The sequence below is a fragment of the Mycobacterium sp. NGS59 genome (assembly GCF_059812345.1).
Genome location: NZ_JCALCN010000002.1, coordinates 397,731 through 511,324, shown reverse-complemented (window position 1 = coordinate 511,324; position 113,594 = coordinate 397,731). Strand labels below are relative to the sequence as shown.

Here is a 113,594-nt window from a genome sequence, read left to right as displayed (position 1 = left end):
GCGGACTATTGGAATTCGTCGAGGCTCTGGGTGTGACCCAGATCGACCTGTTGGGATGGTCGCTCGGCGGAATTGTGGTGCAGGCGGTGACGCTGCAGCGCCCCGATCTAGTGCGTCGCCTGGTTGTCGCAGGCAGCTCTCCCGGTGGCGGCGTTCCCGGTATGCCGCAGGCCGATCCGAAGATCTGGCAGGTGGCGACCAAGCCCGTCAACGACGACGACGATTTCCTCTACCTGTTCTTCCCCGATACCGACCGTGCTCGCGAACTGGGCATCCAGTCGCTGCGCCGTCTGGACACCCGCACGCTATCCGAGGACCACGTGGCGGTTTCGCTGGAAACGATGCAGGCTCAGTTGGCCGTCATCGGATCTACCGGATCAAGCGTGTGGGATCGCCTGGGCGAGTTGACGATTCCGGCATTGGTTGCCAACGGCGCACACGACCACATGATTGATGCCTACGCCACGTACGCGATGGCGGGCCGCCTGCCCAACGCCAAGGTGATCCTCTACAGCGATGCCGGCCACGGCTTCCTCTTTCAGCACATCGATGACTTCACGATGGAGGTGCTCACTTTCCTGGCTTCGTGATTAGGTCATCCGACGGATACCGGCCACCGCCGCGGCCCGGCAATGTCGCCGCCATGGAACCGAGTTCAGCTCAGGATCACCTGGCCGCGGACCTGCTGGTCATCGCCTTCGGCAAGGGTGGCAAGACCCTGGCCGCCGATATGGGCCGGCGCGGTCACCGCGTGGTCTTGGTCGAAGAGTCAGCCGCGATGTACGGCGGGACGTGCATCAACACCGGGTGCGTCCCCACGAAGTCGATGGTGCACCGAGGCGAGCATCAGATAGCGGCGGTCTCCGGCGCGTCGGCCTACGCAGACGCGATGGCCTCCACCGAGCGACTGACAGCCGGTCTGCGCGCAGCCAACCGCGCATCGATGGCACCCCTCCCGTCGGTGACGGTCCTGACCGGCAAGGCGCGTTTTCTCGATCCCGAGAACGTGGAGGTTTCCACGGCTTCGGGGCCCGTGGTGATCACCGCCGGTCACATCGTCATCGGTACCGGGTCGACACCGAACATCCCAGATCTGCCGGGGCTCAGGGAGAACCCGGTAGTGGTGACCAGCGCGGAGCTCCTCCGGAAGACGTCGCGACCTGACCAACTCGTCATCCTGGGCGGAGGTTACATCGGTCTGGAGTTCGCGTCGATGTACGCCGGGTTCGGAAGCGCCGTCACCATCCTGGAGCATCGTCCCACCGTGCTGGCGAACGAGGATACCGACGTGGCCGACGCTGCGCGGGCGCTGCTGCGGCAGCGGGGCGCCACCATTATCACCAGCGCGAACATCGTTGGGTTGCAGACGATCATGCGTCAAGGCGGTCCACCGGCAGCGCGCGTGGAGTATCTGGTTGACGGTCGTTCGGCCACCGTCGACGCCGACGCCGTACTCGTCGCGCTCGGGCGCACGCCCAACACCGCCGATCTGGGTCTCGATCGTGCCGGCGTGGAGACCACCGATATCGGTGCCGTCGTCGTGGACGATTACCGGCGCACGAGCCAGTCGCACATCTTCGCCGTCGGTGATGTGAACGGCGGACCACAGTTCACCTACATCTCGCTCGACGACTATCGCATCGTTCTCGATCAACTCACGGACGCACCGGTGCCCCGCCGGGCCTCGCAGCGCGATGTGGTGCCCAACTGCCTGTTCCTCACACCGCCGCTGGCACGCGTCGGCTTGACCGAATCCCAAGCGCGCACAGCGGGTTACGAGGTCCGTGTAGCCGCAAGTCCCGTGGTCAATCTCGCGACAGTCGCACGCGCGCGGATTGTCGGTCAAACCGCCGGGATGATGAAGGTGGTCGTCGACGCCACCACCGACAGGATCCTCGGTGCGACGCTGCTGTGCCACGACGCCCACGAAGTCATCAACCTGGTCGCATTGGCGATGCGGCACGGGATCACTGCCAGCACGCTACGCGATGGGATCTACACCCATCCGTCGATGTCGGAGTGTTTCAACCAGTTGCTGGGAATGCTCACGTGAAGTCGAGGACGACGCGGAAGCGCGCACGCCCCGACATCATGCGTTCGTAGGCCCGTGGTGCCTCGCCGAACGGGAGCGGCTCGATCATCGGGGCAATCTGATGAGTGAGCGCGAACCCGAGATTGTCTTCGTTCTCGATCGCAGACCCGGTCAGGCTGCCGATGATGCTGCGTCCGCCGAAGATGAGGTCTGGTGTCTGCACGGGTATCGGCTCGGGTGAGGCACCCACGACCACCAGACGGCCGCGCGGCCGCAACCCGGGGATCAGACCCGCCATCGACGCGCCACTGGCCGCCGTGGCGACGATGGCGGTCGCGCCGCCCAGTGCGGTGAGCGCCCCGGCGGTGTCTTCGGCCGCACTGTCGATGTAGTGGTCGGCACCCAGATCCCTTGCCAGCGAAGCTTTCTGCGTACCTCGGGCCACCGCGGCGACGCGGTACCCCATCCGCTTTGCGTATTGGATCCCGAGGTGGCCCAGACCACCGATGCCCTGGACGGCGACCAGGGTGTTCAGCGGAGCCTGGCCGGCGCGCAACGCGTTGAAGACGGTCACTCCCGCGCACAGCAGCGGCGCAGCGGTCAGCACGTCGAATCCCTCGGGGATGCGCACCAACCCGCTGGGGCGGGCGTACACGATCTCGGCGTAACCGCCATCGACGGTCGTGCCCGGCTGCGGTTGATCGGTGCAGTTCACGAAATCGCCGTAGCGGCAGTATTCACATCGTCCACAATGTCCGCCCAGGAAGCCCAGCCCGACGCGATCGCCAACGCGCCAGCGATCGTCCACTGCCTGTCCAACCGCGTCGATCGTGCCGATCACCTCGTGTCCCGGCACGATCGGCTGCGTCGGATCCGCCCGCTGCCCCTCGACGCCGAGCATGTCGCTGTGGCACACGCCGCACGCCGCTGTCCGGATGCGCACCTCCCCTTCGAGTGGCTCGCGCAATTCGCGCTCCACCATCGCGAAGTTGCGTTGGCCGGTCACCTGATACGCCCGATACGAATTCATGCCGTAACGACACCAGATCGGTGGACACTTCGGTATCAGCACACCGACCGTCGTTCGGCGCAGTGGCGTGCCGCCGGCGCCGCCACTGATTTCCGCAGTCTGGAGCCCAGACGAGTTCGCTGTCTCAGTCACCTCACCTATGCCGGAGGCTCAGATGTCACCCTGGGACGGGATCCCATCGCCGAGCGCATCCCGAAGCTGGTTGCGACTGGTGATGCCGAATTTGGGAAAGATCTTGTACAGGTGCGCCGCGACAGTCCGGTGGGATAGGTAGATCCGGTCGGCGATCTGCCGGTTGCTGAGACCGGCTGCGGCCAGTTGAGCGATCTGCAGTTCCTGTGCAGTCAACTCCGCGACCTGATCCTCCGCAGTCACGTGCCCCGGCAGTTGCACTCCGGCAGCGCGTAACTCCCCGCGGGCACGCTGCGCGAACGGATGCGCTCCACGCGCTTCGAACACGCGCAGCGCAGTCGACAACTGTGCGCGGGCGTCGACGATACGGCGTTGACGTCGCAGCCACTCGCCGTAGCAGAGCTGCGTGCGGGCGTACTCCAACGGACTCCGTTCAGTCGCATCCGCGCACTGGAGTGCGGCGTTGAAGTGATGCTCGGCATCGGGGTCACTGCCCGCGAGCAGGGCGCGGCTGCGGTGCACCAGCATCGCAATGTGCTCGGATCCCAGAGTGGTTGCCTCCGAGGCAATCTCGTCGATGAGATCGCCGACCATGCTCGGATGTCGGCTACCGACCGCCGCCTCGGTCAGATCGCCGATCGCCCAGCGGCGGGCACTGCGGTCACGGGTCATCTGCGAGAGGTCGACGAATGCCTGCTGGTAATCGTGCACCGTGAGTGCCAGCAATCCGCTGGCCCAAGAGAGGTCGTCCAACCAGAGCAGCGGCGTGTCGGTCGGCAGATGCTGTCGGGCGGTTGCGAGCGCTTGCTCTGCTGCCCGGATCTCTCCGCGCCAGGCATGCGATCTCGCCAGGAGCGCTGCCGCGGCACCGGTACTGATAGATAGGTTGGCATCGGTCGCTATGCGGAAAGCGCCTTGAGCGCTGACCGTCGCCTCCTGTAGGTGTCCGGCGATGATCTGCGCACGCGCGGAACCGCGGAGCGCTTCGCACTCGATGGTGGGTGCCCCGGTGGCGTGGGCGACTGCGGCCGCCTCGGTCCAACAGCCTTGCGCGATGTTCAAGTCCGACACCGATTCCGCGGCAAGGCCCATCGACATCAACGCGGTGACGTCGCCGGCCACCTGAGTGCGCAGCCGCTCTGCCTCAGAACGGAAGTGACGGGCGTACTTGGTGTCCTCGGCGATGGCGAGGGCGATCTCGATGGAGGGGTCTCCGCGGTACTCGATCGAATGCAGCGCTTCGGCCGCCATATGCCTGTCACGCTCGTCCATGCCGTGCATGCGACACTGAGCGGCCGCGGCTGCCAGTAGACGCGTCTGATACTTATGTTCGCCGTTGTCGCCGAGTCGGTCTGCCAATGAAACGAGATCCGACACCTTCGGGGCCGCAACGCCTGTGGTGATACCCATCGTGAAGCGCGCGAAGGCGAGCTCGAACAAGTCGAGGGAGTCGGTGGCGAGCGGTTCTGCCTCGCCCAGGATGTCGATCGCTTCCACCGTCAGCCCTGCGCGGTAGGCCGGCATGATCGCGCTCACCAGGCGACGAACGCGTCTGTCCGGCGATGGTGACAACGCCGCAGCGCGCCGCAATGCCGCGGCCGCTTCGTCGTTCGCGCCGCGGTGTAATGCACTGTCGGCCAGTCTTTCCAGCTCGGCGGAAATGGTCTCATCGGGCCCGTAGGCCGCTGCGGAACGCTGCCATACTGCACGCATCGGATCGGTCGCTGCCTCGGCGAGAGCGCGATGGAAGGTCGAGCGTTGCGAGAGCCCTGCCGCGTTATAGGCGACCGACCGAATCAACGGATGGCGAACGCGAAGCGCACCGGCGCCGACGGTGATCAATCCATTGCGCTCCAACGGGTCCAAGTCGCTTTCGGACAGCCCCACCCGTCGGGCAGCATCGACCAGCTCGGCCAGCGGTGCATCATCTCCGGCTGATATCAAGGCCAATAGCTGACGACTTGGCTCGGGAAGCGAATCGAGCTGCTCGAGCAGGACACGCTCGATACGCCGAGTGGTCGGCAGCGGTGTCGTCGCCGTCAGCACCGTGTGCTCGTCGCTCGCCAACACGGCTTTGGCCAACTCGGCGATGGCCAAGGGATTGCCTCCGGCCTCGGCCAGGATCCGGCGTTGAGCCACATCACTGAGAGTGCCTGCGCCCGTGTCGGTTACCGCCTCGGCCAACAGTGCCCGCGACGTGTCGTCATCGATGGGCCCGAGCGGGAATCGCGACAGCGAGACGAGCCGCTCCGGCTCACCGTCCAGGTTCGGTCTCGCGGCGCACAGCAGCAGGACAGGCGAATTCGCCAGCCGGCGTCCGACGAAGGTCAACACATGCAACGAGGAGCCGTCGAGCCACTGAGCGTCGTCCACGATGAGGATGAGCGGTTGGTGAGCCGCCGCTTCCTCGAGCAAGCCGAGCATCGCCACCCCGATCAACAGAGGGTTGGGGAGTTCGTGCTCCTCCATCCCGAATGCCGCCAGCAGGGCTCTGCGTTGGTGGTTCGGTAAGGCTTCGGCATGACCCAGGAGGGGATGAACGAGCTCGTGAACGGCCGCGTAACCCACTTTCGCCTGAGATTGCACACCCGCGCACGAACGCACAGTGAATCCGTTGTCGCCGGCCCACCTCGCGACGGCGTTCAGCAGCGTGGTCTTCCCGATGCCGGCTTCGCCCTCGACGACGAGTGCGCGGCCCGACTGGGTGATATTCGACGCCGCCGAAGTCAGTGCAGTGAACTCGTCGGTGCGGCCGATCATCGACATCGCACCCCCGCGCCCCGGGTCATGGGTTTGACGGTAACATCGCTGAGTAGGTTATTCCAATCCAGATGATCGGGGGTGCCGCTGAGTGCCGATGAATGTGGACGATGACTGCCCGATTGCACGCGCGATGGCGGTACTAGGCGAGCGATGGTCGATGTTGATCCTGCGCGAAGCCATGTTGGGGCGCACGCGATTCTCCGAGTTCCGTACCGAACTCGGCGTCGCACCAGACATTCTGAGCAACCGCTTGTCGGCCCTGGTCGCAGCGGGCGTCTTCGAGGTCGTCGACTACCAGGAACCCGGTGACCGCAGGCGGCAGCGGTACGAGTTGACGGATGCCGGCCACGAGGTCAGCACCATCCTCGTTGCACTGGGACAGTGGGGCCGGACGCACCTGCCCTCTGCCACCGACAGCAGCAATCGGTTCGTCGAGAGCGTTACGCGCAAGCCGGTGCGAGCGGTGCTGAGACGCCGCGACGGTCAGATCGTCGAGCCGACGGACGTCATCCTCATTTCCAAACCCACCTGACGTAAACGCCGAGGCTAGTCATCCGACCTATACCGACTGTCCCCGCGGGCTGGAAACCTAACTGCCATGAGCACTCTGGCGTCGGCTCCATGTCGACTACCCGCCGGACATCGCCACCCACAGTCCGCAACAGGTGCTCTACATCGACGAGGACGGCCTGATCCGGCGACGTGACTACCAAGTTGACATTGCCGGCGGATCACCTGCGGCGCACTATGTCTCGGAGTTCGACGTCGACGGCATGATTGTTCCGGCAAGGCGCATGATTTTCGTACGCGATGACGCGGGACATCCCATGCTTGATCAGCTGGTCGTCTCCATCGAGCTGACGGACATTCGCGTTAACTGAGGGCGGGCTGCGTCCTTGGATGTCATTCCCGTACCACCTCACTCGGTTTCTTGTCGGGGCGCAGCCCTCGCCAGCTCGGTTGGCGCAGCCGGTTTTCCGGGGTCCACTCGCTGTAGCGCACCTCGCCCACCAACTTCGGCTCCAGGAACGTAACGCCCTTGGCTTCGCGAGCGGGAAGCTTGACGGCGAAAGGTGATTCGTCGGTGTGCAGAGGCGCGAAGGTTTCCTTCAGCTTGGCTTGCTCGCGGTCGGTGAAGCCGGTTCCGACTCGTCCGACGAACTGCAGTCCGTCGGGTCCCGGTATGCCCATCAACAGTGCTCCGATGCCGCTGCTGCGCCCACCTTCGCCTGCGCGCCAGCCGCCGATCACGACTTCCTGGGTGTTCCAATGCTTGTCCTTGATCCACGAGGCGGAGCGGCGGCCCGGCTGGTAACTGGAGTCACGCTTCTTGGCGACCACGCCCTCCCAACCTTGCCTGGCCGAATACTCCAGCGCCTCGGCTCCGTCGCCGCCGGAGAGCAACGGAGGAACGATGAGTTCGCTTGCGCTGGCCAGGGTTTCCAACAGCTTGCGCCGATCGGCGTATTTGGCCCGCAGCAGTGAGCGGCCGTCGAGGTAGAGCAGGTCGAACGCCCAGAACTCGATGCGGGTGGCGCGGACCCGGTTCTGCATCCGGTTGAAGCTGGGTACGCCCGCGTCATCGAGCGCGACGACCTCGCCGTCGAGCACCACATGATGTTCGGCGAGATCGGCTGCCACCGCGGCCAATTGGGGAAACTCCGCGGTGATGTCCCGGCCGCTGCGCGAACGCAGCCGCATCTGGCCGTATTCGGCGTCGACCAGTAGGCGGTAGCCGTCCCATTTCCCCTCGAACGCCCATTGACCCTTCGTCAGCCCGGCGACCGAACCGTGCGTGGCGAACATCGGTGCGAGACCGTCGAAGTCGAAAGCCTTCTGGTCCTTCATCCGGTGCGCCAGCCACTGGTTGCCGTTGGTCTGGATCAACGCGTACCGTCCGGAGATCCGGTTGCCGTGCAGGTTGACGATGACCTCGTCATCAAGGAACTTCTCGGCGTCGTAGGTTCCTGAGTCCCAGATGACGACCTTGCCGGCGCCGTATTCGCCCTTGGGGATGATGCCCTCGAACCCCCCGTATTCCAGCGGATGGTCTTCGGTGTGCACCGCCAGGTGGTTCACCGCGGTGGTCTCGGGCAGATTTTTCGGCACCGCCCACGACACCAGCACCCCGTCCCGCTCCAACCGGAAGTCGTAGTGCAGGCGACGGGCGTGGTGCTCTTGGATGACAAAGGTGTTGCCTTGCCCGGTAACGGGTTTCGAACTCGGCACCGGTTCCGGAGTCTTGGACGGATCGCGCATACTGCGGTATTTCGTCAGCCGGTCCGCCACCGGGGCGTCGGCGTCCAACGGGGCAAGTAGATCGCCGTCGCGTTGCACGCGGGCCAGCACCTCGTCGTAAAGCAGGTGGCGCAGCTCGGGGTCCTCGATCTCTTCCCACGTCCGGGGCGCCGCTACCGTCGGATGTTCTCGGCCGCGCAGCGAGTACGGCGCAATGGTGGTCTTTGCGCCGTTGTTCTGGCTCCAGTCCAAAAAGACCTTGCCGGCGCGCAAGCTCTTGGTCATCGTCGCGGTGACCAGCTTGGGCATGGACTTCTCCAGTTGCAGCGCAACACGTTTGGCCAAGATCGTGGCGCCGGCGCTACTGACCGGTTCCTCCAGCGGGGCGTAGAGGTGCAGACCCTTGCTACCGCTGGTCAACGGAAAGAGGGTCAGTCCGATATCGGTGATCAGTTCTCGGACGGCGTGGGCAACCTCGCAGAGCTGCGCCATCGTCACACCCTCGCCGGGGTCCAGGTCGAACACCAGGCGGGTGGCCGGGCCGGGCTTGAGTTCTTCGGCGCCCTTGCGGGTCCACTCGGCGACGAAGCGCCACTGCGGCACATGCACCTCGAGCGCGGCCTGCTGCGCGATCCACGCCAGCCCGTCGGCGCTGTTGATGATCGGGTAGGTCGTGGTACCCGACCGGTGCGTGACGCTGGCGCGCGGTAGCCAGGCCGGCGCCGACGACGCCAGCTGCTTTTCGAAGAACGAGGGCTCGTCGACACCGTTGGGCCAGCGTTTGCGCGTCGCGGCCCGACCCGCGATGTGCGGCACCATGACTTCGGCGATACCGGTGTAGTAGTCGAAGATGTCCCGCTTGGTGGTCCCGGTGGCGGGGTAGAGCACCTTGTCGGCATTGGTCAGGCGCACCTGTTGCTCGCGTGCCGAACCCATGATGTCAACGTAACGTGTCGGGCATGGAGCGCGGGCTCGTGATCGGCGAAGCGCTGATAGACATCGTGGCGGGACCGTCTACCACCCGGCATGTCGGCGGCAGCCCGCTGAATGTGGCCGTGGGCCTTGCCCGCCTGGGTCGCGGTATCGATTTCCTGACCCACATCGCTGACGACGCGAACGGCCGCCGCATCGCGGCCTATGTCAAAGACTCTGGCGCGCAGCTGGTTTCGGGCAGCGTTGCCGCTACCCGGACACCTACCGCCACGGCGACCATCGCCGCCGACGGCTCGGCGAGCTATTGCTTCGAGCTGGACTGGCAGCTCTCGGGGACCCCGCCCGTCCCGCCCCCACTGTTCGTGCACACCGGGTCGGTGGCCGCGGTACGCGAGCCGGGCTGCCTGGCGGTGGCCGCGCTGCTGGATGCCTACCGGGTGTCTGCCACCGTCACCTTCGACCCCAACGTCAGGCCGTCGCTGATCGTGGACCGCGAGCAGGCGCGCGACCGCGTCGACAAGCTCGTCGAGCGCAGCGACATCGTCAAGGTCAGCGAGGAGGACCTGCGCTGGCTCGCACCCGACCGCCCGCCGCGGGACACCGCGCGTGGCTGGCTGGCGTCCGGGCCGGCGATCATCGCCCTGACCATGGGTGAGCGCGGCTCGCTGGCGCTCTGCGCGGCCGGTGAGGTGACGGTGCCGGCGCGTCCGGTAGAGGTCGTCGACACCGTCGGTGCCGGTGACGCGTTCATGGTCGGTCTGCTCGACACGCTCTGGGAAGCGGGCCTGTTGGGCGGTGACCGGCGAACCCTCCTGCGCAGGATCGGGTTGGACACGCTGACGTCGGCGCTGGAGGCCGCGGCCGCGGCGGCGGCACGCGCGGTGAGCCGCCCCGGCCCCTGAGGCGAGCAGCCGCAATGGCCCTCGCACGCTCGGCGTGTCGGGTACTTTTGCGATCCCTCGGCATTAACTGGGCATACTGAGGCAATGCGCTCCATTTGGAAGGGCTCGATCGCGTTCGGGCTCGTCAACGTCCCGGTCAAGGTGTACAGCGCCACCCAGGACCACGACATCAAGTTCCACCAGGTGCACGCCAAGGACAACGGACGCATCAGGTACAAACGGGTCTGCGAGGTCTGCGGCGAAGTCGTCGAATACGGTGACATCGCCCGCGCCTTCGAATCCGACGACGGCCGGTCGGTCATCATCACCGACGACGACATCGCCACCCTGCCCGAAGAGCGCAGCCGCGAAATCGAAGTGCTGGAGTTCGTCCCGGCCAGTGAAGTGGACCCGATGCTGTTCGACCGCAGCTACTTTCTGGAGCCAGATTCGAAATCTTCCAAATCCTATGTGCTGCTGGCCCAGACGCTCGCCGAATCCGACCGGATGGCGATCGTGCACTTCTCGCTGCGCAACAAGACCCGACTGGCCGCGTTGCGCGTCAAGGACTTCGGCAAGCGCGACGTGATGGTGATTCACACGCTGCTGTGGCCTGACGAGATCCGCGACCCGGATTTCCCGGTGCTGGACAAGAAGGTCGACATCAAGCCGGCCGAACTCAAGATGGCCGGGCAAGTGGTGGAGTCGATGGCCGACGAGTTCGACCCGGACCGCTACCACGACGACTACCAGGAGCAGCTGCGGGAACTGGTCGACGCCAAACTCGAAGGCGGGGAAGCGTTTACGGTCGAGGAGAAGCCAACCGAGCTGGACGAGACCGAAGATGTCTCCGATCTGCTGGCCAAACTCGAGGCCAGCGTGAAGGCGCGCTCGGGTGACGGCAAGGCGCCGGCCAAGAAGTCCGCGGCGAAAAAGGCACCGGCCAAGAAGACGCCGGCGAAGAAGGCACCGGCGAAGAAGGCGGGTTCCAAAGCGGAGTCGAAATCTTAAGAGCCCTTGACCGGCACGGGGTCACCAGTGACATTCTGGGTTCACCCTCAACGGGTCGACTGTTCTGCAGAGGAGTTGCCGTGAAGTTCGCTCGGTCTGTCGTTGCATTCAGCCTCTTCGTCGGCATGGCGCTGGTGCTGTCCGGGTGCGGCGGCGATTCCAACAAGTCGGCCTCCTCGTCGTCGTCGACCGCCCCCGTCATCCCGGTGGACTGCGGCGGAAAGAAGAAGATCCTGGCCGCGGGATCGACCGCGCAGAAGAACGCGATGGAACAGTTCGTCTACGCCTTCATCCATGCATGTCCGGGACACACCCTGGACTACAACGCCAACGGATCCGGTGCCGGGATGGCGGCATTCATCGGGGGCCAGGTTGATCTGGCGGGCTCGGACTCACCGATGAACGCGGACAAAGGCGAACCCGACAGCGCCCGGGCGCGCTGCAATTCCCCTGCGTGGGACATTCCCGTCGTATTCGGCCCGATCGCAGTCACGTACAACATCAACGGGATCAATTCGCTCAGCCTGGACGGGCCCACCATCGCCAAGATCTTCAACGGGGCCATCACCAAGTGGGACGATCCGGCCATCAAAGCCCTCAACGCCAATACCAACCTGCCCGCGATTCCGATCCATGTCGTGTTCCGCGCCGACAAGTCCGGGACCACCGACAACTTCCAGAAGTATCTGGACGCCGCCTCCAACGGTGCGTGGGGTAAAGGCGCCGGTCAGGTGTTCAACGGGGGTGTCGGCGAAGGCGCCACCGGCAACGACGGCACCTCGCAGGCCATGAAGAAGACCGACGGGTCGATCACCTACAACGAATGGTCCTTCGCCGAGGGGCACCAGCTGAACAAGGCGCAGATCATCACCTCGGCGGGACCCGAGCCCGTGTCGATCAGCCCGGAGACGGTCGGCAGGACGATCAGCGGCGCCAAGTTCAAGCCCGGCAGCGACGAGCGCGACCTGATCGTGGACACCGCGTCGTTCTATCTCCCCACCCAGGCCGGCTCCTACCCCATCGTGTTGGTCACCTACGAAGTCGTCTGCTCCAAGTACCCCGACGAACCCACAGGCAAAGCGGTAAAGGCGTTCATGCAAGCCACAATTGGTGACGGTCAGATCGGCTTGGACGAGTACGGATACATTCCGTTGCCGAAGTCGTTGCAATCAAAGCTCACACCGATCGTCAACGCCATCGCATGACCGGTAGTCGGGGGACGGCGTTGCACGATCCCTCCGACATCAGTCAGCGAAACCCCCACGGCTCTAACAATTTTGTCCGCTGGACGACTTCGCTGGGTCATCCGGCCAGTGCCGGCCCGCTGGTCCCCGTTACTGACTCGTGATTGAAAATTCGTGCCGAGTCGCCGGATTTGGTTGTGTGCCCGCTCATCGAGCATTTACCGTGGGTTAACCATCAGGTTCGGCGTGGCTGCACGGGCGGCGTCGGAGTGCCGCTGCTGCCCGTTGCGGCCGACGGCAGTGGTGGCCGGGCGAAGGGAGCGTCGACGGTGACCAACACCGGGTCGGAATCGCGAGTGGGGTCGCAATTTGGTCCCTATAAATTGGTGCGCCTGATCGGTCGCGGCGGGATGGGTGAGGTCTACGAGGCCGAGGACACCCGCAAGCACCGGGTGGTCGCGCTGAAGCTGATCTCCTCGCAGTATTCCGACAACCCGGTGTTCCGCACGCGGATGCAACGCGAAGCCGACACCGCGGGACGGTTGACCGAGCCGCACATCGTGCCGATTCACGACTACGGCGAGATCGACGGCCAGTTCTACGTGGAGATGCGCCTGATCGACGGCGTCTCGTTGCGCTCGATGCTGACCCAGTTCGGTCCGCTGACCCCCGCGCGAACGGTGGCGATCGTGCGGCAGATCGCCGCTGCCCTGGACGCCGCCCACACCACCGGGATCACCCACCGCGACGTCAAACCGGAAAACATCCTGATCGCCAACAACGATTTCGCCTATCTGGTCGACTTCGGCATCGCCCGCGCCGCCCACGACCCGAACGTCACCCAGGCTGGGATGGCGGTCGGAACCTACAACTACATGGCGCCGGAACGGTTCACCGGTGACGAGGTCACCTACCGGGCCGACATCTACGCGCTGGCCTGCGTGCTGGGCGAGTGTCTGACCGGTGCGCCGCCCTACCGGGCGGACAGCGTCGAACGATTGATCGCCTCGCATCTGATGGAACCGGTACCCCGGCCCAGCGTGCTGCGCCCGGGACAGGTGCCAGAGGCCCTCGACCAGGTGATCGCCAAGGGCATGGCCAAGAACCCCAATGACCGCTACATGACCGCCGGCGACCTGGCCAGCGCCGCCCACGACGCCCTCACCACGCCCGAACAGCGTCAAGAGGCCACCATCCTGCGCCAAGGTGACAACGAGACGCTGATCGCACCCGTCGTCGACCCCAGCTTGAATGGCGGCTGGAACAGCTACGGCGGCTCGGGCCAGCATTCGTCTGGTGCCTACGTGCAACCCGCGGGTCCCTCATACAACAGCGGCGCCGAGACCCAGTACGCACCGGTGCCCCAGTACCAGTCCGGGGACCAGACCACGCGGACGCCCGTGCCCCCGTACCAGTCCGGGGACCAGACCATGCGCACGCCCGTGCCCCCGTACCAGTCCGGGGACCAGACCATGCGAACGCCCGTGCCCCCGCAACACTCCGGGGACCAGACCATGGCTCAGCCGCTGCCGTCGAACGCCGGCGGCTGGCGTTCCGCGCCTGCTGGGAATTCGGGTCAATGGACGCAGGCGGCCCCGGTCGCCGGCGCGGGATGGGCCAGCCAGCCCGGGGTCGCCACCGGGCCGTCGTACGACCAGCCGTCGGGACCCTATGCGACCACCACCCCGCCGTCGGAGCGCAAGTCGCGCAAGCCGCTGGTGATCGGCGCGGTCGTCGCCGCGGTCTTGTTGGCGGTGGCCGCGGTCACCGCGTTCATGGTGTTCGGCGGAAAAGACGGCGGCGAGGAGCAAGCCAACGGCCAAGCGGTGATGCCGTTCTCCGGGCTCACCTTCCGTTTCGCGCCGGGCGGGGTGGCCATGGACCCGAGCGGGACGCTCTACGTCACGAACCAAACCATGTACGGCAAGGTGGTGACGTTGCCGGACGGCTCGTCGTCACCGACGGTCAAGCCGTTCAGCGGCCTCTACGAACCGCAAGGTATCGCGGTAGACGGCTCGGGAAAGATCTACGTCAGTGACTTCAACAATCGGGTGGTGGCGTTGTCGGCCGGCTCGAACAACCAGGTCGAGGTGCCTTTCGTCGGGCTGAGCTATCCCGAAGGTGTCGCGGTGGACGCCCAGGGCAACGTGTACGTCGCCGACCGCGGCAACAGCCGGGTGTTGAAAATGCCGGCCGGTTCCAAGGAGCAGACCGAGGTGCCGTTCGAGGGCTTGAAGCATCCCGACGGGGTGGCCGTCGACGGTGACGGCAACATCTATGTCACCGACACCGACAACAGCCGGGTGCTCAAGCTCGATGCCGGCACCACCAATCAGACCGCGTTGCCGTTCACCGGCATCAGCGCGCCGTGGGGCATCACCATTGACGGTGCAGGCAACATCTACGTCACCGACCACGACAACAACACGGTTTCCAAGTTGCCCGCCGGTGCCACCACGTCAGTGATACTGCCGTTCGAGGGTCTGAACACCCCGCTATCGGTCGCGGTGGACAAGAAGGGCAACGTTTACGTGGCCGACCGCGGCAACGGCAGAGTGTTGCGGCTCGCCCCGACCAACACCTAGGTCAGCGTTTCCGGGTGGCCAGGAAACTCATACCGCCGGCCAACAGGTTGATCACGGCCACGATGATGATCAGCGTCAGCGCGGCGCCCCAGACCCGCAGGAAGCCGGCGTGCTGGGGGTTGGTGAGCTCGGTGTAGATCAGCAGCGGCAGCGAGGCCATGTTGCCGGAGAAGATGTCGGTGTTGATCGAGCGGCTGTATCCGACCAGCACCAGCACCGGCGCGGTCTCTCCGGCCACCCGCGCGACCGCCAGCAGCACACCCGAGACGATGCCCGGTGCCGCGATGGGGGCCACGATCCGCACGATCGTCTTCCATTTCGGGACGCCCAGGGCGTAGCTGGCTTCGCGTAGTTCGTCGGGCACCAGTCGCAGCATCTCCTCGGTGGAGCGCACCACGACCGGCAACATCAGCAAGACCAGGGCCAGCGACACGGCGAACGCGCTCTGCTGGAAACCCAAGGTCGCGATCCACAGGCTGAAGATGAATAGCGAAGCCACGATGGAGGGCACCCCGGCGAGCACATCCACCATGAACGTGGTCACTCGGGCCAGGCGACCGGTGCCGTACTCGACCAGATAGACCGCGGTCATCAAACCAAGCGGCACCGCAATGACGGCCGCCACACCGGCCTGCACCAAAGTCCCGAACAAAGCGTGGTACACCCCGCCGGCGGACTCCTCCGGCAGCACGCCGCGCAGCGAGTGCGTCCACCAGTCCGTGTGGATGACGGCGTGGTAGCCGCGCAGGACAACCACGCCGAGCAGCCACACCAACGGCACCAGCGCGATCACGAACGAGGTGTAGAAGAAGACGGTCGCGATGTCGTTCTTGACGCGGCGCGCGGTGCTCAACGGGCGAAAGACGACCGTCTTCACCGGCTGTTCGAGCGCGTCGACAGTGGCTCGGGTCATCCGTTGACCTTTCCACCGGCGATCGCGCGGGCAGCCGCATTGACCAGAAATGTCAGGACGAACAACGCAAAGCCCGCTGAGATGTAGGCGCCCGTCGGTAGCGGTCGGCTGAATTCGGCTGCCGCCGAAGCAATCTTGGAGGCGAACGTGTAGCCGCCGTCGAACAGCGACCAATTTCCGGGGCGGGCGGCCGAACGCAGGATGATCAGCACCGCCACGGTTTCCCCGAGCGCACGACCCAATCCCAGCATCGACGCCGCCACCACCCCGCTGCGACCGAAGGGCAGCACGGTCATCCGCACCACCTCCCACTTCGTCGCACCGAGCGCCTGCGCCGCTTCGATCTGCATCGGCGGAGTCTGCCGGAAGACCTCGCGCGACACCGACGTCACGATCGGAAGAATCATCACCGCGAGCACGATGCTGGCGGTGAAGATGGTCCCGCCGCCAGCCAGGGACACATTGCCCTGTTTGAACACGAATAGCCAGTCCATGTGACGGTTGAGGAATCTCGCGAGTGGCTCCAGCTGCGGCGCGAGCACGAAGATCCCCCACAGCCCGAAGATGATCGACGGCACCGCGGCCAGCAGGTCCACCATCGCGCTGAACGGACGGGACAACCGTTTGGGCGCGTACTGGGTGACGAATACCGCGATCCCGACGGCGATCGGCACCGCGAGCGTCAGCGCGGTGAGCGAACTCAGCACGGTGACCATGAGCAGGTCGCGGATGCCGAACGCAAGCTTGTCGTCGGAGGCGGTATCGAACTGGGCGCTGGTCAAGAAGTTGACGGTGTTGGCCCGCAACGACGGAATCGCCTTGATCAACAAGAACACTGCGATCAGCACGATCGCCACCACGATGGTGGACCCCGCGGCCGCGGCGGCCGACTTGAACAGGCGGTCGGCCCGCCGCGACGCGCGTACGTCCACCTCCGCTAGCGCTTGTCTTGCCAGCGGGGGTTTGGCCACGTCAACCTCAGATCAGGAGATCGCGTTGACCGCGGTCGACAACCTCGATTTGAACGAGTCCGGGATCGGGACATATCCGTTGTCCCCCAACCCGTTCTGGCCCCCACCGATGGTCGACTGCAGGAAAGCTTTGACCGCCGTGCCGGTTTGGGAGTCGGGATACTTCGAGCAGACGATCTCGTAGGTGGCCAGCACGATCGGGTAGGACCCGGGCTGAGTGGGCCGATAGAACGAAATCGTGTCCAGCTTCAAGTCGTTGCCCTGACCGGCGATGGTGGCTCCGGCAATCGTCTTGCCCACCGAGTCGGTGCCGATGGCGACCGGCTCCGGACCGGCCGAGGTGATGATCTTGGCGATGTTCAACTTCTGCCCCTGAGCGAACGACCACTCGTTGTAGGTGATCGAGCCTTCGGTTGTCTTGATGGCCGCGGCGGTGCCGTCGTTGCCCTTGGCGCCCTCGCCGACACCGCCCTTGAACACCTTGCCGGCGCCCTTGCCCCATGCCCCGTTGGACGCGGCGTCAAGGTAGCGCTGGAAGTTGTCGGTGGTGCCCGACTCGTCGTTTCGGAAGACGACGTGAATGTCGGTGCCGGGCAGGTTGGTGCCCGAATTGAGCGCGACGATCGCGGGGTCGTTCCAGGTCTTGATGGCCCCGCTGAAGATCTTGGCCAGGGTGGTCCCGTCGAGGTTCAGCGAACTGACCCCAGCGATGTTGTACGTGACCGCGATAGGACCGAACACCACCGGCAGGTTCCAGGCGGGCGACCCGCAGCGCTGCTGCGCAGTCGCGGCTTCCTCGCTGGTCAGCGGCGAGTCCGAACCACCGAAATCGGTTTGGTTTCCGTTGAATTCGCTGATACCGGCACCGGAGCCGTTGGGCGTGTAGTTCAAGGTCTGTCCGGGACAGGCCGATTCGAATGCCTTGATAAAGCGGGTCATCGCGTTGTTCTGCGCGCTGGAACCGCTGGCTTTTAACGTCTTTTTCCCGCCGCAGTTCACGCTGCCCGACGACGGACTTCCTGACGAACCCTGTCCCCCGCCCGCGTTGTTGTTGTCGCTACCACACGCCGACAAAACGAGCGCACCTGAAGCCAGGACGCTCAGCGCGGCACCAAATCGGTTGAGTTTCAATCCAGTTCCTAACGGTAGTGATGAAACATACTAGATGCCGCCCACCCGTCGCGGCACGTGACAACCCCTTTCATTGCAGCCTTGCAGCTACATTAACAACCTGTAACGTGGCTTTAAAGGGTCGATGATCACTCGGCGACAACGCCGCGGTTCGCACGACGCTATCTTCATCAACGCGCGCAACGGGATTGACGCGCAAGCTAATGACGATCATGCCGCCGCGTCAAGGTCTGGAACACGGCGGTACTGGACGTGTGACAAACTAGAACCTGTTACAGAAATCCCCCGGCCGCTGGCGTTCCCGTCTCGGCTCGACCCGTGAAACGAGGCCGCAGTGATCCTGGACAGGTTCCGCCTGGACGACAAGGTCGCCGTCATCACCGGAGCCGGCCGCGGTCTCGGCGCAGCCATCGCGGTGGCATTCGCCGAAGCCGGTGCCGACGTCGTGATCGCGTCGCGGACACAGTCCCAGTTGGACGAGGTTGCCGGGCAGGTCGCGGCCGTCGGTCGACGAGCCCACGTGGTGGCCGCAGATCTGGCTCGTCCGGACGACACCGCGCAACTGGCCGCGCAGGCCGTCGACACCTTCGGCAAGCTCGACATCGTCGTCAACAACGTCGGCGGCAGCATGCCCAACACGCTGCTGACGACGTCGACCAAGGACCTCAGAGACGCCTTCACGTTCAACGTCGCCACTGCGCACGCGCTGACCGTCGCCGCGGTGCCGCTGATGCTGGAGCACTCCGGCGGCGGCAGCATCATCAACATCACCTCGGCCATCGGCCGACTGGCGGGACGGGGTTTCGCCGCCTACGGCACCGCCAAGGCCGCCCTGTCGCATTACACCCGGTTGACGGCGCTGGACCTGTGCCCACGGATCCGGGTCAATGCGATAGCCCCGGGCTCGATCCTGACCTCGGCACTCGACGTGGTGGCCGACAACGACGAACTGCGCGCGCCGATGGAACAGGCCACACCGTTGCGCCGTCTCGGCGACCCGCTGGACATCGCCGCCGCCGCGGTCTACCTGTCCTCGCCGGCCGGCGGTTTCCTCACCGGCAAGACCCTGGAGGTCGACGGCGGCCTGACGTTCCCCAACCTGGAGATCCCGGTCCCGGACCTGTAAGACCCTGCGGGCCGGTGGTCGCGCCCCGCAGATTTCGGCTAACCTCACTTTTTTATTCGGCGCGCGGGATCAAAGGGTGGTGAGTTGACGCAGGAAACCACCACGTCCGGCAAAGCGAACTGGTATCTGCTGGGGCCGGCGTTCGTCGCGGCGATCGCCTACGTCGACCCCGGAAACGTCGCCGCCAACGTCAGTTCGGGCACCCAGTTCGGCTACCTGTTGCTTTGGGTGATCGTCGCGGCGAATGTCATGGCGGGACTGGTGCAGTACCTGTCGGCGAAACTCGGGCTGGTCACCGGACGTTCGCTGCCCGAGGCGATCGGCCAGCGGATGGGCCGGCCGGCCCGGCTGGCGTACTGGGCTCAAGCCGAGATCGTGGCGATGTCGACCGACGTGGCCGAAGTGATCGGTGGGGCCATCGCGTTACGCATCCTGTTCGATCTGCCGCTGCCGATCGGGGGCATTATCACCGGGGCAGTCTCCCTGCTGTTGCTGATGATCAAGGATCGTCGCGGTCAGCGCCTGTTCGAGGTGGTCATCACCGGACTGTTGCTGGTGATTGCGCTCGGTTTCACCGCCAGTTTCTTCGTCTCGACGCCGCCGGCCGCCGAGGTGTTGTCGGGTCTGGTCCCCCGTTTCCACGGCACCGAAAGCGTGTTGCTGGCAGCGGCCATATTGGGTGCCACCGTGATGCCGCACGCGGTATACCTGCACTCCGGGCTGGCCCGTGACCGGCACGGGCATCCCGAACCCGGACTGCCCCGCCGGCGCCTGCTGCGCATCACCCGCTGGGACGTGGGCGTGGCGATGGTGATCGCCGGCGGCGTCAACGCCGCGATGTTGCTGGTCGCTGCGTTCAACATGCGCGGCCACGGGGATGTCGGGTCGATCGATGCCGCCTACGTCGCGGTTCGCGACACCTTGGGACCGTTGATCGCCGTGCTGTTCGCAATCGGACTGTTGGCCTCCGGGCTGGCGTCGTCGTCGGTGGGCGCCTACGCCGGGGCGATGATCATGCAGGGCCTGCTGAACTGGTCGGTCCCGATGGTGGTGCGCCGCCTGGTCACCGTGGCTCCCGCGATCGCGCTGCTGGCCTTCAACGTCGACCCGACTCGCACCTTGGTGTTGTCCCAGGTGGTGTTGTCGTTCGGCATCCCATTCGCGGTGCTGCCGCTGGTCCGGCTCACCGGCAACCGCGAGTTGATGGGCAACGACGCCAACCACCGGGTCACCACCGTCGTGGGCTGGGTGGTCGCGGTGATGATTAGTCTGCTCAATGTGGTGCTGATCTATCTGACGGTGACCGGCTGAATGCCGGCCCGCCGGCACCCCTACTTCGCCTACGGATCCAACTTGTGCGTACGGCAGATGGCGGCACGCTGCCCCGACGCAGGCGATGCGCGGCCCGCGGTACTCAGCGACCATGAGTGGCTGATCAACGAGCGCGGAGTGGCCACGGTCGAGCCGTTGGCGGGGAACGAGGTTCACGGCGTGCTCTGGTGGCTTTCCGACTACGACCTGGCGCGCCTGGACAGCGCCGAGGGCGTGCCGGTGCGCTACCGGCGCGACCGTCTGACGGTGCAGACGGACGACGGATCGTCGGCAGCGTGGGTGTACATCGACCCGCGGGTGACGACGGGACCACCGCGGCCGGGATACCTGCCGCGCATCATCGACGGCGCGCTGCACCACGGGCTGCCGCAACGGTGGATCGATTTCCTGCACCGCTGGGACCCTTTGCATTGGCCGCAGCCCTTCATCTCGAATGGTGCGGGGCCGCAATCGCTTTCAGCGCTGCTCGATGAGCCCGGCATGGTCGAGACGAACCGGTTGCGCTCACGCTTCGGGTTTCTCGCCATCCACGGCGGCGGTCTGGAACGGACGACCGACGTGATCGCCGAGCGGGCTGCCGAAGCCGCCGGCGCGTCGGTGTATGTGCTGGCTCATCCCGACCGATATCCGCACCATCTGCCGTCGGCGCGGTTCGATCCGGCCGAGTCCGCCTGCCTGGCCGAGTTTCTCGATCACGTCGACGTGGCCGTTTCACTGCATGGTTACGGCCGGATCGGGCGCGGCACCCAGTTGCTGGCCGGAGGGCGCAACCGCGCGCTGGCCGAGCATGTGGCGCGCCACGTCCGACTACCCGGATACGAGGTGGTCACCGATCTCGACGCCATCCCGTCCGAGCTGCGCGGCCTGCATCCCGACAACCCGGTCAACCGGGTGCGTGACGGCGGAACACAATTGGAGCTCTGCGTGCGGGTACGAGGCCTGAGCCCCCGCAGTGGGTTGCCCGGGCCGGACGGGTTGTCGCCGGTTACCACCGCCCTGGTGGCAGGGCTGGCGGACGCGGCACGATCCTGGCGGTTTTCTTCGGACTAGATGGAGGTTGTTGGTGGCCAAGGATTTTCGGTTCGGACTGAGCTTGCGCTTCTTCAAGTCTCGCGACGCGCTGGTGGACACCGCGAAGCGAGCCGAAGATTCGGGATTCGACATCCTCTGCGTACCCGACCATCTCGGTGCCGCCGCACCGTTTCCGACGCTGACGGCGGTCGCCATGGTGACCACGACGTTGCGGGTGAGCATGTATGTGCTCAATGCCGCGTTCTACAAGCCCGCCCTGCTCAGCCGAGACCTCGGCGGCCTCGACCTGATCAGCGACCGCCGTGTCGAGGTGGGACTCGGAACAGGTTACGTCCGAGAGGAATTCGAGGCCGCCGAGTTGCCCTACCCCAGCGCCGGCGCGCGGGTCGACTACCTCGAGCACATGACGAAGTATCTGAGCGAGCAGCACCCGCAGATGCCGATTTTGATTGCCGGCAACGGGGACCGGGTGCTGACCCTCGCAGCCCGGCACGCCCACATCGTCGGGCTGACCGGGGCCAGGGTGCGGGAGGCCGACGATCCGCTGGCCGAACGGGTGGAGTTCGTCCGCGCCGCGGCCGGCGACCGGTTCGACGCGCTGGAACTCAACCTGGCGATTACCGCGATGCCGCACGCCGGTGAGACCCTGCCGGATTTGGCGATGACCCGCCGATACACGCCCGGCCTCTCCGACGACGAGCTGCTGGCGCTGCACTCGGTGCTCAGCGGGTCACCGCGCGAGATCGCCGACACCCTGCGGGAGTATCGCGACAAGTACGGGGTGACCTCGATTACCGTGCAGGACAACCACATCGAGAACTTCGCGAAGGTCATCGCGGAGTTGCGGTAGTCAGCGTGCCCGGGGTGCGAAGTGGCCGTGGAAGCCCTGCGGGATGTGGTGGGTGAGTTGGGCGGTGGCAACGGGTCCGCGCGCCGGGTCTTCGGCGTCGAAGACGACCAACCGGGACAGGTGTTGTCCGGCTTGGTATTCGACGCTAAGCAACCAGCCGTCGTCCTCGTCTTTCGCGTCTGGGCGCGGAACGAATACCGGTTCACAGAAGCTGTTGCCGGCCCCCGCCGCGGTGTAGGTGGTCTCGGTGTTGTCGGCAAGGTCGAGTTTGGTGACCGAGTCGTACAGCGACGAGAGCTGGCGTCGGGTGTTGAGATAGACGTAGCGGTGGTGGCGTCCCTCGCGGTCGGGGTGGTGCCGGGGAAATTCGCATGCGCTGTCGCTCAACGACTCTCGGATGACCCGACCGGCGCTGGTGAGTCGGAAACGGGTGAATTCCGACGGCGACGCGTTCAGCGGAGTGGTTTGGAATCGCGCAATGCTCTTGAGTAACTGCGAGTTCTGATAGGTGATCGCGTCGACGACGACGTCGTCACCGTCGTCGTGCGCGTTGCTGAGATGGAATTGCAGGACGGCCGGGGAGTCGACCTGACGGATCTTTCCGCCGTCACGCGGCACCAGGATGAAGACGCTGCCCTTGTCCGGGCGGTACTCCAGCGCATCACCGATTGGCTTGCGGCCCAACGCGACCTGTACCAGATCGGCGACTATCGGCGACACCAGGAACACCAGATAGCGCTGGGTAATCGAAAAGTCGTGCACCATCGCCAGGTACGGCAACCGGGCGGAGCGGATACGGCGCAGCGTGCCTCGGCGATCGGCGCGGTAGATGCGCAGGTGTGGTCGCGGAAGGAATTCGACACCGAAGTTGAACATCTCGCCGGTGCTCGGACATGTGCTGGGATGCGCGGAGAACGTGGCCCCCGGGCGCAACTCGCCGCCGAATCGGCATAACCCGAACGTGTCCAGTGTGTCCGGATCGATTGCGTAGGGGGCGCCGCCCTCCCACAGCGCATACAGGTGGCCGGCATGCTCGACGATGTTGGTGTTGGCCAAGTTCGGCGGTGTCTTGGCGATGTTTTTCCGCCAGCCGCCCGGCGCCGCCGTGCCGAGGTGTGTCGTACCGCTTTTGCCCCGGTAATGCCGGGTGCGCACATACCGGTTTCGGTAGTGGACGTTGCCGTCGCGGATAGTGAAGGCGGACAGCATGCCGTCTCCGTCGAACAGGTGGTGCAACGGACGGCCGGTGTGGTCCTCCCAACGGCCCGGACCGTTGCGGTACAGCGTCCCAGACAGCTCCGACGGAATGCTGCCGTCGATTTGTGCTACCTGGTAGTCGTATTCGCCGTACTGCGGTTCGCTGACGCCGAGGCTGAGCAGATCCGCGCCCGACAGCGCCGCGAGCCGGTCGGTGGCTCGAGCACGTTCCTCGTGCGGCAGCGACGTCAGATAGCGGCGCAGGCCCGGCAAGTTCGTCAGGTCGGGTAGGGAAGCTGACTGAGTCGAACTTGCCGCCACGTGCGCTCCTTCAGCCGTAAACAACTGAGACTAATCGTGAAGGTAGTCTCAGTCCGAAGCTCAGTCAACATGCCGCGACGCGACGCTGCGGTACAAATACCGGTGATGCCCGCGACCCGATCCACTGAAGCGCTGCTGCAGGCGACGCTGCAGTTGATCACCGAGAGCGGAGTCGATGCCTTGACCCTGAGCCAGGTAGCCAGGCGCGCCGGTGTGTCGCGGGCGACGGCCTACCGGGAGTTCGGCGACAAAGACGGCTTGATCTCGGCGGTCGCGCAGCACGAGATTCAGCAGATGGTCCTCGACGTCATGTCCCGCGTCGACGCACACGCCGATCCGATGACTACGGTCGGCTCGACCGTCCTTTCGGCATTGCAGTACCTGCGCAACCACGCCGCCTTCACCTACGTGCGCGACCACGAGCCGCACTGGCTGCTACAGGCGGTGCTGCAGATCGGCGAGACCCGGATGAACGTCGTGCAGACGGTCGCCGCCATCGTCGCACCGGTGATCGCCGCCAATGAGTATCCGCGCCCGCTGTTGCCGCCCCTTCAGGCGGCCGAAATCATTGTCCGCACAGTGCTTTCGCACACGTTGATCGAACGCAGCACTCTCACCGACGAGCAGGTCGCCGACGCCGTGACCCGGGCGATCACCGTCGACTGATCCGGTTACGGTCTCTCGCGGTAGGCTGACCCCGGTCTTACTCCGCATTTTCGGTCGCCGCCCTCGTAGCTCAGGGGATAGAGCACGGCTCTCCTAAAGCCGGTGTCGCAGGTTCGAATCCTGCCGGGGGCACTCCTGGCCTGCCTGGGGACATCGTTGACTCGAGTGGTCGCCGCTCAGACGTTGCGGTTGCGTCTGTTCTGCCGCCGTTTCCAGCGGGTCTCCCTGAGGTAGACGACGGTGGCGACGGCGGCCACCAAGTAAGCGAGCTGGGCTCGGTGTATGTCGGCGTATAGGCCGTGGTGCCGTCGTTGACCACTGCTGGAGGCACGTTGGTCTCTTACGTCATTTACGATCGCTTTTCTCGGCCGCAACGAACTAATGTTTCGAGAATGTCCGCCGGCAATTGTTTTGACCGGAAATAAGGGCGCGTCAGGGAACGGCAGCTAGTCTGCCGTCGTTTGGGCAGGCCTGTCGACCCGAGCTTGGACCTTTCTGTGTTCCGAGCACCTCCAACAGTCGTAGCTCTGATCAGTTTCGGGGATGTCGTTGTCCGCACCGCAGCGTGGACAGCTAAATCGGCGGCGCCCGTCCGCGATTTTTCGTTTAGCCGGCTGAGAGCTGCCGTGCTCCCTGCTTTCAAGCAGCAGTTCTTCGACCTCGCCGTCAGGAGCAACGAGGGCAAAACCGGGTCCCAGCGGACCGAGAAAGAAGAACGTGATGGTGGCGAACGCCCAGAAGCTGCGGGCCCGAGCCATCGCAATGAATCCGGCCACTATCGCAGAGAGCAGCCAGACGAAAATCAACGTTGTGAAGAATACGAGCGCGCTGAAACCCAAGTAGTCGTCATCCATGAGAGCGGACGCTACCAAGAATCACCGAACAATCCTCGATTGTCGGAGTGACAATCCGGCCGTTGTGAAAAGTAAATTGCAGCGTGTATACCGTCGGCCACATTGTGATGTCACTTTGTAATACAGAGCGAAGTATCAGCTGTCGCCGGTGATATAACTTCGATTGCCTTTTTGAGCTGCCAGTTCGAGTCATGGCGGAAAAGGTGCCGGTGCGGGCAATTCGGCGGGGAGGAGCGCCAGGGGTGGCGGTGCTGGGACGTTCGGTGACTTCAGTTGCATTGACGTTGGCGATCGCCGGCAATGTCGTCGGATTCGCGCCCGCTCAGGCACACGCCGAGGAGGTGGCGCCGACCGGGGCCGTGGTACTGACACTCGACCCCGCATTCTCGGCGCTGCCATCGAATTGGTTACGCGGTGAATTGTTCGCAGCCCCGAATGTCACAGTCAAAGTCCCGTATAACAACTTTCCCGCTGAGATCAACGTCCACCGAGGATCCGACGCCCTCGACCGTTTTCTGCATGCCTACCCGGGACGCAAGATCGTCCTGGGTCACAGCGAAGGCGCACAAGTGGAAGACGATTGGTTGCGACGGTACGGCCCGGGCAGCGACATCGATCCCACGACGGTGACCTTCGTGCTCACCGGCGATCTGGAAAGCAAGTACAACGGCTGTGCCAGCGTGCCCAATAGCGGTTGCCGGGCCGCCTACGGTGGCAAGGGATTTCCAGCCGACACCCGCTACACCGTCAAAGTTGTTGCCCGCCAATACGATTTCTGGTCCGATTGCCCGAACGACCTTTCGAACTTCACCGCGTTGTGGAACAGGATCGCCTCGTTCTTCGTCGCGGGCAGAGGACAGTACAAAGGACCGCACGGCGATTACAGCAGTCTGAGCCTGTCCGATCCAGGCAACAAGACGTATGTGGAGGGAAACGCCACCTACATCCTGGGTGCGCCTGCCACGTACTACCTGCCGATGATCACCCTGAAACTCCTCACGCCGGATGACCAGAAGCGGTTGCAGGACATAGCAACTCGGCCAGTGGTCGAAGCCGCCTACCATCGTCCGATGGAAGCACCGGCCCCGCCCAACTGAGCTGCGACCACACCCTGCGTAATCAGCGCACGATGCTTGCGACCGTAGCCCAGGGGGTGGCGGGGCCGCCTCCGAAAGTGCCGCTAGCGTGCGCTGCCGGCTTGTTGCGGACGAACCGCACGACGCCGTCGTGCGCTCTGCCGACCACTGGCACCTTGGACGCGGTGTCCTCGCCCAGAGTTGCGCTGCTGCGTACTACGGCTTCGGACGGGTTCATCCGGCGCCGCGGCCACGGGAGCACGCAACGGAGCGATGGCACCGACCAACGCTTGCACCGGCGCGGAGTCGACGCTGACTTGTTGGGGACGCACGTCGATGCCCGCCTTGCGCATCATCAGTTGATGGTCTCTGCGCTGTTCGGGAAGCACCACGGTCACGACGTCCCCGGCGTTACCGGCCCGCGCCGTACGACCGGAGCGGTGCAGATACGCCTTGTGGTCAGCGGGTGGGTCCACATGCACGACCAGTTCGACCCCGTCGACGTGAACGCCCCGCGCCGCAATGTCGGTGGCCACCAATACCCGTGCCTCGCCGGTGCTGAAGGCAGCCAGGTTGCGATCACGCGCCGGCTGAGAAAGGTTGCCGTGCAGGTCAACTGACGGAACACCCGCTTGCGTGAGCTGCTTGGCCAGTCTGCGCGCGTGGTGCTTGGTGCGCATGAACAGCACTCGGCGGCCGCTGCCCGAGGCCAGCCGGTGCACCAGTTCCTTCTTGGCGTCGACCCCGTCGACGTGGAACACGTGGTGGGTCATGGCCGGCACCGGCGAGTCGGCGGTATCGACGCAGTGCGTCACCGGGTTTCGCAGGAAGCGTCGCACCAGTTTGTCGACACCGTTGTCCAGGGTTGCGGAGAACAACATCCGTTGCCCATCCGTCGGGGTCGCGGCCAGGATGCGGGTCACGGACGGCAGGAATCCGAGATCGGCCATGTGGTCGGCCTCATCGAGCACCGTGATCCGGACCCCGTCGAGGCTGATCAGCCGCTGCTTCATCAGATCTTCCAGGCGGCCCGGGCACGCAACGACGATGTCGATGCCGGTCTTGAGCGCGGCGACCTGCCGGTTCTGCGGCACGCCACCGAAGATCGTGGTGACCTTCAGCCGGTGTGCAGCGGCCAAAGGTTGTAAGACAGCGGCGATCTGGGAAGCCAGTTCGCGAGTGGGGGCCAGTATCAAGCCTTTCGGACCGCCCGACGACCGTTGTCCGGCCAGCCGTTCGACGAGCGGGATGCAGAACGCCAGTGTCTTTCCGCTGCCGGTCTTTCCGCGTCCGAGTGCGTCGCGGCCGGCCAGCGTGTCAGGGAGGGTTGCGACCTGGATCGGGAACGGGGACGTGATACCGCGGGCGGCCAGCTCCCGGATCGTGGATTGACCCACGCGCAGATCGGCAAAGGATGCAGTTGTATTCATGGAGAGGAACTTTCAAAGTCGTGTGTGGCGAGATTGCCGGTGGCAAAATCGATCGCCGCATGAGAGTCGTTGCGGTGCACCGACATTACGTTCAAAGCTTCGAGGACTGGAGGATCGGAATGATCCGATCTTGCCTGCGAAAGAACGGTCAACTGCGCGTAGGCGATTGGCGCGCGTGACGCTTGTCGACAACCATAGCACGTCACGCTGGCGTGACGCTCGGCGCCCACAGCCACGCTGGCGTGACGCTCGGCGCCCGACGCCCAAAGCCACGCTGGCGTGACGCTCGACGCCCAAAACCACGCTGGCGTGACGCTCGACGCCCACAGCCACGCTGGCGTGACGCTCGACGCCCACAGCCACGCTGGCTCGGCGCTCGGCGCTCGACGCCCAAAGCCACACTGGCGTGACGCTGGGCGCCCAAAGCCACGCTGGCGTGACGCTCGACGCCCAAAGCCACGCTGGCGTGACGCTCGACGCCCAAAGCCGCACTGGCGTGACGCTCGACGTCCAAAGCCAAAAGCCACGTTGGCCTGACGCTCGGCGCCTAAAGCCACAACCACGCTGGCGTGACGCTCGACGCCCACAGCCACGCTGGCGTGACGCTCGACGCCCACAGCCACGCTGGCGTGACGCTCGACGCCCACAGCCACGCTGGCGTGACGCTCGACGCCCAAAGCCACGCTGGCGTGACGCTCGGCGCGCAAAGCCACAGCCACACTGGCCTGACGCTCGAGCGGCAGACCGGCTCAGACCCTGACAGACTCAGGCTCGCTCCGCCGCTGGTTGCGATACGACCGGCTGTACAGCAAGTTGGCGACCGCTACGGCCATGCAGGCCACCGCCGGCACAATAAGCGCGTAGCCATTGATGCTGGCACCGACCAGAAGCCCCGCGACACCGCCGCCGAGAAACAGCAACAGCGTGACCGACAGGATCGCCGCCTTGTACTTGTCGATCCCGTCCTGGCGACTCCGTCCCAGGATCAGCCCCAGGTCGGTCACGGTACCGGTGAAGTGAGTGGTGCGTACCGCCATCTCGCGAAGGCTGGAGGTCAGACCGTTCTGCAGACCCAAAGCGGCAGCCGCCAGCATCGCCTGAATCGCGGCCGGTGCGACGCCGAGTTCGGAGATGAGGTCCTTGGCGGACTGTCCTTCGACCCCGAATGCGGCAAGCAGCAGCAGCACCGCCTCGAGCGCCAAAATCAAGGCGTGTCGTCGACCGGTCATCGCGTTCGTGGGCGCAAGCAGCGCCCCGGCGACGGTCGCTCCCCCCAGGAAACCGACCAAGATCGCGATGAGCAGGTGCCCTTGGTAAAGCCACGGGTTGGCCGTGGTCATGCCCAACTGGGTGGTGACGGCTGTCAGATTGCCGACCGGAAAAGCCAGGATCAGCAACGCCACCGCGTTGACGAATCCCGCGATCAGCGCGAGAACGCCGGTGTAGCCGAGAACCAACGCACGCGGAGGCGTCCCCGGCTTGCGGGGCTGCGTGTTCTCAGGCATTACCCCTACGTACCCTCTCACGCTGTTCGGCGAAACCCTGCCACAGGGCAAAAGCACTGGTGGCGGCGCGAAATCATAGATACCTCAAATGATTTCGCCGCCCTCGGCTCGAATGAGACAGTCGTCACACGGTCACGCGGCCGCGCGGGGCGCGGCCAGAATCGCCTCTCTGATCGCCGCGGGTGCGACGGCCTGGGCGGCTTTGCGCGGGAAGTCGTTCGGTAACGACAGCCGGAACACTTTCTTCCACGCCGAGGCGACCTGACGCGGCAGGCTCCCGGTGGTGTAGGTGAGTCCGTAGCGCTCGAAGAGTTCCTGCACCTTCGGTGCGATCTCCTGGTAACGGTTGCTGGGCAGGTCCGGGTACAGGTGATGCTCGATCTGGAAAGACAGGTTGCCGGTCATGAAGTGTAAAAACGCGTTGCCGCTGATGTTCGCCGAGCCGAGCATCTGGCGCAGGTACCACTGACCGCGGGTCTCCCCCTCGATGGAGGTCTTCTCGTAGGTCTGCACACCGTCGGGGAAATGCCCACACATGATGACCGAGTGGGTCCACCAGTTGCGGACCAGGTTGGCCGTCAGGTTCGCGGTCAACGTGGTGAGGGCCGACGGTCCGGACAACAGCGGGTGCAGCACGTAGTCACGCGTCAGCTGCTTGCGCACCTTGGCGAGCACCTTCTTGCCCTGCCGGCTGAACTCGTTCTTGTCGCCGCGGCCCTGCAGACGTTTGCCGATCTCCAGATCGTAGGCAGCGATGCCGTATTGGAAGAGGCAGGCGTTGACGAAGTTCCACAACGGCTGGGCCAGGTAGAACGGCTTCCAGCGCTGGTTCTCATCGACCCGCATGATGCCGTAGCCCAGATCATGGTCCTTGCCAAGCACATTCGTGTAAGTGTGGTGCACCTCGTTATGCGAGTGCTTCCACATCGCCGCCGGTGAGGCGTTGTCCCACTCCCAGGTCGTGGAGTGAATCTTGGGGTCGCGCATCCAGTCCCACTGGCCGTGCATCACGTTGTGCCCGATCTCCATGTTCTCCACGATCTTGGAGATCGACAGGCCCGCCGTGCCGAGCAGCCACGCCGGCGGGAACAGCGAGAACAGCAGCACCGCGCGACTGGCGAGTTCGAGCTTGCGCTGACCGTCGATAACCCGGCGGATGTAGGCGGCGTCACGCTCGCCGCGGCCCGCCAGCACATGTGCGCGGATGGCGTCGAGTTCGCGCCCCAGGTTTTCGACGTCCTGGTCGGACAGGTGAGCGGTCGGGTCGGTCACGTTTGACTCCTTCTCAGACTTCGAGTTCGCAGGCGCCGGCAGCGGCCGAGACGCACGTCTGGATCTGCACGTCGTCGCCACCGTCGGTGGCCATGGTGATGTCGCCGTTGCGCAGATCGCGCACGGCACCTTGCTTGAGCGGTACGACGCAGCCGAAGCAGATGCCCATGCGGCATCCCGACGGCATCAGCACCCCGGCGCTTTCACCGGCATCCAGCAGCGTCTGGGATCCGTCGGCGTCCACGACACTGCCCGATCTGGCGAATGTCACGGTGCCGCCTTCGCCGGTCGTGATGACGGCGGGCCGGAATCGTTCGATGTGCAACCGCTCGGCGATACCGTCAGCGGCCCAACGTTGTTCGAGCGCGTCGAGTAACCCGGCCGGACCGCAGGTCCAGGTCTGGCGGTCGGCGAAGTCGGGGACCAGCTCTTCCAAGGCCGATACGTCCAGCATGCCGTCGACGTCGGTGTGCTTCTCTATCAGGCGGATTCGTCCCTGACGGGCCAGCATGCGCAGGTCCCAGCCGAAGATGGCGTCGTCGCGCGTCGGTGCGGAATGCACCACCACGATGTCCGGGGCACCGGCCAGGTTGCGCAGCATCCCCATCACCGGGGTGATGCCGCTGCCGGCGGTCAGGAACAGGATCTTGGCCGGCGGCTGCTCACCGAGGGTGAAGTCACCGGCCGCCTGGTCGAGCTGGATGACGGTGCCAACGGTGGCGCGCCGGACGAGGTGATTGCTGACCACTCCGCCCGGGATGGCTTTCACGGTGATCGAGAAGCAGCCGTCGCGCCGGTGCGTCTTGGAGGTCAGGGAGTACGCCCGCCATTGCCGGACGCCGTCGACGTCCACGCCGACCCGGACGTATTGGCCGGGAAGGTGGGGCCGCCAGCCGCGTCCGGGTTTGATCACCAGGGTGGCGGCGTCGCGGGTTTCGGGATGGATCGCGACGATGCGACCGCGCAAGGTCGCGCCGGAGCGCAGCGGGTCGATGACGTCGAGATAGTCGGCCGGTACCAGCGGCGTGGCGAGCGGTATGGCGATCCGCTCGGCAAACTCCAGCACTCGGGCGCGCAGGCCGCCGACGATTTCGGACCGAAGGGCGAACCGGGGTGCGGTTGTCGTCATGATTCCATCGTCGTTGTTCTTGAATGTAAAGTCTTGACTGAAGCGTGTGAAGAATTGCATTGTTTTTGTTCGGAAAGGATAAGTATGCCGGACTCGTCGCTTCGGCTGACGGGTTTGCGTCTCGATGAACCCGTGGTCAGGGCGCTGGAGGCGATCCTGCCCGCCATGGCCGAGCGAACCGTGACTGCGATCACTATCGAGGTACCCAGCTACGCAGATGCGTTCAGCGGGCGAATGGGCCAGAACATCGAGGATGCGGTGCAGACGTCGCTGGGTGCGTTCCTGCGACTGGTCACCCGCGCCGAGGATTCAGATCCCGGACCGCCCCTGTCGCCGGCGCTGGACGGTGCGTACGAGCTGGGCCGAGGGGAGGCGAGGCAGGGTCGCTCGATGGACGCGCTGCTGTCGGCTTTCCGGGTTGGGGCGCGAGTGGCTTGGCGCGAGCTGTCCACGACCGCGGTGGCGGCGGGGCTGCCCGCGGCGACGATCGCCAGGTTCGCCGAGTTGGTCTTCGCCTACATCGACGAACTCTCCGCATCCAGCGTGTCCGGTCACGCCGACGAACTGGCCACGTCCGGGCGCGCCCGTCAGCGCTACCTGGAACGGCTGACCCAGAATCTGCTGGCCGGCCAACCGTCGGCCACGTTGCTCGCCGACGCCGACGCCGCGGGCTGGCTGACTCCCGACACGCTGACGGCGGTGCTGCTGCCCTCGACGCAGGCCCGTGGGTTGGCGGCGCAGTTCGGCCAGTCGACGCTGCAGCTGTCGGAGGATCTGCCCGGGGTGGATCCCAGTGAGGCACTTGCGGTGCTACTGGTGCCGGACATGGCGGGAGGCTTGCGGGGTCGACTGCTGTCGGGGCTCTCCGCACGCCGGGCGATCGTGGGGCCGGCCAGACCGTGGCTCGAGGCCCGGTCGTCCTATCAGCGGGCGCTGCGTGCTCGCGAACTGGTGCGCACCGACACCGGCGCTGCCCTGGACACCGACGACCATCTGGTCGAGCTCGTGCTGGGCGCCGATCGGGAAGCCGCCGACGACCTGCGTGCCCGGGCCCTGGGTCCGCTTTCGCACCTACCAGCCAATACCGCCGACCGGCTCACCGAGACGCTGCGCTCATGGCTGCTACATCAGGGGCGGCGCGACGCGGTGGCCGCCGATCTGTTCGTCCACGCACAAACCGTGCGCTACCGGATGACTCAGCTACGCGAGTTGTACGGCGACCGGCTCAACGATCCGCGGACGGTGTTGGAACTGACGATCGCCCTCGGCCTATCTGCCGGCTCTTCGCCCGCCTGAAACACCTGCGTCGGCGTCGGTCATCCGACTGCCGCCAAGCAATCATCGGCGTATTGGATTGCTGCACAATAAGTTACAGCGGAAGGGTCGCGGCGGCGTAAGCGGCGACCGTGCCCGGACTGTGCGCAGGGCCGAAAACTGAGCTAGGCTCATGGGACAAGTTGAAGCCACAGCCTGTGGACACGCCGCACAGTGCATCCGGCTACGTTCCCTTTCCAGTAGGGATTTTGACGACCGGTTACTGCTTGCTCATCGCGGCGTCTCGAAACCTGTTACGGCAACCATCGAATCGAGATTCGCCGATGACCGCTTCACGCTACCCACAGCCCACCTCTCCCGGCTTCACCTCATACTCCCCCGGTGCCTGCACCGTCGTCTGCAACGGCACCAGAATGCGTGCCTACTGCCGCCACGGCGTGACCGTGGTGCAAGTCACAGGTGAGATCGACGCCACCAACATCGACCGCTTCTACCACTACGCCCACCGGTTCGTCTCCGTCGCTCCTGGACTGATCATCGAGCTCAGCGAAGTCGACTTCATCTGCGCCAAAGGAATTTTCGCGCTGCAGGCGCTCGTCAACGAGTGCCGGGCCGCCAAGACCAGCTGTGTCATCGTGGCAAGCCGGGCAGTCCAGAGAGTGCTGCGCGTCGGCGATCCCAACGACGGGTTGGCGACAGCGAACTCCGAGGGCGAAGCGCTCGCCGCGATAACACCCGGCATGCAGTTGACCCGAACCGCGTCCTGACTTCTCGTCCATCAAGGGCTAAACCCCTGATTCGCCGGATATCTCTCACAACATGTTTGTCAATCGCTTTGGATGGCAATGTTGAACCGGAGGTGGGCATATCGGCCGGCCTATATGCCCACCCAGGTCCCGTCGGTTCAGCCCGAGAGCCGACGGGACCGCTTTATTTTCGGGTCGGTGAATAACCCGGATGGGCGTACCGGCCTGGGAGTACCGTGCCGCGTATGGACGGTGTCTGCGGCGTGTGGATCCTGGGCGGCTACCAAAGCGACTTTGCCCGGAACCTGACCCGCGAGAACCGTGACTTTGCGGCACTGACCACCGAGGTCGTCGACGGCACGCTCGCCGCGGCCCGAATTCCCGCCGCCCAGATCGCGGTGGTGCACGTCGGAAACGCCTTCGGCGAGATGTTCGCCCAGCAGGGCCACCTCGGCGCGATGCCTGCAACCGTCTGCGGCGAGCTGTGGGATACCCCCGCCTCCCGGCACGAGGCGGCATGCGCGTCGGGCAGTATCGCCGCCCTGGCTGCGATCGCCGATCTGCGGTCCGGGGCCTACGACGCCGCGCTGGTCGTCGGTCTGGAGTTGGAAAAGACCGTGCCTGGCGACACCGCCGCCCAGTATCTCGGCGCGGCGGCTTGGACGGGACACGAGGGGGCCGACGCACGCTATCTGTGGCCGTCGATGTTCGCCCAGGTCGCCGACGAATACGACCGACGCTACGGGCTGGACGACACCCATCTGCGCGCCATCGCGGCACTCAATTTCGCCAACGCACGCCGCAATCCCAACGCCCAGACCCGTGACTGGACGGTCCCGGACCCGATCACCGACGACGAGGCAACCAATCCGGTCACCGAGGGCCGGTTGCGCAGGTTCGACTGCAGCCAGATGACCGACGGCGGCGCCGGACTGGTGCTGGTCAACGACTCCTATCTGCGGCAGCACCCGTCGGCGCGACCGATCGGGCGGATCGACGGGTGGGGACATCGAACGGTCGGGCTGGGATTGCGGCAGAAACTGGACCGCGCCGCCGACGACCCCTATGTGCTACCTCACGTGCGGTCGGCGGTGCTCGATGCGTTGCGCCGCGCGCAGCGGACGCTCGACGAGGTGGACGGCTTCGAGGTGCACGACTGCTTCACCCCCAGTGAGTACCTGGCCATCGACCACATCGGGCTGACCGGGCCGGGCGAATCGTGGAAAGCGATCGAGAACGGTGAGATCGAGATAGGCGGTCGGTTGCCGATCAACCCCAGCGGCGGGCTGATCGGCGGCGGGCACCCGGTGGGGGCGTCCGGAGTTCGGATGCTCGTGGACGCGGCCAAGCAGGTCAGCGGCACGGCCGGCGACTACCAGGTCGAGGGTGCCCGGACTTTCGGCACCCTCAACTTCGGCGGCAGTACCGCCACCACCGTGAGTTTCATTGTCGGTGAAGGCGTTTGACCATGGATGTGCAGATTGTCGGGAAGTATCTGTCGACGCTGCCCGAGGATGACGACCACCCCTACCGCACCGGTCCGTGGCGACCGCAGACCACCGAGTGGGACGCCGACGATCTGACCGTCGTGGACGGCGAGCTTCCCGGTGACCTGGACGGCATCTACCTGCGCAACACCGAGAACCCGTTGCACCCGGCGTTCAAGACGTATCACCCGTTCGACGGTGACGGGATGCTGCACATCGTCGGCTTCCGCGACGGCGAGGCATTTTACCGAAACCGGTTCATCCAGACCGATGGCTTCCTGGCGGAAAACGAAGCGGGCGAACCGCTTTGGCCCGGATTGGCCGAGCCGGTACAGATCGCCAAACGTGAACGTGGTTGGGGTGCGCGCGAACTGATGAAGGATGCGTCGAGCACCGATGTCGTCGTGCACCGCGGTGTCGCCCTGACCAGCTTCTACCAGTGCGGTGACCTGTATCGGGTGGATCCGCGGTCGGCGAACACGTTGGGCAAGGAAACCTGGAACGGAAAGTTCCCGTCCGACTGGGGAGTGTCGGCACATCCCAAGGTGGACAACAAGACCGGCGAATTATTGTTCTTCAACTACAGCAAGCAGGACCCGTACATGCGCTACGGGGTCGTCGACGCGAACAACGACCTCGTCCACTATGTCGACATCCCACTGCCCGGGCCACGCCTCCCGCACGACATGGCGTTCACCGAAAACTACGCCATACTCAACGATTTCCCGTTGTTCTGGGATCCTCGGCTGCTCGAGCACCGGGTGCACCTGCCGCGCTATCACGCGGACATACCGTCGCGGTTCGCGGTGATCCCGCGGCGGGGCGGCACGCAGGAGATCCGGTGGTTCGAAGCCGACCCGACGTACGTGCTGCACTTCACCAATGCCTACGAGGACGGCGACGAGATCGTGCTCGACGGATTCTTCGAAGGCGCACCCCAACCGCTGGAGAGCGGGGCCGGACCAACCGGCAAGTGGGAGAAACTGTTTCGCTTCCTGGCACTGGATCGAATGGACGCCCGCCTGCACCGGTGGCGGCTGAACCTGGTGACCGGGAAGGTGACGGAACGCCCGCTGTCGGACTCGGTCACCGAATTCGGGATGATCAACACCGACTACCTGACCAGCGACTACCGCTATGTGTACGCCGCAAGTGGCAAGCCGGGCTGGTTCCTGTTCGACGGCTTGGTCAAACACGATCTGCGCACCGGCAACGAGGAGCGCTTCTCATTCGGTGACGGCGTGTACGGCAGCGAGACCGCGATGGCACCCCGAGCCGGCGGCACTGCTGAGGACGACGGCTACCTGGTCACGCTGACCACGGACATGAATGCCGATGCGTCGTACTGTCTGGTGTTCGCTGCGGCCCGGGTCGGTGACGGACCGCTGTGCAAACTTGCGCTGCCCGAACGCATTTCCAGCGGTACCCATTCCACGTGGGTGCCGGGTGCCGAGTTGCGCCGTTGGGGCGAAGTGGATTCAGCGGCGACGGCGGTCGGGCTGTGAACGAGGGCCGGGACGCGCACTGGCCGGCGCAGCTGGCCTCGATCGGCGCCATCCGTTTCGCCCGTCGCTCGTCGAACTACGCCGAGACGGTACGGTTCTACCGCGAACTGGTCGGGTTGCCGCTATTCGAGACGTTCAGCGAGAGCTACGGCAGCAACGGCGCGATATTCGGGCTGCCCGGCTCACCATTGACGATGGAGATCGTGGAGTCCGTGACCGCGCCGGCAGTGGACCCGCACGACCAGCTGTGCCTGTACTTTCCGGACAGGCAAGCCCAGCAGCACGCCATCACCCGGCTGGAAGAGGCAGCCGTTCCGCGCGTCGAGCAGCATCCGTACTGGGAGGCCACCGGTGCCGTCACTTACCGCGACCCGGACGGTCGCGAAGTCGTCTTCGCCCCGTTCGTGTACGGGGTCAACGAGCCCGTCGACAGCTCAGCATCCGGCACGCATCGGTTTCCGGGCTGACCGCTAGCGCCGAGCGTCCAGCGCCGCCACCACCACCGCCCACACCGCGCAGGCCACCGCGCCGGCCGCGGCGACCGCACCGACGTAAAAGCCGTACTCGGCCGATACCTGCACGCTGATGTTGCGCCGGTAGTACAACACCACGAGTCCCACCACGAGCAGTGAAATGACCAGCGTCGCAATCGAAGCCGAGCGGGCGGACAATCCGCGCCCGACCATCGCGCCGGCCACCAGCAGTGCCGAGGACAGCAACAAGATCAGTTGGCCCGCACCGAATCCACGTGGCAGTTCCAGGCTGCCGTGGGTGCCCCCGATCGCGTTCGCCCAGCCGCCGCCGTCGACCTGCGTCGTCAGCCAGGGCAACCAGGTACTGGTGGCGAGCCCCATGGCGCACAGCGCCACCATCCAGCCGGGGCGGGGGCGGCGACTCATGTTTGCGAGGTTAACCGAAGGCCGCTGCCTCGACCGAGCGTCACGCCAGCGTTGCGTTTGGCGCCGAGCGTCACGCCAGCGTGGCAACAGGCGTCAGCTCCGCAGCGACGACAGGTTGAACGCGGCCCCGGTGTGATCGGTCGCGGCGGCCAACCGTCCGTCAACTCGGCCGGACCGCCTCGCTCAGGTGTGGACGACCCGGCCCCCGTTCATGCCCGGATCGGGACGGGTGAACACCGTGACGAAGTTCTGCAGCGACTCGCGGATGTCGCTGCGCAGCGCCGCGGCCACCACCATGCCGATCGGCCCGAACAGCGCGGGACCACCGAGATGCACGTCGAAACTGACGACGGAGGAACCCTCTCCGTTGGGGGCGACCTTGGCGATCAGCTTGACCTTGACACCGCCGACGCCGTCGCCGTTGAGTGTCATGCCTTCCGGCGGCTTGTAGCGCACGATCGTCCACCTGATCCGGTTGGTCATGCCCTTGACCTCGACATAGGACTCGAGGACGGTGCCCTTCTCGATGACTTCCGGTAGCTTGCTGCGCCACACCTTGTGGATGGTCAGCCAGTCCTTGTATCGGGTCAGGTCCGACGCATGCTTCCACGCCTCTTCCGGCGGGAGCGGAACGTCGATGGCTCCGGAGAGTTTCGCCATCCGCCGCTACCCCTGCTGGTCGCCGGGGCCGGCCACCTTCTTGGCACCCTCCTGCACCTTGTGGATGGTGTCGGTGTACTTATGCTGCGTCTTTTCGTCGACGAACTCGCCGGCCTTGTTGATCACCGTCTCGACCTTGTCGGCGTTCTGCGACAACAGGCCCTTGGCCTTGTCCAGAAATCCCATCTGATCGCCCCTTCCCTCGAAGAGCCCCTCCCCCCGGGGCCCCTGATTGCCGGTACGACCCTATCTGCCGGTGCTAACCTCGCCACACTTGCGGTTTCACTCCCAGGACCCTGGCCCGGATCCACCACAAGGCCTCGATGACGGCCGCCCCCGTCGCACCGATTGCCAGCGCCGTCGTCGTCGCCCACAGGTTCGACGGATCGAGGAAGAACTTCTGTTGCGTCCACGGCAAGCTGAAGATCAGCACGTACGCCAGCGCGGAGACGATGACCAGCGCCAACCGCCACCATTGGTAGGGCCGGGCCGCCACGGCCAGCACCCACACCGCCGTCACGAGCAAGGTGATCAGCGCTGTCGTCGACGCCTGGTCCTGCTCCACTCCCGTCGCATGCCGGCCGTGATAGGCAGTGAGATACGAGACGAACGTCGCGACTCCCACGACGAGGCCGGACGGCAACGCCGAGGTCAGCACCCGCCGCACGAAACCCGGGTAAGCACGCTCGTTGTTGGGCGCCAACGACAAGATGAAGGACGGAATGCCGATCGTGAACCAGGCCGCGATGGTGATGTGAATGGGCTGGAACGGGAACAACAGCGGATCGGCACCCAATGGCTTGGCCAGTAGGCATTCGATGCCGACCAGCAGTGCCAGCAACGCCGAATACACCGTCTTGGTCAGGAACAGGCTCGCGACGCGTTCGATGTTGCCGATCACTCGCCGCCCCTCGCCCACCACATAGGGCAGCGTCGCGAACTTGTTGTCCAGCAACACAAGTTGCGCTACCGCGCGGGCCGCCGGACTGCCCGCACCCATCGCCACGCCGATGTCGGCGTCTTTGAGGGCGAGCACGTCGTTGACACCGTCACCGGTCATTGCCACCGTGTGCCCGTGCGCCTGCAGGGCGTGCACCATGGTGCGCTTCTGATCGGGGCGCACCCGGCCGAATGTGGTGTAGGTGTCCAGGGTCTCGGCCAGTTCGGCTGGTTCGGACGGCATCCGCCGGGCGTCCATCGTCTCGCCGTGCAGTCCGAGCCTGTCGGCCACCGCGGCGACCGACACGGCGTTATCCCCGGAGATCACCTTGACGGTAACGCCTTGAGCCGCAAAGTATCCCAGTGTTTCACCGGCATCCGGGCGCACCTTCTGCTCCAGCACCACCAGGGCGACGGGAGCGACGGCACCGGGCGCTTCGGGATCGTCGACCGCGGTGGCGCTGGTGCCGAGCAGCAGCACCCGCAGGCCCTGCCCGCCGAGCGTCTCGGCTTGCGCGGCCGGCTCCGAGTCCGGGTCGAGCAGCACGTCGGGCGCCCCGATCACCCAGTCCCCGTGATCGCGGTAGGACACGCCGCTCCATTTGGTCGCGGACTTGAAAGGCGCTGTGGCGGTGACGGTCCAACCGGGAGGGTCGGGATATGCGTCGGCTATCGCCTGCATGCTGGCGTTCGGACGGGGGTCGGCCGCCGCCAGCGCGGCGAGCACGTCGGCGGGACTTTCGCCGGCCGGGCCGAGATCTTCGACCTCGGCTACCCGCATGCCACTCTCGGTCAGCGTGCCGGTCTTGTCAGCACAGACGACGTCGACCCGGGCCAGTCCCTCGATCGCGGGCAACTCCTGCACCAGGCATTGGCGCCGACCGAGTCGCACGACGCCGATCGCGAATGCGATCGAGGTCATCAGCACCAGACCTTCCGGCACCATCGGCACCAACGCACCCACGGTCGCCAACACGGACTCGCGCCAGCCCGCGTTGGTGGTGAACAACTGGGTGTAGATGGTGAGGAGTCCGGCCGGTATCAGCAAGTAGGTGATGAACTGCAGGATTCTGTTGATACCGTTGCGCAGTTCGGATTTCACCAACGTGAACTTGCTGGCCTCGGCGGCGAGTCTGGCCGCGTAGGCGTCACGGCCGACCTTGGTGGCGCGGTACGCTCCGGAGCCGGCGACGACGAAACTGCCCGACATGACTTCCTCGCCCGACTGTTTGGCGATCGGGTCGGCTTCGCCGGTGAGCAGTGACTCGTCGACCTCGAGATTGTCCACTTCGAGGATCTGCCCGTCGACCACGATCTGGTCGCCCGGACCGACCTCGATCACGTCGTCGAGCACCACCTCGTCGGGGGGGCGGGCACACGTTCCGGATTGCCTGCGCACCAATGGTTTTGCCTGTCCGACGATGGCCAGTTCGTCCAGCGTCCGCTTGGCGCGGATCTCCTGGACCATGCCGATGACGCTGTTGGCGACGATCAACAAGCCGAACAGCCCGTTGATCACCGACCCGGTCACCAGCACGATGGCGAACAGCACACCCAGGATTGCGTTGATCCGGGTGAAGACGTTGGCCCGCGCGATCTGCGCGATGCTGCGGGTGGCGCGCTCGGGAAGGTCGTTGGCTTGCCCGTCGGCGACCCGTTGCGCCACTTCGGCATCGGACAATCCGGTCACGGCAGGCGCGGCGGTCATCGGTTGAATGTTCCGAGCTTGTCGGCGTCGTAGTACTCGAGGTTCAGCGCGTTGCCGACGAAGGTCGCTTTGGAAATCGAACCGGGCAAGGCGTTTTCGTTGGTCAGCGGGAATGTGAAGGTGTCGCCGTCCCAGTGGGTCAGGTCGAAGGTCTGGTTCTTGGGCCCTAGCGCCAGCTGCAGGCGGCCGTCACGTTCGGTGACGGTGGCCGGCCCCCAATAGTCGTTCGCGTAGACACCGACGTATTCGGTCAGCGGCCGGGCCGGAGCCGGGTTGACCGGAGGTGGCCTGCCGACCAGTGAACCGTCCGGGCGGTTCATCGGACCCAGTTGTTGCCGGTACAACGTGGCCCAGTCCTCCCGCACCTGGCCGTACTGCACCAGGTCCATGAACTCGGCCGTCAGCGCTTCCGGCACACCGTAGGGAGCGGCGTTGGTCAGCGCGACGATGGCCACGTCCTCCGACGGCAACACCGCGAAAGTCGTTGCCGCGCCTAGTCCGAACGCTCCCGAGTGACTGTACTGGGTACGTCCGGATGAGGTCACCGACACATTGAAACCGTAGCCGTAGGTGCCGGCCCGCGCCTGCGGGTTTTTTGCGGCCACGGAGATCACCTGCGGGGTGAGAGCGGGCTGCAACGCTTCCGGTGAGGTGATGCGCTGACCGTTGTAGGTACCGCGGGCGAGCAGCATGGTCAGCCAGTGCGCCATGTCGTTGACCGACGAGCTCACCCCACCCGCGGGAGTCTGGGCGTCGGGGTCGCGCTGGAAACGTGCTTCCCATTTGTCGCCGATCTTGATGTGGTTGACCGCTCGGTTGGGCCTGGCCAGGAAGTCGGCGAGCCGGGAACTCGTCGAGGCCATCCCGAGCGGTCGGTAGAGCACTTCGTCGGACAGGTCCTCCCAGGACTTGCCGGCGGCGGCCGCGGCGGCGCTGGCACCGGCGGTCACCCCGAAGTTGGTGTAGGCGTAGCTGTTCCGGAAAGGGGCCAGACTCAGATACTTCAGGTGCTCCAGCACTTGCCGGCGGTCGTAGCCCAGGTCTTCCAGGGCATCGCCGGCGTGGTCGGGCAACCCGGAGCGGTGCGAATAAAGGTCGGCGACTGTCACGTGCTCGGTGACGTAAGGGTCGCTGAGCGCGAACCACGGCAGCTTCGACACCACGGGCGTGTCCCAGGTGATGGCACCGTCGGTGACTTCGTGCGCCACCACGGTCGCACCGATCGACTTCGATATCGAGGCCAGTTGAAAGACGGTGTCGGCGTTGACCTTGTTGTCCGCAGCGTCTGGCCTGCTTGCATCCCTGATGCCGAACCCCTTGGCGTACAACGTCTTCCCGCCGCGAACGATCGCCACCGCCATACCCGGGATGCCGCTGTTCTTCATCAGTTCGGCCACCAGGCCGTCGACCTTGGCGACGGCGTCGTCGATGCGGCCGGCGGGGATCTGCAAGCCGGAGAACTCGTTGGGCGGCACCTGGACCGGCGTGGACGACGGACTGGACGCCGGTCGCCCGGGACCACAGCCAACCAGCGACACCATCAGCAGCAGGACTGCGGCCGTCGCCGCACGTTTCCTCATGGCTAATCCTTTTCCCGCGAGCGCGCTCAAATGTACGACGACACGCCGTTTTGGCCGTACATTTGAGGACCCTCGCGCCCGATGAAGCGGGCCGGCATCTGGTTTCGCGGGAAGGAAACCAGGTTCGCTCAGAGCCGCCACCACGCGCTGAATCGCAGCGGCGAGGCGGTGTCGATCCGCTGCCCAGGATTGGGCACCGCCACCTGAGCCCCGTCCGCCTCGGCCGCTTCGAGCACCCGCTCGACCGGCTCGGACCAGGGGTGCGGCGCCAGCCGGAACGTCCCCCAGTGAATCGGCACCAGCAGCCCCGACCCCGAGTCGGTGACGTCCAGATGAGCCCGTACCGCTTCCTCCGGGTTCATGTGGATGTCCGGCCAGGCCGTGTTGTACGCGCCGATCGGCATCAGCGTCAGGTCGAACGGCCCGTGTTCGGAACCGATGTCGGCAAAGCTCTTGGTGTAGCCGGTGTCGCCACCGAAATAGGCCCGGTGCGACGGCCCGACAAACGCCCAGGACGCCCACAGCGTGTTGTTGCGGCTCAGAAAGCGCCCGGAGAAGTGCCGGGCCGGTACGCAGACGATGGTCAGTTCGTCGACCTTCGCGCTCTGATTCCAGTCGAGCTCGACGATCCGCTGCTCGGGTATCCCCCACGACCGTAGGTGCGCACCAACCCCGAGCGGCACGAAGAACGGTGCCCGCTGCATGCGAGCCAGCGCGAGCACGGTGTCGATGTCGAGATGGTCGTAGTGGTCGTGGCTGATCACTACGGCGTCGACGGCCGGCAAGCCTTCCAATTGCACGGGCGGGGGATGCAGTCGTTGCGGTCCGACCAGGTCCGACGGCGAGCAGCGGTCGCTCCACACCGGGTCGGTCAGCACGCGGTAACCGTCGATCTCGATCAGTGCCGTCGAGTGACCGAACCAGCTGACCGCCAATTCGGCCGGCTCACCCTGATAAATGGACGGCGATGCCAACGGGATCGGTCGCGCGGGACGGCTGTGTACGCGTGCGCCGACCAGTTCCCAGGCGACCTGGCGCAGCTGCTCGCGGTTCATCACGTAGAGCGAGCCGGGGTCGATGTTGACGAACGCGCCGTCCCGGTAGTTCGGCGAATCCGCTGTGACGGCTTCGATGGCTCCGGGGTCGGCGCCCAGCGCCGAGGGGGCGCCGTGCAGGGCGCGTAGCAACCAGCCGCCCGCTGCCAGCGAGACGGTGCCGGCGGCCAGTCGCAGCGCCCGGTTCGTCATGTCCGTCAGGCCCCCTGAAAGTTCGGTGGCCGCTTTTCGACCCGGGCCACCTGCGCCTCGATCACGTCCTGACTGCCCCAGGCCTTGTCGAACAGCTCCTTGTGCTCCGGCCAGGCTTCTTCGATGGAGCCGTCGTCGTTGAGTACCCGCTTGGCGTGCTGGATGGCCAGCGGCGCCAGCCCGGCGATCTCTGCGCCCCAGGCCTGGGCGTCGGCAAGCGTCCCGATCCGATTGGCCATGCCGGTCTGTAGCGCGACCTCGGCGGTCAGTTTCTCCGCGGTCAGCAGCATCGACCTGGCCCGGCCGTGACCGACCAGCGAGGACAACCGGCGGATGCTCCAATTGTCCAGCGCCAGACCGTATTTCGACGTCGGGAACTGGAAGAACGCGTCCGGTGCGACGACCCGGAGGTCGCACTGCATGGCCAGCTGCAGCCCGGCGCCGATGGCGGGACCGTTGATCGCACCGATCACCGGGATCAACGTGGCGTCCATGACCCGGTGTAGTTCGACGAGCCGGTCGGGGTAGTCGGCGGCGAACGCGTCGCCGGACAGGTCCGCCCCGGCGCAGAACGCCGTGCCCTGCCCGGTCAGCACGATGGCCCGCACCGAGCCGTCCCCCGCCTTCAGCAACGCCTCCCGCAGCTCCTCGACGAGCTGGGAGTTCAGCGCGTTGCGCCGCTCCGGTCGCTGCAGTTCGATGGTCAGGACGGCTTCGGTCTGGGTGATACCGATCATGGGGGCCAGGATAACTAGCCTCGTCGGTGTGAGCCGTATCACGACCGATCAACTGCGCGACACGGTACTCGACCCCGGCTCGTTCCTCAGCTGGGACACCGACCCGCTCACGGTGCCGACCTCGCCGTCCTACGCCCGTGAGCTGGCCGACGCCCGGGCCGCCACCGGACGCGACGAATCCGTCTCCACGGGCGAGGGAACGGTCTTCGGACGCCGGGTGGCGGTGGTGGTCTGCGACTTCGACTTCCTGGCCGGGTCGATCGGGGTGGCCGCCGCAGAACGGATCACTTCGGCGGTCGAGCGCGCCACCGCCGAGCGGTTGCCGTTGCTGGCGTCGCCGAGCTCGGGCGGCACCCGCATGCAGGAGGGTACGGTCGCGTTCCTGCAGATGGTCAAGATAGCCGCCGCCGTCCGGCTGCACCGCCAAGCCCACCTGCCGTACCTGGTCTATCTGCGCAACCCGACGACGGGCGGGGTGTTTGCGTCCTGGGGATCGCTGGGTCACGTGACGTTCGCCGAGCCGGGCGCGCTGATCGGGTTTCTCGGTCCCCGCGTGTACGAGTTGCTGTATGGCGAGCCGTTCCCGTCCGGCGTGCAGACGGCGGAGAACCTGCAGCGGCACGGGGTGATCGATGACGTCGTCGCGCTCGGTGAGTTACGTGACACGCTCGACCGGGCGCTGACGGTGATCGCCGACGCCCCCGGGCCGCCGCCGGCACCTCAGCCGGCCGAGCCGGTGCCCGACGTCGGTGCCTGGGATTCGGTGCTGGCTTCGCGGCGCCCGGATCGGCCCGATGTGCGGGACCTGTTGCGCCACGGCGCTACCGATTTGGTGCCGTTGTCGGGCACCGGTCGGGGTACGACGACGCTGCTGGCGTTGGCCCGGTTTTGCGGTCAGCCGGTGGTGGTGCTCGGCCAGCAGCGGACCCAACCCGGTGGCGGCAATGCCGTCGGGCCCGCTTCGCTGCGCGAGGCGCGCCGGGGTATGGCCTTGGCCGCCGAACTGCGACTCCCCCTGGTGCTGGTGATCGACACCGCAGGGCCGGCATTGTCCATCGAAGCCGAACAGGGCGGCTTGGCCGGGCAGATCGCCCAGTGCCTGGCCGAGCTGGTGACGTTGGCGACTCCCACGGTGTCGGTGCTGTTGGGTCAGGGCAGCGGCGGGCCGGCGCTGGCCATGGTGCCCGCCGACCGGGTGCTGGCCGCGCAGCACGGGTGGCTGGCCCCGCTGCCGCCCGAGGGCGCCAGCGCGATCGTCTTTCGTGACATCACACATGCACCGGAACTCGCTGCGGCACAAGGTATCCGGTCGACCGACCTGTTGGCGGCCGGCATCGTCGACGCGGTCGTGCCCGAACGTCCCGACGCCGCCGACGAGCCGGCCGAGTTCTCGGCGCGGCTGTCCCGCGCGATCGCCGCGGAGGTACACGCGCTGCGGATGTTGCCCGACGCCGGGCGCTTGGACGCGCGCTTGCGGCGCTACCGCCGTATCGGCCTGCCGGAGGCCGGGAACACGCTCAGTTAGCCGACCCTCTCATCGCTTCGCGGGTCATCGACAACAGAAAGCCCAGCCCGGTGGCTGGCCAGACCAGGGACAGCGTCATCAGCAGCGACGCCGTCAGCGTGCCCATGGTGATCAGGCCATGCCACACCGCGTACGCCCCGTGCCCCAGCACGACGACCAGAGCGAGATTGGGGATGACCTCCAGCACCGTCCAGACCTGCGCGGGCAACCTGGGCAAACTCAGTTCGCCCTGATGGTGCAGCACCGTGGCGAGCAGCGCCGCGACCATGGCCAGCGCCACCACCCCCATCGGCCAGTACAGCGCGAGCAGACACACTGTCACCACGGCGAGTTGAAGGCTGTCGAGCACCACCAGCACCGCGCCGAACGAGAGCAGACCGCGCACGGTGTCCTGATCGCTCACTGAACGCGACACCAATTTCCCGGTCTGGCAACGCAGGTGAAAGGTCAGCGGCAAGATATGCAAGCCTTGGTGCAAGTCTCGGCGAATCGCGGGTCCCAGGCCCGTCGCCGCACAGACGGTGACCCGGCGGCGTATCAACCACATCGCCGACTCGGACAACAGCAAAGCGATGGCCGCCACCCCCGGCACCCACAGCCCACGGTGATCGTAGTAGCTCAGCGGGCCATCGATCGTCGCCCTCGCCATGAGTGGGAACCCAACGGCCGCAACGCAAGTAAGGATTGCCGCCGCACCCATGACGCTCCACCGACGCGGGTCCTGGTCGGGCGCCTGGGCCACCTCATACGGGGCGGGCATGACGTCGGTCATCGAGCTCGTCTCCCGATCCCGTTGCGAGAGATGGCGTCAAAGGCGAATCGCAACAACGAATTTCGGTCGCGACGCCGAATGTCGTGACCTGCCACCCGATCTCGATGATTGCACGTCGGCAACCAGGCCCGGTCGCTGCGCAGCGTCGAAACGATAACCATTTCGACAATGCGTTGCTACGGTCCCGGCATCCCGCGGACTGCTCGTGCCTCCCACCGTCGCACCCGACAATCAGGCAAGATGAACCCATGGACACTGGTGTCAACTCACCTCGGGTCTTGGTCGTCGACGACGACTCCGACGTGCTCGCCTCGCTGGAGCGCGGCCTGCGGCTCTCCGGTTTCGAGGTGTCGACGGCGGTCGACGGCGCCGAAGCCCTGCGCAGCGCCACCGAGACCCGCCCGGACGCGATCGTGCTGGACATCAACATGCCGGTGCTGGACGGCGTCAGCGTCGTCACGGCACTGCGCGCGATGGACAACGACGTGCCGGTGTGCGTGCTCAGCGCCCGCAGCTCGGTCGACGACCGGGTGGCCGGTCTGGAGGCCGGAGCCGACGACTACCTGGTCAAGCCGTTCGTGCTGGCCGAACTGGTGGCCCGGGTGCGCGCGCTGCTGCGCCGCCGCGGAGCCACCGCGACGTCGTCGTCGGAAACCATCACGGTGGGCCCGCTGGAGGTGGACATCCCGGGCCGCCGGGCTCGGGTCAACGGCGTGGACGTGGACCTGACCAAGCGAGAGTTCGACCTGCTGGCCGTGCTGGCCGAGCACAAGACCGCAGTGCTGTCCCGCGCGCAGTTGCTGGAGCTGGTGTGGGGCTATGATTTCGCCGCCGACACCAACGTCGTCGATGTCTTCATCGGCTACCTGCGACGCAAGTTGGAGGCCAACGGCGGTCCGCGGCTCCTGCACACCGTCCGGGGAGTCGGGTTCGTCCTTCGGATGCAGTAAGGCCGCAGTATTGCCGATGAACATCCTGTCGCGGATCTTCGCCCGAACGCCCTCGCTACGGACCCGGGTGGTGGTCGCGACGGCGATCGGCGCCGCGATTCCCGTGCTGATCGTGGGCGTTGTCGTGTGGGTCGGTATCACCAAGGACCGCAAAGAGCGGCTGGACCGCCGGCTCGACGAGGCCGCTGGTTTCGCCATCCCGTTCGTGCCGCGCGGTCTCGACGAGATCCCGCGCTCCCCCAACGACCAGGACGCCCTGATCACGGTGCGCCGCGGCAACGTGGTCAAGTCGAACTCCGACATCACCTTGCCGCCACTGCAGGCCGACTACGCCGACACCTACATCAACGGGGTGCGTTACCGGGTGCGCACGGTGGAGATCTCCGGACCGGAACCGATGTCGATGGCCGTCGGCGCGACCTACGACGCGACGTACGCCGAAACCAACAACCTGCATCGGCGGGTGCTGTTGATCTGCATCTTCGCCGTGGCGGCGGCCGCCGTGTTCGCTTGGCTGCTGGCCGCTTTCGCGGTGCGGCCGTTCAAACAACTCGCCGAACAGACGAGGTCGATCGATGCCGGCGACGAAGCCCCGCGGGTCGAGGTGCACGGCGCCAGTGAAGCCGTCGAGATCGCCGAGGCCATGCGGGGCATGCTGCAACGCATCTGGAACGAGCAGAACCGGACGCAGGAGGCGCTGGCCTCGGCCCGTGACTTCGCCGCGGTCTCCTCGCACGAGTTGCGCACCCCGCTGACCGCGATGCGGACCAACCTCGAGGTGCTGGCCACCCTGGACATGCCCGACGAGCAGCGCAAGGAAGTGCTCGGCGACGTCATCCGCACCCAGTCGCGCATCGAGGCCACCCTGAGCGCGTTGGAGCGGCTCGCCCAAGGCGAGCTGTCCACCTCCGATGACCACGTACCGGTCGACATCACCGATCTGCTGGACCGGGCCGCTCACGATGCCACCCGCATCTACCCCGACGTCGACGTGTCCCTGGTGCCGTCGCCGACGTGCATCATCGTCGGGATGCCGGCCGGGCTGCGCCTGGCGGTGGACAACGCGATCGCCAACGCCGTCAAGCACGGCGGCGCCACCCATGTCCAGGTGTCGGCGGTCAGCTCGCGAGCCGGAGTGGAGATCGCCATCGACGACGACGGCAGCGGCGTGCCCGAAGAGGAACGCCGGATCGTGTTCGAACGATTCTCGCGAGGTTCGACCGCCTCACATTCCGGGTCCGGCCTGGGCCTGGCGCTGGTCGCTCAGCAGGCCCAATTACACGGTGGCACGGCGACTTTGGAGAGCAGCGCAATGGGCGGGGCGCGACTGGTGCTGCGCCTGCCCGGCCCCAGCTAGTCGGTGTCGAGTTCGGGTGAACCTGGGGCTTTCAGTGTGAAACCTGGGCTTTCAGTGTGAAACCTGGGCTTTGCGAGGGAAACCACGGCGGGATTTCGCCGATTTTCCCGCCCTGGTTTCACCCCGAAAGCCGTCCCTTCACCCCCAAGACCAAGTCTTCACAGCGAAATCACGAAACAACCCAAACGCTTACTCCGCGTGCAAAATCTGGGCGCGAAACCAGCGTCAGGATGCGCACCCCCATGCAACTCAACCCGCCTCACCAGGACCGGCGCTATTGTCAGAAACGCCCTAGTCCTCGGGGCTGGTAGGCGCGCTGTCGCGCCCCGGCATGAAAAACGCCCGCCTGGCGAAATCCTCGTCCTCGAACCAGACTTGGGCCTCGACGTCGTCGTAGCCCGGATCATCGGGAAGATAGAACAGCCGAGAATCGGTGCGGCCCTTCACCTGCCAGCCCTCCGGCCCAGTCCCGTCGGGATCGGCACGCATGGACCCAGGGCCGTACGGCGCGTACGGCACCAGAGGTATCTGCACCGTCTGCGCTTCGCTGAGCGTATCAGTCTGCGTCGCAAGGTCTTTCGTGACAGGAATCCGACCGGGTGGGCGTCTGGGTCTGGCCTTCTTCGCCGGGACCTTCTTCGCGGTCCTCTTCCTTGGGACCGCAATCGCCTCCGTCGCATCGTCTCGCGGAATCGGCCTGCGTTTTCTCGGTGGCACTTTGGCGGCGGTCTTCTTCGCCGGTCGCGGCCTGGCCACCGGGATCCGTTGGGTAGGCGCCTCGCTGGCCGGCACCTTCATCGTCGGCGGCTCGGGCTGGGCCAGCGGCCCCGGTTGACCCGACACCCAGGCCGGCATCGGGACTTTGGCCGGGCGCATCATCAGCGTCAGCGTCAGCACCATGCCGAGCCCGAACGCGACAGCGGCGGGCCACCAGTGCAGTTGACCGCTCACCCTTTGGCTCCGATCTCCGAAGACTCCTGCTCGACGGGCTGCGGTTCGGGGTCGGGGCGGGGTTCGGGTTCGGGCTCGGGGGCGGGCGCGTCTTCGGCGTCGCGTTGTTTGGGCTTGAGCAGCAACGCTATTCCGTAAGCCACGGCCGAACCGCCGACAAAAGCGACCGAGCAGATCAACCACTGGACCACGAAACCCATATCCGATCCCCTAGCCGACCACGATCTCGGCGCGGCGGTTCTTGGCCCGTCCCTCTGGGGTGTCATTGCTCGCGATCGGATTGGCCGACCCCATCCCCTTGGCGGTGACCCGGGCGCGCGGCACGCCGTTGGCAATGACGTATTCGGCGACGGCGGTGGCCCGTTGGGTGCTCAGCGGAATATTGACGGCCTCGCTGCCGGCGTTGTCGGTGTAGCCGTTGATGGTGACGCGGGCGTCCGGACATGCCTTGAGCTTGTCGGCCACCCGGATCAGGATGTCGTTGTCCTCCGGTGTCAGGCTCACGCCGTCGTTTCCGAACGCAAGCGGACCACCGGTCATGGCGTTGATGGCGGCCTGTAGATCGCCGCAATTCGCGGCCGCCGCAGGGGCAGGGGCAGGCGGGGCCGGCGTACCACCCGGGGGCATCGGCGTGATCTGGCCTTTGACCACGATCTTGTTGGTCAGGTTGACGTCCGGCCAGGCGGCGGCGGCGGCGCGGCCGATCGCCTCCTTCTGGTCCGGTGTGGTAGCGGTGCCGGTCAGCGTGACGGTGTCTTTCTCGACCTTGAAGTTGAAGTCTGGAATCGGGGCGCCGGCGGTGAAAACGGGTTCGGCGTTGGTGAAGTCGAGGGTGTGCACCAGCGGGTCGATGCGGATCTGGTCGACGACGGCGACTCCCGGCGCCAGTAATCCCTTGAGCGCCTTCATCAATGACGCTTTCGACGCCTCGTCGGGAAAGTCACCGATCAACGTGATGCCGTTGCCGTCGCGGCTGACGGACAGCAGCGACAACGACAGGCTGGGCGCCATCGAGATACTGACCGATGTCGGGGACAGCGTGGGCAGATCGCCGGTTGGGCCGTTGACGGCCATGGGACGCTCGTATGCGCCGTAGCTGATCAGGGCGAGCAGGAACGGGATCAGCGCCAGACCGATCAGCCAGAGCCGGACGAGCTGCCGTCGGGTCGGTCGGTCCTGGGCCACGGGCTCGGCGGGCGTGGGTGCTTCCGTCACACCCACCTCTGAACCGGCCATCGCTCCTCACTCGTTCGTGCACTTCCAGGCGATTAGCAGCCTACCGAGTCCCGGCCCGTTCCCGGGGGAACGTCGGGCAGACTGTAGCGATGGCCAACGGGACTGGCCCGGCGGTCAATCCCCGGTACGACGTCGTGATCGTCGGCGGTGGGCACAATGGGCTGGTCGCGGCCGCCTACCTGGCGCGCGCGGGTTTGCGAGTGCGGGTCCTGGAACGCCAAGCACACGTCGGCGGCGCCGCGATATCGGCACGGGCCTTCGACGGCGTCGACGTCCGGCTGTCACGCTATTCGTACCTGGTCAGCCTGCTGCCGTCGCGCATACTCGATGACCTGGGCGTTCGGGTACGGCTGAGCCGACGCGCGTATTCGTCCTACACCCCGGACCCCATCACCGGGGGACGCACCGGTCTGCTCGTCGGATCACCCGGCGGGTTCGACGCGCTCGGCGCCGCGGCCGACGAGCAGGGCTTCGACGCGTTCTACCGGCGCTCTCGGCTGGTGACGCGGCGCTTTTGGCCGACCCTGCTCGAGCCGCTGCGCACCCGCGAACAAGCCCGCCGGCTCGTGCTGGACGGTGGTGATCCCGACGCGGCGTCTGCGTGGCAAGCCCTGGTCGACGAACCGATCGGGCGGGCGATCGCCGGCACCGTCGGCAACGACGTGGTCCGCGGGGTGATCGCCACCGACGCACTGATCGGCACCTTCGCCCGACTGGACGACCGGTCGCTGCTGCAGAACATCTGCCTGCTGTATCACGTGCTGGGTGGCGGCACCGGCGACTGGGATGTGCCGGTCGGCGGCATGGGCGCGGTGTCGGCGGCCCTGGCCGCGGCGGCCACCGGCTACGGAGCTGAAATCAGCACTGACGCAGATGTTTTCGCGATAGACCCGGATGGCGAGGTGCGCTATCGCCGGCACGACGACGAGTGTGTGCTGCAGGCGCGGTTCGTACTGAGCGGGGTGGGGCCGGTCCTACTGGCCGACCTGTTGGGCGAGTCGGCACCCGCCCTGGCGCCGGGCGCGCAGGTCAAGGTCAACATGGTGCTGCGACGACTGCCCCGGTTACGGGACCCGCGGGTGACACCGGAGCAGGCATTCGCCGGGACGCTGCACGTCAACGAGACCTGGTCACAGCTCGACGCCGCCTACACGAGGGCGTCGGACGGAGACGTGCCGGACCCGTTGCCGTGCGAGGCCTACTGCCATTCGCTGGCCGATCCGAGCATCGTGTCGCCTGAGTTGCCCGGTGTGCAGACGATGACGGTGTTCGGTCTGCACACACCGCCGTCACTGCGCGCGGACGCCGTCGTGCTCACCGAATCCGTACTCGGATCGCTGAATTCCGTTCTGGCCGAACCGATTCAAGATCTGTTGCTCGTCGACGCGCAGGGCCGGCCGTGCCTGGAGACGACGACCACACGGGACCTGGAGCACGCGCTGGGCATGACGGCGGGCAACATCTTCCACGGCGCGCTGTCGTGGCCGTTCGTCGAGGACGACGATCCGCTGGACACTCCGGCACAGCGATGGGGGGTGGCCACCGAACACCCGCGGATCATGCGGTGCGGCGCGAGCGCTCGCCGCGGCGGCGGGGTCTCGGGCATCGGCGGGCACAACGCGGCGATGGCCGTGCTGGCGACCTTGACGGCGAGCAGACGCAAAAGCCCCTGAATTCGGCACGAATCAGGGGCTTTTGCGTCTGCTCGCGAGGGGGTGGTGCCCCCAGCTCGCAGCGAAACTAGCGGCCGTCGATGGCGACGTAGTCGCGCTCGGTGTAGCCGGTGTAGATCTGGCGCGGCCGGCCGATCTTGCTGTCGCTGTCGTCGTGCATCTCGCGCCAGTGCGCGATCCAGCCGGGCAGCCGGCCCAGCGCGAACAACACCGTGAACATCCGGACCGGGAAGCCCAGTGCCCGGTAGATCAGGCCGGTGTAGAAGTCGACGTTCGGGTAGAGCTTGCGCTCGATGAAGTAGTCGTCGGTCAGCGCGGCCTCTTCGAGCTGCTTGGCGATGTCCAGCAGCGGGTCGCCGCCCAGCTTGTCCAGGATCTTGTCGGCCTGTTCCTTGACGATGCGGGCACGCGGGTCGTAGTTCTTGTAGACGCGGTGACCGAAGCCCATCAGCTTGACGCCTTCTTCGCGGTTCTTCACCTTGCGGACGAACTCGCCGACGTCGTCGCCGCTCTCGCGGATCTCCTCGAGCATTTCCAGCACCGCCTGGTTGGCGCCACCGTGCAGGGGACCCCACAGCGCGTTGATGCCGCCGGAGATCGAGGTGAACATGTTGGCGCGCGACGAGCCGACCAACCGGACCGTCGACGTCGAACAGTTCTGTTCGTGGTCGGCGTGCAGGATGAACAGCATGTCCAGCGCGCGTACCACCTCGGGGTCGGCCTGGTAGGGCTCGGCCGGGAAGCCGAACGTCATGCGCAGGAAGTTCTCCACCAATGTCAGCGAGTTGTCCGGGTAGAGGAACGGCTGGCCGACCGACTTCTTGTAGGCGTAGGCGGCGATCGTGGGCAGCTTGGCCAGCAGCCGGATCGTGGACAGCTCGACCTGAGAGTTGTCCATCGGGTCCAGGGCGTCCTGGTAGTACGCCGAAAGGGCGTTGACCACGCTGGACAGCACCGGCATCGGATGCGCGTTGCGCGGGAATCCGTCGAAGAACCGCTTGAGGTCCTCGTGCAGCATGGTGTGGCGCTGGATCTTGCCGGTGAACTCGGCCAGTTGGTCGGTGGTGGGCAGCTCGCCGTAGATGAGCAGGTAGGAGACCTCGATGAACGTCGACTTCTCCGCGAGCTGGTCGATCGGGATGCCGCGGTAGCGCAGGATGCCCTCGTCGCCGTCGATGTAGGTGATGGCGCTCTTGCAGGCGGCGGTGTTGACGAACCCGTTGTCGAAGGTGGTGTGCCCGGTCTTGGACAGCAGCGGACCGAGCGCGATGCCGTCGGCACCTTCGGTGGCGCGGACGATTTTCAGGTCGATATCGCCCCCCGGGTACTTCAGAGATGCGGTGTCGTCGGTGTCGCCCACGAGAACCCCTTTGCGCTCAGGCTGATATGGCTGCCCGCCCTAGGTGCACTAGGAGCGTCATAGGTGAAGGTAGTCGTTATCACGATGGCGTGCCTGCCCGGGGTCAGGTCTGCAGGTCCTGCGCGGCGTGCAGCTAGGACCGCTGCTGCTTGCGACGGTCACGCCTGGGTGACATTCGGCGGCGAACGGCACACCGGTGCGGCGTTCGCGCCTCACCAAACGAGGTAATTCGACATCATGCGATTCCAAGAAGAGACGCCAAGCCGGACTCGACGATCGCCCAGAACACTGCATTCGCAAATGCAGCGAACAACAATAATCCGGCCGGCGCAGCCAAGGGAAATATCAATGCTTCCGGCAGGAACGGCACGAAGTTGTAAAGCAACCCCGCATATCCGATCGCCGCAGCAAGCAACGCCACAGTGGACCCCAGCCTGAATGCGTCCACCCCGGACAGCAAGTTGAGACTCAAGGTGTTGGCGCTTTCCGCGCCGGCATAGGACGTAGCGTTGGTCGTCAAGTTCTGGACGAACTGCTCCTGGTATGCCGAGTGCTCGGGCACAAGTACCCGCCTACTCCAATCGCGTGGACCGCCTTTACTCGACCTTGACTGCCCGTTGAATCCTCTGCCCAACGATGGCCTTCGTGACTACTCTTCAAGACGTGGAACTGGGGGTTTTGGGCCCTCTTCAAGTCCGGCAGCATGGCGCAACCATCATGATCCCGGACACAAAACCGCGCGCCCTACTCACGATGCTCGGGCTGCACGCCGGTTCGGTCGTCTCCGCTGCCACCCTCATCGAACTGCTCTGGGGCAAGGAGCCGCCGCGCACCGCCGGAAAGGCTCTGCAGACTCACATCTCGCTGCTGCGTCGCACCCTCGGCGACGGCTTCGTCTTGACCGAAGGCGCCGGATGGATCCTGGCCGGGACGGAGGTTGACACCGCGAGTTACCGGTCGTTCGCTCGGCGGGGTCGCGAGGCGGCCGCTGCCGGGGACAGCGGCCAGTCGGTGGCTCGCTTCGACGAGGCCCTGGCTTTATGGCGCGGAATCCCCGAACTGCCCGACAGTCAGCGCGGAACCGCCGAGAAGACGCGGTGGGCGGAAGAGCACGCCGCACTGGTGGAGGACCGCGCCGATGCGCTGCTGGCGACGGGCCGTGCCGCAGAGATCATCGGCGAGCTCGAGGCCGTGGTGGCTGACGCGCCGCTACGCGAGCGGCGATGGGGCCAGCTGATGCTCGCCCTGTATCGCGCCGGTAGGCAGGGCGAGGCCCTCGGCGCGTATCAACGGGCGCGGGCGCTGCTCGCCGAGGAGCTGGGTGTCGATCCCGGTCCGGAACTGCGCCGCCTGGAGGCAGCGGTCGTCGCACAGGACGCGGGACTGGAAATCCCTGTTGCGCAGAATCTTTCGACGGTAACCCGGGCGGTGACGTTCCTGTTGACCGACATCGAGGGGTCGACGGCGGCCTGGGAGGCTGACGCTGCGGCCATGGCGACCGCGCTGGCGCGCCACGACGAGCTCGTCGAACAGGTCGTGACCTCACGCGGCGGACGCCTGATCAAGACGCGCGGTGAGGGCGATGCCACGTTCTCGGTCTTCGAACGGCCCTCTGCTGCCGCTGCCGCAGCAATAGAGCTGCAGGAAGCGGTCATTCACGAGCCGTGGACACTGGCCGAGCCGATGAGCATTCGCATAGCCCTGCACACCGGTGAGGTCGAGCTTCGCGACGGCGACTACTTCGGCCGCGCGGTCAACCGGGCAGCGCGCCTGCGCTCGCTGGCCGCGGGCGGCCAGACTTTGTGCTCGCGAGCGACCGCCGAGCTTGTCATCGACTCGCTTCCGGACGATGTCGTGCTTGCCGACCTGGGGATGCGCCAGCTGCGCAACCTCGCGCGCCCAGAACATGTTTTCGAGCTGAGACTGGACACCGACCAGCGCGAGCAAGTCGTCGCCGACGCACCGATAGACCGCCCCGCCCTGCCCGCCGTGTTGACCGCTCCCGGCCCGTTCGTCGGCCGCGGCGTGGAACTGGAACGTCTTTTCACCGCGTGGCAGAGCAGCGGCGCGCACGCGGTGCTGATCGCCGGCGAACCCGGTGTCGGCAAGACGCGCCTGGCTGGCGAATGGTCCCACCGCGCGTATGCACAGGGTTCGATCGTGCTTTACGGACGTTGCGACGAGGACCTCGGCGCGCCGTATCAGCCGTTTGCCGAAGCCTTGCGCGCGCTCGTGCCGTGCGTCGGCGCGGACCGGCTGCGGGGACTGCGGGGCGTCGAAGCGCTGCTCCCCCTGGCCCCCGGGCTGCTGGACGCGGTCGCCGATCTGGCGTCCCCGGCCCGCGCGGACCCTGACACCGAGCGTTACGCACTGTTCGACGCCGTCGTCGCGCTCCTGGAGATCGCGTCGGCCGCGGCGCCGATCGTGCTGATCCTCGACGACCTGCACTGGGCGGCCAAGCCGACGCTGCTGCTCTTGCGGCATCTGCTGCGGTTCGGCGACCATGCCCGCGTGCAAATCGTGGGCACGTACCGCAGCACCGATCTGGACCGCTCCCTCCCGTTGGCGGCAATGCTGGCCGACCTGCACCGGAACGGCACCGCCAGCCGGCTGAATCTGAGCGGACTCGACGAAGACGACGTGACCACCTACGTGGCCGAAGCCGGCTATGACGACGAGGAACTCGCCCACGCCCTGGCGTCTGTCACCGGCGGAAACCCGTTCTTCCTCATTGAGGCCCTGCGTCACGTCGATGAAAGTGGCGGCGTATGGGATCAGAGCACCCTTCCCCAGGGTGTTCGAGAAGCCGTGAGCCGCAGGCTTTCTCGACTCTCGCAGGAGACGAACAAGGCGCTCTCGGCGGCTGCGGTGGTCGGTAGCCGGTTCGGCCTGGAACTGGTCGAGCAGGTGATCGGGAGTGAACTCGTCGACGCGTTCGACGAGGCGTGCGCGGCCGGTCTCGTCGTCGAAGAGCCAGGTGGCCGTTACCGTTTCAACCACGCGATCGTCCGCCAGTCGCTGCTCACCGAGCTTGCCTCGGTGCGGCGGATGCGACTGCACCAACGGATCGCCACGACGTTGGAGTCTCAACCCGGCGCCGAGGACGAGTTGCTGGCCGAATTGGCTCACCACTATTTCGAATGCGCCTGGGCCGGCAACGCGGCTAAGGCCGTTCAGTACTGCCGACGCGCCGCCGACCAGGCGATGGCACGGCTGGCTTACGAAGGTGCCGCCGACCTCTACGACCATGCCTTGCACGCGTTGGAGGAGATCGACGAGGAACTGCCCGACCGTGACGATCAGGCCGCCGCGCTGCTGGTGGCGCGCTGCGAAGCGCTCCTGGCCGCTGGTGATGTAGCTTCGGCGGGTGGCGCAGTTTCCCAATTGCATTCGGTGACAGTCGATTCGGTGCAACTGTCGGCGTGGGCCACCTGCTTCGACGGCCAGTTGTCGATGCTCATCCATCCCGAGCGATTGGACGAGGTAGAAGTCGCGTTGCAGACCGCAGCCCAAGAGTTGGCCGGTTTGGCCGATGCCGCCGGGGAGGCGAAGGCCCATACCGTGCGTGCCGGATGCCTTGCACGCCTTGGGCGTATCGGTGACTGTGAAGCCACCCTGGATGATGCCTTGACGGCGGCGCGGCGCGCGCGCGAACACCGCCGGGTGAACGCGGTGCTGGCCGGTGCGCCGCTGGCGGCCTTATGGGGACCCAACCCGGTGCCGCGGGCCGGCGGACGGTGCCTCGACGTGGTGCGGCTGCTGCGAATAACCACCGACTCGCCAGCGGTCGAGGCCACCTCGACCCGGTGTCAAGCCGTGTTGGAAGCCTTCCGCGGCCGCACGGCCGCGGCCCGGCGGATGATCGACTCCGCGCGTCGGACCGTGACCGAGCTCGGCTTGCGGCCCGCACTGCTCGAAGTCGAGCAGTTCGCCGGGATCGTGGAGCTTGTCGCCGACGACGCGGCTGCAGCCGAGCCGCATCTAATGAAGGCTTACAACGGTTTTCGTCGCATGGGTCTTGACGCCGACACCGCTGAAACCGCTGCCCTGCTGGGCCGCGCCCGCTTGGCGCTGGGCCGAGACGGCGAGGCGGACGAGTTGTGCTGCGAGAGCGAGCGTCTGGCCGGACATGCACTGAAGCCGTCAATCGCGTGGCGCACCCTTCGGGCGCATCTGTTGTCGCGCAGCGGAGCACACGACGAGGCCTGCCGCGTAGCTCAGGCCGCCGTGGGACTTGCCGAGCGTACCGACTTGCTGGTGGACCACGGCGACGCATGCCTTGCCCTGGCAACGGTTTTGGAGGCTTGCGACGACCTCGCGCAGGCCCATGCTGCTGCGGAGCGAGCCGTCGAGCTGTATGAGCTGAAAGGCGCTGCGGCGCTTACCGAGATTGCCCGCAAGATCGTGGAGCAAGATCTCTGCGTAGCCCCGCTGCCAATGCCTGAAGCGCCCAGACTCGAGCCAGAAAACGCCTGTGTGCGAGCGGTCAGACAGGTGGCGGCCGCGCTGGATGTTGAGGCCTGGGACGAATTGGAGCAGTTGTTTGCGCCTGGCGTCGTTGTCGAGAGCCGGCGAAAGATTGTCCGCTTCAATCTGGACGATCTACCTGCTGGCCCTTGGCCGCACCAGGTACGACGGCTCGCTGAAGACGGCGCGCTGCGCTTCCGAATTGTTGGCGTCGTTGCGGTGCGCGGCGAACGCATGGCGGTAACTCGGTTAGCCGTAACCACTTGTGACGACACTGCTGGCTCGCCGCACGACGAATTTCTGCAAGTCTGCGTGTTAGACGAGGATGGCCGAATCGCAACGCAGGTGTGGTTCGACTCCGAAGACCTTGTCGCGGCGATGGCCGAACTCGACGCCGCGGATGCCCGCTTCGAGCAGCAAGCACGGCCGCAGCCTCGACGACCCGAAAACGCGGCGACCCGCGTATGCCAGCGGGTCAACACATATTTCGTGGGCAACGACTGGGACGCGGTGAAAGAATCCCTGGCCGAGCATGTCGTCCAAGATGATCGCCGCAAGGTGGTGGGCTCGGGACTTCGACAGGGACGCAATGCCGTGATGGCCGAACTATCGGTAGTGGCCAAAGCTGGGATCAACAGCATGGCGACGAATACCATTGCGACACGAGGCGGATGCCTAGTACTCAATCGGGTCCAGTCCTCTTTCGGTGACCACCGTCCGGACGCATTCGGCATCGACGTGCTCGCCGTCGTCGAGATCGACGCCACAGAACGGATTGTGGCGCGCGTTGTGTTCGACCTTGACGACTTCGATGCCGCGGTCGCCGAACTCGACCGTCGCTACCTCAGCGGCGAGGCCGCGCCGCACGCTCATACGTGGTCGGTGATTGCACGTGGCCCCGCTGCGGTCAATCGAGGCGAGCGTCCCTCGTTCGCAACGGATTGCGTCAGCATCGATCATCGTCCGGTCTCTTTCGCGCCCGGTGATCTGCTCGACGACCTCAGTAACCTGGGCAATTTCCGAGGCGTCCGACTCTACGTCGAGACCGTACATCGGCTCAGTGACCGTGCCGCGGTGTGTACGCATGTGGCGCAAGGCATTTCGGCTATGGGTTTTGACGCCGAGTGGCGCGGTATCGATTTGCAGATGGTCGACGGTGACAAGGTTAAGCGTTTCGAAGTCTACGACGAGGCGGAATTGGAAACCGCAATCGCAACGTTCGACCGGCTGAGCCGACCCGCACCGCTTTTGGAGAATGCGGCAAGCCGAGTCTACGACCGCTTCAATGCGTACCTCGCGACTCGTGACTGGGACTCCATGGCGGAGATGACTACCGACGACAGCTACTACGACGATCGTCGTCGGTTGATACGCAGCGGTGTTCAACGCGGCCGGGCTGCGCAGATTGCGAATCTGCGGGCCATCGTCGACGTCGGGGTCAGGAGCTGCGAGTCGCGTGTCATCGCAACCCGTGGGGAGCGCCTGGTGCTCACTCGCAGCCGGATGTCGGGCGGCAACCAGCGGCCCGATCCGTTCAGTCTCGAGATGCTTTGCCTCGTCGAAGTCGACGCCGACAACCAAGTGACGGCGGGTATCACCTTCGATGTCGACGACATCGACGCGGCCATCGCTGAGCTCGATGCGCGTTATCTCACCGGCGAGGCGGCAGCTTACGCGGACACCTGGTCTCTCATCGCAGGTGCCTGCGCCTCGTTCAACCGGCACGAACTCCCCGCTATGACGCCCGACTGCGTCAATACGGACCATCGCCGAGGGATATCGTTCACACCCGGTGACTTGACCGCGTACATCCGATCCACGTGGGACGCCGCGCCGGGCAGCAGCATCTACATCGAGGCTGTGCATCGGTTGAGCGGCCGCGGCGCGCTCGCGACTCATGTGCTGAAGGGGAGCTCGCGCGACGGTTTCGAGGCCGAGTGGCGGGCAATCGGTCTTCTCACCTTTGATGGCGACAAAATCAATCGCCGCGAGGTCTTCGAGGAGACAGACCTCGACGCCGCGCTCGCGAAGTTCGATCAGCTCAGCGCGCCGGCACCGCGACTGCAAAACGGGGCAAGCCGGGTGTACGACCGATTACTGGCGTACTTCGCTGCCCGTGACTGGGACGCGTTAGCGAAGATCTGCGCCGACGACCTCTACGCCGAAGATCGTCGCCTTCTGGTAGGCGAGGGCATCGGAACCGGTCGGGATGCCATGGTCAGACAGTTCCGGACGGCCCTCGACCTGGGGGTGACGCAAATGGCTTCGGAGGCCCTTGCCACTCGCGGCGATCGCCTCGTCCTTACCCAGGCCCGGTTTTCGCGCACCGACGAGAAACCCGAAGCGTTTCGCGTCGATCTTCTATACGTACTTGAGATCGACGCCGCCGAGCGGATCTCGGCAATCGTCGCGTTCGATCTGACCGATTTCGAGGCTGCGCTCGAGGAACTCGACGCCCGATACCTGGCCGGCGAAGCCGGCGCTCACGCGCAGACTTGGTCTGTTGTCACACGTGAATGCGCCGCGTTCAACCGGCACGAACTTCCGACCGCGGACTGGGCGGCCATCGACCATCGACGGCTCGCGGTAATCGACGCGACCGATCCCCAAGTAGCCATGCGCGACATCTGGGACGTCACACCAGAACTCAGCATGCTGATCGAGTCGGTACATCGGCTCAGCAATGTGGGAGCGGTGGGCACCTATGCCGCGTGGGGAAGCTCGCCAGACGGGTTTGCCGTCGAGTGGCGAATGATCCTTGTTCTGACTGTCAAAACCGGTCGGATCAACCGCGTCGAGGTGTACGACGAGGCCGACCTCGAAGCCGCACTCGCAAGGTTCGACGAACTCCCACGGCCTGGACTGGAAAACGCGGCGAGCCGGGCAAATGACCGAAACTTTGCGTACTTCCGCGCCCGCAACTGGGCGGCGTTGGCCGCGATCCTGACCGACGACAGTTTGGTCGATGATCGCCGGCGCGTGACGAGTTCCGGATTCTGGGACGGTCGCGACGTCGTGGTCGCGAACCTGCAAGCCCTGGCCGATACGGCGCCGTCGACGTGGACCGTCGTCGCGACCCGCGGGGAGCACCTCGCCCTCACTCGCATCTGTTCGCCGAACCGGGATTTGCAGCAAGGCGACTTCAGCAGCGACATGCTCATCATCGTCGAGGTCGACACCGACGAGCGGATCTCGGCGCAAATCGCTTTCGATGCCGATGACTTCGATGCCGCCTTCGCGGAACTCGACACCCGCTACTTCGCCGGCGAAGCGGCGGCTCACGCACGAACGTGGTCGGTGACTATGGCCGCTTACGCCGCCCTCGACCGGCACGAGCTGCCAGCAATGACGCCGGACATGATCAGCGTCGACCAGCGGAAGGGACGATCATTCGAGTCCGGAGACCTAAGCGCATTTCTTCGTGCCACATGGGATCTCATGCCGAACTCCAGGGGATTTATCGAGGCTGTGCACCGGCTCGGCGACCACGGGGCATTGGTCACGTACGCGTGGAGTGGGACATCAGCCCAGGGCTTCGACGCGGAGTTCCGGGAACTGAGCATCACGATGCGCACCGCTGACCAGATCAGCCGCGTCGAGCTCTTTGATGAGAACGATCTCGGCGCCGCGCTTGCGCGCTTCGAGGAAATGCGGCCGCAGGCACCGCGACTGGAAAACGCGGCGAGCCAGGCGGGTGGGCGCTATCTGACGCTTCTCGCGGCAGGCAACTGGGACGGCATGGCGACGATACTGGCCGAGAACATTTTCACTGACGATCGCCGTCGGGTGGTGGGTGCGGGAGTCCGAAGCGGTAGAGATGCCCTGACTGTGGACGTGCGCGCGATCGCCAACCTGTCCACTATGAACGTGACGTCGGCCGTCGTAGCAACCCGCGGAACACGGCTCGCCCTTCTCAGTAGCCGCTTCTCGAATCGCGATCCGGCTTCCGAAGCGTTTTCTACCGAGGTACTCGTCATTGTCGAGACCAACTTCGACGACCGGATTGTCGCGGCTGTCACGTTCGACATGGACGACTTCGACGCCGCTTTTGAAGAACTCGATGCCCGATACCTCGCAGGCGAAGCGGCCACCCATGCATTCGTTTGGTCGCTAATTTCAGGCACTTACTCCGCGTTCAACCGGTACGAGTTTCCCGCAATGGATTGGGTCAACGTGGACAACCGGCGAGGAACGCCGTTCTCAGCCAGCGACCTGACCGCCGTAATTCGTACCTTCCGGGATTTCACCCCGGAGTTCAGGGTCAGAATCGAGGCAGTGCATCGGCTCAGCAACCTCGGAGCGGTCATCACCAATCATTCGTATGGCTCCTCGCGCGAGGGCTCTGACCTCGAATGGCGCATGATCCAAGTGGTGATTGTCGAACGCGACCGAATCACCCGCTGCGAGCTCTTCGCCGAGGAAGACCTTGAGGCCGCGCTCGCCAAGTTCGACGACGCTCAGTGACATGTCGTCCTTGATTGCGGTCCCGGAGATAATCAGTTCGGCGGCAACGGATTTGGCCGGCATCCAGTGGCGATCGGTGCAGCCGACGCGGCCGCGACGGTTCAAACCACGGCGGTGCTGGCAGCGCCCGCTCATCGGCAACGGCGGCAACGGTGGGCCAGGCCTCGCCTTGCCAAGCAGTGGCGGTGCCGGCGGCAACGGCCGGCTATTTCGCGGACTGGACGGGCTCGCCGGTCCGCCGTAATGGCCGGGAGGATGCGACTGAGGCATCGGGACACGGTGAGCAGAACTCAGGGCTGCAGTCGCTCGACCTGACCACCAATCACCCGAATCCTGTTGTGCACCCGGTCTTCTCGGCCCTGCCAAAACTCCACGACCTGCGGTGCGATCAGATAACCGCCCCAGTTCGGCGGCACCGGGATGTGCTCGGTGTCAGCGAACCGCTCGGTCACCTCCGCCAGCTGGTCCAGCAACGCGGCACGCGAGGCAATCGGCTGCGACTGGTGTGACGCCCAGGCGCCCAGCTGGGAACCGCGCGGCCGTTTCGACCAGTAATCCTGGGTGACCTCGGGAGCGACCTTGCTCACCGGGCCCCGGATGTGAATCTGTCGGCCCAGGAGATACCAGGGAAACGTCGCCGAGGCATAGGGCGTCACCCCGAGTTCGATCCCCTTGGCCGAGTCGTAGTTGGTGTAGAAGCTGATCCCGCTCTCGTCGGCGTTCTTGCACAACACCGTCCGGCTCACCGGCCGCCCGTCGGCAACGGTGGCCACGACCATCGCGTTGGCCTCCGCCACCCCGGCCTGCCATGCGTCGTCCATCCACTTGCGGAACAAAGCAAGCCAGCCATCGGCCAGCCAGTCGGCATCGAGGTCGGCACTGCCGTCCTTCTCCGCGGATCCGTACTCCACCCGCATCCCGGCCAAGCGCTGCCAGTCAGATCCGGTCACCCGGCCAACGCTACTCGGCGGTTGTTACTGGCCGGTAGTAACCGTGCGGGGGTCGGGTGCGAGAATCTGCCCATGACTGTGATCCCCGAGGATTTTGTCCCAGGTCTGGAAGGCGTGGTGGCCTTCACGACCAAGATCGCCGAGCCGGACAAAGACGGCGGCGCGCTGCGCTACCGCGGCGTCGACATCGAGGATCTGGTGGGCCAGGGGGTCCACTTCGGTGACGTGTGGGCGCTGCTGGTCGACGGCGACTTCGGCCGAGGGCTGCCACCGGCCGAGCCGTTCCCGCTGCCGATCCACACCGGTGACGTGCGGGTGGACGTGCAGGCGGGTCTGGCGATGCTGGCACCCATCTGGGGCTACAAGCCGTTGCTGGACACCAACGAACCCACGGCCCGCGACCAACTGGCGCGCGCGTCGGTGATGGCGCTGTCTTACGTCGCGCAGTCCGGTCGCGGTATCTATCACCCGGCCGTCCCCCAGCGGATCATCGACGAATGCCCTACCGTCACAGCGCGTTTCATGACCCGCTGGCAAGGCGAGCCGGACCCCAGGCACATCGAGGCGATCGATGCCTACTGGGTGTCGGCGGCCGAGCACGGGATGAACGCCTCGACCTTCACCGCGCGGGTGATCGCCTCGACCGGCGCTGACGTGGCCGCGTGCCTGTCCGGGGCGATCGGCGCGATGAGCGGCCCGCTGCACGGTGGGGCGCCGGCGCGGGTGCTGCCGATGATCGAAGAGGTCGAGCGCACCGACGACGCGCGTGGCCTGGTCAAAGGGATCCTGGACCGCGGCGAGAAGCTGATGGGCTTCGGCCACCGGGTGTACCGCGCCGAGGATCCACGGGCGCGGGTGCTGCGAGCGACCGCTAAGCGGCTGGGTGCGCCCCGCTACGAAGTGGCCGTCGCGCTGGAGCAGGCCGCGCTGGCCGAGTTGCGCGAACGCCGCCCGGACCGGCCGATCGAGACGAATGTCGAGTTCTGGGCCGCGGTCATCCTGGACTTCGCCAAGGTGCCGGCCAACATGATGCCGGCGATGTTCACCTGCGGACGCACCGCAGGATGGTGCGCGCACATCCTCGAACAGAAGCGACTCGGCAAGCTGGTCCGCCCGTCGGCCGTTTATGTCGGTCCGGGTCCGCGCAGCCCTGAGTCCATCGAAGGCTGGGACCGGGTCCTCACGACGGTGTGAGCGCCGGGTTGCGGTAGGTCCCACTTGTCGGTGGGCCTGGTTAGCCTCGCGGACGTCCGATGAGTTTTGTCTGCGCGCCCGGTCTGTACCTGTGCAGCCCCGCGCGGGCGATACCAACAACCCGAGGAGAGTCCATGGCCATCAACATCGAACCCGCAGTGATCCCCCACCTCGTCGTCGACGACGCCGCCGCTGCGATCGACTTCTACGTCAAGGCTTTCGGTGCCGAAGAGCTTGGTCGCGTACCCGGCCCAGACGGCAAGTTGATCCACGCCGCGGTGAAGATCAACGGCTCCACCGTCATGCTCAACGACGACTTCCCGGAGATGTGTAACGGCCAGTCGATGACGCCCAAGTCACTGGGCGGCACCCCGGTCACCATCCATCTGACGGTGACGGATGTCGACAACAAGTTCCAGAAAGCCGTCGACGCCGGCGCGACGGTGGTGATGGCGCTCGAGGACCAGTTCTGGGGAGACCGCTACGGCGTGCTGGCCGATCCGTTCGGGCACAACTGGTCGCTGGGACAGCCGGTACGCGAGGTCAGCATGGAGGAAATCCAGCAGGCGATGTCCGCGCAGGCCTAGCGGCGATCGCAAGCGCGGCGAAGCCGGGCGAAGCGGGTCGCCGCCGTCGACCCTAGCGGCGATCGCAAGCGCGGCGAAGCCGGGCGAAGCGGGTCGCCGCCGTCGACCCTAGCCGCGTAGCCGTGCCAGCAGGCGTCGGGGGAACGACGACGTCTGCGGCGCGGCGGTCGCGGCGACCGCGAGCATGTCGTCAACCGCGGTGAACTTGTTGCGCGGCCGGCCGTCTCGGCTGCCGCGCGCTACCTCCGCGTCGTCGATGGCACGCCAGCCTGCGGAGTCGACGACGTCGGGCTGACGCGCCGCCACCAGCTGGGCCAGCGTCGCGCGCCCTGCCGTCGGATCGGTCAGCTTGCCCGCGTTGAAGTCGGCGACCAGCGCCGCGACGGTCTGCATCGAGCACGACTTGTTGGTGCCGATGAACCCGGTCGGTCCGCGCTTGATCCACCCGGCGACGTAGGCGCCGGGGACGGACCGGCCAGTGCCGGGATCGACGACGCGGCCGCCGTCGTTGGGCACGACGCCGGCCCGCTCGTCGAACGGGAGATCGCGAATTGCATTGCCGCGGTAGCCTATCGACGTCAACACCAGGCCCGCGTCGAGCCGGCGCACCTCCTCGGTGCCGGTGACGGTGAACTCGATTCCGGTTGCGTGCCCCTCCCCCACAACGCGTTGCGGGGTAAGACCGTAGGCGAGCCGGATGCGCGGTCGCGACGCCGGGACAGTCCCGTCGCCCAGGGTGCTGAGGATTCGAAGTTTGTTGCGCGTCAACGGATCCGTCGCGGTCTCCAGATCGTCGAGCACCTTGCGGTGGTCACCGGGGTCGAGCACGACGTCGGCCGCACCGGTGAGACCGACCAGCTCCGGCAGCGTGAAAGCCGAGTGCGCCGGACCCCGGCGGGCTGCGATCACCACCTCCCGCACGGCCGATTTGCGCAACGCCTTGAGCGCGTGGTCGGCGATGTCGGTGCGAGCCAGATCGTCGGGGTCTGCGGTGAGCACGCGCGCAACATCCAGAGCGACGTTGCCGTTGCCGACGATCACCACCCGCTCGTGGCTCAGATCGATTGGCAGACCGGCGAATTCGGGGTGACCGTTGATCCAGGCGACCAACTCGGTGGCGGTGTCGGTGCCTGGCAGACCCATCCCGTCGATGTCCAGACGACGGTCGTTGGGCGCCCCCACCGCGTACAGTACGGCGTGGTGATGCTGCATCAGCTCGGCGTGGCTGACGTGCTTCCCGACCTCGACGTTGAGAAAGAAGCGGAACCGACGGTCGCCGGTGACCCGGTCGAACAGCGTGGTGACCCGCTTGGTGTGCTGGTGGTCGGGCGCCACCCCGACCCGCACCAAACCATAAGGCGTGGGCAGTTTCTCGAAGACGTTGACCCGCACGCCGTGCTGGACCAACAGCTCGTCGGCGGCATACATCGCCGCCGGCCCCGAGCCCACGACGGCCACCGTCAGCGGCCGGTCGTGCGCGCGCACCTCGGCCGCCGGCAGCACCGGCGCCAGCTTGGAGGTGGGCGGCAGCTTCTCACCGGCGGGCCGTTCCGGGTAGAACGACGCGTTGATCTCCACGAACGGCAGTTGCCTGAGGTCCAGCCGGCTGTCGGGCACGATCGCCCCGACCGGGCAGGCGCTCACACACGCGCCGCAGTCCACGCAGGCCACCGGGTCGATGTAGAGCATCTCCGACGTTGCGTAGCCTGGTTCGTCGGGGGACGGGTGGATGCAATTGACCGGGCACGCGAACACGCAGGACCCGTCATTGCAGCACGATTGGGTGATGACGTGCGGCATAACCTGACTCGCGAACTCCCTAGGCGGCCGGCGCGGCGGACAGGTGCTGACGCTGCGGTTCGCTGCGGTAGCGCGACGGCTTGCCGTTGATCTTGCAGATCCGCCACATCAGCCGGGCCGAGCGGTTCTCCATCAACCCGGTGTCGTAGGCCAGCATGCGCACGTCGGAGAACATGTCGCGCAACCATTTCCGCGACTCCGGGGACCGGAAGAACAGTTCCTTCTTCACCGAGCGCGGGATGTCGAACTCCTGCCAGAACGCCTTGGGCGGAATCAGAATCGCGTTGCAGAGCGTGCGCATGACCAGCGGGAAGGCCAGGGACGCCCAGAAGCGTTGCCGGCGAGTCAGATTCGGCAGTCGGCGGCGCAGGAACTCGTGCGCGAACGAGATGTGCCGCGCTTCCTCGGCCACGTGGATGGCCATGACCCGTTCCATGATCGGGTGCAGCGACTTGCCTTCGCGCAGCACCTGCTTCTGGGTGTGGTCGATCGGCTCTTCACCGGCCAGCACGCCGATGAAGAAGAGCACCGGCAACGGACCCGCGGCCAGCGGGATGATCGGCGAGATCCAGCGCAGCCGGCGCGGCATCCCAGGAACGTCGGCGCCGACGCGGTTCACCATCTCCTGGAACATCATGGTGTGGTTGCACTCTTCGACCGACTCGTGCAGGCAGTAGCGGTACTCCGGGGAGCCGTTGGGCACCCAGAAGGTGTAGTTCATCAGCCCGCGGATCAGGATGGACTCGAAGTGCAGACCCACCTTGGCCACGTTGGCCTGGCGCCACATGCCGATCTTGATCTTCACGTCGTCGGGCTGCGCCTGATACCAGGGGTGGCGACCCAGCGGGTCGGTGGCCGGGAGGATCCACCGGGGATCGTTGTCAGTGACGGCGAACTCCGGTGACTCCCAATCGATATCGGTGTACGGATTGAAGTTCCGCCGCACCGACCCCTCGGACAGTGTGGCGAGCATTTCCACGTACTCCGCGTCGTCCCGCACTTCCATGTTGCGGCGCCAACGTCGAACCATGCGCGTCCTAGCCATTCAAGCCTCCCCAACGAGGTTCAGATCGGACGGATAGGAAATACGGTACCGCCGGTACTGGGAATTTTCCAGAGCCGTCGGATCGACTGTGGCCTAGGCCGCATATCGCATCGGGTGTGGCTCAGGTCACAGCTCGGCCCGCTTGGTCGTCGCCCCGGCCCCGCTCACTACCCTGGTCACCATGGCTGACCAGCTCCCGACTTCACTCGAGATCCCCGCCGACCTCAAACCGCGCGACGGCAGGTTCGGCTGCGGACCCTCCAAGGTGCGACCCGAGCAATTGCAAGCGCTGACCACTACGGCCGCCGAGTTGTTCGGCACGTCGCACCGCCAGGCGCCGGTCAAGAACCTGGTTGGCCGAGTTCGCGAAGGTGTTGCCCAGCTGTTCTCCACCCCTGACGGCTACGAGGTGATCCTGGGCAACGGCGGGGCGACGGCCTTCTGGGACGCCGCCGCGTTCGGTCTGATCGACAAGCGCTCGCTGCACCTCACCTACGGCGAGTTCAGCGCGAAATTCGCCTCCGGCGTCGCCAAGAACCCGTTCGTGGGCGACCCGATCATCGTCAAAGCGGACCCGGGCAGCGCACCCGAGCTGCAGTCGGACCCGTCCGTCGACGTGATCGCCTGGGCGCAGAACGAGACGTCGACGGGTGTCGCTGTGCCGGTACGCCGCCCCGGCGATGCCGGTGACGCGCTGGTGGTCATCGACGCGACCTCGGCAGCGGGCGGACTGCCGGTGGACATCACCGAGGTCGACGCCTACTACTTCGCGCCGCAGAAGAACTTCGCCAGCGACGGTGGTCTGTGGCTGGCCGTGATGAGCCCGGCGGCGCTGGCCCGGGTCGAGGCGATCGCCGCGTCGGGGCGTTGGGTGCCCGACTTCCTGTCGCTGCCGATCGCGATCGAAAACAGCGTCAAGAATCAGACCTACAACACCCCGGCGGTCGCAACTCTGGCGCTCATGGCCGAACAACTCGACTGGCTGCTGGGCAACGGCGGCCTGGACTGGGCGGTCAAACGCACCGCGGACTCGTCGCAGCGGTTGTACTCGTGGGCCGAGGAACGCTCCTACACCACCCCGTTCGTCGCCGACCCGGCGTTGCGCTCACAGGTGGTCGGCACGATCGACTTCGCCGACGAGGTCGACGCTGCGGCGGTGGCCAAGACATTGCGAGCCAACGGCATCGTCGACACCGAGCCGTACCGCAAGCTCGGACGCAACCAACTGCGCATCGCGATGTTCCCGGCCGTGGATCCCGACGACATCAGCGCGTTGACCGCCTGCATCGACTGGGTGGTCGAGCGACTCTAGCCACGCCCGCGTGTCAGCGACGTTAACGACGTCTGGCGCACTAGAGTGCGCACGTAACGGGTCCGGCGCTGACCTGCGAGGAGAAGCCATGCGGGAACTCAAAGTGGTTGGGCTCGACCCCGACGGCAAATACGTCCTCTGCGAGGGGGCCAACTCGGCCGAGAAGTTCAGGCTGCCCGCCGACGACCGCCTGCGGGCTGCGATGAACGGCGAAAAACTGCCGGCCGAGCAGCCCGCACTCGACATCGACGTCACGAACATGTTGAGCCCCAAGGAGATTCAGGCCCGGATCCGGGCCGGGGCATCAGTGGAACAGGTGGCCGCCGCGTCGGGATCCGACCTCGCGCGGATCCAGCGTTTCGCCAACCCGGTGCTGCTGGAACGCTTCCGCGCGGCGGAGCTGGCAACGGCTGCGCATCCGGTCCTGGCCGATGGCCCCGCGGTGCTGACGCTGCTGGAAACCGTCACCGCCGCGCTGGTGGCGCGTGGGTTGAGCGCGGAGCGGCTCAGCTGGGACGCGTGGCGCAACGAGGACAGCCGCTGGACGGTTCAGTTGGGGTGGCAGGCCGGGCGGTCGGACAACCGCGCGCATTTCCGCTTCACGCCGGGTGCGCACGGCGGCATGGTCACCGCGATCGACGACGCGGCGACCGAACTCATCGACCCCGACTTCAAACCGCGCCAGTTGGCACCCGTGGCCCACCTGGCCTTCGAGCCCGAACCCGTACCCATACCCGAGGCGCTGGAGCCGGCGCCGGCGCCGAGCCCACCGGCAGCAACGGGACCGGGTACGCCCACCGAACAGCCAACCGGCAGCCGCCGAGGCAAGCCGGCCATCCCGGCCTGGGAGGACGTGCTGCTCGGCGTGCGGTCAAGCGGACAGCGCTAGCCGCCCCGCAACACCACCGCGATCAACGCCACCCACGCTGCTACGACGCCGACTCCGGCGCCCAGCACAAACCAACGCAGCACCAGGGTGCGCCGCCAACCCCAGAACGTCGGCGCCAGCCCGCCGACCGCCACGATGTTGAGGCCGACCGCCAGCAGCGGGTGCACTCGCATCAACCCGAGGCTGAGTACCACGATCGCGGCGCCGGTGACCGCGGCGACGAAGGCGGCGACCGCCAAACCCGTGCCCCACGGGACGGGTTCGTCGCTCACGTGCGAAGCCTATCGGGGATCGTCCGCTCGTAGAACGCCAGCGCCGCCGCGGTGGCGACGTTCAGCGAGTCGGTGCCGCGCGACATCGGAATGCGGACGCGCGCGTCGCTGATCCGCAGCGCTGCCGTCGTCAAGCCCGGTCCCTCGGCGCCGACCAACAGCGCGACCGGTTCGTCGGTGACCGCGCCCATCACCTCGAACAGGGAGCCGGCGTCACCCTGCGGTGTCAGCGCCAACAACCGGAAGCCGTGTTCCTTCAGTAGCCGCAGGTCTGCGGGCCATTCGGCGGCCCGGGCGTAAGGCACCAGCAACGCGTGACCCATGGAAACCCGCACCGCGCGGCGGTAGAGCGGGTCGGCGCAGCCGCTGCCGAAGATCACGGCGTCGACACCCAGCCCGGCCGCGTTGCGGAAGATCGAGCCCAGATTCTCGTGGTCGTTGACTCCTTCGAGCACGGCCACGGTGCGGGCGCCTTGGATCACCTCGGCGACGGTCGGCTCGGGGACACGGCGCGCCGCCGCCAATACGCCACGGTTGAGGTGGAAGCCGACGGCCTGCGCCATCACCTCGGCCGAGACGCGGTAATAAGGCGCCGGGCTGCCGACCAGATCGTGTTCGAGTTCAGCCAGCCGCCGGTCGGTGCCCAGCAGGGCACGCGGAGTGAAGCGCGACGCCAACATGCGCTGCACCACCAGCACGCCCTCGGCGATCACCAGGCCCTTGCCGGTCGGTAGGTCCGGGCGGCGGTCGACGCTGTTGAGGTCACGAAAGTCGTCGAGGCGCGGGTCGTCGGGATCGGCGATGTCCTGGACGTCGATTGTCACGGGCTTTCGTCGACCAGGACCGACATCAGATCGGCTGCGCTGCGCAGGATGTCGCGTTGGCCGTCGTCCAGCTTCGCCAGGCGCTCGGCGAGCCACTCCTGACGGGCGCGGCGGGCCACCCTGACCAGCTCGGCGCCGGACTCGGACACCGAAACCAGCACCTGTCGACCGTCGACCGGGTGCGGGGCGCGGTCCACCAGGCCTTCGTCGGCCAGCGACGCGATGACCCTGGTCATGGACGGCGGCCGGACCCGTTCGCGGATCGCCAGGGCGCCGGGTGTCATCGCACCCTCGTTGGCCAGCGTCGTCAGCGCCGACAGCTGGGACAGCGACACCGGCGAGGACGGGTTCCGGAACCGGAGCTGGCGCGACAGCCGCATGACCGCCAACGACAGATCGGCGGCCAGCCGCGCATCGCTGTCAGGCACAGCGCGAGGTTACAACGGAACCCGAGAAACGTGGATGAGAAACGGCGAACCCGGCGGCGCATCGAGTGTGGAAAGCACGACGCGACGCGCCGGGTACCTGTCGTGGGCTTCACTCTCGGCGGCCTGTGGACTTGCAATGACGGCGCGTTATGTTGAGACGCGATGAACGTCGAGTCGTACGATCCCGAACCCCCTCCGCTGCCGCGGGCTTGGTTGCAGGTATGGCCGGTCGTCATGGTCGGTGCGGCCGGCTGGGTGATCGCTACGGTTGCGGCGTTCCTGGTGCCCGGACTGCACAGTTGGCGGCCGATCGCGCTCGCCGGTCTCGGCGTCGGAGTGCTCGGCACCAGCATCTTCGTCTGGCAGCTGGCCGCCGCACGTCGCGGCGCTCGCGGCGCGCAGGCCGGGCTGGAGAACTATCTCGACCAGTAGTAGCAGTTGCGCACCCTTGGGAGGACATATGGCAACACCACTCTTACAAACACATATCGACATCGATGCCCCGCCGGCGAAGGTATGGGAGCTCATTTCCGATTTCCGCCGAATGCCGCAGTGGAGTCCACAATGTCGCTGGATGCGACCTTTCGGCCCGCTGCGCCCCGGCACCCGCACCCTGAACTTCAACCGTCGCAACCGGCTGTTCTGGCCGACCACCAGCACGGTCGTCGAAGTGGTTCCGGAGAAGAAGCTGGCGTTCCGGGTCGACGCCAACCGCACCATCTGGAGCTATGAACTCGAACCGCAAGGTGACGGCACCAGGTTGACGGAGACCCGTCACGCCGAAAACGGCGTCACCGCGTTCTCGAGCATCACCGTCAAGGCGCTACTCGGTGGGAACACCAGCTTCGAACGTGAACTGGTCGAAGGGATGAACACCTCGCTGGCCAATATCAAGGCCGCCGCCGAGAAAGGCTAGCCGGACGGTTCCGTCGAAGCGGTGGGCTCGTCCGGGGCAGGCTCGTCCGGGGCGGCAGGCTCGTCCGAGGCAGGCTCGCCCGGGGCGGCAGGCTCGTCCGAAGCTACAGGCTCGTCCGGGGCTGCCGGCTCGTCCGAAGCAGGCTCGTCCGAAGCAGACTCGTCCGAAGCGACAGGCTCGGTAGGAACCCCGGCCTCCGTTGGAACCTCAGCCACCTCCGCAAAGGCATCTGCGCCTGGGACGGCCGGTTCCTCTGCCGCGGACACCGGTTGCTCGACGATCTCCAGCACCCCGTCGTCGTACGGCTGGTACATCGGCGAGCCGGTACCGGCCGGGGCGGGCGTGTCCGAGTGCGCGCCGCACCCGTACTGCTTGTCCACCACGTGCCCGTCCGCGGACAGTTCGTTGCCGCAGACCCCGAACATCGAGCCCAGCGATCCGGCCAGGGGCAGGAAGAAACCGCAGTCGCGGCACACCCGCTTGGTCGAGCGTGACATCGCCGAGTCGGGTCCGTACTCGCCCTCGTGCCAGCGTTCGGCGGCGTCCGCGCGGCCCCACGGGCTCATCAGCCAGCGCCGGCCCAACCCGAGTTCGACGGCGACCTCGTCCAATTGCGGGTCACCGGTGGCGCTGTAGCCGGGCACCAGTCGCGGGTCGTCCTTGGCCGGCGCCAGCAGGTCACCCGGTCCCAGGTCGCCGGGCTGCACCCGTTGGTCCCACGGCACCCACTCGGGTGCCAGTAACGCGGTCGGACCGGGAATCAACACCACCTCGCTGATCGTGGCGTGGTCGCCGCCGGGGTAACTGGCGACGACGACGGCCCACTGCCACCCCCGGTAACCGGGCACGTGGGCTAGGAATTGGTGCGTAGCGGTGTTGGGATCTTCGTAGCTGACGCCGAGGTAGTCGCCGACGGAATCCGGACCACTGAATTCCACGACAGCGGCCCTGGCCTGCTCAGCGGCGCCCGTGAGTACCGCCGCGAGCTCGTCGGGCCATGCCGCCATCGTCACGGCACCGCCGCCGTCGACGGCCTCCTCCATGGGTCCGGTCACACTCTCCCCTCTCTGCGATCCGCACTCAATACTGCCGGAAGACACGTCGGCGCAGCCACACCGGTTTCCTACGCCAGCACCCGCCATAGGACAGAATTGAACCGTGTCAGGACGGCGGCGTGATCATCCGGGCCGCATGGCCCCACCTCCGGGCCGCCGGACCCCGCACGACCCAGGCAAAACCCCGGGCGGATCCTTTCACCAACATCCCGGGATGGCGAACTACCCGGCGGACGACGTCGACTACCGCCGGTCTCGCCGCCCACCACCCATGCCCAGCTCCAACCGCTATCTGCCGCCGCTGGACCACGATCCGCCTCCCGAGCGCGACACTCCGCCCGAGCCGCCGCGCGGCTTCGTCAACGGCGAACGCATCACCGTCACCCGTGCCGCGGCAATGCGCAGCCGTGAGATGGGTTCACGGATGTACTGGATGGTGCAGCGCGCCGCCACCGCCGACGGCGCCGACAAGTCCGGCCTGACGGCGCTGACCTGGCCGGTGATGGCCAACTTCGCCGTCGACTCCGCGATGGCGGTCGCCCTGGCCAACACCTTGTTCTTCGCCGCGGCGAGTGGCGAAAGCAAGTCGAAAGTTGCGCTGTACTTGCTGATTACGATCGCGCCGTTCGCGGTGATCGCGCCGCTGATCGGGCCGGCGCTGGACAAGCTGCAACACGGCCGGCGCGTCGCGCTGGCGATGTCGTTCGCGCTGCGCACCGCTCTGGCGCTGGTGCTCATCATGAACTACGACGGCAACAGCGGCAGCTTCCCGTCGTGGGTTCTGTACCCCTGCGCGCTGGCCATGATGGTGCTCTCGAAATCGTTCAGCGTGCTACGCAGTGCGGTGACTCCACGGGTGATGCCGCCGAGCATCGATCTGGTGCGGGTCAATTCCCGCCTGACGGTGTTCGGCCTGCTCGGCGGCACCATCGCCGGCGGTGCTATCGCCGCGGGTGTCGAATTCGCCTGCACCCACCTGCTGCAATTGCCCGGAGCGCTGTTCGTGGTCGTCGGGATCACCATCGCCGGCGCGCTGCTGTCAATGCGGATCCCGAGCTGGGTCGAGGTGACCGCCGGCGAAGTCCCGGCCACCCTGAGCTATCACCGCGACAGCGACACGCAGCGGCGCAGCTGGACCGAAGAGGTCAAGAAGTCCGGCGGGAAGCTTCGACAACCATTGGGCCGCAACATCATCACCTCGCTGTGGGGCAACTGCACCATCAAGGTGATGGTCGGGTTCCTGTTCCTGTATCCGGCGTTCGTCGCCAAGGCCCACGACGCCGACGGGTGGGAGCAACTGGCGATGCTGGGCATGGTCGGCGCAGCGGCGGCGATCGGCAACTTCGCCGGCAACTTCGCCAGCGCACGCCTGAAGCTGGGGCGACCCGCGGTGCTGGTGGTGCGCTGCACCGTGATCGTCACGGCGTTCGCGCTGGCTGCCGCGGTGGCCGGCGAGTGGGTCGTGGCCGCCGTCGCCACCCTGGTCACGTCGGGGGCCAGCGCCATCGCCAAAGCATCATTGGACGCGTCGTTGCAGCACGATCTGCCCGAGGAGTCGCGCGCCTCCGGTTTCGGGCGCTCGGAGTCGACGTTGCAGTTGGCCTGGGTACTGGGTGGGGCGGTCGGTGTGCTGGTCTACACCGAATTGTGGGTGGGGTTCACGGCGGTCAGCGCGCTGCTCATCCCGGGACTCGCCCAGACTTTGGTCAGCTTCCGGGGCCACTCGTTGATCCCGGGTCTGGGAGGTAACCGACCGGTGATGGTCGAGCAGGAGGGCACGCGGCGGCAGGGCACCACGGGTATGCCGCAGTGAAGCCTCGGCTGCTGGCGATGCTCGCCGCGATCCTGCTGCTAGCCGCCGGCGCGGGCATCGGCGCCTGGCTGCTGGTGCGAAGGACCGGTCCGCACCTCCCGATGATCAGCGCCTACTCGAATGGGCAACTGACCCGGGTAGGGCCGTACGTGTACTGCAACGTGCTGAATCTCGACGACTGCCAGGCACCGCAGACCCAGGGCGAGCTGAGAGTCAGCGGACGCTACCCGGTGCAACTGTCGGTGCCCGAAGCCATTTCCCGCGCGCCGTGGCGGCTGCTGCAGATCTACGAAGACCCGGCGAACACCACCTCCGCGCTGTTCCGGCCGCACACCCAGCTGGCCGTCACCATCCCCACCGTCGACCCGCAGCGCGGGAAGCTGACCGGGGTGGTCGTGCAGTTGTTGACCTTGGTGGTCGACAACGGTGAACTACGGGAGGCTCCGCATGCGGAGTGGTCGATTCGGCTGGTCTCCTGAGCGGGCATGTGAAATTGAGCGGATCCGCTGTGCGACTGTTGCATTAGCATGTCCGAGCAAACTTGCGTCGTATCGACGGTGTGGTCCACGTGAGACAGATGTTGGAGTTGCTGCTCCAGTGGTGGCGCGCGGGTGATCAATTCGAGCAGCTGAGCTCGCACCTCGAAGCACGGGGCATGACCCGCGCGATCCGCGCCCGCATCTGCTTCATCGCCGGGTCGTTGAGCCTGGTGGCGATCGGCTCGATCTGGAGCCCGGTCGGACCGCACGGGACGATTCCGGTGACGCTGGCGCTGATCGCCGGCGTCCTTGCCGCCGCCAACTCCCTGTTGTGGGCGCTGCGGTGGCCGACGCACCGTCAGGCGGTCACGTTCGCAATCGTGTCCAGCACCGGCATCGCCCTGGTGGTGCTGGCGCAGAGCAATCCCGCGGCGGCCATGTTGGGCTGCACGACGTTCGCCGGGCTGGCGATCCACCAGTCGTTGTTCCATTCCGCGCGCATCATCGCCTACAACTTCGGCTGCTCGGTGGTGGTGGCGTCGGTCAAGACCGTCGGGCTGGTCTCTCAATTCGGTTTGGCCGGTGCGCTTGTCGCGTTCTGGTTGGTGGTGCTGCTGAATCTTTCGTCGCCGCTAGCGCTGTACGTCGCCGGTCAGGTCCTGGGACCCGATGCGTACCGCGCCGACCATGATTCGCTGACCGGCCTGCTCAACCGTCGGGCGTTTTATCTGCGCGCACAGAAGACACTGCAAAGCTGCCGGGACGGCGCGGCGGATCTGGTGATCGGCGTCATCGACCTCGACCGGTTCAAACAACTCAACGACCGCTACGGTCATCCGACCGGGGATGCGGCTCTGATAGCGGTGGCCAAGACGTTGCAGGACGGGACCACCGAGAAGGCGCTCATCGGCCGGCTGGGCGGCGAAGAGTTCGCCTTCGCCGACCAGTGGCCGCCCGGCGAAACAACCTCGCGCGCAACGCAATTATGCGCCGCGATCGCCGCGTTGCCGTTCGGCATCACCGCGAGCATCGGCACCGCCATCCTGTTGTCCGGGGCCGACCTACCTGCGCCCGACACCGAAGCCGCCTTGACCGATCTGGTGTCCTCGGCCGACGCCGCGATGTACGCGGCGAAGGCCAGGGGCGGCAACCAGGCCGCACAGCACTGAAGCAGTCCGTCAGTCCGCCCCGTGGCCAGGCAGCACCCGCTCGCCGTCCGCCACCGGCCCTGGTGGTGTCCCATCGCCGAATGGCCTGCCGCCCAGAGCTTCTCGACCATGCGGCGACAGCCAGTTAGCCAGGTCCGGCCCCTTGGGCACGATGCCGGTCGGGTTGATGTCGGAATGCACGATGTAGTAATGCTGCTTGATCTGGACGAAATCGATGGTGTCGCCGAAACCCGGTGTCTGGAACAGATCTCGCGCGTAGCCCCACAACGCCGGCATTTCGGACAGCTTGGCCCGGTTGCATTTGAAGTGGCCGTGGTAGACGGGGTCGAAGCGCGCCAATGTGGTGAACAGTCGCACGTCGGCCTCGGTGATGGTGTCGCCCACCAGGTATCGCTGCCCGGCCAATCGCTCACTCACCCAGTCCAGGGCGGTGAACAACCGGTCGTAGGCCGCGTCGTAGGCGTCCTCCGACCCCGCGAAGCCGCACCGGTACACCCCGTTGTTGATTTCGGTGTAGATCCGGGTGCTGACCTCGTCGATCTCCTCGCGCAACGCTTCGGGATACAACTGCGGGGCGCCCTCGCGGTGGTGGGCGGTCCACTCGGTGGAGAAATCCAGCGTCATCTGCGCGAAGTCGTTGGTGACCACCGCACCGGACTCGGTGTCGACGACGGCGGGGACGGTGATTCCCTTGGGATAGTTCGGATCCCGCTTGAAGTAGGCGTCCTGCAGTCGCGGGATCTGCAGCACCGGGTCGACGCCACCGGGATCGAGATCGAAAGTCCAACTGCGTTCGTCGTGGGTGGGACCGCAAAAGCCAATGGAGAGAACGTCTTCCAAGCCGAGTAGCCGTCGGACGATGATGGTTCGGTTCGCCCACGGGCACGCCCGCGCCACGACGAGGCGGTACCGGCCGGGTTCCACCGGGTAGCCGTCGCGCCCGTCGGCGGTGATGCGGGTGGTGATGTAGTCGGTGTCGCGGTTGAATTCGCCGGTCCCGGCGACATAGGTAGCCATCCCGGATCCCCCTAGATCTTCGCCTCGGCCGGGTCGGACGCCGAGACGACTTTCCGGGCCAGGTTCTGTTCGGTGGACGGGCCCGGCTCCCATGCAGCGATCCATGGTCCGGTGCCCTCGGATTGGTCGATGATGCCGTCCTCCAGCCAGGTGTATCGGCCATCCAACACGTCGTCGGTCAAGCGCACGTCGCTGCTGTCGGTGTTGGTCCACAGCGCGCTGAACAACGCCTCGACACGCAAAGACGCCTGCTGACAGAACATTTCGGCGAGCTCGTAGGCCTGCGTGCCGAGTACGGGATCGGTGCTGCGCTGCGCCTCGGCCCGCACACAGGCGGCAGCCATCGCGAACAGCTCCGCGCCGATGTCGACGATGCGGCCCAGGAAGCCCTGCTTCTGCTCCAGTTTGGCCTGCCAGCGCGCCATCCCGTAGAAGGTATTGCGGGCCAGCTTGCGGCTGGAGCGTTCCACGAAGCGCAGGTGCGGGGCCAGCGCACCGAACTCGTTGTACGCCGTCGGACGCTGGCCTTCACCGAACACCAACTTGGGCAACCACTTTGCGTAGAAGCCGCTCGCCCCGACCGCGGCGGCGGCCTTCTGCCGCAAGTCGGCGTCGGCCTTGGCCAGATCCCCGGCAGCGCTCAGATGTGCGTCGACAGCTTCGCGCGCAATGAGCAGCCGCATGATCTCGCTGGATCCTTCGAAGATGCGGTTGATCCGCAGGTCGCGCAGCGACTGCTCGACCGGTGCGGCGCGCTCCCCGCGTGCAGCCAGCGACGCCGCTGTCTCATAGCCTCGCCCGCCGCGGATCTGCATCAGGTCGTCGGCGATGACACAGGCCATCTCGCTGCACCACAGTTTGGCCAACGCGGCCTCGATCCGGATGTCGTTGCGGTCTTCGTCGGCCATCTGACCCGACAACTCGACCACTGCGTCCAACGCGTAGACGGTGGCCGCCATGAAGGAGATCCGACTTGCCACCGCTTCGTGTTTTCCGATCGGCTTGCCCCACTGCACCCGCTGCGCCGACCATTCGCGGGCGATCTTCAACGACCACTTCGACGATCCGGTCACCATCGCCGGGAGCGCCAACCGTCCCACATTGAGTGTGGTCAGCGCGATCCGCAGACCGTCGCCCTCGCGACCGATCAAGTTCTCCGCGGGGACCCGCACGCGGTGCATCCTGGTCACGCCGTTCTCGATGCCGCGCAGACCCAGGAACTGATTGCGCCGCTCCACGGTGATCCCCGGTGAGTCGGCCTCGACGACGAACGCGCTGATGCCGCCTCGGTGCCCGTCGCTCTTGGGAACGCGGGCCATCACCACCAGCAGTTCGGCGATCACGCCGTTGGTGGTCCACAACTTGACGCCTTCGAGTTCGTAGGCCTGCCCGTCGCCGGTCGGGGTCGCCGTCGCACCCAACCGCGCCGGGTCGGAACCGACATCGGGTTCGGTGAGCAGGAACGCCGAGATGGCTCCAGCTGCGCAGCGCGGCAGGAACTTCCGCTTCTGCTCCTCGGTACCGGCCAGTTTGAGGGGTTCGGGCACCCCGATCGACTGATGGGCGGACAGCAACGCGCCGAGGCTGGGATGCACGCTCGACACCAGCATCAGCGCACGGTTGTAGGCCACCTGGGACATGCCCAAACCGCCGTACTCCCCCGGGATCTTCATGCCGAAGCAACCCAATTCGGCTAAACCCGTGACGTATTCGTCGGGGATCTGCGCGTCGCGCTCGATGACGCTGCCATCAACGGTGCCCAGGAACTCGCGCAGCTTGGCCAGGAAATCCGAGGTTCGCCGCTCGTCGCTCTCCGACGGGCGCGGGAAGGGGTTGATCAGCTCCAGCGGGAAGCGGCCGAGAAACAGCTCCTTGGCGAAAGACGGTTTATCCCAGTCGCTTTCGCGGGATTCTTCGGCGACTGCTCGGGCCTGCTGCTCGGTGACCTGCGCCTGCTGTGCCATCGCCGCCTCCTCGTTGACGCCGTCCCAACGAGGTCTGAGTACCCGCTAACCTGCACGGGTAACGCCGAGCCCGGGCTACGCCTCGAACTCCCGCGCGACGGCCTTGACCACCTCGGAGATCTGCCGGGCCGTCTTGCGGTCCGGGTAGCGACCTTTGCGCAACTCGGGCTGCACGGTGCTCTCCAGCAGCGTGATCATGTCCTCGACCATGCCGTGCAACTCGTCGGGGCTGTGCTTGTGCTCGGCGGGCGCCTCGCGGCGCGCGGCCTCCCGGCGGGTCCGGGACAGACTCGGCGGCGAGTCGAGCAGCTTGAGGCTCAACGCCTGTGGTCCGCGCCGTCCCGAGGCAATGCCGAACTCGACCTTCTGGCCGGCTTTGAGGCCCTCGACTCCCGCGGGCAACGCCGAGGAGCGGACGTAGACGTCCTCACCGTCCTCCTGCGACAGGAAGCCGAACCCCTTCTCGGAGTCGTACCACTTCACTTTGCCGGTCGGCACTGCTCTCACCTGCTGTCTGACGGATCTGGCGTTACAACACAAAGACGCGTCCTTTTATGTTCAGGACGCGATGACGATCACAGATCCTACTCGGCTGATTGTCCGCCCAGCATTCCGGTTTACCCGACACTCGGTAGGCTGGCGGTACCGCTGGAGGAGATATGCGCCTGGTTCTGAACGTCATCTGGCTGGTATTCGGTGGCCTCTGGCTGGCCCTCGGATACCTGTTGGCCGCGCTCGTCTGCTTTCTGCTGATCGTCACCATCCCGTTCGGCTTCGCCGCCCTACGGATCGCGTCGTATGCGTTGTGGCCGTTCGGCCGGACCATCGTGGAGAAGCCGGGTGCCGGGACGGGCGCGGTGATCGGCAACGTCATCTGGGTGCTGCTGTGCGGGCTCTGGCTGGCGATCGGGCATCTGACGAGCGCGATCGCGATGGCCGTCACCATCGTCGGGATCCCGCTGGCACTGGCAAACCTGAAGTTGATCCCGGTGTCGCTGGTTCCGCTCGGCAAGGAGATCGTCCCCGCCGACTGGCCCTCGCGAGCCTCGGCATGACGCTGACCGCGCTGGGATTGCCGGCGGTTCCCCGGCCCAGCAAACACCGGCCCACGCTGGCCGGCCCGTTGCTCGACACCTACGGACGCGTCGCCACGGATCTGCGGGTCTCACTCACCGACCGCTGCAATCTGCGCTGCACCTACTGCATGCCCGAAGACGGGCTGAACTGGCTGGCCGGAGAACAGCTGCTGCAACCCGACGAACTGGCCCGGCTGCTGCGCATCGCGGTGACCCGGCTCGGCGTCACCGCCGTGCGGTTCACCGGAGGCGAGCCGTTGCTGGCCCGCCACCTCGAGCAGGTGGTCGCCGCGGCAGCCGAACTTTCGCCGCGTCCGGAGATTTCCCTGACCACCAACGGCCTCGGCCTGGCCCGGCGGGCGGGGGCACTGGCCGCCGCGGGCCTGGATCGGGTCAACGTGTCGCTGGACAGCGTCGACCCCGCGCACTTCGCCGCCATCACCCGTCGCGATCGGCTGCACGACGTGCTCGCCGGCCTGGCCGCCGCGCAACAAGCCGGTCTGTCGCCCGTCAAGGTCAACGCCGTGCTGGACCCCGAAACCGGTCGCCGCGACGTCGTCGAGCTGTTGCGGTACTGCCTGCAGCACGGCTACCAGTTGCGCGTCATCGAACAGATGCCGCTGGACGCGGACCATCGATGGCGACGGCACGCGACGCTGCGCGCTGACGACGTGCTGGCGGCGCTGCGGCCACACTTTGGCCTGCGGCCCGATCCGGCGCCGCGCGGTTCGGCTCCGGCCGAACTCTGGTTGGTCGACGCCGGACCGGATACGCCTGCGGGGAAAGTCGGTGTGATCGCCTCGGTGTCGCACGCCTTCTGTGCGACGTGCGACCGCACCCGGCTGACCGCTGACGGCCAGGTTCGAAGCTGCCTGTTCTCGTCCCAGGAGACCGATCTGCGGCGTCTGTTGCGCGGCGGCGCCGACGACGACGCCATCGAGGCGGCGTGGCGCGCGGCGATGTGGGCCAAGCCCGCCGGCCACGGCATCAACGAGCCCGGATTTGTCCAGCCCGACCGTCCGATGAGTGCGATCGGTGGCTGAGCGGTCTCAGATCGAGGTCACCGTCCGCTACTTCGCCGCCGCGCGGGCGGCCGCGGGAACCGAGTCGGAGACGCTCACGCTGCCCTCCGATGTGACGGTCGCCCAACTGGTGGAAACCCTCGCCCGGCGGGACACGCGACTTGCGACGGTACTGAGCCGCTGCTCCTATCTGCGCGACGGAATTGCTGTCCGAGATGAGGCCACGGCGTTATCCGCCGGCGACACGGTTGATGTCCTTCCGCCGTTCGCCGGCGGTTGAAACTGTGAAATAGATCACGTAACGGATCGATAACAACCCGGCCACGCTCTGATTTCGGGTGCTATGAGCTGCGCAAACGTCGGGGCTTCCTGGTGTTTTGCGACGCCGATGTGACCAAAACGCCGACTTTCGTTGAACGTGACGAGAACGCGTTTAACCGCTACCGTCCTCGACAGGTTCGTCACCCAACCCGAGAGACGGGCCCGCCCTCGCCTAGCACGCGCCTAGCTCCATCCATTAGGCGAGGGGTTCCGACCCGCGGATGGAGGCGGGGGACCCACCAGGTCCGCCGAGCTCGGACCGGGACCGTTTACGGGCCCTTGGGGTGAAGCCGACGTCGTATCAACGTAGATCGACCGCGGCCGGGTGACCTCTCCCACCCGAACCCGACAGCTGACCTCGCAGGCGTGTACACGAGAGGAATTTCTGAGCGTATGAGTGGACGGCATCGTAAGCCCACTACTTCGAGCGTCAGCGTCGCAAAGATCGCCTTCACCGGCACGGTCCTCGGTGGCGGTGCCATCGCGATGGCCGGCCAGGCGGCTGCGGCCACCGATGCCGAATGGGATGCAGTAGCCCGCTGCGAGTCCGGCGGCAACTGGGCCATCAACACCGGCAACGGGTTCTACGGCGGCGTTCAGTTCGCCGCCGGCACCTGGTCCTCGCACGGTGGCGGCGAGTTCGCTCCGTCCGCCCAGCTGGCCAGCAAGGACCAGCAGATCGCCGTCGCCGAGCGGGTGCTGGCCACCCAAGGTCGCGGCGCCTGGCCGGTGTGCGGCACCGGTTTGTCCGGGCCGTCGCCCCGCAACGTTCTGCCCCAGCCGGCCGGCTTGCCCTCAGACCAGCCGCTGGACGCGCCCGGACTGAACGGCGAGCTGCCCCCGCCCGCGGAACTGCCGGCGCCCGTGGAGGCGCCCGAGGTGCAGCTGGTCGGCAATGACATCGCTCCCGCTCCCGTCGAGCTGCCGCCGGCCCCCGCGGACCTCGTCCCGCCCCCGGCCGACCTGCCTCCCGCACCCGCCGACCTGCCTCCCGCACCGGCCGACCTGCCGCCCGCACCGGTCGAAGAGGCTCCGGCCCCCGGCGACCTGCCGCCCGCGCCCGGCGACCTGCCGCCCGCGCCGGCTCCGGCCGTCGTGGAGACCGGTTTCCAACCCGGCGACGTGCCGCCCCCGGCCGATGCCGGCATCCCCGCCGACATCCACGAGGTGTCCACCGTCGGCTACACGCAGCAGCTGTGGCAGGCCATCGTGGACCAGGACATCGCCGGCAACGACGCGCTCGACGCCTTGGTGGCGGGTCCCGTCAGCTGACGGCCTAGGCCGAACCCACCCACTCTTCGGACCCGTCGCCGAAGAACTGGTGCTTCCACACCGGTAGCCGCTCCTTGATGGCGTCTACCAGAGCCGCGCAGGTAGCAAACGCCTGCTGTCGATGGTCGGCCGCCACGGCGGCCACCAGCGCGGCCTCCCCGATGTGCAGCACGCCCACGCGGTGGCTGGCCGCGACGGCCCGGACTCCGATGGCCCGTCCGGCCACCTCGGCCACCACGTCAGCAAACACTTCGGGTGCCGACGGGTGCGCGGAGTACTCGAGGCGGGTAACCGGTCGTCCGCCGTCGTGGTCGCGGATCGCGCCGACGAACCCGACGACGGCCCCGGCGGACTGATGGTTCACCAGCGCTTCGTGCTCGGCGAGGGAGATCGGCTGGTCGGTCACTGCGGCGCGCAGGACCAGGCTCATCGTCGGTGATCTTCGCCGGCGAGTTGCGAGAGCGCGTGGTCGAGGACTCCGGCAAGCACCCCGAGGCCGTCCCGGACGCCACCGGGCGAGCCCGGCAGATTGACGATCAACGTGCGCCCGGCCACCCCGCACACCCCGCGCGAGAGCACCGACGTCGGCACCTTGGGCAGGCCGGCCTGCCGGATCGCGTCGGCCAGTCCGGGGACGACGAAGTCCAGCACCGCCACCGTCTGCTCCGGCGTGGTGTCGGTGGGTGAGATCCCGGTGCCGCCGGACGTCAGGATCACGTCGACGTCGTCGTCGAGTGCGTCGTTCAGCGCTTCCCCGACGGGATTGCCGTCGGCGACCACGCGTGGCTCCTCCGTCGAAAAGCCTTGCTGGCCAAGCCATTCAACAATGATCGGTCCGCATTCGTCGGTGTAGGAACCGGACGCGGCCCGGGTAGAGGCTACGATGACCCGCGCCGACCGACTCATGGTCTCACCCAACTTCCGCTGCGGCCGCCTTCTTTGCTGAGTACCCGGACACCGTCGATGCGAGCCGCCGGGTCGACCGCTTTGATCATGTCGTACAAGGTCAGGGCCGCGACGCTGACCGCTGTCAAAGCCTCCATCTCCACCCCCGTTCGGTCGGTGCTGCGCACCATTGCAGTGATGTCGATCTCCTCATCGCCGACGGTGAAGTCGACGTCGACTCCGGTAAGCGCCAACTGGTGGCACAACGGGATCAGGTCACTGGTGCGCTTGGCGGCCAGGATGCCGGCCACCCGGGCCGTCGCCAGCGCATCACCTTTGGGCAGTCCGCCGCTGGAAATGAGCGCCACCACTTCAGCAGTGGTGCGCAGGGCGCCGGCGGCCACAGCGATGCGCCGGGTGGTGTGTTTGTCGGTGACGTCGACCATGTGGGCGGCGCCCCGCTCATCCAGGTGCGACAGCGTGGGTAGGTCGGAGGCGCCGTCGACGGCCTCAGCCCCGGTCATGCCGGACCTACCAGGTGGCAACCGTCACCGGATGCAGATAGGGCAACTCGTCGGCGGGCACTGGAAACACCACTTCCCCGAAGGGGGAGAGCGCGCCCGTGCGGTCGGTGACGAGTTCGCTCACCGCGTGGTCGTCCGGGTCCGTAGTGGGCCAGCCGTTGTCCACATACTTTGCCTTACGTGAGTCAGCCACGCGTCCCATTCTGACAGGTCCGACAACCGCACGCGACGGTAGGCCGCGCCTCGGGCCTAGGCTTGTTTTTCGATGACCGAACACACCCCGGATATCCCGCTGGGGTCCTGGCTGGCCGACTTGCCCGACGAGCGGCTGATCCTGCTGTTGGAGCTGCGACCGGACCTTGCCCAGCCCCCGCCGGGCAGCATTGCGGCGCTGGCCGCGCGTGCCCAGGCACGTCAGTCGGTCAAGGCTGCCACCGACGACCTGGATTTCCTGCGCCTGGCTGTCCTCGACGCGCTGCTGGTGCTGCAGGCCGACACCGAACCGGTGCCCGTCGCCAAACTCACCACGCTGCTCGGTGAGCATGCGCCGCAACCCGACGTGCTGGCGGCCCTGGACGATCTGCGGCAGCGCGCCCTGGCTTGGGGCGATACGGCGGTGCGAGTGGCTGCCGACGCCGGCGCCGCGCTGCCGTGGTATCCCGGTCAGGTCACCCTCGAGGACCGCACCCACTCCGGGGAACACATCGCCGCCCTGATCGACCGGATCGACGAGCAGCAGCGTGACGTTCTGGACAAACTGCTCGAAGGGTCCCCGATTGGCCGCACCCGCGATGCGGCGCCGGGCGCGCCGCCGGAGCGGCCGGTGCCGCAGCTGCTGGCGACCGGTCTGCTGCGCCGCCTCGACGCCGAGACGGTGATCCTGCCCCGTCATGTCGGGCAGGTGCTGCGCGGTGAAAACCCCGGCCCGATGCAACTGACCGCTCCGGACCCGGTGGTCTTGACCGCCAAACCCGCGGACGTGGACGCGGCGGCCGCCGGGGCAGTCATCGACCTGCTGCGCGAGGTCGACGTGCTGCTGGAAACCCTCAGCGCGGCACCGGTTTCCGAGCTGCGTAGCGGCGGTCTCGGCGTCCGGGAGCTCAGGAGACTGGCCAAGGCGACCGGCATCGAGGACTCACGCCTGGGCCTGATCCTCGAGCTTGCGTCAGCGGCGGGGCTGATCGGTAGCGGTGTGCCCGATCCCGAGCCCGACTATGGCGAGGGTCCCTACTGGGCGCCGACGACGGCGGTCGACCGGTACCGCACCCTGGGCACCGCCGATCGCTGGTTCCTGCTCGCCGACACCTGGCTGGACCTGCCCGGCCGGCCCGCGCTGATCGGTGGTCGCGGCCCCGACGGCAAACCGTATGGGGCGCTGTCGGATTCGCTGTTCTCCACGGCCGCGCCACTGGACCGGCGACTGCTGTTGAGCATGCTCGCCGGGTTGCCGGCGGGCGGCGGGGTGGACGCGACGTCGGCGTCGGCCGCGCTGATCTGGCACCGCCCGCGCTGGGCCCGACGGCTGCAACCGGAGCCGGTTGCCGATCTGCTGTCCGAGGGCCAGGCGCTGGGTTTGGTGGGTCGCGGCGCGATCAGCACCCCCGGGCGGACGCTGCTGGAACGGGGCGACGACGTCGGGGCTGTGCTTGATGCGATGTCCCGCGCGCTGCCCCGACCGATCGACCACTTCCTGGTGCAGGCCGACCTCACGGTGGTGGTGCCCGGCCCCCTGGAGCGTGACCTCGCCGACGAGCTGGCCACCGTCGCCACCGTCGAATCCGCCGGCGCGGCAATGGTTTACCGGGTCAGCGAGCAGTCCATCCGGCACGCACTCGACATCGGCAAGACCGCGGACTGGATGCACGCCTTCTTCGCCGGCCACTCGAAAACCGCGGTGCCGCAAGGACTCACCTACCTCATCGACGACGTCGCCCGCCGGCACGGGCAGCTGCGCATTGGCATGGCAGCGTCGTTCGTGCGCTGCGAGGACCCCGCGCTGTTGGCTCAGGCCATCGCGGTACCCGCGTTGGAGGAGCTACAGCTGCGCGCGTTGGCACCCACGGTGGCGGTGTCGCCGGCGCCGATCGCCGACGTACTCGTCGCCTTGCGCTCGGCAGGTTTTGCTCCGGCGGCCGAGGACTCCACCGGTGCGATCGTCGACGTCCGTTCCCGAGGCGCGCGGGTACCCGCATTGCAGCATCGCCGGCCCTATCGGCCACCGCCCCGACCCAGCAGCGACACGCTGCAGGCGGTGGTCGCGGTGTTGCGCACGGTGACCGCCGCACCGTTCGGCAACCTGCGCGTGGACCCCGCGGTCGCGATGTCGTTGCTGCAGCGCGCCGCGCGTGACCGGGAGACGGTGTTGATCGGTTACCTCGACGCGGCCGGGGTGGCGACGCAGCGGGTGGTGACTCCGGTCCTGATCAAGGGCGGCCAGCTGGTGGCCTTCGACGCGGCCTCGGGGCGGATGCGGGACTTCGCCATCCACCGCATCACCTCAGTGATGTCGGCCGACGAATGATAATGGTGCTATGCGTGCCGACGACGATGCAGAGCGCAGCGATGAAGAGGAGTGGCGCTGAATGTCCGACGGACCCCTGATCGTGCAGTCCGACAAGACGGTGCTGCTCGAGGTCGACCACGAGCTGGCCGGGGCGGCACGCGCCGCCATCGCACCGTTCGCCGAGCTGGAACGCGCACCCGAACACGTGCACACCTACCGGATCACGCCGCTGGCGCTGTGGAACGCGCGCGCGGCCGGCCACGACGCCGAACAGGTCGTCGACGCGCTGGTCAGCTTTTCCCGCTACGCGGTGCCGCAGCCGCTGCTGGTCGACATCGTCGACACCATGGCCCGCTACGGCCGGTTGCAGCTGGTCAAGCATCCCGCGCATGGCCTGACGCTGGTCAGCTTCGACCGCGCGGTGCTCGAGGAGGTGCTGCGCCACAAGAAGATCGCCCCGATGCTGGGCGCGCGCATCGATGACGACACCGTGGTCGTGCATCCCAGCGAGCGTGGCCGGGTCAAGCAGATGCTGCTCAAGATCGGTTGGCCCGCAGAGGATCTCGCCGGCTACGTGGACGGCGAAGCGCACCCGATCAGCCTGGAACCCGAGGGCTGGGAGTTGCGCGACTATCAGCAGCTGGCCACCGACTCGTTCTGGGCCGGCGGGTCCGGTGTGGTGGTGCTGCCGTGCGGCGCGGGCAAGACGCTGGTCGGCGCGGCCGCGATGGCCAAGGCGCAAGCGACGACGCTGATCCTGGTCACCAACATCGTCGCGGCCCGGCAGTGGAAGCGCGAGTTGGTGGCGCGTACCTCGTTGACCGAGGACGAGATCGGCGAATACTCCGGCGAGCGTAAGGAGATCAGGCCGGTCACCATCTCGACGTATCAGATGGTCACCCGTCGCACCAAGGGCGAGTACCGGCACCTCGAGCTTTTCGACAGCCGCGACTGGGGACTGATCATCTACGACGAGGTTCATCTGCTGCCGGCGCCGGTGTTCCGGATGACCGCAGACTTGCAGTCGCGGCGGCGACTCGGGTTGACCGCCACCTTGATTCGCGAGGACGGTCGCGAGGGCGACGTGTTCTCGCTGATCGGGCCGAAACGCTACGACGCGCCGTGGAAGGACATCGAGGCTCAGGGCTGGATCGCACCGGCCGAGTGTGTGGAAGTCCGGGTCACGATGACCGACAACGAGCGGATGATGTATGCCACCGCAGAGCCCGAGGAACGATACAAGCTGTGCTCGACCGTGCACACCAAAATCGCTGTGGTCAAGTCGATTCTGAAGAACCACCCCGGTGAGCAGACACTGGTGATCGGAGCCTACCTCGACCAGCTCGACGAGCTCGGCGCCGAGTTGGACGCCCCGGTGATCCAGGGCTCGACGAAGACGCGGGAGCGCGAGGAACTGTTCGACAAGTTCCGCACCGGCGAGATCTCCACACTGGTGGTGTCCAAGGTCGCGAACTTCTCCATCGACCTACCGGAAGCCTCTGTGGCGGTGCAGGTTTCGGGAACCTTCGGGTCCCGCCAGGAGGAGGCGCAGCGGTTGGGCCGGCTGCTGCGGCCCAAGTCCGACGGCGGTGGCGCCATCTTCTATTCGGTGGTGGCCCGCGACAGCCTGGACGCCGAATACGCCGCGCACCGGCAGCGCTTCCTGGCCGAGCAGGGCTACGGCTACATCATCCGCGATGCCGACGACCTGCTCGGCCCCGCCATTTAGCGCGCCTTCCCGCGCGAGCAGACGCAGAATCGCACGAAAAGCGCCGCATTACGCGATTCTGTGTCTGCTCGGCAAGCTAGAGCGACAGGATCGTCGCCGACGCGGTGCCCGGCGCGCCGTACACCTGCGCCAGGCCCACCCGCGGGTTGCCCGGCACCTGGCGCTCGCCGGCCTCGCCGCGCAACTGGCGCACCAGCTCGTGCATCTGCCGCAGGCCCGACGCGCCGATCGGCTCGCCGTTGGCGATCAGACCACCGTCGGTGTTGACCGGCATCGACCCGTGAATCTCGGTGGCGCCGTCGGCCAGCAACTTCTCCTGCTCACCGTCGGCACACAGGCCCGTCTCGGCCATGTGAATGACCTCGTTGCCGGCATCGGTGTCCTGCAACTGAGCCACGTCGACGTCCTCGGGCCCGATCCCGGCCGCCTCGTAGGCAGCCTTGGACGCGTACACCGTCGGCGAGACATCCTCGTCCAGCGGCGCGAACGTGGCGTGCACCTCGTAGGCGCCGTAGCGACGGGTCCGGATCTCACAGGCCCGCACATAGACGGGTTTGTCGGTGTACTTGTGCGCGATGTCGGCCCGGCACATGACGACCGCGGCGGCGCCTTCGTCGGGCGCACAGAACATGTACTGCGTCAGGGGGTAGTTAAGCACCGCCGAGTTGAGGATCTCCTCTTCGGAGATCGGCTTGCGCCGGAATGCGTTGGGGTTCAACGCACCGTTGCGGAAGTTCTTCGCGGCGACCTTGGCCAGCGTGGCCTGGGAGATGTTGTGGTCGTGCAGGTACTTGTTGGCCTTCATCCCGAAGAACTTGGTGGTGACGAACTGGCCGTTCTGGGCGTACCACTGCGGTAGCGCCAGCTTGGCGGGGTCGTCGGTGAACGCGCCACGCGGATGCTTGTCCAGGCCGATGGCAATGCCGATGTCGTACTTGCCCAACCGGATCGTGTCGGCCGTCTGCTGAATGGCGCTGGCGGCGGTGGCGCAGGCGTTGAACACGTTGGTGAAGGTGATGCCGGTCAACCCGACCAGCCGGGTCACCGCGTCCGGGTTGGACACCTCGTGGCTGCCGCCGAAGCCGAACTGGATGTCCTTCCACTCCAGCCCGGCGTCGGTCAACGCGGACTGGATGGCCTCGGCACCCATCTGCATCGCGGTCTTGTCGAACCTGCCGAACGGGTGCAGGCCCACTCCGATGATGGCGACGTCGTTGCTCATCTCACGCTCCCGTCGCGACCGGTTCGAACGCGAAGGTGAGGATCTCCTCGCCGTCCTCGTTGGTGGTCAGCGGGACGAAGGTCAGCTCCACCTCCTGGCCGAACTGCAGCTTGGCAGGGTCGTTCTCGGTCAGCCGGCCCTCGACGCGGATCACGTCGCCGAGCTGTACCAGGCCCACCCCGAACGGAACGAACTCCTTGCCGGTCGGCCCGGCGTACGGCGCGCCGGGCGGGAAACCCTGCGTGGTCCACGCGACCAGGCTGCCCCGCCGGGGTAGCAACACCTCACTCATGTTGCCCAAACTGCAACGCGGACAACGTTGCTGGATGGGGAATGTGGTGGCGTCGCAGTCACCGCAGCGACTGCCGATCAATTGGGGATTCTCGTCGGGCCAGGTCGAGATTTCTGGGGCCAATGCTTTCGGCATCGCAGGTCCTCCATCGGACGCGAGAATATTGACTCACCAAACGTACAACAGCGTTCCGCTTTTGTGGAAATCTGGTTCTCGTTGTTGGGCTCGGTAGCTGGCGGCCAGGATTTACGATTTGCCCATGTCCCTCGAAGTTGGCCAGGTCTTTGCCGGCTACACGGTCTTGCGGGTGCTCGGCGCCGGCGGGATGGGCAAGGTGTACCTGGTGACGCATCCGCGGCTGCCGCGCGAGGACGCGCTCAAAGTGCTGCCGGCCGAGGTCACCGACGACCCGGAATACCGGTCGCGCTTCGCCCGCGAGGCTGACTTGGCCGCGGGTCTGTCGCATCCGAACATCGTGCGCATCTACGACCGCGGCGAGAACGACGGCCGACTGTGGATCTCGATGGACTACGTGGCCGGCACCGACGTCCACCATCTGCTCGGTGAGCGTTATCAGAGCGGCATGCCCGTCGACGAAGCAGTCTCCGTGGTCAGCGCTGTCGCGTCGGCGCTGGACTATGCCCATCACCGCGGTCTGCTGCACCGGGACGTCAAGCCCGCCAACATCCTGCTCACCGAGCCCGACGACGGCCAGGCCCGCCGAATCTATTTGGCCGACTTCGGCATCGCACGCCGCATGGACGATTCCTCCGGGCTGACCGCCGCCAACTTCGCCGTAGGCACCGTCGCCTACGCGGCACCCGAACAACTCAAAGGCGAACCCGTCGACGGCCGTGCCGATCAATACGCGTTGGCGTGCAGCGCCTTTCACTTACTGACCGGCGCCCCGCCCTACACGCACAGCAATCCGACCGTGGTGATCACCCAACACGTCAGCGCCCCGCCTCCCTCGGTCGGTGCGCGCCGGCCGGAACTCAGCGCACTGGACCCGGTGTTCGCCAGGGCCATGGCGAAGAACCCCGCCGGCCGGTTCAGCAGTTGCAGCGAGTTCGCCGCGCAACTGAGCGCGCACTTGACCCCGTACCACCACGACACCCCAATTGCATTGCACGCCAGGCAGACCCAGCCTTCGATCGCTCTACCGCCATTGCCGGCCCAGCCCCGGCAACACTGGTGGCAACGCCCGGCCGTGCTGATCGCCGCCCTCACGGCGGTCGCGTTGCTGATCGTCGGCGGCGTGTTCGTCGGCGTCAAACTGAACCAGCCCCGACCGCGCTCCGCCCCGAACGCTCCAAGCGCGAGCAGTCCCGCACCGCCGGCCCCGACCACCGCGCCGGTGGGTCCGTTCACCGGTACCTACCGCGTCGATTTCGGCCCGGTCGGCGATCTGGACGGCAACCAGGTTCCCGACGAGCAACCGTCGACAGGTACCTATGGGGTGCGCTCGACGTGCGGCGGGGCCGGATGCGTGGCGACGGCGTCCCGCTTGACCGGGGAGCGCAGTTTCGCGTCGACGTTGGTCTTCGACCAAGTGCGGGGCAGCTGGGTGGCGGTGGCGCTCTCGACGACCCAATGCCGTGACAAAGCCGGAGAGATCTGGGAGGTCTTCCGGCTGCAGGCGCGTCCGGACGGCACACTGACCGGCGAGCAAACCCGGACCTCGCGTAACAACTGTCAGGAACGGCGGGCCGTCACCTTCACCCGCACGGGTGATGCCGACGCCGGACTGCCCGATCCGGCCACGCTGCCACCGCGGTCGGCGTCCGCGGCCGAGGCGTTTCACGGTCACTACCAACTCACCCGTACCTTTGCCGGCGGTAGTCCGCAACTGATGGGAAACTCCGGTATCGACACGAACTGCCTGCGAACCGGTGACCGCTGCATGAGCTATTTCCATTCCAAATCCGGTGATGTGCCATTGGTTTTCGCCGGAGGCAACTGGACCTGGGCCGACTCGAGCACCGGCAAGTGTCCCGACGGCAACCCCGCGACCTTGAACGCCAACGCGACGTTTCCGATGCCGCAACCGGTGGAGGATCCGTTGCCTTCGCTCACCGGCCACGGTCACTGGGTACAGACGCGGGCTTGTGCGGTCAGCATAGACTTCGACGAAACATTGACGCGCACAGGCGATTAGCAAAATGGTGCTGCAAGCTGGCCAGGTGTTCGCCGGATACACGATCCTGCGGGTGCTGGGTGCCGGCGGGATGGGCACGGTGTATCTGGCGACGCACCCGCGGTTGCCGCGCGAGGACGCGCTGAAGGTCCTGCCGTTGGAGCTCACCCACGACGTCGAGTACCGGGCGCGCTTCATTCGCGAGGCCGAGCTGGCGGCCGGTTTGTCCCATCCGCACATCGTCGGGATCCAGGACCGCGGCGAGCACGACGGCCAGTTCTGGATTTCGATGGATTACGTGGCGGGCACCGACCTCGCCCGGATGCTGGACGAAAGCCATTGCGGGGGTTTGGCAGTCGCCGAAGTGACGCCGATCGTCGCCGCGGTCGCTTCGGCGCTGGACTACGCCCATCACCGCGGCTTGCTGCACCGCGACGTCAAGCCGGCCAACATCCTGCTCGCCGAGCCCGGCGGCGGACAGGCCCGCCGCGTCTACCTGTCCGATTTCGGGATCGCGCGCCGCATGGACGATTCGGCCCGCCTGACCGAGACCGACATGGCCGTGGGCACAGTGAGTTACGCCGCTCCCGAGCAACTCAGGGGCGATCCGGTCGACGGGCGTGCCGACCAGTATGCGTTGGCCTGCACCGCCTTTCACGCGTTGACCGGTGAGCCGCCCTATCCGGATGTCAATCCCACTGTGGTGGTCACCCAGCATGTGTTCGCTCCGCCACCGGTGATCAGCGTGCGGCGGCCTGACTTGGCGGGGCTGGATCTGGTGTTCATGAAAGCCATGGCCAAAGAGCCGGGGAGCCGGTACGCCAGTTGCGGCGACTTCGCGGCTCAGCTGAGCCGGTATGCGCGCGGCGAGCTACCTGCCGCTGCGGTGGCCGCCTTCACCGCCACCGCGCCGGCCCTTCCCGTTGCCGCGCCAACCCTTCCTGTTGCCGCGCCGGCCCGGCGCCGCCCGCGGGTCCTGATCGGGGCGCTGACGGGCGTGGCGTTGTTGATCGCCGCCGGCGTCTTCGTCGGGGTCCGACTCTTTCGGGACAGTCCCGCACCTGCCGTCACACCCCCCGCCGTCAGCCCGATGCCGACCACGACGACCACGCTCCCGCCCACCCCCGGCCCGTTGAACGGGACCTATCGTGCCGACTTCGCCGTTGCCACCGATCTCGACGGCAACGGCAAGGGTCCGGCGCCGAGCACGGCCAGTTACGGATTGCGTTCGGTATGCCGGGGCGCGGCCTGTGTCGCGACGGCGACCAAACTCAGCGGCGACGTCGTCTTCGCGGCGAATCTGGTGTTCGACGAAGTCCAAAGCCGTTGGATCGCCGTTTCTTTCGGCTCCGAACAATGTCGTGGAACCTCATCCGAATACTGGCAGGTTCTCGTGCTGCAGTCAGGTCTCGACGGCACGCTGTCCGGCGAGTTCACTGCGACGTCGGCCAACACCTGCCGGTACAAGCGGACCGTGACCTTCACCCGCACCGGCGATGTCGACGTCGGCGCAGTGGCCGATCCCGCTACTTTGCCGCCGCGGGTGGCCTCGCCCGCCGAAGCGCTGCGGGGCCGCTACCGCGTCGAACGGAGGTACCCCGACGGGACGCCCGGCCAGGCCGAAGAGCAGACCGTCACCACCAGATGCGTGCGCACCGGCGAACGGTGCATGAGCTATTTGCACGGACCCGCGAGTGACATACCGCTGGTGTTCGTCGGCGGCAGCTGGACCCAGAGCGAAGAGGCTGACTACGTCTGTCCCGCCGGCGGCACCCTGCATTTCAGTGTGACCGCGCGGTTTCCATTGCCCGCGCCGGCGCAGGATCCCATCCCGTCGCTGAGCGGAAACGGGCACCAGGAGCAGACCGGCGCGTGCGCGGTGAACACCGACTTCACCCAGACCTTCACGCGCACCGGTGACTAACTCAGCGCTGGAATCACTTCGCGCTCGAACAACTCGATGCCGGACCGGTCGTAAGCCGCCTCGGGGAAATAGCAGATCGCGTATTCACACCCGAGGTCGCGCACCTTGGTCAACCGCTCGATGACCTGCTCGGGTGTGCCGGACGCCGAATCCGGGATGCCGCCGACCATCGAATCCGCCAGCGCCTCAGGCACATAGCCGGCCAATCGGTCCCGCACCCGTTTGGTGCGGTCGGCGACGTCGGCCTCCGAGGTCCCGACGACGGTGGTGAAGTTGGCCGACCGGACGATCGCGTCGAAGTCGGTGCCCAGGTTGCGGCAGTGCTCGGCAAGTACCTCGGACTTGTGCGCGAACGCTTCGAGTTCCGGAGTGAAGTTGGTGTATTGCGCGTACTGCGCGGCGATCCGCAGTGTCTTCTTTTCCCCGCCGCCCGCGATCCACAACGGAATACCATTGTCCTGCAGCGGCTTCGGTGCGACGATCGCGCCGTCTACCTGATAGTGCCTGCCGTCGAAACTGACCTTGCCGTCACGCCAGGCGTCGCGCATGATCTGCACGCCCTCGTCCAGCCTGGCCAGCCGCGCTCCCGCCGAGGGGAAACCGTAACCGTAAGCGCGCCATTCGTGTTCGTACCAACCCGCGCCGATGCCCATCTGGACACGCCCGCCCGAGATGACGTCGGTGGTGGCCGCCACCTTGGCCAGATAGACCGGGTTGCGGTAGCTCATCGCGGTGCACATCTGGCCGAGCTTGATTCGCGAGGTGACGGCGGCATAGGCGGCCATCAGCGTCCATGCTTCGTGGGTGGCTTCGTCCGTGGGCAGCGGCACCGTGTGGAAGTGGTCGTACACCCACAACGAATCCCAGGCCCCGCCGTCTGCATAGGTGGCCAGGTCGCGCATCACCGCCCAGTGCCGTTCGGGTTCGATGCCGACGAGATCCATCCGCCAGCCCTGCGGGATGAAAAGACCGAAGCGCATAGGACGGACTCTAGACCTGCGCGGGAGGCCCCATGCCACGAGCCGGGATTATCCGTTTGGCACCATGGAGCCAGGGTCGCGGAAGAAAGGATGAGCCGAGTGGAACTGTCCGGTGTAGGAGTGTGGAGCAGTCAACTGCGCTACGGTGATGCCGCCGAAGCTGCCGACGCTGCAGCGGAATTGGACGAACTCGGTTTCGCGGCGCTGTGGATTCCGGATGTCAGCGGATCGGTGCTCGAGGCGGTGGAACGCCTACTCGCTGCGACCGAACGCACGGTGATCGCCACTGGAATTCTCAATCTGTGGATGAACTCCCCCGACGATGTCGCCGCAGCCCATGCCCGGCTTGTCGCCGAGCACGGGGATCGTTTTCTGCTCGGCATCGGAGTCAGTCATGCCCCGTTGATCGACGCCGGCAATCCCGGCCGGTACCGCAAACCGCTCGCGGCGACGACCTCGTTCCTGGACGAATTGGACGCGGCAGCGCACCCGGTGCCCGTCGAGAGCCGGGTGCTGGCCGCGCTGGGCCCCAAGATGCTGCAGCTGTCGGCGACCCGCGCCCGCGGCGCCCACCCCTACCTCGTCACTCCCGAACACACCGCTTCTGCGCGTGCGACGCTGGGCGAGGGACCGTTGCTGTTGCCCGAGCAGACCGCGATCCTCACCGACGACGCCGACACGGCGCGCAGCATCGGAACCGATTGGCTGCGCGGCTATTTGGCGATGCCGAACTATGCCAACAACATGCGTCGCAGCGGGTTCTCCGAAGACGACCTGTCGCAGATCAGCGATCGGCTCTTCGATGCGCTCATCGTGTGGGGCGACGAGGAGGCGATCCTGCGCAGGGTCGCCGAGCACCGGTCGGCCGGCGCCGATCATGTCTGCGTCCAGGTGCTCCAAGCCGACCCCAGGTCGTTCCCGCGGGAGCAGTGGCGTCGTCTGGCCGCCGCCGCCTCGTAGCCAAAGTCATGGCGCTCAGTCACCGGCTCAAACATCTGCAATACCGGGCGTTCTACCGGCTCGGGTTCGTCCCTTGGGACGGGCACCCCATCGCAGCAAAACTCCGAGAGCTGGTCGGAGACAACGCAATTGCTCCCGGCGCCGCTCTCGACATCGGCTGCGGCACCGGCGACAACTCCATCTATCTGGCCCGGCACGGATGGCAGGCGACCGGAGTGGACTACGTGCCACAGGCTCTCGCCAAGGCCCGTGTCAAAGCCGGGGCCGCCGGTGTCGACGTGAACTTCGTCCGCGCCGACGTCACCCGGCTGAGCTCGGAGCGCGTGGGACGGAACTTCGCGTTGGTCGTCGACAACGGCTGCCTACACGGCATGAACGACGACGACCGCGACGCCTACGTGCGTGAGGTCACGGCAGTGGCGACGACGGGCTCCCGCCTACTCATCATGGCGATGATCCCCGGTCGCTCGCCGGGAGTGCGTGGGATCGACCTGCCCGAGATCCAGCGACGTTTCGCCCCCGCCTGGACGCTGGTGTCCTCCGGCGACGAACCGTCCCTGGATCACAACGGCAAGAACCCCGGCCGCCACTACCTCCTGCAACGCACCTTTTAATGGCGAGCAGACGCAAAAGCCCCCGAAATCAACAGATTTCGGGGGCTTTTGCGTCTGCTCGCGGGAGAAATCAGGTCAGCGAGTCCGGCGGCAGGAAGCGGTCGCCGTAGCGCTCCGCCAGCTCGCGGGCGCGGGCGACGAACGCTTCCTTACCCTGGCCCAACGGACCTTCGTAGCCCACGATGTACTGCGCGCTACCACCGGTCCACGGCGGGAAGCCGATGCCCATGATGGAGCCGATGTTGGCGTCGGCGGTCGACGTCAGCACGCCCTCGTCGAGGCACTTCTGGGTTTCCAGCGCCTCGGCGAACAGCATCCGGTCGATCATGTCCTGCAGCGGGGGTTCGGACGAACCCGACTTGAACGTCTCCCGCAGGCCCGGCCACAACCCGGACCGCTTGCCCTCCGGGTACTCGTAGAAGCCCGCACCCTTCAACCGGCCGGACCGCTCCAGCTCAATCATCTTCTCCACCACGGCTTCTGCCGGGTGCGGCTCGTACGTGCCGCCGGCATCCTCGACGCCCTTGCGGGTGGCGACGGCGATCTTGTGCATCAGCTCCAGGTTCAGCTCGTCCGACAGCTGCAGCGGCGGCGCCGGGTAGCCGGCCTGCGAACCCGCCTGCTCGATCGACGCCGGTTCGACGCCCTCACCGAGCATCGCCAGCGCCTCATTGACGAAGGTGCCGATCACTCGCGAGGTGAAGAAGCCGCGGCTGTCGTTGACCACGATCGGGGTCTTGCCGATGGCCAGGGTGTAGTCGAAGACCCGGGCCAGCGCCTCGTCGGATGTCTTTTCGCCCCTGATGATTTCGACCAACGGCATCTTGTCGACCGGTGAGAAGAAGTGAATCCCGACGAAGTCCTCCTGCCGCTTCACACCCGTGGCCAGGCCCGTGATCGGCAGCGTCGAGGTGTTCGACCCGAGCAACGCGTTGGGCTCGACGATGTCCTCGATCTCCTGGAACACCTTGTGCTTGAGGTCCTGGTTCTCGAAGACCGCCTCGATGACGAAGTCCACGCCCTTGAGGTCGGCTGGGTCGGCGGTCGGGGTGATGCGCGCCAGCAACGCGTCGCTCTTCTCCTGCGAAGTACGGCCCCGCTCAAGCGCTTTGGCCTCCAGCTTCTCGGAGTACCCCTTGCCCTTCTGCGCCGCCTCGATGCTGACGTCCTTGAGCACCACGTCGTAGCCGGCCTTGGCCGAGACATAGGCGATGCCGGCGCCCATCATGCCGGCGCCGAGCACACCGATCTTGTTGATCTTGACCGGCTCGATGCCGTCCGGCCGCGAGCCACCGCCGTTGATGTGCTGCAGGTCGAAGAAGAACGCCTGGATCATGTTCTTGGCGACCTGGCCGGTGACCAGCGTGGTGAAGTAACGACTTTCAATGCGGCTGGCCGTGTCGAAGTCCACCTGCGCGCCCTCCACCGCGGCGGACAGGATCGCCTTCGGTGCCGGCATCGGCGCGCCCTTGATCTGCTTGCGCAGCAGCGCCGGGAACGACGGCAGGATCGACGCCAGTGCCGGGGACGACGGGGTGCCGCCGGGCATCTTGTAGCCCTTCTTGTCCCACGGCTGCTCGTGCGAGTCGGGGTTGGCCTTGATCCAGGCCTTGGCGGCCGGGACCAGCTCCTCGACCGTCGGCAGCAGCTCGTCGATCAGACCGAGCTCCTTGGCCTTGGCCGGCTTGAACCGGGTGCCCTGCGACAGGATGTTGACGAAGGCGTTCTGGATGCCGAACATACGCACCGAGCGCGTGACGCCGCCCGCGCCGGGCAGCAGACCCAGGGTCGCCTCGGGGAAGCCGAACTGCGATCCCTTCACATCGGCCGCGATGCGGTGATGGCAGGCCAGCGCGATCTCCAGGCCGCCACCCAGCGCCGCTCCGTTGAGCGCTGCGACCACCGGCTTGCCGAGGGTCTCCAGCGTGCGCAGTTGCTTCTTGACGTTTTCGACCAGATCGAATGCCTCACCGGCGTTTTCGGGCCCGATCTGAATCATGCTCTTGACGTCGCCGCCGGCGAAGAAGGTCTTCTTCGCGCTGGTGATCACCACACCGGTAATCGAATCCTTCTCGGCGACAAGACGATCCACCGTCTTGCCCATCGACTCGATGTAGTTCTCGTTCATCACGTTGGCCGACCCCGATGGGTCGTCCAGGGTCAGCGTGACGATGCCGTCGTCATCGGTGTCCCACTGAATTGCGTTGTCGGCCATGTGCTCAAACCCTCTCGATGATCGTCGCGACACCCATGCCGCCGCCAATACACAACGTGACCAGGGCGCGCTGGGCGTTGCGGCGCTCCAACTCGTCGACCATGGTGCCCAGGATCATCGCCCCGGTGGCTCCCAACGGGTGACCCATCGCGATGGCGCCGCCGTTGACGTTGAGCTTCTCGTCGGGGATGTTCAGGTCCTTCTGGAACTTCAGCACCACCGACGCGAACGCCTCGTTGAGCTCGAACAGGTCGATGTCGTCGACGGTCAGTCCCGCCCGGTCGAGCACCTTCTTGGTGGCCGGTGTCGGGCCGGTCAGCATGATCACCGGGTCGGCGCCGCTGGTGGCGGTGGCGACGATGCGCGCCCGCGGGGTCGCGTTGATGGCTGCCCCCGCCTTCTCCGAGCCGATCATCACCAGGGCGGCGCCGTCGACGATCCCGGAGCTGTTGCCGCCGGTGTGGACGTGGTTGATCTTCTCGACGTAGTGGTACTTCTGCAGCGCCACGTCGTCGAATCCGCCCATGGCCGCCAGCGCCTCGAAGGCCGGCTTGAGCTTGCCCAGGCCTTCCTTGGTGGTGTCGGGCCGCATGTGCTCGTCGTGGTCGAGGATCAGCAGACCGTTCTGGTCGCGGACCGGCACCACCGACTTGGCGAAGTAACCGCCCGACCACGCCTCGGCCGCCTTCTCCTGGCTGCGCAGCGCGTAGTTGTCGACGTCGTCGCGGGAGAAGCCCTCGGTGGTGGCGATCAGGTCGGCGCCGATGCCCTGCGGGACGAACATCACGTCGTAGTTGGTCGCCGGGTCCAGGCCCATCGCGCCGCCGTCGGATCCCATCGGGACCCGGCTCATCGACTCCACGCCACCGGCCAGCACCAGGTCATCCCAGCCCGAGCGCACCTTCTGCGCGGCGGTGTTGACGGCCTCGAGGCCGGACGCGCAGAACCGGTTCAGTTGGACGCCGCCGGCGGTGACGGGCATGCCCGATGCCAGGACCGCGGCGCGGGCGATGTCGCCGCCCTGGTCGCCGACCGGCGAGACGCAGCCCAGGATGACGTCGCTGATCAGGTTCTCGTCCAGGTCGGGGTTGCGTTTGCGCAGCTCCTCGATCAGGCCGACGACCAGGTTCAGCGGCTTGACTTCGTTCAGCGACCCATTGCGCTGCTTGCCGCGCGGTGTGCGGATGGCCTCGTAGATGAAGGCTTCTTCGGACATATCGATTTCCTGTTCCAAAAAGGGAGGGTTCGGATCCGTCTCACAGACTAGGTCCAGTACTCGCACCCTAACAGGGCCGTCGGCCAACCTGTTGGTTGGGAGGGAGTTCGCTGGTCAACGGCATCCTCGCCCGCCCAGCGTCACGTTCGGCTCGCCCAGCGTCACGTTCGCCCGCCCGGCGTCACGCTAGCGTGACGTTCGGCGCGCGGCGCCACGCTAGCGTGACGTTCGGCGCGCGGCGCCACGCTAGCGTGACGTTCGACGCCCGGCCACCGCGCGAGTGCGCGGCGGGCCGCGCACTCGACAAGAAAACGGGCGTCCTCGCCCGCCCAGCGCCACGCTGGCGTGACGTTCGACGCCCGGCGCCACGCTAGCGTGACGTTCGGCGCCCGGCCGCGACACCCAACGTGCGCCTAGCCGCAAACTCGACGGGAAAACGAGCGCGCCTAAGCTCGACTGCCATGACCGTCCCGCGGCTGCAGCCCTACGCGACCACGGTGTTCGCCGAGATGTCGGCGCTGGCGGCGCGGATCGGGGCGGTCAACCTCGGGCAGGGCTTCCCCGACGAGGACGGCCCCCCGGAAATGCTGCGGGCGGCCCAGGATGCCATCGCGCAAGGCGTCAACCAGTACCCGCCCGGCCCGGGAATCCCGGCCCTGCGGCAGGCCATCGCCGCCCAGCGACAGCGGCACTTCGGAATCGAGTACGACCCCGACACCGAGATCCTGGTCACCGTCGGAGCCACCGAAGCCATCGCCGCGGCGGTGCTCGGACTCGTCGAGCCCGGCTCCGAGGTGCTGCTGATCGAACCGTTCTACGACTCCTACTCCCCGGTGGTCGCGATGGCGGGCGCGCACCGGGTGCCCGTCCCGTTAACCGCCGACGGCACCGGTTTCGCCCTGGACGCCGACGCTCTGCGCCGCGCCGTGACACCCCGCACCAAAGCCCTGATCGTCAACACCCCGCACAACCCGACCGGCGTCGTGCTGAGCGTCCCCGAGTTGGCGGCGATCGCCGAGATCGCGGTAGCCGCAGACCTTCTGGTGATCACCGACGAGGTCTACGAGCACCTGGTCTACGACGACCGCCGGCATCTGCCGCTGGCCGGCTTCGACGGCATGGCCGAACGCACCGTCACCATCTCGAGTGCGGCCAAGATGTTCAACTGCACCGGATGGAAGATCGGATGGGCTTGCGGCCCAGCACATCTCATCGCCGGTTTGCGTGCGGCCAAACAATATCTGAGCTACGTCGGCGGGGCGCCGTTCCAGCCCGCGGTAGCCCTGGCGCTGGACACCCAGGACGACTGGGTGGCCGCGCTGCGGGTCTCGTTGCAGGCCAAGCGCAACAGGCTGGCCACTGGGCTGGCCGACGTCGGGTTCGCGGTGCACGACAGCTACGGCACCTACTTCCTGTGCGCGGACCCGCGCCCACTCGGATACGACGACAGCACGGCGTTCTGTGCCGCGCTACCGGAAAAGGTGGGCGTCGCCGCGATCCCGATGTCGGCGTTCTGCGACCCGGCCGCCCCGCACAACGAACTGTGGAATCACCTGGTGCGCTTCGCCTTCTGCAAGCGCGACGCGACCCTGGACGAGGCCATCAAGCGGCTGGCGGCGCTGGCCGGTTAACCTTCCATCACCCGCTGACGCAGCCCCTCCAGAGCGGAATGCAGGATCTTCTTGCGGGCCCGGTTGACCAGGAACTCCGGTAGCGGCGCCGAAGGTTCGACCGTGAGAGTGAACCGCACCCGCGTCTTGTCCGGACCTTCGCGGGTGAGGTTGTATTCCCCATGCTGGGCGTGCTGCTGCAGCGTCCTGGTGGCGTCCCACACCATCCAGTCCGGTCCCCAGTGATATTCGAGCAACTCCTTGTCGACGATGCCGACCACCTTGATGGTGACCTTGACATGGCGGGGACGGCCGTCGGGCCAGGTATCGACGACTTCGGCCTTCTTGTGTACCGAAGACCAGGACGGCACTGCGTCCATGTCGGCGAGCGCGTCCATGATCACGTCCGGCGGCGCGTCGACAACCACTTCGCTCGATGCTTGTATGGCCACTGCTGCCCAAACTAGCAATCAATAGGTCGGGCAGGAGTCAACGCGCCACCCAACTACGGGTCCGGCTCGGTCGCGCCACCCATCACCTGCTCGCGCAGCGCCTTGGCCGCGGCGTCCAAGACATGCTCACTGGCCCGCCTGACGATGAATCCGGGAATCGGCCCAGCCGGCTCGACAGTGATGTCGAAGCGGACCCGGGTCTTGTCGAGACCCTCGGGGGTGAGGTTGTACTCGACGTGTTGGCCGTGCTGCTGAGCGGTTTTGCCGGCGTCCCAGACCACCCAGTCCGGGCCCCAGTGATACTCGAGGATCTCTTTGTCGACCAATCCCAGGATTTTGATCGTCGCCTTCACGTGGTGCGGCCGGCCGTCGGGGTAGTAGTCGAGGATCTCGACGTTCTTGTGCAGCGGCGACCAGGAAGTCAGCGCACCAACGTCTGCCAGCGCCTCCATGACCACTTCCTGGGGCGCATCGATGACGAATTCTCGCGATGCTTTTACGGCCACCGTCACCAAAGCTAGCAACGACGACATCACCTGGGGCGCTGTTGCAGGAAATTGTCTGTTACCAGCCGATTTCGTCGAGCGGCGTGGTGCCGGCAGACGGTGGCCCGACCAGCGTAGGGGGGGTATGCGCGAAAAGCGAAAAAGCCTGCTCGACACCGTGCGCAGGGGCCGCGGACCGTGACCGCGCTCCCAACGACGTTGTTACTAGCCTTTTTTCACCTTCAGCACTCGGTTGCGCAACTCCTTGGTCGCCGAGTCGATGGTGCCCTTGACAGCCCGCTTCAGCACGAACCCGGGCAGCGGCACATTGGGGTCGACGCTGATCTCCATCTTCACCAACGTGTCGTTCCCTTTGGGAATCAAGGTGTATTTGCCGTCCTGCGACTTCTGCTGACCGGAGCTGACCAGCGTCCAGCTCACCTCGTTGCCGCTCCAGGTGTAGGCGACCACCTGCTCGTCGGTGATGCCGGCGGTCTTCACCTTCATCTTCACCTTGCTGGGACGTCCGTCGTCACCGGTCTCCAGGATCTGTGCGCTCTGATGCGGTTCGGACCACTCGGGCATCGCTTCGAAATCGGCGATGACATCCAGGATCTCCTCCGGACTGGCTTCGATGACGACGTCGCGAGATTCTTTGATTGCCATGGCCCGCACCATATCGCGGTCGTGCCCCGGCGGGAATAGTCTCTTTCCGGCGTAACGTCGGGTGGGTGAATGATCCCGTCTACACCGTCGGGGACTACCTCCTCGACCGCCTCTCCGAACTCGGCGTCACGGAGATCTTCGGCGTACCCGGCGACTACAACCTGGCGTTCCTCGACCACATCGTGGCCCACCCCGAGCTGCGCTGGGTCGGCAACGCCAACGAGCTCAACGCCGGCTACGCCGCCGACGGGTACGGCAGGCTCCGCGGAATGTCCGCTGTGGTAACGACATTCGGCGTCGGCGAACTGTCAGCCACCAATGCGATCGCCGGCAGCTACGCCGAGCACGTGCCGGTCGTGCACATCGCGGGAGGACCGTCCAAGGATGCTCAGGCCACCCGCCGGGCGCTGCACCATTCGCTCGGCGACGGCGACTTCGAGCACTTCTTGCGTATCAGTCGTGAAATCACATGTGCGCAAGCCAATCTCATGCCCGCGACGGCCTGCCGCGAGATCGACCGGGTGCTCGAAGAAGTTCGGGAGCAAAAGCGTCCCGGATACATCCTGATGTCCACCGACGTCGCACGCTTTCCCACCGAACCGCCGACGGCTCCGTTGGCCCAATACACCGGCGGCACCAGTCCGCGGGCACTGGCCATGTTCGCCGAAGCCGCCGCCAAACTGATCGGCGACCACCAACTGACCGTGCTGGCCGATCTGCTGGTGCACCGACTGCACGCGGTCGACGAGCTCGAGGCGCTGTTGGCGGCAGATACGGTTCCGCATGCGACATTGATGTGGGGCAAGAGCCTGCTCGACGAGAGCTCCCCCAACTTCCTCGGTATCTACGCGGGTGCGGCCAGCGCGCAACGGGTTCGGACGGCCATCGAGGAGGCGCCGGTGCTGGTGACCGCCGGGGTGGTGTTCACCGACATGGTCAGCGGCTTCTTCAGCCAGCGCATCGACCCAGCCCGAACCATCGATGTCGGCCAGTATCAGAGCAGCGTGGGCGACGACGTGTTCGCCCCGCTGGAAATGGCCGCCGCCCTGCAGGCGCTGACCACGATCCTGACCGAGCGGGGCGTCAAGTCAGCGGCCGTGGTGGCGCCACCGACTCCGGCGCCGGCACCGACACCGGGACGCGACGAGCCGCTCACCCAACCGATGCTGTGGGACCGGTTGTGCTCCGCGCTCACCCCGGGCAACGTCGTGCTGGCCGATCAGGGGACGTGCTTCTACGGCATGGCCGACCACGTGCTGCCCCAGGGCGTCACCTTCATCGGTCAACCCCTGTGGGGTTCGATCGGTTACACGTTGCCCGCCGCCTTCGGGGCGGCGGTGGCGCATCCGGACCGCAGGACGGTGTTGCTGATCGGTGACGGTGCCGCGCAGTTGACCGTGCAGGAACTCGGCAGCTTCTCCCGGGAAGGCCTGTCCCCGGTGATCGTGGTGGTCAACAACGACGGGTACACCGTCGAACGCGCGATTCACGGCGAGACCGCCCCCTACAACGACATCGTGGCCTGGCGATGGACCGATGTCCCCAACACGTTGGGGGTGACCAATCATCTGACCTTCCGGGCGCACACCTACGGCGAACTCGACGACGCACTGACCGCGGCCGCCGAACACCAGGACCGCATGGTGTTCGTCGAAGTGGTGTTGCCGCGCCTGGAAATCCCGCCCCTGCTCGCCCAACTCGTCGGGCCGATGCAGCCTCAAGATCACTGAGCGAGACGATGGCGATCGCTGTTGGCCGACGCGATGATCGCGCGCACGGTGCGCCGGCAGCGTCCGCAGTCGGCGCCGGCGCCGCACGCGGCCGCGACCTCCTTGCTGGTCGATGCGCCCGACGTCACCGCTTCGGCGACCATCTGGCTGGTGATGCCGTTGCACAGGCACACATACATCGCGCCGGTCAGTCCGTCCCGATTCGCATCATGTCGAGATACCGGCCGACGAACAACGGCGGGTACGCACCGATCCCGACTCCGCTCAGCCACTGAGCCGCCGCATCCGGATGCTCGATCCATTCCCGGGCGCTGTCCTCGTCGGTGAACTCCTGCAGGATCAGCACCTCATGCGGGTCGTCGAAAGCTTGGAAGACCCAGGTCTTCCGGATCCCCGCCGCGGTGAACCGATCCATGGCGAGACCTACCTCGGTGTGCAGCGTCGTCACACTGTCCACCGACGCGAACGCGGCGACCACGACGCCCGGCGCCTTCGGGGCCACCGGCGGAGACTCCGGGACGAACCTGTCCACGATCTCGCCGGCGAAGACCGCCGGGATGTCGTCGACCCCGACGGCGTCGAACCATTCGAAAAACACCCGCGATCGCAGCAACTCTACGATCGGCTCACGGCTGTGCACGCCGATCATCACCAGCACGCGGCCGTGGTCGTGGGTTGAGGTGTACACCAGCACGTGGTGGGCACCGATGTCGGCCAGCGCCGCCTTGCGGCGCTCGAGCAACGGCCACACCTTGGCCGGGTCCGGAATCCGGTAGTCCGACGCGATCACCATCGAGTGAATGTCGCCCTCTGTCACTGACACTCCTCCTCATCGCCGCGTGCCGCGCAAGCCGGCGCGGGTATGGCCGACGTCTGCTCAGCCATCACGGCACATACTCCACGTTCGACATCTTGAGCTGCCCGCCCTCGCGGGTCATCGTCACGATCAGCCGGTCCTTTCGTGGATCCTGTTTGGCGCCAGCAACATTCGTGATTCTCGAGGTGCACGCCACCAGCACTACTGCGGAGTATTCGGTCATCGTGTCCAGTTCCACCGCGCTGGCCTGCACGGTTCCCTCCGATCTCAGCTGCGACTCTTCGAGGGTCTTGGTGAACTCGTCCGCCGTCTTCAGGAAGTCTGCCTTGAACGTACCGGTGGAGACGTCAAGGATGCGCTGCACGCCTTGCTTTGCGTGGCCGTAGTCGAGTGAGGTCAGTGTGACGACACCGTGCCGCGCGGCCGCGTCGAACTCCGCCACTTGCCGCCGCGTCCGGACCGCGTTCTGGTGTAGCACGGACATCTCGACGCTGGCCCCGATCGCGAAAAGGCTGACGAAGACGGCCGCCGCCGCGGCACCGGCCGACAGATTCGGCCGACGCAGACCGCCGGCTCGGCGCCGCGACGGTTCGCCCGTTGCTGTGGTTTCCGCCTCGGCCGCCTGGGCCGCGGAGCGCATTTTTGCCGTGGTATGCGACCTGCCGTTGTTCAGCGCAGGCAATTTCGTGCTGACGGCATCCCGGCGAATGCCGCCACCCCCCACTCGCCGGCTCGAGAACGAGATTGCTCGCTCAATCTGGCACTCCTCCACGGGTTGCCCGTCGGTGACAAGCAGGCTGTGAGCCACCGACCGTGTTGGGCAACCGCTCCAATCTGTCGCTCGACGCCGATTCCGTGCGGAATCCGCCAGGCTGGGACGGACGCCGGCTGTGGCCAAACCCTACTCGCCACGACGATCGCACGGGACCAGATGGGCAGCCGAGACCCCGACGAAGGTCAGCGGAGCAGGTCCTTGACCACCTTGCCGGTCGCGTTCATCGGCAGTGCGTCGATGAACTCCACCAAACGGGGCACCTTGAACCCCGCCATCCGGTCCCGGCACCACTCGATCAGCTCCTCGGCCTCGACGGGACCATTGCGCACCACGAACGCCTTGCCGACCTGTCCGAGCCGTTCGTCCGGGGCACCGATCACCGCAACCTGCGAAATCGCCGGGTGCTTGAGCAGGAACCCCTCGATCTCGGCCGGGTAGGCGTTGAACCCGCCCACGATGAACATGTCCTTCTTCCGGCCGACGATGCGCAGGCGGCCCGAGTCGTCGAAGTCGCCCAGATCTCCGGTGTGCAGCCACCCGTCGCCGTCGATGGCCTCTGCGGTGGCAACCGGATCGTCAAGGTAGCCCTGCATGACTCCGTACCCACGGACCAGAACCTCGCCGTCCTCGGCGATGCGCACCTCGACCCCGTCGCACGGCAGACCGGCGGTGGTGGCGACGGCCTCGAAGCAGTCGCCCGGCCGGGACAGCGTCACGTTACCGGCCTCGGTCAACCCGTAGCCGGTCATCAACGTCTCGAACGGCAGCTCGCCATGGATGCGCCGGACCAGTTCGACGGGGATGTCGGCGGCACCGGTTACACCCGCGCGCAGTGTCGACAACTTGGCTTTGTCTCCGACCGTCAAGAGCGAGTGGTACAGCGTCGGGGGTCCGGGCAGCATCGTGATCCGTTCCCGCGCAACGAGATCCACCACGGTGTCGATATTGAAAACCGGCACCGGCAGCATCGTTGCCCCGCGCAGGAAGGACGTGATGAGGCCGGCCTTCAGCCCGAACGTGTGGAAATACGGGTTGATCTGCAGGTAGCGATCGCCCTGGCGCAGGTCAGCGAGCGTCGCCCACTCCTCGTACATGCGCAGCGTCTGAGCGTGATTCATCATCGCGCCCTTCGGCCGGCCGGTTGTTCCGGAGGTGAAGATGATGTCGGAGATGTCGGTGCCGCTCACCGCTTGTTCGAACGGCGAACCGCTGGAAAGGAAATCGGAGCGCAGGTCGATGACCGGAATGCCTGCTGGCGCGGTGTAGTCCTGAGCCAGAAATCCCTTCTGCACCAGCACGGCCTTCACCCCGCTGCGAACGATGACGTCGCCGGCCTCCTCGGCTTTGAACCGCGTGTTGACCGGCACCAGCACGCCGCCGGCGGTCAGCAGTCCGAACGCCGCGATGATCCACTCGGCCGAGTTGGGCGCCCAGAGGGCGACCCGGTCGCCTTTGCCGATACCTAGATCAGCGAAAGCACCTGCAGCACAACGAATAAGCTGAACAAGTTCAGTGAAGGTGTAGCGCAGCGGACCGTCGACGACCGCTTCCGCATCGCCGAAGCGGTCCGCCGCGCTCAAGACCATCTCGGGGATGGTCTGCCAGTGTTGCGGGTCTGTCACACCGTGACGAGCCGGGCGAGGTTGCCGCCCATGATCTTCGCCTGGTCGTCTGACGACAGGTGCGACAGCGCCTCGATGTAGTAGGTCGGTTCCGCCAACCCCTCAGGATGGGGCCAGTCCGAGCCGTACAGAACCTGGTCCACACCAACAAGATTGACCAGATCGTCGATGCCGTCCTCGAAGAACGGGCTGACGTAGATCCGGTTTTTGACCATCTCCACCGGGTCGCTCGGGAAAGCCTCCGGCGCCTTTCGGAAGACCTCGGCCAGACCGTCCAACAACGGCGTCATCCACTTCGACCCTGCCTCGACGATCGCGACCTTCAGCTTCGGGTGGCGATAGAGCGCACCGTGGATCACCCACGATCCCACCGAATCCTGGATCGGCCGCCATTCGTTGAGGATGCCCATCGCGTTGGTCTGGAACGGCAGCATCTCGGCGCTGGCACCGTCCCATTCGGAGGTGTACCGGGAGTAGCCACTGTCGCTCGAGTGCATACCGACCAGCACGTCGTACTCGACGACTCGCTCCCAGAACGGGTCGAACTCGGGCAACGCGAACGACCGGGGCCCGCGGAAGCCGGGGACCGGCGCCGGGCGAACCAGGATGCAGCGGGCACCGCGCTTGACCGCCCACTCCAGCTCCTCGATCGCCTTCTCCACGATCGGCAGGGTGATCACCGGGGTGGTGAAGATGCGGTTCTGGTAGTTGAAGCCCCAGACTTCGTCGAGCCACTCATTGAGCGCATGGACCAGGACGTGGATGGCAACAGGGTCGTCCGACAGCCGCTCCTCGAGCAGGCTGGCCAGCGTCGGGAACATCAGGGTCTTGTCCAGACCCAGCTCGTTCATCACCTCCAGGCGCGGCGCCGGCTCGAAGAAGGCCGGGATGGCGCGCATCGGCTCGCCGAACAACTCGCGCTTCGTCTTGCCTTCGGGGTTGCCGTACTTGAAGTACTCCTCCCAGGCTCCTGGCTTGGCGACCACTTCGAAGGTCGGGTTGGGAATGTAGTTACTGATCTGGCCGCGGATCGCGATCTTGGTGCGCCCGTTGACCTGCACGTACTGGACGTGGTTCTTGTATTCCTTGGGCAGGAACTTGGTCAGCGCCTCCGGCGGCTCGTAGAGGTGGTTGTCCGCGTCAAAGATTGGAAACGGGACATCGACTCGATGCGACAACTGACCCATGAAATCCTCCTTCGCAATTAGTGAGAATCATATTCTCTCACCTCGTCATCCGCAACGAGCACCCGACCTCGTCAGGACGCGGTGCGGTCAGCACTTCACGTTGACCTTGAAGTCCGCAGTCGTCGGTTCGTTGGGTCGCGCGGTGGGAGCGCCAGCCGCAACGCCGGTGATCAGGTATGAACTGCCGTCGAAGCGAGTCGTTGCCGCGTCGCCGGTGCCTTGCGAATACATGCCCGTGAAGCCGCCCACGTCTTGGATGCGCACGGACTCCGCGACTGCCCGCGCCGCACGCCCATCCACGACGACGGTGGCCCCGGCGAGTTTGCCGCCGATATGTATCGTCCGGTACCACTGCACCTGAGTGCATTTGACGACGTCGAACTTCGCCTCGACCCCGTTAACCGTGACGGAGGCCTGGCCGACGAGCGGCGTTTGCGGCGACGACGAAGTGCAAGCGCTCAACGCGCCCGCGGCGAGCGCGGCAGCAGCAGCCACGACTGGGCGACGCATCCAATCACCTCCATCCTCCGCTGCGGAAAGATCTTCGGCCTGCAGCGATGATGTTATTCTCCCAAATAGAGAATGCCAATATCAGTCGTCTTGGGCCAAGGAGCTTTCGGCATGGTGGACCTGGAGGTCGACGAATCCGGCACCGGCGTTGCGGTCATCACTATCGATCGCCCGCACGCGCGCAACGCCATCGCGTTGGACACCATGCAGCAGTTGGAAACAGCGCTCGATGCGGCCGCGGGGGCTCGCGCCCTGGTCATCAAAGGCGCCGGTGACCGGGCATTCGTGTCGGGCGGCGACCTGAAGGAGCTCAGCGCGCTGCGGACCGAGGAGGACGCTTCGGCGATGGCCAAACGGATGCGGTCGATCTGCGATCAGATCGCGAGCTTCCCTGCCCCGGTCATCGCCGCGCTGAACGGCCACGCCTTCGGAGGCGGTGCCGAAGTGGCCGTCGCCGCCGACATCCGGGTGGCCGCCGACGACATCAAGATCGCCTTCAACCAGGTGGCGCTGGAAATCATGCCGGCCTGGGGCGGCGCCGAACGACTGGCCGCGCTCGTGGGAAAGGGCCGGGCGCTGCTGCTGGCGGGCGGCGGGGCTGCCCTCGACGCCGTCGAGGCCGAGCGGATCGGCCTAGTGGATCGAGTGCTGCCCCGCGCGTCGTTCGATGAGGGCTGGCGATCGATCGCGCAGTCGTTGGCCCGGCAACCGGCGACCGAAATAAAGCGCGTAATCAGCGGAGTTTCACCCGACGAGGCGATAGCATCCTTTGCGCGGCTTTGGGTTGCCGACGCACACTGGCGGGCCGCGGAGCAGGTAACGAATCGCACGGCCAGTCCGCGCCCCGAGGCTCGAGGAGCGACATGATGTACCGGTTGGTGTGCGTGGGCTCGGCGATCTTGGTCGGGATTGCGGGCTTGTCGGTGAGCACCGGACGGGCACTCGCCGACGACCCGATCATGCATCACGTCAAATACACCATCAACGCGAAGAATCCGATCTACGCCAACATCTATTACATCGACCAAGAACCGCCGACTTTCGCCGATTACAGCCACGATCCCTACCGCTTCACGCCGAATGTCCAGGTCGACATCGCTCCGGGCAAACCGTGGAGCTTCGAACTGAATCTCGCCAAGCCCGAGTACTGGGCGATGGTCGTCGTCAACACCGGCACCGAGCCCAGCACGCCGGAGTTTCACTGCGAGCTGTCGGTGGACGGGTCGGTCGTCGTGTCCAAGGACGGACCCAGAGGTGTGCTCTGCTCGATCCGGAGCTGGTGAACCACCCACGTCGGAGAAATCTCCGCAATCGGCTGAGGTTCCCCTTCCAACCGCCGTAGGTGATCCTCGACGAATTCGAGCGTCTCGAGGTGTCCGCCCGACATACCCATCGCCTGCTCGAGCACCAGGAAACGGGACAAGCTGGTCATCAGCACGGTGAACACCACCGGCGGAACGAAGTCGGTGTCCACCTCGTAACGTCGCAGGGCAGCCGCCACCACCTGACGTTGTTCCTCGCGGAAACGATCGGCGTAGTACGCGATTTCGGCTCGCATCTCCTTGCGGTGATTAGCCAGCGCCATGAACTCCATCGAGATGCGGGTGAAGGCGGGATCGGTGCCGAATCGCCACAGCGCCCACAACGGCTGCGGCAACCGCAGCAGCTGCGCCTGCGCTTGCAGCCCCTCCTCGGCGCGCCGCCGAAAGACGGCCAGGAACAGGTCGTCCATCTTGCGGAAGTAGTAGTGCACCAGTTGTGGCTTGAGTCCGGCCTTGTGAGCCAGCCGTCGCGACGTCACCGCGGCGTAGCCCTCTTCGATCATCAACTGTTCGGCCGCGTCGAGCAGCAAGCCGCGATTCTTCGCGTCCGGCGCCCCGATCCTGCGGGCCGATGTCATGCCGTTACCCCGTCTTCCGTGCGTCGAGCTGATCGTAGCGAGCGGGCCGCCCGGACCGGGCGTGTGAACCTTGACCGCGACAATACCGCCATGCTAAGCAGG

General features: G+C 66.4%; 101 protein-coding genes, 1 tRNA gene, 1 pseudogene and 1 riboswitch (1 of these 104 only partly in view). Of the genes and pseudogenes, 49 read left to right on the top strand and 54 right to left on the bottom strand.

All coding sequences use genetic code 11. The features are described from left to right. Positions 1-590: the 3' portion of an alpha/beta fold hydrolase gene (locus AC5Y46_RS04965; protein ID WP_499990240.1), read on the top strand. The gene continues 214 nt to the left of window position 1, outside the view; only the last 590 of its 804 coding nucleotides appear in the window; the start codon falls outside the window, past its left edge; its stop codon occupies positions 588-590. 53 nt (positions 591-643) lie between these two features. Continuing rightward, positions 644-2,053 (top strand): FAD-dependent oxidoreductase, encoded by a 1,410-nt coding sequence (locus AC5Y46_RS04960; RefSeq protein ID WP_499990239.1) that lies wholly within the window; start codon positions 644-646, stop codon positions 2,051-2,053. Here AC5Y46_RS04960 and AC5Y46_RS04955 read toward each other — a convergent pair. Together AC5Y46_RS04955 and AC5Y46_RS04950 are read right to left on the bottom strand one after the other, a co-directional pair. Further along, positions 2,046-3,062, bottom strand: a complete 1,017-nt coding sequence (locus AC5Y46_RS04955) for an alcohol dehydrogenase catalytic domain-containing protein (RefSeq protein ID WP_499990238.1) — start codon at positions 3,060-3,062, stop codon at positions 2,046-2,048. The genes AC5Y46_RS04960 and AC5Y46_RS04955 overlap by 8 nt on opposite strands. 150 nt (positions 3,063-3,212) lie before the next feature. Beyond that, on the bottom strand, positions 3,213-5,960 hold the full coding sequence (locus AC5Y46_RS04950) for an ATP-binding protein (protein WP_499990237.1): 2,748 nt from the start codon (positions 5,958-5,960) through the stop codon (positions 3,213-3,215). Between the two features lie 91 nt (positions 5,961-6,051). Here AC5Y46_RS04950 and AC5Y46_RS04945 point away from each other — a divergent pair, with 91 nt between their 5' ends. After that, positions 6,052-6,489: a winged helix-turn-helix transcriptional regulator gene (locus AC5Y46_RS04945; protein ID WP_499990236.1), complete on the top strand. Its 438-nt coding sequence runs from the start codon at positions 6,052-6,054 to the stop codon at positions 6,487-6,489. A 133-nt stretch (positions 6,490-6,622) separates the two neighbouring features. After that, complete coding sequence (locus tag AC5Y46_RS04940) at positions 6,623-6,838, top strand: hypothetical protein (protein ID WP_499990235.1); 216 nt, start codon at positions 6,623-6,625, stop codon at positions 6,836-6,838. 22 nt (positions 6,839-6,860) lie between these two features. On the opposite strand, the gene AC5Y46_RS04935 is transcribed toward AC5Y46_RS04940, so the two are convergent. Beyond that, positions 6,861-9,131, bottom strand: coding sequence for an ATP-dependent DNA ligase (locus AC5Y46_RS04935; protein WP_499945439.1), 2,271 nt, complete (start codon positions 9,129-9,131; stop codon positions 6,861-6,863). Between the two features lie 23 nt (positions 9,132-9,154). On the opposite strand from AC5Y46_RS04935, the gene AC5Y46_RS04930 reads away from it, so the two are divergent. The 4 genes from AC5Y46_RS04930 (at position 9,155) to AC5Y46_RS04915 (ending at position 14,789) form a co-directional block, all read left to right on the top strand. Further along, a complete protein-coding gene (locus AC5Y46_RS04930) occupies positions 9,155-10,030 on the top strand; it encodes a carbohydrate kinase family protein (protein ID WP_499945440.1) in 876 nt (291 codons plus the stop codon). Between the two features lie 84 nt (positions 10,031-10,114). Then, complete coding sequence (gene ku, locus AC5Y46_RS04925; protein ID WP_499945441.1) at positions 10,115-11,020, top strand: non-homologous end joining protein Ku; 906 nt, start codon at positions 10,115-10,117, stop codon at positions 11,018-11,020. An 80-nt stretch (positions 11,021-11,100) separates the two neighbouring features. Continuing rightward, complete coding sequence (gene pstS, locus AC5Y46_RS04920) at positions 11,101-12,225, top strand: phosphate ABC transporter substrate-binding protein PstS (RefSeq protein ID WP_499945443.1); 1,125 nt, start codon at positions 11,101-11,103, stop codon at positions 12,223-12,225. A 308-nt stretch (positions 12,226-12,533) separates the two neighbouring features. After that, positions 12,534-14,789, top strand: coding sequence for a serine/threonine-protein kinase PknD (locus tag AC5Y46_RS04915; protein WP_499945563.1), 2,256 nt, complete (start codon positions 12,534-12,536; stop codon positions 14,787-14,789). 1 nt (position 14,790) lies between these two features. On the opposite strand, the gene pstA is transcribed toward AC5Y46_RS04915, so the two are convergent. From pstA to pstS (AC5Y46_RS04900), 3 genes are read right to left on the bottom strand one after another with little or no spacing between them, the layout of a single operon-like run. Beyond that, entirely contained in the window at positions 14,791-15,702 is a 912-nt protein-coding gene (gene pstA, locus AC5Y46_RS04910; RefSeq protein ID WP_499945444.1) for a phosphate ABC transporter permease PstA, read from the bottom strand. Beyond that, positions 15,699-16,673 (bottom strand): phosphate ABC transporter permease subunit PstC, encoded by a 975-nt coding sequence (gene pstC / locus AC5Y46_RS04905; RefSeq protein WP_499945445.1) that lies wholly within the window; start codon positions 16,671-16,673, stop codon positions 15,699-15,701. Before pstC ends, pstA begins: the two co-directional genes overlap by 4 nt. Before the next feature lie 12 nt (positions 16,674-16,685). After that, positions 16,686-17,804 carry a phosphate ABC transporter substrate-binding protein PstS gene (gene pstS / locus AC5Y46_RS04900; RefSeq protein WP_499945446.1) on the bottom strand — a complete coding sequence of 373 codons (1,119 nt, stop codon included), beginning with the start codon at positions 17,802-17,804 and terminating at the stop codon, positions 16,686-16,688. A 334-nt stretch (positions 17,805-18,138) separates the two neighbouring features. Between pstS (AC5Y46_RS04900) and AC5Y46_RS04895 the strand changes: the two genes are divergently transcribed. The 4 genes from AC5Y46_RS04895 to AC5Y46_RS04880 are packed head-to-tail and all read left to right on the top strand — an operon-like array spanning position 18,139 to position 22,144. Next, on the top strand, positions 18,139-18,930 hold the full coding sequence (locus AC5Y46_RS04895) for an SDR family oxidoreductase (protein ID WP_499945447.1): 792 nt from the start codon (positions 18,139-18,141) through the stop codon (positions 18,928-18,930). 54 nt (positions 18,931-18,984) lie between these two features. Continuing rightward, positions 18,985-20,241, top strand: a complete 1,257-nt coding sequence (locus AC5Y46_RS04890; RefSeq protein ID WP_499945565.1) for an Nramp family divalent metal transporter — start codon at positions 18,985-18,987, stop codon at positions 20,239-20,241. After that, positions 20,242-21,312 (top strand): poly-gamma-glutamate hydrolase family protein, encoded by a 1,071-nt coding sequence (locus AC5Y46_RS04885; RefSeq protein WP_499945448.1) that lies wholly within the window; start codon positions 20,242-20,244, stop codon positions 21,310-21,312. It abuts the gene before it with no gap. Positions 21,313-21,319: 7 nt separating this feature from the next. Then, positions 21,320-22,144, top strand: a complete 825-nt coding sequence (locus tag AC5Y46_RS04880) for an LLM class F420-dependent oxidoreductase (RefSeq protein WP_499945449.1) — start codon at positions 21,320-21,322, stop codon at positions 22,142-22,144. Here the strand turns inward: AC5Y46_RS04880 and AC5Y46_RS04875 are convergent, their stop codons facing one another. Beyond that, on the bottom strand, positions 22,145-23,662 hold the full coding sequence (locus AC5Y46_RS04875) for a carotenoid oxygenase family protein (RefSeq protein ID WP_499945451.1): 1,518 nt from the start codon (positions 23,660-23,662) through the stop codon (positions 22,145-22,147). Positions 23,663-23,731: 69 nt separating this feature from the next. Between AC5Y46_RS04875 and AC5Y46_RS04870 the strand changes: the two genes are divergently transcribed. After that, a complete protein-coding gene (locus AC5Y46_RS04870; RefSeq protein WP_499990233.1) occupies positions 23,732-24,328 on the top strand; it encodes a TetR/AcrR family transcriptional regulator in 597 nt (198 codons plus the stop codon). 59 nt (positions 24,329-24,387) lie between these two features. Further along, positions 24,388-24,460, top strand: a tRNA-Arg gene (locus tag AC5Y46_RS04865). Between the two features lie 314 nt (positions 24,461-24,774). Here AC5Y46_RS04865 and AC5Y46_RS04860 read toward each other — a convergent pair. Beyond that, positions 24,775-25,182, bottom strand: coding sequence for a hypothetical protein (locus AC5Y46_RS04860; protein ID WP_499945455.1), 408 nt, complete (start codon positions 25,180-25,182; stop codon positions 24,775-24,777). A 263-nt stretch (positions 25,183-25,445) separates the two neighbouring features. Here AC5Y46_RS04860 and AC5Y46_RS04855 point away from each other — a divergent pair, with 263 nt between their 5' ends. After that, entirely contained in the window at positions 25,446-26,279 is an 834-nt protein-coding gene (locus AC5Y46_RS04855) for a PE-PPE domain-containing protein (RefSeq protein WP_499945457.1), read from the top strand. 83 nt (positions 26,280-26,362) lie between these two features. On the opposite strand, the gene AC5Y46_RS04850 is transcribed toward AC5Y46_RS04855, so the two are convergent. From AC5Y46_RS04850 to AC5Y46_RS04835, 4 genes are all read right to left on the bottom strand, one after another. Beyond that, entirely contained in the window at positions 26,363-27,688 is a 1,326-nt protein-coding gene (locus AC5Y46_RS04850; RefSeq protein ID WP_499945459.1) for a DEAD/DEAH box helicase, read from the bottom strand. Between the two features lie 749 nt (positions 27,689-28,437). Next, a complete protein-coding gene (locus AC5Y46_RS04845) occupies positions 28,438-29,193 on the bottom strand; it encodes a DUF1275 family protein (protein WP_499945461.1) in 756 nt (251 codons plus the stop codon). 132 nt (positions 29,194-29,325) lie between these two features. Beyond that, positions 29,326-30,465: a fatty acid desaturase family protein gene (locus tag AC5Y46_RS04840; protein WP_499945463.1), complete on the bottom strand. Its 1,140-nt coding sequence runs from the start codon at positions 30,463-30,465 to the stop codon at positions 29,326-29,328. A 13-nt stretch (positions 30,466-30,478) separates the two neighbouring features. Beyond that, complete coding sequence (locus tag AC5Y46_RS04835; protein ID WP_499945465.1) at positions 30,479-31,594, bottom strand: ferredoxin reductase; 1,116 nt, start codon at positions 31,592-31,594, stop codon at positions 30,479-30,481. Between the two features lie 84 nt (positions 31,595-31,678). On the opposite strand from AC5Y46_RS04835, the gene AC5Y46_RS04830 reads away from it, so the two are divergent. The 5 genes from AC5Y46_RS04830 to AC5Y46_RS04810 all read left to right on the top strand — a co-directional run bounded on the left by AC5Y46_RS04830 (position 31,679) and on the right by AC5Y46_RS04810 (position 37,074). Further along, positions 31,679-32,890, top strand: a complete 1,212-nt coding sequence (locus tag AC5Y46_RS04830; RefSeq protein ID WP_499945466.1) for a PucR family transcriptional regulator — start codon at positions 31,679-31,681, stop codon at positions 32,888-32,890. A 302-nt stretch (positions 32,891-33,192) separates the two neighbouring features. Next, positions 33,193-33,636: an STAS domain-containing protein gene (locus AC5Y46_RS04825; protein ID WP_499990230.1), complete on the top strand. Its 444-nt coding sequence runs from the start codon at positions 33,193-33,195 to the stop codon at positions 33,634-33,636. A gap of 224 nt (positions 33,637-33,860) precedes the next feature. Further along, a complete protein-coding gene (locus tag AC5Y46_RS04820) occupies positions 33,861-35,081 on the top strand; it encodes an acetyl-CoA acetyltransferase (protein ID WP_499990229.1) in 1,221 nt (406 codons plus the stop codon). A gap of 2 nt (positions 35,082-35,083) precedes the next feature. Then, a complete protein-coding gene (locus tag AC5Y46_RS04815; RefSeq protein ID WP_499990228.1) occupies positions 35,084-36,607 on the top strand; it encodes a carotenoid oxygenase family protein in 1,524 nt (507 codons plus the stop codon). Beyond that, positions 36,604-37,074 (top strand): VOC family protein, encoded by a 471-nt coding sequence (locus AC5Y46_RS04810; protein WP_499990226.1) that lies wholly within the window; start codon positions 36,604-36,606, stop codon positions 37,072-37,074. The genes AC5Y46_RS04815 and AC5Y46_RS04810 overlap by 4 nt, the downstream gene beginning before the upstream one ends. A 3-nt stretch (positions 37,075-37,077) precedes the next feature. Here AC5Y46_RS04810 and AC5Y46_RS04805 read toward each other — a convergent pair whose 3' ends face one another. The 7 genes from AC5Y46_RS04805 to AC5Y46_RS04775 all read right to left on the bottom strand — a co-directional run bounded on the left by AC5Y46_RS04805 (position 37,078) and on the right by AC5Y46_RS04775 (position 44,377). Further along, the gene (locus tag AC5Y46_RS04805) at positions 37,078-37,506 is read right to left on the bottom strand and encodes a hypothetical protein (protein ID WP_499990225.1); all 429 of its coding nucleotides are present in this window, start codon (positions 37,504-37,506) and stop codon (positions 37,078-37,080) included. A 183-nt stretch (positions 37,507-37,689) separates the two neighbouring features. Then, complete coding sequence (locus AC5Y46_RS04800; protein WP_499990224.1) at positions 37,690-38,166, bottom strand: type II toxin-antitoxin system Rv0910 family toxin; 477 nt, start codon at positions 38,164-38,166, stop codon at positions 37,690-37,692. Positions 38,167-38,172: 6 nt separating this feature from the next. Beyond that, entirely contained in the window at positions 38,173-38,352 is a 180-nt protein-coding gene (locus tag AC5Y46_RS04795) for an antitoxin (protein WP_499945477.1), read from the bottom strand. A 73-nt stretch (positions 38,353-38,425) separates the two neighbouring features. Continuing rightward, positions 38,426-40,813 carry a cation-translocating P-type ATPase gene (locus tag AC5Y46_RS04790; protein ID WP_499990222.1) on the bottom strand — a complete coding sequence of 796 codons (2,388 nt, stop codon included), beginning with the start codon at positions 40,811-40,813 and terminating at the stop codon, positions 38,426-38,428. Continuing rightward, the gene (locus AC5Y46_RS04785; protein WP_499945481.1) at positions 40,810-42,393 is read right to left on the bottom strand and encodes a serine hydrolase; all 1,584 of its coding nucleotides are present in this window, start codon (positions 42,391-42,393) and stop codon (positions 40,810-40,812) included. The genes AC5Y46_RS04790 and AC5Y46_RS04785 overlap by 4 nt, the downstream gene beginning before the upstream one ends. 128 nt (positions 42,394-42,521) lie before the next feature. Then, the gene (locus AC5Y46_RS04780) at positions 42,522-43,640 is read right to left on the bottom strand and encodes an MBL fold metallo-hydrolase (RefSeq protein WP_499945483.1); all 1,119 of its coding nucleotides are present in this window, start codon (positions 43,638-43,640) and stop codon (positions 42,522-42,524) included. A gap of 5 nt (positions 43,641-43,645) precedes the next feature. Continuing rightward, positions 43,646-44,377, bottom strand: a complete 732-nt coding sequence (locus AC5Y46_RS04775) for an enoyl-CoA hydratase (protein WP_499945485.1) — start codon at positions 44,375-44,377, stop codon at positions 43,646-43,648. Between the two features lie 28 nt (positions 44,378-44,405). Between AC5Y46_RS04775 and AC5Y46_RS04770 the strand changes: the two genes are divergently transcribed. Continuing rightward, complete coding sequence (locus AC5Y46_RS04770; RefSeq protein WP_499945487.1) at positions 44,406-45,902, top strand: carboxyl transferase domain-containing protein; 1,497 nt, start codon at positions 44,406-44,408, stop codon at positions 45,900-45,902. Here the strand turns inward: AC5Y46_RS04770 and AC5Y46_RS04765 are convergent. Then, the gene (locus tag AC5Y46_RS04765; protein ID WP_499945489.1) at positions 45,895-46,551 is read right to left on the bottom strand and encodes an ABC transporter transmembrane domain-containing protein; all 657 of its coding nucleotides are present in this window, start codon (positions 46,549-46,551) and stop codon (positions 45,895-45,897) included. The two genes, AC5Y46_RS04770 and AC5Y46_RS04765, sit on opposite strands and share 8 nt — an antisense overlap. Positions 46,552-46,922: 371 nt before the next feature. Between AC5Y46_RS04765 and prrA the strand changes: the two genes are divergently transcribed. Further along, positions 46,923-47,624, top strand: coding sequence for a two-component system response regulator PrrA (prrA, locus tag AC5Y46_RS04760; protein ID WP_036364553.1), 702 nt, complete (start codon positions 46,923-46,925; stop codon positions 47,622-47,624). Positions 47,625-47,640: 16 nt separating this feature from the next. Beyond that, the gene (locus AC5Y46_RS04755) at positions 47,641-48,981 is read left to right on the top strand and encodes a HAMP domain-containing sensor histidine kinase (RefSeq protein WP_499945492.1); all 1,341 of its coding nucleotides are present in this window, start codon (positions 47,641-47,643) and stop codon (positions 48,979-48,981) included. Between the two features lie 291 nt (positions 48,982-49,272). Here the strand turns inward: AC5Y46_RS04755 and arfC are convergent, their stop codons facing one another. From arfC to arfA, 3 genes are read right to left on the bottom strand one after another with little or no spacing between them, the layout of a single operon-like run. Further along, positions 49,273-49,932 carry a channel accessory protein ArfC, sunset domain variant gene (gene arfC / locus AC5Y46_RS04750; protein WP_499945494.1) on the bottom strand — a complete coding sequence of 220 codons (660 nt, stop codon included), beginning with the start codon at positions 49,930-49,932 and terminating at the stop codon, positions 49,273-49,275. After that, positions 49,929-50,132 (bottom strand): hypothetical protein, encoded by a 204-nt coding sequence (locus AC5Y46_RS04745; protein ID WP_499945496.1) that lies wholly within the window; start codon positions 50,130-50,132, stop codon positions 49,929-49,931. The genes arfC and AC5Y46_RS04745 overlap by 4 nt, the downstream gene beginning before the upstream one ends. Positions 50,133-50,142: 10 nt before the next feature. Next, positions 50,143-51,168, bottom strand: coding sequence for a channel-forming protein ArfA/OmpATb (arfA, locus tag AC5Y46_RS04740; RefSeq protein ID WP_499945498.1), 1,026 nt, complete (start codon positions 51,166-51,168; stop codon positions 50,143-50,145). Between the two features lie 89 nt (positions 51,169-51,257). Here arfA and AC5Y46_RS04735 point away from each other — a divergent pair, with 89 nt between their 5' ends. Continuing rightward, the gene (locus tag AC5Y46_RS04735; RefSeq protein ID WP_499945500.1) at positions 51,258-52,841 is read left to right on the top strand and encodes a phytoene desaturase family protein; all 1,584 of its coding nucleotides are present in this window, start codon (positions 51,258-51,260) and stop codon (positions 52,839-52,841) included. Positions 52,842-52,908: 67 nt separating this feature from the next. Here AC5Y46_RS04735 and AC5Y46_RS04730 read toward each other — a convergent pair whose 3' ends face one another. Together AC5Y46_RS04730 and AC5Y46_RS04725 are read right to left on the bottom strand one after the other, a co-directional pair. Continuing rightward, entirely contained in the window at positions 52,909-54,201 is a 1,293-nt protein-coding gene (locus tag AC5Y46_RS04730) for a citrate synthase (protein ID WP_499945501.1), read from the bottom strand. 235 nt (positions 54,202-54,436) lie between these two features. After that, positions 54,437-54,763 carry a hypothetical protein gene (locus tag AC5Y46_RS04725; protein WP_499945502.1) on the bottom strand — a complete coding sequence of 109 codons (327 nt, stop codon included), beginning with the start codon at positions 54,761-54,763 and terminating at the stop codon, positions 54,437-54,439. 101 nt (positions 54,764-54,864) lie between these two features. Here AC5Y46_RS04725 and AC5Y46_RS04720 point away from each other — a divergent pair, with 101 nt between their 5' ends. After that, positions 54,865-63,132: a BTAD domain-containing putative transcriptional regulator gene (locus tag AC5Y46_RS04720; RefSeq protein WP_499945505.1), complete on the top strand. Its 8,268-nt coding sequence runs from the start codon at positions 54,865-54,867 to the stop codon at positions 63,130-63,132. 1 nt (position 63,133) lies between these two features. Further along, positions 63,134-63,376, top strand: a complete 243-nt coding sequence (locus AC5Y46_RS04715) for a PE family protein (RefSeq protein ID WP_499945507.1) — start codon at positions 63,134-63,136, stop codon at positions 63,374-63,376. A 46-nt stretch (positions 63,377-63,422) separates the two neighbouring features. Here the strand turns inward: AC5Y46_RS04715 and pdxH are convergent, their stop codons facing one another. Then, a complete protein-coding gene (gene pdxH / locus AC5Y46_RS04710; RefSeq protein WP_499945567.1) occupies positions 63,423-64,049 on the bottom strand; it encodes a pyridoxamine 5'-phosphate oxidase in 627 nt (208 codons plus the stop codon). 105 nt (positions 64,050-64,154) lie between these two features. On the opposite strand from pdxH, the gene AC5Y46_RS04705 reads away from it, so the two are divergent. Continuing rightward, positions 64,155-65,276, top strand: a complete 1,122-nt coding sequence (locus AC5Y46_RS04705; RefSeq protein WP_499945508.1) for a citrate synthase 2 — start codon at positions 64,155-64,157, stop codon at positions 65,274-65,276. Between the two features lie 134 nt (positions 65,277-65,410). After that, on the top strand, positions 65,411-65,863 hold the full coding sequence (locus AC5Y46_RS04700; protein ID WP_499945509.1) for a VOC family protein: 453 nt from the start codon (positions 65,411-65,413) through the stop codon (positions 65,861-65,863). Positions 65,864-65,971: 108 nt separating this feature from the next. Here AC5Y46_RS04700 and AC5Y46_RS04695 read toward each other — a convergent pair whose 3' ends face one another. Both AC5Y46_RS04695 and AC5Y46_RS04690 read right to left on the bottom strand, forming a co-directional pair. Further along, on the bottom strand, positions 65,972-67,663 hold the full coding sequence (locus AC5Y46_RS04695; protein WP_499945510.1) for an FAD-dependent oxidoreductase: 1,692 nt from the start codon (positions 67,661-67,663) through the stop codon (positions 65,972-65,974). 19 nt (positions 67,664-67,682) lie between these two features. Then, a complete protein-coding gene (locus AC5Y46_RS04690; protein WP_499945511.1) occupies positions 67,683-68,708 on the bottom strand; it encodes an AurF N-oxygenase family protein in 1,026 nt (341 codons plus the stop codon). A 181-nt stretch (positions 68,709-68,889) separates the two neighbouring features. Here AC5Y46_RS04690 and serC point away from each other — a divergent pair, with 181 nt between their 5' ends. Continuing rightward, a complete protein-coding gene (serC, locus tag AC5Y46_RS04685; protein WP_499945513.1) occupies positions 68,890-70,020 on the top strand; it encodes a phosphoserine transaminase in 1,131 nt (376 codons plus the stop codon). 88 nt (positions 70,021-70,108) lie between these two features. After that, on the top strand, positions 70,109-70,909 hold the full coding sequence (gene sepH / locus AC5Y46_RS04680) for a septation protein SepH (protein ID WP_499945514.1): 801 nt from the start codon (positions 70,109-70,111) through the stop codon (positions 70,907-70,909). Here the strand turns inward: sepH and AC5Y46_RS04675 are convergent. Genes AC5Y46_RS04675 through AC5Y46_RS04665 form a run of 3 tightly spaced genes read right to left on the bottom strand, consistent with a single transcriptional unit; the run spans position 70,906 to position 72,433 of the window. After that, complete coding sequence (locus tag AC5Y46_RS04675; RefSeq protein ID WP_499945516.1) at positions 70,906-71,181, bottom strand: DUF2537 domain-containing protein; 276 nt, start codon at positions 71,179-71,181, stop codon at positions 70,906-70,908. The two genes, sepH and AC5Y46_RS04675, sit on opposite strands and share 4 nt — an antisense overlap. Next, positions 71,178-72,005: a TrmH family RNA methyltransferase gene (locus tag AC5Y46_RS04670; protein ID WP_499945517.1), complete on the bottom strand. Its 828-nt coding sequence runs from the start codon at positions 72,003-72,005 to the stop codon at positions 71,178-71,180. The genes AC5Y46_RS04675 and AC5Y46_RS04670 overlap by 4 nt, the downstream gene beginning before the upstream one ends. Then, entirely contained in the window at positions 72,002-72,433 is a 432-nt protein-coding gene (locus tag AC5Y46_RS04665) for an Rv0880 family HTH-type transcriptional regulator (protein WP_499945518.1), read from the bottom strand. The genes AC5Y46_RS04670 and AC5Y46_RS04665 overlap by 4 nt, the downstream gene beginning before the upstream one ends. A 162-nt stretch (positions 72,434-72,595) precedes the next feature. On the opposite strand from AC5Y46_RS04665, the gene AC5Y46_RS04660 reads away from it, so the two are divergent. Further along, complete coding sequence (locus AC5Y46_RS04660) at positions 72,596-72,865, top strand: DUF2530 domain-containing protein (protein WP_499945520.1); 270 nt, start codon at positions 72,596-72,598, stop codon at positions 72,863-72,865. Positions 72,866-72,893: 28 nt separating this feature from the next. Continuing rightward, complete coding sequence (locus AC5Y46_RS04655) at positions 72,894-73,349, top strand: SRPBCC family protein (RefSeq protein WP_499945521.1); 456 nt, start codon at positions 72,894-72,896, stop codon at positions 73,347-73,349. Positions 73,350-73,606: 257 nt separating this feature from the next. On the opposite strand, the pseudogene AC5Y46_RS04650 reads toward AC5Y46_RS04655, so the two are convergent. Next, positions 73,607-74,404: pseudogene (locus AC5Y46_RS04650) on the bottom strand (DUF3027 domain-containing protein); the annotation flags it as partial. 136 nt (positions 74,405-74,540) lie between these two features. On the opposite strand from AC5Y46_RS04650, the gene AC5Y46_RS04645 reads away from it, so the two are divergent. The 3 genes from AC5Y46_RS04645 (at position 74,541) to AC5Y46_RS04635 (ending at position 77,865) form a co-directional block, all read left to right on the top strand. Further along, positions 74,541-76,217, top strand: a complete 1,677-nt coding sequence (locus AC5Y46_RS04645; RefSeq protein ID WP_499945523.1) for an MFS transporter — start codon at positions 74,541-74,543, stop codon at positions 76,215-76,217. Between the two features lie 17 nt (positions 76,218-76,234). Next, complete coding sequence (locus tag AC5Y46_RS04640; protein WP_499945569.1) at positions 76,235-76,696, top strand: DUF2771 domain-containing protein; 462 nt, start codon at positions 76,235-76,237, stop codon at positions 76,694-76,696. Between the two features lie 98 nt (positions 76,697-76,794). Then, a complete protein-coding gene (locus AC5Y46_RS04635) occupies positions 76,795-77,865 on the top strand; it encodes a GGDEF domain-containing protein (RefSeq protein ID WP_499945570.1) in 1,071 nt (356 codons plus the stop codon). A gap of 9 nt (positions 77,866-77,874) precedes the next feature. Here AC5Y46_RS04635 and AC5Y46_RS04630 read toward each other — a convergent pair whose 3' ends face one another. From AC5Y46_RS04630 to AC5Y46_RS04620, 3 genes are all read right to left on the bottom strand, one after another. Beyond that, positions 77,875-78,882, bottom strand: a complete 1,008-nt coding sequence (locus AC5Y46_RS04630; RefSeq protein WP_499945524.1) for a glutathione S-transferase family protein — start codon at positions 78,880-78,882, stop codon at positions 77,875-77,877. An 11-nt stretch (positions 78,883-78,893) separates the two neighbouring features. Then, on the bottom strand, positions 78,894-80,846 hold the full coding sequence (locus tag AC5Y46_RS04625; RefSeq protein WP_499945526.1) for an acyl-CoA dehydrogenase family protein: 1,953 nt from the start codon (positions 80,844-80,846) through the stop codon (positions 78,894-78,896). 75 nt (positions 80,847-80,921) lie between these two features. Further along, positions 80,922-81,344, bottom strand: coding sequence for a cold-shock protein (locus tag AC5Y46_RS04620; protein ID WP_499945528.1), 423 nt, complete (start codon positions 81,342-81,344; stop codon positions 80,922-80,924). A gap of 161 nt (positions 81,345-81,505) precedes the next feature. Between AC5Y46_RS04620 and AC5Y46_RS04615 the strand changes: the two genes are divergently transcribed. The 4 genes from AC5Y46_RS04615 (at position 81,506) to AC5Y46_RS04600 (ending at position 84,537) form a co-directional block, all read left to right on the top strand. After that, positions 81,506-81,901, top strand: a complete 396-nt coding sequence (locus AC5Y46_RS04615; protein WP_499945530.1) for a YccF domain-containing protein — start codon at positions 81,506-81,508, stop codon at positions 81,899-81,901. Next, positions 81,898-82,965, top strand: a complete 1,068-nt coding sequence (moaA, locus tag AC5Y46_RS04610; protein ID WP_499945531.1) for a GTP 3',8-cyclase MoaA — start codon at positions 81,898-81,900, stop codon at positions 82,963-82,965. Before AC5Y46_RS04615 ends, moaA begins: the two co-directional genes overlap by 4 nt. Then, on the top strand, positions 82,958-83,224 hold the full coding sequence (locus tag AC5Y46_RS04605) for a MoaD/ThiS family protein (RefSeq protein ID WP_499945533.1): 267 nt from the start codon (positions 82,958-82,960) through the stop codon (positions 83,222-83,224). Before moaA ends, AC5Y46_RS04605 begins: the two co-directional genes overlap by 8 nt. 247 nt (positions 83,225-83,471) lie before the next feature. After that, positions 83,472-83,649, top strand: a riboswitch (cyclic di-AMP (ydaO/yuaA leader). Between the two features lie 9 nt (positions 83,650-83,658). Then, the gene (locus tag AC5Y46_RS04600) at positions 83,659-84,537 is read left to right on the top strand and encodes a transglycosylase family protein (RefSeq protein ID WP_499945535.1); all 879 of its coding nucleotides are present in this window, start codon (positions 83,659-83,661) and stop codon (positions 84,535-84,537) included. Between the two features lie 4 nt (positions 84,538-84,541). Here the strand turns inward: AC5Y46_RS04600 and AC5Y46_RS04595 are convergent, their stop codons facing one another. From AC5Y46_RS04595 to AC5Y46_RS04580, 4 genes are read right to left on the bottom strand one after another with little or no spacing between them, the layout of a single operon-like run. Continuing rightward, complete coding sequence (locus tag AC5Y46_RS04595) at positions 84,542-84,967, bottom strand: molybdenum cofactor biosynthesis protein MoaE (RefSeq protein ID WP_499945536.1); 426 nt, start codon at positions 84,965-84,967, stop codon at positions 84,542-84,544. Continuing rightward, entirely contained in the window at positions 84,964-85,443 is a 480-nt protein-coding gene (locus tag AC5Y46_RS04590; RefSeq protein ID WP_499945537.1) for a MogA/MoaB family molybdenum cofactor biosynthesis protein, read from the bottom strand. The genes AC5Y46_RS04595 and AC5Y46_RS04590 overlap by 4 nt, the downstream gene beginning before the upstream one ends. Beyond that, positions 85,440-85,946, bottom strand: a complete 507-nt coding sequence (moaC, locus tag AC5Y46_RS04585; protein WP_499945539.1) for a cyclic pyranopterin monophosphate synthase MoaC — start codon at positions 85,944-85,946, stop codon at positions 85,440-85,442. The genes AC5Y46_RS04590 and moaC overlap by 4 nt, the downstream gene beginning before the upstream one ends. A 7-nt stretch (positions 85,947-85,953) precedes the next feature. Further along, positions 85,954-86,148 (bottom strand): hypothetical protein, encoded by a 195-nt coding sequence (locus AC5Y46_RS04580; RefSeq protein WP_499945540.1) that lies wholly within the window; start codon positions 86,146-86,148, stop codon positions 85,954-85,956. 63 nt (positions 86,149-86,211) lie between these two features. On the opposite strand from AC5Y46_RS04580, the gene AC5Y46_RS04575 reads away from it, so the two are divergent. After that, positions 86,212-88,467, top strand: coding sequence for a helicase-associated domain-containing protein (locus AC5Y46_RS04575; RefSeq protein WP_499945542.1), 2,256 nt, complete (start codon positions 86,212-86,214; stop codon positions 88,465-88,467). Positions 88,468-88,528: 61 nt separating this feature from the next. Then, positions 88,529-90,178, top strand: a complete 1,650-nt coding sequence (locus tag AC5Y46_RS04570) for a DNA repair helicase XPB (RefSeq protein WP_499945544.1) — start codon at positions 88,529-88,531, stop codon at positions 90,176-90,178. 76 nt (positions 90,179-90,254) lie between these two features. Here AC5Y46_RS04570 and AC5Y46_RS04565 read toward each other — a convergent pair whose 3' ends face one another. Both AC5Y46_RS04565 and AC5Y46_RS04560 read right to left on the bottom strand, forming a co-directional pair. Beyond that, positions 90,255-91,400 (bottom strand): thiolase family protein, encoded by a 1,146-nt coding sequence (locus AC5Y46_RS04565; RefSeq protein ID WP_499945546.1) that lies wholly within the window; start codon positions 91,398-91,400, stop codon positions 90,255-90,257. A 1-nt stretch (position 91,401) separates the two neighbouring features. Continuing rightward, positions 91,402-91,827: a Zn-ribbon domain-containing OB-fold protein gene (locus AC5Y46_RS04560; RefSeq protein ID WP_499945548.1), complete on the bottom strand. Its 426-nt coding sequence runs from the start codon at positions 91,825-91,827 to the stop codon at positions 91,402-91,404. A gap of 124 nt (positions 91,828-91,951) precedes the next feature. On the opposite strand from AC5Y46_RS04560, the gene AC5Y46_RS04555 reads away from it, so the two are divergent. Beyond that, entirely contained in the window at positions 91,952-93,850 is a 1,899-nt protein-coding gene (locus AC5Y46_RS04555; protein ID WP_499990211.1) for a serine/threonine-protein kinase, read from the top strand. A 4-nt stretch (positions 93,851-93,854) separates the two neighbouring features. After that, complete coding sequence (locus AC5Y46_RS04550; RefSeq protein ID WP_499945552.1) at positions 93,855-95,753, top strand: serine/threonine-protein kinase; 1,899 nt, start codon at positions 93,855-93,857, stop codon at positions 95,751-95,753. Here the strand turns inward: AC5Y46_RS04550 and AC5Y46_RS04545 are convergent. Continuing rightward, the gene (locus AC5Y46_RS04545; RefSeq protein ID WP_499945553.1) at positions 95,750-96,733 is read right to left on the bottom strand and encodes an LLM class F420-dependent oxidoreductase; all 984 of its coding nucleotides are present in this window, start codon (positions 96,731-96,733) and stop codon (positions 95,750-95,752) included. The two genes, AC5Y46_RS04550 and AC5Y46_RS04545, sit on opposite strands and share 4 nt — an antisense overlap. Before the next feature lie 99 nt (positions 96,734-96,832). Between AC5Y46_RS04545 and AC5Y46_RS04540 the strand changes: the two genes are divergently transcribed. Beyond that, positions 96,833-97,693 (top strand): LLM class F420-dependent oxidoreductase, encoded by an 861-nt coding sequence (locus tag AC5Y46_RS04540; RefSeq protein ID WP_499945571.1) that lies wholly within the window; start codon positions 96,833-96,835, stop codon positions 97,691-97,693. Positions 97,694-97,701: 8 nt separating this feature from the next. Next, a complete protein-coding gene (locus AC5Y46_RS04535; protein WP_499990210.1) occupies positions 97,702-98,307 on the top strand; it encodes a class I SAM-dependent methyltransferase in 606 nt (201 codons plus the stop codon). 70 nt (positions 98,308-98,377) lie between these two features. Here the strand turns inward: AC5Y46_RS04535 and AC5Y46_RS04530 are convergent, their stop codons facing one another. Together AC5Y46_RS04530 and AC5Y46_RS04525 are read right to left on the bottom strand one after the other, a co-directional pair. Continuing rightward, a complete protein-coding gene (locus AC5Y46_RS04530) occupies positions 98,378-100,522 on the bottom strand; it encodes a 3-hydroxyacyl-CoA dehydrogenase NAD-binding domain-containing protein (protein ID WP_499990208.1) in 2,145 nt (714 codons plus the stop codon). A 4-nt stretch (positions 100,523-100,526) separates the two neighbouring features. After that, positions 100,527-101,738 carry an acetyl-CoA C-acetyltransferase gene (locus AC5Y46_RS04525; RefSeq protein WP_499946877.1) on the bottom strand — a complete coding sequence of 404 codons (1,212 nt, stop codon included), beginning with the start codon at positions 101,736-101,738 and terminating at the stop codon, positions 100,527-100,529. A 461-nt stretch (positions 101,739-102,199) separates the two neighbouring features. Here AC5Y46_RS04525 and AC5Y46_RS04520 point away from each other — a divergent pair, with 461 nt between their 5' ends. Further along, positions 102,200-103,369 (top strand): pyridoxal phosphate-dependent aminotransferase, encoded by a 1,170-nt coding sequence (locus AC5Y46_RS04520; protein ID WP_499946878.1) that lies wholly within the window; start codon positions 102,200-102,202, stop codon positions 103,367-103,369. Here the strand turns inward: AC5Y46_RS04520 and AC5Y46_RS04515 are convergent. From AC5Y46_RS04515 to AC5Y46_RS04505, 3 genes are all read right to left on the bottom strand, one after another. Beyond that, on the bottom strand, positions 103,366-103,800 hold the full coding sequence (locus AC5Y46_RS04515) for an SRPBCC family protein (protein WP_499946879.1): 435 nt from the start codon (positions 103,798-103,800) through the stop codon (positions 103,366-103,368). The two genes, AC5Y46_RS04520 and AC5Y46_RS04515, sit on opposite strands and share 4 nt — an antisense overlap. A gap of 53 nt (positions 103,801-103,853) precedes the next feature. Further along, positions 103,854-104,306, bottom strand: coding sequence for an SRPBCC family protein (locus AC5Y46_RS04510; RefSeq protein ID WP_499946880.1), 453 nt, complete (start codon positions 104,304-104,306; stop codon positions 103,854-103,856). Between the two features lie 204 nt (positions 104,307-104,510). Further along, positions 104,511-104,951, bottom strand: coding sequence for an SRPBCC family protein (locus tag AC5Y46_RS04505; RefSeq protein WP_499946881.1), 441 nt, complete (start codon positions 104,949-104,951; stop codon positions 104,511-104,513). A 65-nt stretch (positions 104,952-105,016) separates the two neighbouring features. On the opposite strand from AC5Y46_RS04505, the gene AC5Y46_RS04500 reads away from it, so the two are divergent. Continuing rightward, entirely contained in the window at positions 105,017-106,681 is a 1,665-nt protein-coding gene (locus tag AC5Y46_RS04500) for an alpha-keto acid decarboxylase family protein (protein WP_499946882.1), read from the top strand. Here the strand turns inward: AC5Y46_RS04500 and AC5Y46_RS04495 are convergent. The 6 genes from AC5Y46_RS04495 to AC5Y46_RS04470 form a co-directional block, all read right to left on the bottom strand. Further along, positions 106,675-106,860 carry a (2Fe-2S)-binding protein gene (locus AC5Y46_RS04495; RefSeq protein WP_499946883.1) on the bottom strand — a complete coding sequence of 62 codons (186 nt, stop codon included), beginning with the start codon at positions 106,858-106,860 and terminating at the stop codon, positions 106,675-106,677. The genes AC5Y46_RS04500 and AC5Y46_RS04495 overlap by 7 nt on opposite strands. A gap of 8 nt (positions 106,861-106,868) precedes the next feature. Further along, positions 106,869-107,498 carry a fatty-acid--CoA ligase gene (locus AC5Y46_RS04490; RefSeq protein ID WP_499946884.1) on the bottom strand — a complete coding sequence of 210 codons (630 nt, stop codon included), beginning with the start codon at positions 107,496-107,498 and terminating at the stop codon, positions 106,869-106,871. Between the two features lie 67 nt (positions 107,499-107,565). After that, positions 107,566-108,138 carry an Rv1363c family protein gene (locus tag AC5Y46_RS04485; protein ID WP_499946885.1) on the bottom strand — a complete coding sequence of 191 codons (573 nt, stop codon included), beginning with the start codon at positions 108,136-108,138 and terminating at the stop codon, positions 107,566-107,568. Positions 108,139-108,455: 317 nt separating this feature from the next. Next, entirely contained in the window at positions 108,456-109,895 is a 1,440-nt protein-coding gene (locus tag AC5Y46_RS04480; RefSeq protein WP_499946886.1) for a FadD3 family acyl-CoA ligase, read from the bottom strand. Beyond that, complete coding sequence (locus tag AC5Y46_RS04475) at positions 109,892-111,082, bottom strand: amidohydrolase family protein (RefSeq protein WP_499946887.1); 1,191 nt, start codon at positions 111,080-111,082, stop codon at positions 109,892-109,894. The genes AC5Y46_RS04480 and AC5Y46_RS04475 overlap by 4 nt, the downstream gene beginning before the upstream one ends. An 87-nt stretch (positions 111,083-111,169) precedes the next feature. After that, a complete protein-coding gene (locus AC5Y46_RS04470; protein ID WP_499990204.1) occupies positions 111,170-111,592 on the bottom strand; it encodes a lipoprotein LpqH in 423 nt (140 codons plus the stop codon). Positions 111,593-111,703: 111 nt separating this feature from the next. Here AC5Y46_RS04470 and AC5Y46_RS04465 point away from each other — a divergent pair, with 111 nt between their 5' ends. Further along, the gene (locus AC5Y46_RS04465; RefSeq protein ID WP_499946889.1) at positions 111,704-112,459 is read left to right on the top strand and encodes an enoyl-CoA hydratase/isomerase family protein; all 756 of its coding nucleotides are present in this window, start codon (positions 111,704-111,706) and stop codon (positions 112,457-112,459) included. Further along, on the top strand, positions 112,456-112,875 hold the full coding sequence (locus AC5Y46_RS04460) for an Rv2576c family protein (protein ID WP_499946891.1): 420 nt from the start codon (positions 112,456-112,458) through the stop codon (positions 112,873-112,875). Before AC5Y46_RS04465 ends, AC5Y46_RS04460 begins: the two co-directional genes overlap by 4 nt. Here AC5Y46_RS04460 and AC5Y46_RS04455 read toward each other — a convergent pair. Beyond that, positions 112,791-113,492 (bottom strand): TetR/AcrR family transcriptional regulator, encoded by a 702-nt coding sequence (locus tag AC5Y46_RS04455; RefSeq protein WP_499946892.1) that lies wholly within the window; start codon positions 113,490-113,492, stop codon positions 112,791-112,793. The two genes, AC5Y46_RS04460 and AC5Y46_RS04455, sit on opposite strands and share 85 nt — an antisense overlap. Between the last annotated feature and the right edge of the window lie 102 nt (positions 113,493-113,594).

What these genes read in the sequence shown, in the direction of transcription:
- AC5Y46_RS04930 (WP_499945440.1), top strand. Translation starts at nt 9,155, where the DNA reads ATGGAGCGCGGGCTCGTGATCGGCGAAGCGCTGATAGACATCGTGGCG.
- pdxH (WP_499945567.1), bottom strand. Translation starts at nt 64,049, where the DNA reads ATGCGGGTGGAGTACGGATCCGCGGAGAAGGACGGCAGTGCCGACCTC.
- AC5Y46_RS04870 (WP_499990233.1), top strand. Translation starts at nt 23,732, where the DNA reads ATGCCGCGACGCGACGCTGCGGTACAAATACCGGTGATGCCCGCGACC.
- AC5Y46_RS04545 (WP_499945553.1), bottom strand. Translation starts at nt 96,733, where the DNA reads ATGCGCTTCGGTCTTTTCATCCCGCAGGGCTGGCGGATGGATCTCGTC.
- moaA (WP_499945531.1), top strand. Translation starts at nt 81,898, where the DNA reads ATGACGCTGACCGCGCTGGGATTGCCGGCGGTTCCCCGGCCCAGCAAA.
- AC5Y46_RS04565 (WP_499945546.1), bottom strand. Translation starts at nt 91,400, where the DNA reads ATGAGCAACGACGTCGCCATCATCGGAGTGGGCCTGCACCCGTTCGGC.
- AC5Y46_RS04570 (WP_499945544.1), top strand. Translation starts at nt 88,529, where the DNA reads ATGTCCGACGGACCCCTGATCGTGCAGTCCGACAAGACGGTGCTGCTC.
- AC5Y46_RS04860 (WP_499945455.1), bottom strand. Translation starts at nt 25,182, where the DNA reads ATGGATGACGACTACTTGGGTTTCAGCGCGCTCGTATTCTTCACAACG.
- AC5Y46_RS04935 (WP_499945439.1), bottom strand. Translation starts at nt 9,131, where the DNA reads ATGGGTTCGGCACGCGAGCAACAGGTGCGCCTGACCAATGCCGACAAG.
- AC5Y46_RS04945 (WP_499990236.1), top strand. Translation starts at nt 6,052, where the DNA reads ATGAATGTGGACGATGACTGCCCGATTGCACGCGCGATGGCGGTACTA.
- AC5Y46_RS04660 (WP_499945520.1), top strand. Translation starts at nt 72,596, where the DNA reads ATGAACGTCGAGTCGTACGATCCCGAACCCCCTCCGCTGCCGCGGGCT.
- AC5Y46_RS04715 (WP_499945507.1), top strand. Translation starts at nt 63,134, where the DNA reads ATGTCGTCCTTGATTGCGGTCCCGGAGATAATCAGTTCGGCGGCAACG.
- AC5Y46_RS04525 (WP_499946877.1), bottom strand. Translation starts at nt 101,738, where the DNA reads ATGTCCGAAGAAGCCTTCATCTACGAGGCCATCCGCACACCGCGCGGC.
- AC5Y46_RS04550 (WP_499945552.1), top strand. Translation starts at nt 93,855, where the DNA reads ATGGTGCTGCAAGCTGGCCAGGTGTTCGCCGGATACACGATCCTGCGG.
- AC5Y46_RS04465 (WP_499946889.1), top strand. Translation starts at nt 111,704, where the DNA reads ATGGTGGACCTGGAGGTCGACGAATCCGGCACCGGCGTTGCGGTCATC.
- AC5Y46_RS04455 (WP_499946892.1), bottom strand. Translation starts at nt 113,492, where the DNA reads ATGACATCGGCCCGCAGGATCGGGGCGCCGGACGCGAAGAATCGCGGC.
- AC5Y46_RS04590 (WP_499945537.1), bottom strand. Translation starts at nt 85,443, where the DNA reads ATGAGTCGGTCGGCGCGGGTCATCGTAGCCTCTACCCGGGCCGCGTCC.
- AC5Y46_RS04775 (WP_499945485.1), bottom strand. Translation starts at nt 44,377, where the DNA reads ATGATCGGTATCACCCAGACCGAAGCCGTCCTGACCATCGAACTGCAG.
- AC5Y46_RS04825 (WP_499990230.1), top strand. Translation starts at nt 33,193, where the DNA reads ATGACCGCTTCACGCTACCCACAGCCCACCTCTCCCGGCTTCACCTCA.
- serC (WP_499945513.1), top strand. Translation starts at nt 68,890, where the DNA reads ATGGCTGACCAGCTCCCGACTTCACTCGAGATCCCCGCCGACCTCAAA.
- AC5Y46_RS04530 (WP_499990208.1), bottom strand. Translation starts at nt 100,522, where the DNA reads ATGGCCGACAACGCAATTCAGTGGGACACCGATGACGACGGCATCGTC.
- AC5Y46_RS04950 (WP_499990237.1), bottom strand. Translation starts at nt 5,960, where the DNA reads ATGTCGATGATCGGCCGCACCGACGAGTTCACTGCACTGACTTCGGCG.
- AC5Y46_RS04560 (WP_499945548.1), bottom strand. Translation starts at nt 91,827, where the DNA reads ATGCCGAAAGCATTGGCCCCAGAAATCTCGACCTGGCCCGACGAGAAT.
- AC5Y46_RS04460 (WP_499946891.1), top strand. Translation starts at nt 112,456, where the DNA reads ATGATGTACCGGTTGGTGTGCGTGGGCTCGGCGATCTTGGTCGGGATT.
- AC5Y46_RS04960 (WP_499990239.1), top strand. Translation starts at nt 644, where the DNA reads ATGGAACCGAGTTCAGCTCAGGATCACCTGGCCGCGGACCTGCTGGTC.
- AC5Y46_RS04635 (WP_499945570.1), top strand. Translation starts at nt 76,795, where the DNA reads ATGTTGGAGTTGCTGCTCCAGTGGTGGCGCGCGGGTGATCAATTCGAG.
- AC5Y46_RS04555 (WP_499990211.1), top strand. Translation starts at nt 91,952, where the DNA reads ATGTCCCTCGAAGTTGGCCAGGTCTTTGCCGGCTACACGGTCTTGCGG.
- AC5Y46_RS04805 (WP_499990225.1), bottom strand. Translation starts at nt 37,506, where the DNA reads ATGAGTCGCCGCCCCCGCCCCGGCTGGATGGTGGCGCTGTGCGCCATG.
- AC5Y46_RS04820 (WP_499990229.1), top strand. Translation starts at nt 33,861, where the DNA reads ATGGACGGTGTCTGCGGCGTGTGGATCCTGGGCGGCTACCAAAGCGAC.
- AC5Y46_RS04600 (WP_499945535.1), top strand. Translation starts at nt 83,659, where the DNA reads ATGAGTGGACGGCATCGTAAGCCCACTACTTCGAGCGTCAGCGTCGCA.
- AC5Y46_RS04645 (WP_499945523.1), top strand. Translation starts at nt 74,541, where the DNA reads ATGGCCCCACCTCCGGGCCGCCGGACCCCGCACGACCCAGGCAAAACC.
- AC5Y46_RS04595 (WP_499945536.1), bottom strand. Translation starts at nt 84,967, where the DNA reads ATGAGCCTGGTCCTGCGCGCCGCAGTGACCGACCAGCCGATCTCCCTC.
- ku (WP_499945441.1), top strand. Translation starts at nt 10,115, where the DNA reads ATGCGCTCCATTTGGAAGGGCTCGATCGCGTTCGGGCTCGTCAACGTC.
- AC5Y46_RS04690 (WP_499945511.1), bottom strand. Translation starts at nt 68,708, where the DNA reads ATGGCTAGGACGCGCATGGTTCGACGTTGGCGCCGCAACATGGAAGTG.
- AC5Y46_RS04575 (WP_499945542.1), top strand. Translation starts at nt 86,212, where the DNA reads ATGACCGAACACACCCCGGATATCCCGCTGGGGTCCTGGCTGGCCGAC.
- AC5Y46_RS04505 (WP_499946881.1), bottom strand. Translation starts at nt 104,951, where the DNA reads ATGGCAATCAAAGAATCTCGCGACGTCGTCATCGAAGCCAGTCCGGAG.
- AC5Y46_RS04830 (WP_499945466.1), top strand. Translation starts at nt 31,679, where the DNA reads ATGCCGGACTCGTCGCTTCGGCTGACGGGTTTGCGTCTCGATGAACCC.
- AC5Y46_RS04535 (WP_499990210.1), top strand. Translation starts at nt 97,702, where the DNA reads ATGGCGCTCAGTCACCGGCTCAAACATCTGCAATACCGGGCGTTCTAC.
- AC5Y46_RS04705 (WP_499945508.1), top strand. Translation starts at nt 64,155, where the DNA reads ATGACTGTGATCCCCGAGGATTTTGTCCCAGGTCTGGAAGGCGTGGTG.
- AC5Y46_RS04835 (WP_499945465.1), bottom strand. Translation starts at nt 31,594, where the DNA reads ATGACGACAACCGCACCCCGGTTCGCCCTTCGGTCCGAAATCGTCGGC.
- AC5Y46_RS04580 (WP_499945540.1), bottom strand. Translation starts at nt 86,148, where the DNA reads ATGGGACGCGTGGCTGACTCACGTAAGGCAAAGTATGTGGACAACGGC.
- AC5Y46_RS04485 (WP_499946885.1), bottom strand. Translation starts at nt 108,138, where the DNA reads ATGCGCTCCGCGGCCCAGGCGGCCGAGGCGGAAACCACAGCAACGGGC.
- AC5Y46_RS04695 (WP_499945510.1), bottom strand. Translation starts at nt 67,663, where the DNA reads ATGCCGCACGTCATCACCCAATCGTGCTGCAATGACGGGTCCTGCGTG.
- moaC (WP_499945539.1), bottom strand. Translation starts at nt 85,946, where the DNA reads ATGACCGGGGCTGAGGCCGTCGACGGCGCCTCCGACCTACCCACGCTG.
- arfA (WP_499945498.1), bottom strand. Translation starts at nt 51,168, where the DNA reads ATGGCCGGTTCAGAGGTGGGTGTGACGGAAGCACCCACGCCCGCCGAG.
- AC5Y46_RS04765 (WP_499945489.1), bottom strand. Translation starts at nt 46,551, where the DNA reads ATGGCGAGGGCGACGATCGATGGCCCGCTGAGCTACTACGATCACCGT.
- AC5Y46_RS04615 (WP_499945530.1), top strand. Translation starts at nt 81,506, where the DNA reads ATGCGCCTGGTTCTGAACGTCATCTGGCTGGTATTCGGTGGCCTCTGG.
- AC5Y46_RS04655 (WP_499945521.1), top strand. Translation starts at nt 72,894, where the DNA reads ATGGCAACACCACTCTTACAAACACATATCGACATCGATGCCCCGCCG.
- AC5Y46_RS04785 (WP_499945481.1), bottom strand. Translation starts at nt 42,393, where the DNA reads ATGAGGAAACGTGCGGCGACGGCCGCAGTCCTGCTGCTGATGGTGTCG.
- AC5Y46_RS04735 (WP_499945500.1), top strand. Translation starts at nt 51,258, where the DNA reads ATGGCCAACGGGACTGGCCCGGCGGTCAATCCCCGGTACGACGTCGTG.
- prrA (WP_036364553.1), top strand. Translation starts at nt 46,923, where the DNA reads ATGGACACTGGTGTCAACTCACCTCGGGTCTTGGTCGTCGACGACGAC.
- AC5Y46_RS04625 (WP_499945526.1), bottom strand. Translation starts at nt 80,846, where the DNA reads ATGGCACAGCAGGCGCAGGTCACCGAGCAGCAGGCCCGAGCAGTCGCC.
- pstA (WP_499945444.1), bottom strand. Translation starts at nt 15,702, where the DNA reads ATGACCCGAGCCACTGTCGACGCGCTCGAACAGCCGGTGAAGACGGTC.
- AC5Y46_RS04815 (WP_499990228.1), top strand. Translation starts at nt 35,084, where the DNA reads ATGGATGTGCAGATTGTCGGGAAGTATCTGTCGACGCTGCCCGAGGAT.
- AC5Y46_RS04745 (WP_499945496.1), bottom strand. Translation starts at nt 50,132, where the DNA reads ATGGGTTTCGTGGTCCAGTGGTTGATCTGCTCGGTCGCTTTTGTCGGC.
- AC5Y46_RS04780 (WP_499945483.1), bottom strand. Translation starts at nt 43,640, where the DNA reads ATGACGAACCGGGCGCTGCGACTGGCCGCCGGCACCGTCTCGCTGGCA.
- AC5Y46_RS04755 (WP_499945492.1), top strand. Translation starts at nt 47,641, where the DNA reads ATGAACATCCTGTCGCGGATCTTCGCCCGAACGCCCTCGCTACGGACC.
- AC5Y46_RS04885 (WP_499945448.1), top strand. Translation starts at nt 20,242, where the DNA reads ATGCCGGCCCGCCGGCACCCCTACTTCGCCTACGGATCCAACTTGTGC.
- AC5Y46_RS04470 (WP_499990204.1), bottom strand. Translation starts at nt 111,592, where the DNA reads ATGCGTCGCCCAGTCGTGGCTGCTGCTGCCGCGCTCGCCGCGGGCGCG.
- AC5Y46_RS04630 (WP_499945524.1), bottom strand. Translation starts at nt 78,882, where the DNA reads ATGGCTACCTATGTCGCCGGGACCGGCGAATTCAACCGCGACACCGAC.
- AC5Y46_RS04800 (WP_499990224.1), bottom strand. Translation starts at nt 38,166, where the DNA reads ATGGCGAAACTCTCCGGAGCCATCGACGTTCCGCTCCCGCCGGAAGAG.
- AC5Y46_RS04955 (WP_499990238.1), bottom strand. Translation starts at nt 3,062, where the DNA reads ATGAATTCGTATCGGGCGTATCAGGTGACCGGCCAACGCAACTTCGCG.
- AC5Y46_RS04475 (WP_499946887.1), bottom strand. Translation starts at nt 111,082, where the DNA reads ATGGGTCAGTTGTCGCATCGAGTCGATGTCCCGTTTCCAATCTTTGAC.
- AC5Y46_RS04850 (WP_499945459.1), bottom strand. Translation starts at nt 27,688, where the DNA reads ATGAATACAACTGCATCCTTTGCCGATCTGCGCGTGGGTCAATCCACG.
- AC5Y46_RS04495 (WP_499946883.1), bottom strand. Translation starts at nt 106,860, where the DNA reads ATGTATGTGTGCCTGTGCAACGGCATCACCAGCCAGATGGTCGCCGAA.
- AC5Y46_RS04700 (WP_499945509.1), top strand. Translation starts at nt 65,411, where the DNA reads ATGGCCATCAACATCGAACCCGCAGTGATCCCCCACCTCGTCGTCGAC.
- AC5Y46_RS04845 (WP_499945461.1), bottom strand. Translation starts at nt 29,193, where the DNA reads ATGCCTGAGAACACGCAGCCCCGCAAGCCGGGGACGCCTCCGCGTGCG.
- AC5Y46_RS04520 (WP_499946878.1), top strand. Translation starts at nt 102,200, where the DNA reads ATGACCGTCCCGCGGCTGCAGCCCTACGCGACCACGGTGTTCGCCGAG.
- AC5Y46_RS04640 (WP_499945569.1), top strand. Translation starts at nt 76,235, where the DNA reads ATGCTCGCCGCGATCCTGCTGCTAGCCGCCGGCGCGGGCATCGGCGCC.
- AC5Y46_RS04790 (WP_499990222.1), bottom strand. Translation starts at nt 40,813, where the DNA reads ATGACCGCCGCGCCTGCCGTGACCGGATTGTCCGATGCCGAAGTGGCG.
- AC5Y46_RS04795 (WP_499945477.1), bottom strand. Translation starts at nt 38,352, where the DNA reads ATGGGATTTCTGGACAAGGCCAAGGGCCTGTTGTCGCAGAACGCCGAC.
- sepH (WP_499945514.1), top strand. Translation starts at nt 70,109, where the DNA reads ATGCGGGAACTCAAAGTGGTTGGGCTCGACCCCGACGGCAAATACGTC.